Raw genomic sequence first — 114,542 nt, 5'->3', positions numbered from 1 at the left:
GCGCTGCCGGGTCCGGCGCGGCGAACAGCAGTTGCGCACTGTCATCAAGCGCGACAAAGCGGCTGCGCAAGGTTTCGTGGCGCTCGATGATGCACAGCAGAGCCCGGCGCAGGGCGTCCACGTCAAGCCGTCCACGCAAGCGCAGGGCCAGGGGAATGTTGTAGGCCTGGTTGCCGCCGTCCATCTGCGCCAGGAACCACAGGCGCTGCTGGCCGAACGACATTGGCGTGCCGTCGCCGCGGGGCACCGGCACGATCGCCGGCATGCCAGTGCCTCTTGCCTCGCCCAGGTGCTGGGCCACTGCAGCGAGTTCAGCGTGGGCGAACAGCTCGCTCAAGGGCAGCTCGAGGCCCAGCAGCAGGCGCACTTGCGCGACCATGCGCATGGCCAGCAGGGAATGCCCGCCCAGTTCGAAGAAGTTGTCATGCCGCCCTACCCGTTCGACCTGCAGTACATCGGCCCACAGCTGGGCCAGTGCGGTTTCCAGCGCGCCTTGGGGGGCGGCGTATTCCCGGCTGAACAGTGCCGCGCCTTCTGGCCGTGGCAGTGCCTTGCGGTCGAGCTTGCCGTTGGCAGTCAGCGGCAGGGATGGCAGCTGTACGAAGGCCATCGGGATCATGTATTCAGGCAACCGCGTCTGCAGTTGGCTGCGCAGGTCGGCCACGGTGAGGATCGCGTCCCCGGGCTTGGGCGTGAAATAGGCGACCAGGCGTGCCTGGCCTGGCTCGTCTTCCCGGGCCACGACCACGGCGTCGTTGATGCCCGGCAACTGGCCGAGCTGGCTTTCGATCTCGCCCAGTTCGATACGCATGCCACGGATTTTCACCTGGTCGTCATTGCGGCCCAGGTACTCCAGGGTGCCGTCGGCATTCCAGCGCGCCAGGTCGCCGGTGCGGTACATGCGCTCGCCCGGGGTGAACGGATCGTCGAGGAAGCGCTCGGCGGTGAGCTCGGGCCGGTTGAGGTAGCCCCGGGCGACGCCGGCACCGGCGACGTACAGCTCGCCGGTGACGCCCAGGGGCACCAGTTGCCGTTGCTCATCGAGCAGGTAGACGCGGGTGTTGGCGACCGGCTTGCCGATGTCCAGGGCGCCGCCCGGCCGCAGCTGGCCCGAGGTCGCCACGACGGTAGCTTCGGTCGGGCCGTAGTTGTTGACCACGGCAAAGCCCGGATCCCGATGGAACTGGCGCAGGCGGTCACCGCCGATCAGCAGGGTGCGCAAGGTCGGGTGGCGCAGGTCGCGGCTGAAGGCATATTCGGCCACGGGGGTGGGCAAGAAGGCGACCTGCAGCGGCTGGGCCAGCCACCAGTCGAGCAACGCATCGAGCTGCTCGTTGCCGATGTGCTCGGGCGGCAGGTGCAAGACCGCCCCCGCGCACAGCGCGGGCCAGACTTCCCAGGCCATGGCATCGAAGCCAAAGCCCGCGACGCTTGCGGTGTGGCTGCCGGCGTGCAGGTCGAAGGCCTGGCAATGCCAGTCCACCAGATTGTTGAGGGTACGGTGTTCGACCATCACGCCCTTCGGCAGGCCGGTGGAGCCCGAGGTGTAGATCACGTACGCCAGCTGGTCCGGACTGTAGACCGCCGGGTTGTGCGGATTGTCAGGCCAGTCCTGACGGTCCAGTTCGACCACCGGCACTTTCAACGATGGCAGGCGCTCGCGCAGCGCCTCCAGGGTCAATACCGCGACCGGAGCGCTGTCTTCCAGCAGGTAGCGCAGACGCTCGTCCGGGTGCGCGGGGTCGATCGGGACGTAGCCGGCGCCAGCCTTGAGCACGGCGAGCAGGCCGACCAGGGTATCGAGCCCGCGGCGTGCCAGCACCGCCACGCGGTCATCCGGGCGCACGCCCAGGCTGAGCAGGTGGTGCGCCAGGGCATTGGCCCGCTGGTTGAGTTCGCCATAGCTCAAGGACGCATCCCCGGCCTGGACCGCCATAGCCTCGGAACGCTCCGCGGCCTGCTGCTCGATGCGCTGGTGGAGAGTCAGTTCGGTCTTGTACGCGGTGGGCTGCGGGTTGAAGGCTTGAAGCAGTTCGCGCTGCTCTGCCGACGGCAGGACGCCGACCTGGGCGACGAGACGCTGGGGCGCCTGCTCCAGCGACTCCACCAGCTGTTCCACGGCGCGCTGCAGATAGCCGCATACGCGCGCTGCGTCGATGCCCACCGCCTGCGCGGTCAGGCTGAAGCCCTGGCCGAGGTCGTCGACGCTGAGCACCAGCGGATAGTTGCTGCGTTCTTCGGCGTGCAGTATCTCGATGCCTTGCCAGGTTTCACCGCCGGTGGGCGCCGAAGCGCTGTGGCGATAATTGAGCAGGCTGTTGAACAGCGGTGTCGGTGCCGTCACGCCGCTGCAACGCTGGGCCAGGGCCAGTGGCGCATGTTCGTGGCGCATCAGCGCAGTCAGGCGCTGGTGGGTCAGCTGCACGGCGGCCAGCACCGTCTGGCCGGCCAGGTCCAGGCGCAGGGGCAAGGTGTTGATGAAGATGCCCAGCGCCCGCTCGGTGGCTTCTGCGCCCATCAGGCGCCCCATCAGCACGGTGCCGAACACCACGCGATCGCCGCCGGCCAGGCTAGCCAGCACCTGCGCCCAACCCACGTGGAACAGGCTGGCGACGCTCACCCCCAGCACCCTCGCTTGAGCACGCAGGCGCAGGCTCAGTGCCGGGTCCAGCGCTGCGGTGTGCTCCGCGATCTCGGAGCCGTCACCGTCCAGGTCTTGCAGCCCGTAGGCCAGCGACGGGGTATCCAGGTCGCCAAGCATGTCGCTGAAAAACGCCTCGTGCTCTTGCTCGCTGACACCCAGGCATGCCTGCCCCACATAGTTGCGAAACGGCACCGCGGCGCCCAGTTGTCCACCCTCGCCGGCCAGACAGGCCTGGATCTCGTGGCGCACCACTTCCAGAGCGCTGTGATCCATGGCGATGTGGTGGAACAGTAACGTGGCTATCACGCGTCCAGCCTCTGTCGAGGCGTGACAGGCCAGGCGAATCAGCGGTGCCTGGCCAAGGTCCATGCGCGTATCGGGCTCGCCGGTGCACATGTCGACACGCAGCTCGGCCTGGCGCCACACGACCTGCACTGGCGTCTGCAGCCCCTGCCAGTGCACCGAGGTGCGCAGGATGTCATGCCGCGCGATGACCTTGCGCAGGGCGTTGGCGAAGGCGTCCAGCCGGGCCCGGTCGGCGAAGGCGAACTCCACGCGCATCACGTAGGGGTCATCGCCGGTGGCGCTGGCATGGTGGAACAGAATGCCCTGCTGCAAGGGCGCCAACGGGTAGATGTCCTGAACATTGGACGCGCCCCCAGGCACCTGCTCCACCAGCGCGTCGATAGCCGCGTGGTCCAGCTCTGCCAGGGTGATCATCCCGGGAGTGATGCGCGTGCAGTCCTGCGCGATGCCATTGGCGGGCACTTCGAAGGCGGGGCGTTTGCCGCTGCTGTACTGGCCTTGCTCGATCAGCTCGATCAGCGCCGGCTTGTGTTCGCGCAGGCGCGCCACCAGGGACTTGTCGCTCAGGGCCTGGCGATTGCCCTGCACCACCAGCTGCCCGTCCTTGAGTACCAGCTCGATGTCGTGGTGCTTGAGTGTGGCCAGAAGTTCATGAATGCTCACAGGACGATCTCCATTCTGTCTGTGATGGCGGCGTAGCCAGCCAAAGTCGGTTGTTCGAACAGCGCCCGCACATCGGCCTCCAGGCCTTCCTGGCGCAGGCGTGCGGTGAGGCTTACGGCCAGCAGCGAGTGGCCGCCCAGTTCGAAGAAATTGTCATGCCGCCCTACCCGCTCGACCCCGAGCAGATCGGCCCAGAGACGGGCCAGCAGGATCTCGGTGTGACCCTCGGGCGCCTCGTAGGCACGCTCCAGCAGCGCCTCGGCGCCGGGCAGCGGCAGGGCCTGGCGATCCAGCTTGCCGTTGGGGCTCAGGGGCAATGCGTCAAGGTGCGCATACAGCGCCGGCACCATGTAGTCCGGCAGCCTGGCCAGCAGCGCCTCGCGCAGAACCTCCACGGCCAGGGCCGTCCCGGTGTAGTAGGCCACCAAGCGCTTGCCGCCCGGTGGCACATCGCGCACCAGCACCAGCGCCTGGTCGATGCCCGGGAGCGTGCGCAGGCAGGCCTCGACTTCCCCCGGCTCGATGCGCAGCCCGTTGAGCTTGACCTGATCGTCGGTGCGGCCGAGGAAGTGCAGCTGGCCGTCCGTGCCCATCCGCACCAGGTCGCCGCTGCGGTACAGGCGGTCTTGCGCGGCAAAGGGACTGTCGATGAAGCGCTCGGCCTGCAACTCCGGCAGGCCCAGGTACCCGCGGGTCACCCCGGCGCCGCCAATGTGCAGTTGCCCGGCGACACCCTGGGGCACCGGCTGGTCATGGGCGTCGAGTACATACAGGCGGGTATTGTCGATCGGGCGGCCGATCGGCAGCGTCGTGGCAGGTACCGGAGCGCCGGGCTCCAGGGTCCAGACACTGCAATCGACGGTCGTTTCGGTCGGGCCGTAGACGTTGTGCAGGCGCACCTGCGGGAGGCATTCGCGTACCTTGGCAGCCAGCTCGGTGGTGAGTTCACCGCCGCCACAGAGGATATCGCTCAAACTGTGGCATAGACGGCTGTGCGGATGCTCAAGGAACTGCTCGAGCAAGGCTGGCACGAACTGCACCACGCTGACCTGCTGTACACGAATCACCTCGGCCACGTAGCCAGGGTCGCGCTGACCCTCGACGCGGGCCAGTACCAGTGGCACGCCGGTGCACAAAGGCCAGAACAGTTCCCAGACCGAGGCATCGAAGCTGATCGGCGTCTTGTGCAGGAGCGCGCCGTCGGCGGCGTTCGGGCATAGCCGCGCGGACCAGTGCACGAGGTTGGCCACATTGCGGTGCTCGACCATCACACCCTTTGGCTTGCCGGTGGAGCCGGAGGTGTAGATCACGTAGGCCAGGCGCCCCGCTGTCAGCCCGGCCACCCGCGGGTTGCCACCCGCTTTCGCCGACAGACTGGCGTCATCGGGATCGACCACAGGCATCGCCACCTCGCCCAGCAGGTCGCGGCCGACCTGTTGCGCCAGCACCACGGCCGGCGCGCTGTCTTCGAGCATGTAGTGCAGGCGCTCGCGCGGGTAGCCGGGATCGAGCGGCACGTAGGCCGCGCCCGCCTTGAGAATGGCCAGCAGGCCGACCACCATCGGCAGCCCGCGCTCGATGCAGATCGCCACCCGGTCAGCGGGCCGCACCCCCAGCGCGATCAGTCGATGGGCCAGGCGGTTGGCCTTGGCGTTGAGCTGGCGATAGCTCAAGTGACCGGCATCGCTGCGCAACGCCACGGCATCGGGCCGACGCTCGGCCTGGGCCTCGAACAGGCCGTGCAATGTCTGTCCAGCGTCGTGCGGCATGGCCGTGGCGTTGAAGTCCACCAGCAGGTGCTGGCGCTCTGCATCAGTCAGGACAGGCAAATGGCGCAGCGGCAGGCCGGGCTGGGTTTCCAACGCCTCGACCAGCCCGGCCAGGGCTTGCCGCACATACCCACAGACGCGCCGGGCGCCCGCCTGGGGCAAGGTCATGACCGTCAGGCGCAAGCCCTCGCCGAAGTCATCGACGTTCAGGCTCAGAGGGTAGTTGGTGTGTTTCTCGCTGGCATGCACCTGCAGGCCCTGCCAGGCTTCGCGCCGGGCATCCTGCCGGGCCTGGCCGGCGCTGTGCCTGAAGTTGAGTACCGCGCTGAACAGCGGCAAAGGCGCAGGGACGGCGCTGCAGCGCTGGGCCAGCGCCAGGGAAGCATGCTCGTGGCCAAGCAAGTCGGTAAGGCCTTGGTGGGTTTCACGCACCGCCGCGCCCAGCGTGGCAGTGCCCAGGTCGACCCGCAGTGGCAGGGTATTGATGAACATGCCAAGGCCCCGGTCGGCGCCCTCGCCGCCCTGCAGGCGCCCCATCAGCACGGTGCCGAATACCACCTGGTCCTGGCCCGTCGCGGCGCCCAGGACCCGGCCCCAGGCCAGGTGCAACAGGCTGGCCAGCGTCACGCCCTGGAGCCTGGCCTGGGTGCGCAGGCGCTGCAGCAGCGTGTCGGGCAGCGTCTCCTGCGCTTCTTCGAGATCGCGGCCGTCGCCTTGCACGTCACGCAGGCCGAATGGCAGGGTCGGCGCGTCGATATCGCCCAGCTGCCCGCGGAAGAATGCCTCGTGCTCGGCTTCGCTGATGCCCAGGCGTGCCTGGGCGACGAAGTTGCGGTAAGGCACGGCTGGGCGCGGGTCCTCGGGCAGGCCTTGCAGGTGGCCGAGTATCTCCTCGCGGAGCACCTCGAGGGCAGTGTTGTCGAGCGCGATGTGATGGAACAGTAGCGTTGCATCCAGCCCCGGCGTAGCCGCGTGCGGCTGGTAGTCCAGGCGGATCAGCGGGGCCTGGCTGAGGTCCATGCGCAGCGGGCGGGTGTCGCCCGTGGTATCTCGCACGTCGAGCTCTGCATGGCGCCAGACCACCTGGTGAGGGGTGTCGAGCCCGTCCCAGACCACGGCGGTGCGCAGGATATCGTGACGGGCAATACTTTTGCGCAGGGCATCGGCAAAGGTGTGCATGCGCTGCGGACTGTCGAAGGACATGCGCAGTTGCAGCAGATACGGGTCGTCCCCCTCTCCGGAGGTCAGGTGGTGATAGAAGATGCCCTCCTGAAGCGGCGCCAGGGGATAGATTTCCTGCACGTTGCCCGCACCACCCGGCACCGTGCCGACAATGCGGTCGATGCCGGCCTGGTCGAGGCTGGCCAGGCTCAGGAGCGCCGGGGTGATGCGCGTGCAGCCGTCGGGCACACGGTTGGCTGGGACTTCGACCTCGCGTCCGGAACCGACCGAGGCCGCCAGCGCCGCCACGCTCGGCTGGCCGAGCAGCACCCGTACATCGGCGTGCAGCCCGGTTTGGCGCAGACGCTCGACCAGCTTTACCGCCAGCAGCGAGTGTCCGCCCAGTTCGAAGAAATTGTCGTGCCGCCCCACCCGTTCAAGGCCCAGCACGTCGGCCCAGAGCGCGGCCATCTTGCACTCGGTCTCGCCCTGTGGCGGCGCGTAGGCCTGTCGGCTGAGCGCCGCAGTATCAGGATCGGGCAGCGCGCGGCGGTCCAATTTGCCATGGCTGGTCAGCGGCATGGCGTCCACGCGCACGAAGGCCAGCGGCACCATGTAGCCGGGAAGGCACGCGCCGAGGGCCAGGCGCAAGGCGTCCGGTTCAACCGGCGTGGTCTCCGTGAACCAGGCCAGCAAGCGTTCGCCGCGCACCAGCACCACGGCATGGCGCACGCCCGGCTGACGGGCCAGGGCCGCTTCGATCTCGCCAAGCTCGATGCGCATGCCCCGGACTTTTACCTGGTCGTCGTTGCGGCCTAGGTAGTCGAGCGTGCCGTCCGGGTTCCAGCGCACCAGGTCGCCGCTGCGGTACATCCGGGCCTGGGAGTCGGTAGCGAAGGGATCCTGGAGAAAGCGTTCGGCGGTGAGTTGCGGACGGTTCAGGTAGCCACGGGTAACGCCGGCGCCGCCGATGTACAGCTCGCCGATCACGCCTTCCGGCACCGGCTGCAGCTGCGGGTCCAATACATAGACGCGGGTGTTGGCGATGGGCCTGCCGATGTGCAGTCTCCCCTCTGCCTGCATCGAGCCAGAGGTGGCCACGACCGTGGTTTCGGTCGGGCCGTAGTTGTTGACCACGGTAAAGCCTGGGTCGCGGTCGAACTGGCGCAGGCGGTCGCCGCCGACCAGCAGCGTGCGGAGGGTCGGGTGCTGCTGCGCCCGGTTGAGGGCCTGCTCGGCCACGGGAGTCGGCAGGAAACCGACCTCGAGCGGCTGCGCCTGCCACCAGTCGAGCAACTCGTCGACGTGCTCGCCGCCCACGCTGGCGGGCGGCAGGTGCAGCACGGCGCCGGCACACAGTGCGGGCCACACCTCCCAGGCCATGGCATCGAAACCGAAGCCGGCGACGCTGGCGGTGTGGCTGCCGGCCGTCAGCTCGAACGCCTGGCAATGCCAATGCACGAGATTGGCCAGGGTGCGGTGCTCGACCATCACGCCCTTGGGCTGCCCGGTGGAGCCGGAGGTGTAGACGACATAGGCCAGGTTGGCCTCGGAAACACCCGGCACCTGCGGTTGGCTGTCGGGCTGGGCATGGCAGGCAGTCTGGTCAAGGTCCAGACAGGGCATGGCGCCGACGCGCTCGCGGGTAACGGATTCGACCAGCACCACACGTGGCGCGCTGTCGTCCAGCAGATAGGCAATGCGGTCGGCCGGATAGGCCGGGTCCACTGGCACATAGGCGGCGCCGGCCTTGAGCACCGCCAGCAGGCCGACCAGGCGCCGTGGCCCGCGGTCGAGACACAGAGCGACGCGGTCTTCCGGTCTCACGCCCAGGCTGATCAGGTGATGGGCAAGGCGGTTGGCGCGCTGGTCCAGCTGGCCATAGGTCAGCACCTGCGCGCCTTGCACCACCGCCGGTGCCTGGGGATGGCGAGCGGCCTGGGCCTCGACCAGGGCATGGATGGTGTTGCCTTGCGCGTAGACCTGTGTGCTGGCATTGAAATCGACCAGCACGCGCTGGCGCTCTGCCGGAGCCAGCAACGGCAGGGCCAGGAGTGTCTGGCGAGGCGCATGCTCCAAGGCCAGTACAAGCTGGGCCACGCTGTTGTGCACCCAGTCGATCACTCGCTGCGCGCCGATTTCCGGCACGGCCAGGACCTGCAGCGTGAAGTGGTCACCCAGGTCATCGATGCTCAGGGTCAACGGGTAATTGCTGCGCACATCGCCGCCCAGCAGGCGCACGCCCTGCCAGATGCCTTCACCGTCACGCAGCGGCACTTCAGCGCTATGCCGGTAGTTGAGCAAGGCGCTGAACAAGGGAGAGGCGGCCGGCACCGCGCTGCAGCGCTGGGCCAGGGCCAGTGAGGCCTGCTCATGGCCAAGCAGGGCCGCGAGCTGCGAATGCACCGTTTTCAGCGCCTCGCGCACGCCGCAGGCGGTGTCGACACGCAGCGGCAAGGTATTGATGAACACGCCCAGCGCCCGGTCGGACCCGGCGCCGCCCTGCATCCGCCCCAGCAATACGGTGCCGAACACCACGTCACTGCGGTTGGCCAGCACCCCCAGCACCCGCGCCCAGGCCAGGTGCATCAGGCTAGCCGCGCTGACCCCAAGCTGGCGCGCCTGGTCGCGCAGGCGCAGGCCAAGTTCGAGGTCCAGCGGGCGGCGTACTTCCTGTATATCGCGGCCCTCGCCGTGCACATCGTGCAGGCCGCAAGGCAAGGTCGGTTCGTCGACATCGCTGAGCATATCGGTGAAAAAGGCTTCGTGACGGGGCTGGTCGTTGCCCAGCGTCACCTGGGCCACGTAATTGCGGTACGGCACGGGTGGCGCCAGGTCGGCAGGGGCGTCGAACAGCACGGCCTGCATCTCGCGGCAGACCACCTCCATGGCGGTATTGTCCAGCACCAGGTGGTGGAACAGCAGCAAGGCGGCGACCTCCCCGTTGGCCGGGTCTTCGGCATGCACCATTCTCAGCAACGGCGCGCGCGACAGATCGAGCCGGTGATGACGCGCATCGAATCTGCGCTGAAGCTCCTCGACCACACTACCCTCGCCACCGTCGAGCCTTACTGCCTCGACGGCCAGGTCAGCCTTGCGCCAGACCACCTGCTGAGGGCTGTCGAGCCCTTGCCAGACCACCGCGGTGCGCAGGATGTCGTGGCGGTCGATCACTTGCTGCAGCGCTGCGGTCCAGGCTTGCAGACGGTCCAGGCTGTCGAAGGAAAGCCGCCATTGCAGAAGATACGGATCGCCCTGCACCGCGCTCAGGTGGTGATAGAGGATGCCTTCCTGCAGGGGCGCGAGCGGGTAGATCTCCTGCACGTTGGCAGCCCCGCCCGCCACTGTGGCGACGATCTGGTCGATGGCAGGCTGGTCAAGTCGGGTGAGGCTCAGCAGGTCCGGGGTGATGCGCATGCAGCCGGCCGGTACACGGCTGGCAGGCACCGCAATCTCGCGGCCTTGGTCGACGCAGCCGGCGAGCGCAGCAAGGGTGGGCTGGCGCAACAGCACGTGAACATCGGCCGGCAGGCCGGCCTGACGCAAGCGCTCGACCAGCTTGACCGCCAGCAGCGAGTGGCCGCCCAGCTCGAAGAAGTTGTCATGCCGCCCTACCCGTGCAACGCCCAGCACTTCGGCCCAGTGAGGGGCCATCGCGATTTCGACCTCACCCTGCGGAGCCACGAAGCCATGTGCCTGCAGCGCGGCAGGGTCGGGATCAGGCAGCGCACGGCGGTCAAGCTTGCCGTGGCGGGTCAGCGGCAGCTCGCTCACGCGGGTGAAGGCCAGCGGCACCATGTACGCGGGCAAGCGCTCGCGCAGGGCCAGGCGGACCTCATCGAGGTCTACTGGGGCACTTTCGGTGAACCAGGCCAGCAGGCGTTCCTCACGCACCAGCACCACCGCATCCTGCACCCCTGGCTGGCTGGCCACGGCCGCCTCGATTTCGCCCAGTTCAATGCGCACGCCGCGGATCTTCACCTGGTCATCGTTGCGGCCCAGGTACTCGAGCGTGCCGTCGGGGCTCCAGCGCACCAGGTCGCCGCTGCGGTACATTCGCGCCTGGGATTCGGTGCTGAATGGGTCTTGCAGGAAGCGTTCGGCAGTGAGCTCGGGACGATTTAGATAACCACGGGCGACGCCGGCCCCGCCGATATACAGTTCGCCCGTCACGCCGACCGGCAGTGGTTGCAGATTCGGGTCGAGCACGTAGGTGCGTGTATTGGCGATGGGTGCGCCGATGTGCAGCGCCCCGCCCGGCTGTACCTGCCCTGAGGTGGCTACCACCGTGGTCTCGGTTGGGCCATAGTTGTTGATCACGGCAAAGCCTGGGTCACGCTGCAACTGGCGCAGGCGGTCTCCGCCGATGAGCAGGGTGCGCAGTGTCGGGTGCGGCTGCGCCTGGGCGAACGCATATTCGGCGATCGGCGTGGGGAGGAAACTGACCTGCAATGGCTGGTCGCGCCACCAGCGCAGCAGGGCTACGATGTCCTCGTTGCCGTCCTGGGTGGGTGCCAGGTGAAGGGTCGCGCCGGCACACAGCGCCGGCCAGACCTCCCACGCCATGGCGTCGAAGCCAAAGCCTGCCAGGCTCGAGGTATGGCTGCCCTGCCCCAGCTCGAACGTTGCGCAATGCCAGTCCACAAGGTTGGCCAATGTTCGGTGCTCGACCATGACCCCTTTGGGCAGGCCGGTGGAGCCGGAGGTGTAGATCACGTAGGCGAGGTCGTGCGGAGCCGATGCCGCGACGTGTGGATTGCCGCGTGACGCGTTTTCGACCTGCCGGTCGATCTCCAGTACCGGGACAGCGAGTGGCGGCAGGCGGCCGGCCAGGTCTGCCTGGGTCAGCACAGCCACCGGTGCACTATCGCCCAGCAGGTACTCGAGCCGCTCGCGAGGATGCGCGGGATCGATCGGAACATACGCAGCGCCAGCCTTCAGCACGGCCAGGAGCGCCGCGAGGGTGTCGAGTCCGCGGCGGGCAACGACCGCCACACGGCTACCGGGGCGCACGCCGTGGGCGATCAGGCGATGGGCCAGCGTATTGGCCCTGGTGTTCAGCGCTTGATAACTCAGCGATCGGCCTTCGTGCACCGCTGCCACGCTGCCAGGCTGGGTGAGTACCTGGCGCTCGATGCGCTGGTGAATCAGCTGCGGTTCGGTGGCGGTGACCTGGGTGGCGTTCCAGTGCTGGAGCAGACGAGCTTCGCCAGGCGTCAGCAGGTCGAAGTCAGCAACGGCGAGACCAGGACTTTCCAGGCCTTGTTCAAGCAAGTGCAGGACATGCTCACCCAGTGCCTGGATCTCGCGCTCATCAAACCAGGCGCGGTGACAGACCAGGTGCAGCCACGCCTTGTCATCGAATCGGTTGCTGCGCAGGTGAATGGCCAACGGCGTGTGCTCGTGCCCGTTCGATACCTTGACCGTGTGCGCCAGTGCCTCGCCGTAGCGGTAGTCGTGGTCATCCTGCTCGTAGGACACCGACACCTCGAAAAGCTGCGCACGCTCCTCGCGCAGGCGGCCGAGGGCACGGTTGAGCTCGCTCAATGCATAGCGCTGGTGCCGGAAGTCGCGCTTGAGCTGATCACGTATCCCGCGCACGAGGTCGGCAAAGCCCAAGACAGGAGCGAAATCCATACGCACGGCGCTGACCTGCGTGAACAAGCCCACCGTGGACTTGAAGCGCGCTCCGCCCCGGTTGAGCAGCGGCAGGCCCACCACCCAGTCGTCGCGCTGGGCGGTACGGCTGAAATACACGTGCAATGCCGCCAGCAACACATGGAATGCCGAAGCCTGGTGCTGGGCGGCGAGTTGTTTCATGCGCTCATGCAACGAGGGGGGAAACGCCAGCACCGCGTTGCACGCCGGGACTTGGTCGGTGGTGCGGCGGTAGTGGTAACGGGACGCCAGCAGTGGCTCGGGCAAGGCCTGGTACTTGTCCAGCCAATACGCCTGGTCCCGCCCATGCCGGGCTGAAGCCTGATAGCGGCCATCGTCCTCCACAAAGTCGATGTAAGACGACGCGACGGCTTGCGGCGACTGGCCTGCCACCAGGGCGCTATAGATTTCACCCAAGGCCTTGAGCATCTGGCCAAAGCCCCAGCCATCGAGAATCAGGTGATGGGCCTGGGTGCCGAGCCAGTGACGGTCGTTCGCCAGGCGTACCAGGCAAAAGCGGAACAATGGGCTGCCGTCAAAGGTATGGAGCTGCTGCATCTGCGCCTCCATCAGGGAGCGCGCCGCTTCCAGCGGATCTTTCTGCAGGCTGGCGTCATGCAGCGGCATGGCCACGTCCATCGTTGCGGCGAAGCGCTGGAGCGGCAGGCCATCAGGGCCAACGCCTGGCAGCAAGACGGTGCGCAGGGCGTCATGGTCCGCCACCAGCTGTTGCAGCGCTTGCTGCAGCAAGGCCGGGTCAACACGTCCGTGGAGCTCGACGTAACCTCCGATATTGTAGAGCGGCGACTCGCCCCGGCTCATCTGATCGAGCCAGATATCACGTTGGGCAGCGGTCAGCGGGTAGGTGTCGGCGGCGGACATCGGCTTCATAAGATCCTTCTCATGTGATTATCCGCCAATTCAATCAGTTACCCCCCTGAGTTGTATGGCCCCTGAAACCCGGACAACCCAGAAGGCAGGATCTGCGCTGAAAATCGTGTAGGACAATTGCCATGCCTAATGCCCGCCGATCGCCCCCTGCCACCTGGGCAATCCGGCGAAAGAGACGGTTTATCTTGGTATTCCAGGATATGAAGGTAGAAGTCGTCAGGTCCGTCACCTCGGAAGTGTCCTACACCCCGATACGCAATCGGTGGCATCTTCTGTCCCCTATTTCACCTACAGATCCAAGGAGCCAGCTCAGGCTTAAATACTCGCAAACGTTTGCACAAAGGACTCGACGACGAGACCAGCCACCGCTCGCCCCGAATCAAGGATGACCAGGCCATGAAGCGAACAGACTGTATCGAGCACCTGCATGGACCGCACTTCTACGCGCAACTGGGGCAATTGGTCGCCAGTACCGGCGATCACGATTTTGCCAGACACATGCTGGATGTGATGGCGGCGCTGGTGCCGATCGACCGGCTCGACCTCAGCGAATGGACCCTAGATCCACGCCACGCCAGCATCACCCGCATCAAGCAGCTCGGCAGCGCGGGCCCGAGCGAACCCTTCCCCTCCCCCGACAACCTGCGTCATCCGCTGTTGGAAAACATCATGCAGATGCGCGATCCCTTGCTGATCCAGCTCAAGGTTCCGCCCGGCAACTGCCTTGCAGGACAAGGCGCCAGCCAATGCAATCTGGTCTCTTGCAGCGGCAACCGGCGCTGGGTGATCACGTGTCACCGCAGGCCCGGCGAGCGCGCGTTCTCACTGTCGGAGCTGGCGTTTCTGAAGCGCCTGTCCGACACCTTGCTGCCCCTGGTCGAGCAGCACGCGCTGCTGGACGCTGGCAGTGACAGCGGGGCCGCGCCCATGCTTGACGATCTCGCGCCCGGATCAACCCGGCAGGCGTTCCTGAGTCGGCTGGCCCGTGAGGATGTGCGTCTGTCGCTGCGCGAGCAGGAAGTCTGCGTGGGCCTGCTCACTGGAGGTACCGTGCCAGAGATGGCGCAGCGGCTCAACGTCAAGGTGAGCTCGGTGGAAACCTATCTCAAGCGCGCCACGGCGAAGCTGGGGGTCAGCGGCCGGCATGGACTGGCCAAATGGATGGCGATGATGGACTGCACGCCATGCCTCATGAGGTAACCTTGCCGCACATCCACAGTGGCAAGGAGTCCGTCCATGGCCCCGAAAGTGGCGGCTTTGATGCTGGCCGCAGGTTACAGCCGCCGTTTCGGCAGCGATAAACGCCAGCAGTGCCTGGACAGCGGGCAGACGCTGCTCGAGGCCAGCCTGATGCTGCCCTGCGCCAGACTGGATGAGGTCTGGTTGGTACTGCGTCCTGACGACACACGGCTGCTGTCTCTGCCGGCTGCCGTGCAGGTCGTGCAATCGGCCAGCACTCGCCTGGGCCTGGCCCACAGCATCGCCGCCGGGGTCAGCGAGGTGGCACAGGCATCCCAGGCCGATGCCCTGGCGATCTTTCTCGCCGACATGCCGTTCATAACGACCGCTACGCTGGACGCCCTGCTGACCTCCAGCGACCCAGAGCACATCTGCGTACCCGTGCATCACGGCCGCCCTGGGCATCCGGTAATCTTCGGCCGCAGTTTCTGGCCAGAGCTGCGCCAACTGGCCGGTGACAGCGGCGCTCGAGAGGTGCTGCAACGTCACGCCCATGCCGTGCGCAGGGTTGCGGTCGACGATCCGGGCATCCTGCTTGACATCGATCGGCCAGCAGACCTGCCTTGCGGCCAACAAGGACTAGACTGAGACATGACTTGGCACACTGTGCCGCCAGTGACCACTGAAAGGCATGCAGGGGGCTGCCGCACCTGGAGGTGTGAGATGAGCCAGTTCAAGCGATTGTTCGTCATGCTCGGCCCGCAGATGCGCCATACACCCGCCCTGCAACGGGCGGCGGCGTTGGCCGACTCCAGCGGCGCCCTGCTGGATATCAATGTGTGCGTCGACGATGTCGATACTTTTGGCCTGATGAGCGAGCCGCGCGAGCGCGAACGGTTGCTGGCCGACATCCGCCTGTGGCTGGCCGATGAGGCCGAATACCTGAGCAACGCCGGCCTGGATGTGTCCACCGAATTGCTGCTGACCCGCGACCCGCTGGCTGCGGTGCTGCAGCAGGTCGAGCGCCTGGGCTGCGACCTGCTGATCAAGGACGTGCAACATGAGCCGATACTCAAGCGCCTGCTGGTCACTCCGCTGGACTGGCAGTTGCTCAAGGAGAGTCCGGTGGCCGTCCACCTGGTCAGCGAGATCCGCTGTCCGATGCCCCGCCAGGTGGCGGCTGCGGTCGACCTGGTGGCCCATGGTACCGGTGAAAGCCTGGACGAGCACGTGATCGCCACCGCCCATGCCCTGGCCCTGCAATGCAACGCGGAGTTTCACCTGGTGCACGTCTGCGACGCGGCCCGCACGCATATCGCCGACTTCGGCGCCGGCACCGTGACCATGCCGGGATTCAACACCAGCGTGCGCGATGCCCAGCACAAGGCATTCAACCGCCTGGGCGATCATCATCAGATCCCGCTGGAGCGCCGCCACTTTCTCGAAGGCGCGGCAACACGGGCCATCGCCCGATTCGTCAGTCATGGGCGCACCGATGTGATCGTCATGGGCAACCACCGCCACGATGCGCTGCAAGCGTTTCTGGGTGGCACCACCGCACACGTGCTCGAGCATCCGCTATGCAACGTGCTGGCCATCAAAGGGAGTCGCTGAGGCGCAGGGAGCGGCCTCCCCGCGCAGGTGCCGGGCGGTCAGAACGCCTTGCTGTAGAACAGCGAGTACGACTCGATCCCGTCGTTGGGCTGCTTGATGCCAGCGTTCGAATAATGCATCGCCCGAAGGCCGACCTTCTGCTCGCCTGGCAGCTTCAAGCCCACTCCGATACGGTCTTCGAAGTTGAAGGACGAGCCCAGGCGCTGATCCCCCACCTCGGTCTTGGAGAATGCCGCCAGACCAATGCCCGCCTCGATGTAGGGGGTGTAGGTGAAGCCACTGAACTCGTAGACGAACACCGGGCTGAACGACAGCGAGTGGGCGCCGCTGGCGTCACCGCCTTCCCAGTAGGTGTAGGCCGCGTCCCAATAGCCGCCGAGGTGCCCGGTGCTGCTTTCGAACCATTTGTTGCTCCAGTTGGACGACAGACCAATACGGTAGGTCAGGTCGCCCTGGCTCGTGGCGCCCAAGGCGGCGGAAACTTCCGCAGCCTGGGCGAAGTTGGCCCCGGCAAGGGCTAGCAAGGCGGCCAGCGAAGCGGCGAGAGGGGTTTTCATCAGTGACAATCTCCTAATGTCTGGTGCGGTGGAGGCTTGAGCCTCTCGTTTTCATCTTGTCCACACAGGCATCCAGCCAGGTAACAAGTGGTAATACCCACGTAAGTATCTTTCAGTGGATCAGGAAATTGAAAGTACTTTGCCACCATTGTCGAGGATCAGTCGTACTCGGCTTCGGCATGTCCGCCCAGCAGCCGCCGCTGCCGTCCACTCGCCGCCGCGAGCACCTGCGGATTGAATCGCCAGTCCAGGTAGGGCGAGAATTTTTGCGCGACCATGCGCCGGGCATAGTGCACCTGCAACATGTCGCGCACATGACCAGGGCGGGTGTTGGCACCGCCGGCATGCCAGAGTTCGCTGCGAAATACCAGCACGTCCCCAGCCTTGCACAATACGGGCATCGCGCCCTGTCCTTGCCAGGTGAGTTCACCTTGCAATGGCGCGCGTCCGGCACGGTGGCTGCCCGGAATGACAGAGGTTGGCCCGGTGAATTCATCGACGTCGGTAAGGTACATCTGCACGGTGAGTATCTGCACAGGCAGGTGAAAATCCGTCCTCGCCCAGACCCATTCCGGCAGCTCCAAAGGCAGATGATCCAGGTGCAAGACCATGCCCGGGTAGCCAGGATGGCTGCGCCAGGCAGTCTGGCCGATGATGTGGCAGTCATCACCCAGGACGGCTTCGGCCAGTTCGATCAGCCCAGGCAGGTCCAGAAAAGGCAGCCACAGCGGGTCGCGGTTGAAAACGCACTTGTAGTGTTCGAGCAGGCCTTGGTAGTCCCAGTGAATAGGCTGCAACTGATCGATGGCGCCGCGCAACAGTGCAACCTGCGCGGCATCGAGCACTGCGCGAACATGCACGAAGCCATCGTCGCGCAGGGCACGGAGCTGCTCTTCAAGGTCCATGGAGTCACCTCTATCGATCGACGAGCACTCGTTCTTCCAGCAGCTTGATGAATACGCTCAGGCTGCGCGAAACGGTGCCCCGCCGCCAGACGAGCCAGGTCTTGAGATAGCGCGAGTCTTCGGCCAGAGGCCAAACGCTCACGGTGGAGCAGCCGGGCATGCTGTCGAGCATGCTGCGGGGCATCAGCGCAAGGCCCGCGCCCGCGCTGACGCAGGCCAGCATGCCATGGTACGACTCCATCTCGAAGATCTTGCCAGGCACTGCCTTGTCCTGGACGAACCAGCTCTCGAAGTGATGCCGGTACGAGCAGTTGGCGCGAAACGCATAGATGCTCTCGCCGTTGACATCCTTGGCACGGGCGACCGGAGCATGGTTGAGCGGCGCGATGATGACCATTTCTTCCTCGAACACCGGCATGCCCTCGAGCGTGGGGTGCAGTACCGGACCATCGACGAACGCCGCGACAAGCCTACCGGCCAGCACGCCTTCGAGCATGGTGCCCGAGGGGCCGGTCGACAGGTCGAGATCGACCTTGGGATAACGCTGGTTATACGCGGCCAGCAATGCCGGGATGCGCACCGCTGCCGTGCTTTCAAGCGAACCGAGGGCGAAAGTGCCCTGCGGGTCTTCGCCAGCCACGGTGAGCCGGGCCTCGTGCACAAGGTCGAGGATGCGCCGGGTGTACTCGAGAAAATTCCAGCCGGCGGGAGACAGTCGCAGGCGATGCTTCTCCCGGATGAACAATTCCACTCCCAGGTCCTGCTCCAGCTGCTTGATGCGCGTGGTGAGGTTCGAGGGAACGCGGTGGATATGCTGAGCGGCGGCACTGATGCTGCCTTGCTCCGCCACGGCCTTGAAGATCTCGAGTTGAACCAGGTCCACAGTCATTCTCCAATCGTGAACGTTTCGCTCATTATTATTCAGTTTTTTATAAAGGCCCAGGCCTCTATGCTGGCTTCACTTCCCGACAACAACAGGAGACTCTCCATGTCCGCGATCAGCAGCCTGACCCATGCCATCTCCGTCGACCCGCACACCGGCGAGCAGATCGGCCACTATGCCTTTGACAACGATGCCGCCCTCGACGCAGCGCTTGCCCGCGCCAAGGCCGGCTTCGCGCAATGGCGCCGTCAGCCGGTGACTCAGCGCAGCGAGTACCTCCTGGCACTGGCCAAGGCCCTGTCCGCCAACGCCGAGGCACTGGCCGAGATGATCACCCGCGAAATGGGCAAGCCGATCGTTCAGGCCCGCGGCGAGATCGCCAAGTGCGTCAACCTGTGCCAATGGTACGCCGAGCACGGCCCCGCCATGCTCGCCGCAGAGCCGACGCTGGTGGAAAACAACAAGGCCCGCATCGAATACCGCCCGATGGGCTCGATCCTGGCCATCATGCCCTGGAACTTCCCCATCTGGCAGGTACTGCGCGGGGCCGTGCCAGCGCTGATCGCAGGCAACACCTACGTACTCAAGCACGCCCCCAATGTCATGGGCAGCGCCTACCTGCTGCTTGAGACTATCCGCCAGGCCGGCCTGCCAGAAGGCGTGTTCGAAGTGATCAACGTGGCGCCCGAGGGCGTGACCCGCGCCATCAATGACCCGCGCATCACTGCCGTGACCCTTACTGGCAGTGTCCGTGCAGGCATGGCCATCGGTGCCCAGGCAGGTGCCGCGCTGAAGAAATGCGTACTGGAGCTGGGGGGATCGGACCCGTTCATCGTGCTCGCCGACGCCGACCTGGATGCTGCGGTCAAGGCTGCCGTCGCCGGCCGCTACGGTAATACCGGTCAGGTCTGCGCCGCCGCGAAGCGTCTGATCGTCGAGCACAGTGTGCTCGACGAGTTCACAAGCAGATTTGTCGAGGCCACGCGCCAGCTCAAGACCGGCAACCCGCTGCATGACGACACCTACATCGGCCCGATGGCCCGCTTCGACCTGCGTGACGAGCTCGACGGGCAGGTCCAGGCGACCCTCGCCGAAGGCGCGACCCTGCTGCTGGGCGGCCACAAGGCAGATGGCGTGGCGAACGTCTTCGAGCCTACCGTGCTGGGCGGTGTGACGTCCGAGATGACCGCGTTCAGGCAAGAGCTGTTCGGCCCGGTTGCGGCGATCATCAGTGCCCGTGATGCCGATCACGCCGTGGAACTGGCCAACGACAGTGATTTCGGCCTGGCTTCGACTATCTACACTGCGGACGCCGCACTGGCCGAGCGCATGACCGATGAGCTGGACACCGGCGCGGTGTTCATCAACGGCTACTGCGCCTCCGATCCTCGCGTGACCTTCGGCGGGGTGAAGAAGAGTGGCTTCGGGCGCGAGCTGTCGCACTTTGGCGTACGCGAGTTCTGTAACGCGCAGACCGTGTGGCTGGACCGCAACTGAGTCCGAAGCGATAGAGGACCTTCGCGGGTTGTGAGATCGATGACGCCAGTGGCATAGTGCCACTGGTCGGCATTCTACAAAACTTGCTACGGTGTACAAGTTTTCTGCCGATATACAGTCATCCCTTCTCTGCCTCCGTCCAGGTGCGCACTATGTTCTTCAATAAACAAGAAAAGACCGAGCTGGCTGCCCTTCGCAATGAGCTCGCCTCGAGAGAGCGCGTTTGCGAAAGTTTGAACGAGCAGATGCTGGTCATGCGCCTCGACGCAGGTGGCCGTATCGAGTACGTCAACGCCAATTTCGAGCGGGAAATGCAGCACCGTGCCAGCGATGTCCGAGGGCGGCTGCTCGCCGACCTGATACCGGACGACGTGCGCCACGACGAGTTTCATCGCCGCGTCTGGACAGCGCTGCAAACGGGGGACAATTTCAGCGGTGCGCTACGCATCCTGCGAAAGGACGGCAAGGAGGCATGGTTACGAGTGCTGCTGCATCCAATCCGCACGGCGGGTGACGCCGCGGCATCATTCGTGATCTACGCGAGCGACCTTACCCGCACCATCGAGGCCTCGCGCGAGCACGAAGCCCTCATCAAGGCCTTGTTGCGCTCCACGGCAGTGATCGAGTTCGATCTCCAAGGGCACGTACTCACCGCCAACGACCGCTTTCTCGAAGCAATGGGCTTTCGCCTCGAACAGATCAAGGGCAAGCACCATCGCCAGTTCTGTACCTCGGAGGAGTCGGCTTCGCAGGAATACCGCGAGTTCTGGGAGCGGTTGCGCCGAGGCGAGTTCATTGCCAGCCGCTTCAAGCGCGTGGATGCCCGGGGTCATACAGTCTGGCTGGAGGCGTCCTATAACCCGGTGTTCGATGCCCGCGACCGGCTGGTAAAGGTCGTCAAGTTCGCCACTGTCATCACCGATCAGGTCAACCAGGAGATCGCCGTCGCCGAAGCCTCGACGATTGCCTACTCGACTTCGATGCAGACTGAAAGCACCGCACGCCAAGGTGCGGAAGTGCTGCAGCAGACTGTTGCGGTGATGCGTGATCTCGCACGCCAGATGCAAGATACCGCCGAGGGTATCGAAGCGCTCGATGAACAGAGCCAGGTCATCGGCACCATCATCAAGACCATCAGCGCAATTGCGGAGCAAACGAACCTGCTGGCCTTGAACGCCGCGATCGAGGCCGCCCGTGCCGGTGATCAAGGCCGTGGTTTCGCCGTCGTGGCCGATGAAGTGCGCCAGCTGGCCTCCCGCACTACCCGCGCGACCACTGAAATCGCCGACGTGGTCCTGCAGAACAAGCGTCTGGCCGCAGATGCGGTGGAAGTGATCGGAACCGGACGCCGCCAGGCCGAAGAAGGGCTTCACCTGACCAACCAGGCAGGCTCGGTGATCATGCAGATCCAGGACAGTGCCCAGAGAGTGGTCAAGGCGGTCGAGCGGTTCGCGACGCTCAATCGATGAGATGAATCAAGGCCGAGTGCTTACGGCCTCGGCTTCGGATTTTACATTCCATCGACAGACCATGAAGCTGCCATGCCCGGAAGGGCAAGCGCGTCTTCAATTCCGAGATTCGCCCATGACGAACATCGACAACCCCGACCTGATGGCCCGCTTGCTCATCCAGAGCGTCATTGACTACGCCATCTACCTTCTCACGCCGCAAGGCATCGTGGCCAACTGGAATCCGGGAGCCGAGCGCGCGAAGGGATACAAGGCGACCGAGATCGTAGGCCAACACTTCGGAGTCTTCTACGGCGACCAGGATCGGGCAGACGGCATACCCATGATCAATCTCGGCGTAGCCGGGAAGACCGGCCGTTTCGAGGATGAAGGATGGCGCATGCGCAAGGACGGCACAGCCTTCTGGGCGCACGTGATCATCGATGCGGTACATGATGAAGCAGGCGCGCTGGTAGGGTTTGCCAAGATCACGCGGGACATCACCGAGCGTCGCCGCCACGAACAGGAGCTGCTCAAGGCCAAGGAGCTGGCCGAAAAACATAGCGAGGAGATGGCGTCCGTTTCTCGTTTTCTGGACTCCGTGGTGTCCAACATGCCTGCCAGCGTCATCGTGCAGGACAGGCATACGCAGAAGATACTCCTGGCCAACCAGCGAGCCCACGACCTTTTCGGCAATGCTGTACAGATGGTGGGCAGCACCGCCAACCAATGCCTGGCCCGAAGTGTCGCGGCCTATGTGGAGCAGGAAGCGGCCAGGGCGATTGGTACTCCCGGGGTACAACTGTCCGAGACAGCGGTGACTACCGCGCATGGCCGGCGGACATTGAGGAGCCGGTCACTGGTCGGCAACAACACCCATGACGCGTCCGACTATGTGCTGCTCATCACTGAAGACGTGACCGAGGAGCTTGAAGCTCATGCCCAGATCCGCCATATGGCCCACCATGACGCATTGACAGGCTTGCCCAACAGAAACCTGTTCCGCAAGCGCCTTGACGAAGCGCTCGCGCGTGACCGGACAACCGGGAGGTTCACTGCAACCCTCTGCCTGGATCTCGATAACTTCAAGAGCATCAACGATGCCCTGGGCCACGCCTTTGGAGACAAGCTGCTCTGCGCCCTCGGCACCCGGCTGCGCGAAGAGCTTCGCGACCGGGACACCCTGGCGCGCCTGGGTGGGGACGAATTCGCCATTGTCATTCCCCAACTGGAGGATGCCAGCGCCGCGCACCGCACCGCGCAGCGGATAATCAATGCGATGGCCCCGCCGTTCCTGGTCGACGGGCATAGCTTCTCGGTCGGTATCAGCGTGGGGATCTCGATGGCGCCCCGGGACCATGTCGCAGCCGAAGAACTGCTGCGTTATGCGGACATGGCGCTTTATGAAGCGAAACGCAATGGCCGCAACCGATATGAATGTTTCAAGCCGCAGCTCGATGAAGCCGCCCGCAAGCGTCGCATGATGGAAGCGGATCTGCGTACGGCCTTGCACCTGGGTCAGCTTGAGCTGCACTACCAGCCCGTACTGGAAAATCATTCCAACGAGATCTCGGGCTATGAGGCCTTGATGCGCTGGCCGCATCCGACCAAGGGCATGATCATGCCCGCGGATTTCATTTCCATCGCCGAGGAAACGGGCTTGATCCACGAGGTCGGCATACGGGCGCTCAACCTCGCCTGCCAAGAGGCAGCAGGCTGGAGTGGGCTTCAATCGGTCGCGGTGAACCTTTCGCCAATCCAGTTCAAAAGCGGCGCCCTGGTGGAGATCGTCTCGCTTGCGCTGGCGGACTCGGGCCTTGCGCCCAGCCGCCTGGAGCTCGAGATCACCGAGTCAGTGCTGCTGGACAATACCGAGGCGAACCTCTGCACCTTGCGAGGCCTCAAGGCGCTTGGCGTCGCGATATCGCTGGACGACTTCGGCACTGGCTACTCCTCGCTGGGTTATCTGCGCTCATTTCCCTTCGACCGCATCAAGATCGACAAGTCATTCGTGGCAGACATGGCCAATAGCCGTGAAGCGCTGTCGATCATCCGCGCGATCACCGAAATGAGCAACAGCCTGTTCATCAAGACCACGGCCGAGGGTGTGGAGACCCGTGAACAATTCGAGCAGCTGAAAGCGGAAGGCTGTACCCACTCTCAGGGCTACCTGTTCGGCCGGCCGGTGGCAGCGAAACATCGTCGGGAAAGCCTCGAGCAAACGCGGGCTAACCGGGACAGCTACTTGACCGGAGGTGTCGAGGCAGTCCTCACGTGATGGCCTGCAGCCCTTTGTCAGCGATAACATTGAGCAACTTCAACGCAGGTCCGGCGGGCTGTGTTTCGCCCTGCTCCCACTTGCGCACGGTGGAAGTGGAAGTGTGCAGGTACAGGGCAAAAACCGGTTGGCTGAAATTCAACAGTTCCCGCAGTCGCTTGATATCCTCGGCACTGAAATCGCGAACCGGTGGCGGGCACACTGACTCAAACTCACGCATGGTGACCTTGCTGATAGACCCAAGCTCGAACAAGGCTTGCATGTCATCTCGCAGAGATTCAATGATTTTGCTGGTCACAGCATACCTCCATAAGTAAACCCGCCCGCAGGGCATCGATCAAACCTGCTTGCATCTCCCCCACCGCCTCGCACAACACAGCGTCTGACAGATTTTCCAACATTTGCCCTTTCGCAAACCTGCGAGTCTTGAATACGATCATGCCGCGTCGCCTATCGAATATACCCGTAACGGGTACATTCTTGCAGACATCTGCCGGTTGCCGTAAGCGGACGGGTCGGCTTTTCCTGTAGTCCAAAGCCGCAAGCACCGTCGGCCCTTCTCATGCCACCTGTTTCATGACCGTCCCGCTGGATCCCTCAGCAACGAATACCCACGCTCCAGCAATGTCTGGCCGATGTACCGTGACCCGACTTCATTGAGATGCGCGTTGTCCAGGTACAACAGCTTGCCGCCAATCAGCGGGCTGCAGCGATGGTCGGGGCAGATGACCTGGTTGGGATCGATGAAATGCACCTGCGGGAACTTGTCCCTGATTTGCGCCCAGTAGCGCGGCCGGCTGCTCTCCGAGGTGTCGCAGGCACGGTCGGGGTCGAACATGACGCGGCGGATCGGGCAGGTGGCAGCTTTGTCGATGGGCTGGTTCTTGAGAATGACGATCACCTGCCCGCTGTGCTCGACCGCCCGGCGGATACTCGCCTCGATCATGCCTTCGGCGGCTTCGTCTCGCGGCCAGCTGCCCGCCAGCACTACATAGCGATAATGGTTGTGCTCGATCAGGTCGTAGACCTTTTCATTGCGGGCCGCACAGTGATCGGCGTACACCGGGGGCATTCCGCCGGTGTAGCCCAGTACGGGCAGGCAATAGTCGATGGTGTAGTCCATCAGGCTGATGTTGTCGGGGCGCGCGAGGATATCGACCATGCCAGTGAAATGGTTGGCGAACGAGTCGCCTACGAGGATGCCATCGAGTACTTGCTTTTCAGCACCTATGCGGCAATCACTGTTCGGCTCGGTGCCGTACAGGGCATTGGCGACATGGCAGCCGTGGCGGATGTCAGCGGGCTTGTCCAGGGTCATGGCTTCGAGGCGCTCGACCTTGGGGCTGAAGCGCTGCGGAAACCCCTCCAACTGCTGGGTCAGCCCCGCCAGCAGCGCCAGGCCTGCCACCGGCACGGCAAAACGCTGGGTCAGCACGCGGGCAAAACTCAACCGCACGCCACTGCGCCTGAACGGCAACTCGACGTAGCGCCAGCAGAGCCAGGCCAGCGCGATCCCTACCGCCACCACAGCGCACGCAACGACGAAGGTGATCGGTATTTCCAGGTAGTTGAGATAGGCAATCAACGGCCAATGCCACAGGTAGAGCGAATAGGAAATCAGCCCGACGAATACCATCGGCCGGCTGCTCAGCAGCGGAGACCGGCAGTCGCCGGCCCCTGCGTAGATCAGCAGAGCCGCGCCCAGGCACGGCCATAGCGCATTGAGGCCTGGGAACGGCTCGTTACCGTCGAGCAGCACTAGCGACTGACCGATCAGCAGATAGCCCAGGGCGGCGCAGCCCAAGGCTTTGACGCGGCCGACGGACCGCGGCTGTTGCAGGTAGATGCCCAGCCACCCTCCCAGCATGAGCTCGAAAAAGCGCGTCGGCAGCAAGTAGTAGGATGCAGTGGCAAAGACACCGGTCGCGTACTGCGAAAGCCCCACGGCGATCAGCACGCCCATGCCCAGGGTGAGCAGAAGATGGCGTGGCGCCATCCGGTACACCAGTAGCACCAGCAGCGGCCAGATCACGTAGAACTGTTCCTCGATCCCCAGTGACCAGGTATGCAGCAGTGGCGCCTCGCTCGCATCAGCAGCAAAGTAGTTGCCGTACTTGAGCCAGATATAGATGTTCGACACCCCGAGCAGTGAATAGAGAGCACTGGCATCGAGGCGCATGAGGTCGACCGGCGACAGCAGCACGGCGCCCACCACCACGCAGGCCAGCAATACCGTGACCAGCGCAGGCGCGATGCGGTTGATGCGCCGTTGGTAGAACTGGCGGAGTGAGAACCGCCCTTCCCGCACTTGCGCGAACACTTGGGAAGTGATCAGGAAACCCGAGATGACAAAGAAGATGTCTACGCCGATAAAACCGCCGGGCAGCAGCGTGGAGCTCAGGTGATGCACGAAGACGGCGATGACCGCCACCGCGCGCAATCCATCGATATCGGAACGGTACGTGTTCATGCGCCTGGCCTTCCCTAAGGTAACGGCAATCGGATCCACTAAGGCAATTTGCCACCCCCTAGTTGTAGGAGGGGATTCGACGCTTCGCTAAGGCGGAAAGTCAAAAAGCCGACGACTGACCGTTTTCTTTACAACATGGCAGAAGGCCTCCTAAAAACGTCATTTTTCTGCCGATCAAATACTGGCATGACCGGTACTGGCCAAGTACCGGGCACCTGCTAGCGTTGACTGAGCCCCTATCTCCGCAGGAACCGATCATGAAACCACTTATGCGCTCCGTTCTGCTGGGTTCCACTCTGCTCGCCCTCGCGGCGTGCTCCAGCAACCGTGTCGATCCGAGTGAGTATTCCGGGTTTCTCAAGGACTACAGCCGCCTGCAACCGGCGCAGAGCATGAGCGGTGTGCCGGTGATGCGCTGGATCGACCCCGACCTCAAGGCTGCGAACTATAGCCAGGTGTTCATCGAGCCCAGCCAGTTCTACCCCCGGCCGCAACCCACTGCGGTGATCTCCGCAGGGACCTTGCAGGCGATCACACGCTACTTCAACGACGCGCTGCGGCGGGAGATGGGCAGCGTGATGACCCTCGCCAAGGGGCCCGGCCCGCAAACCATCGTCGTGCGCCCGGCCATCACTGCCGTGGCGACCCACACCGAGGGGCTCAAGCCCTATGAGGTGATCCCCATCGCGCTGGTCGCGGCGGCGGTCAACACTGCAGCGGGCGGCCGCGACCAGGCCGTGGACATCGCGGTGGAGGCAGCCTTCCTTGATGGTGCTACTCAGAAGGTACTGGCCCAGGTGGTCCGCAAGGGCAGCGGCAAGGAGCTGGAGAATGAGAAGCAGCAGTTGACCCTGGAGGATGTGAAGCCGGTGCTTGATGGCTGGGCCAGCGATATGCGCAAAAGCTTTGTCGCGTTGAAAGCAAAGGCCCGCTGAAGGCGGGCCGTAGCTGTAAGTCAGGCGCTTCTGGAAAAGCGGATCAACATTCTACGAATGCCACCGCAAGACCGCCGCGCGAGGTTTCCTTGTAGTTGGCGTGCATGTCGGCGCCGGTGTCGCGCATGGTGCGGATCACCCGGTCGAGGGAGATGAAGTGCTCACCATCCCCGCGCAGCGCCATCTGCACGGCGTTGATGGCCTTGACCGCTGCGATTGCGTTGCGCTCGATGCACGGTATCTGCACCAGGCCGCCTACTGGATCGCAGGTCAGGCCAAGATTGTGCTCCAAGGCGATTTCGGCGGCGTTTTCGAGCTGCGGCGCCGTAGCGCCCAGCACTTGGGCAAGCCCTGCGGCGGCCATGGCGCAGGCAGAGCCGACTTCGCCCTGGCAGCCGACCTCGGCGCCAGAGATCGACGCGTTTTTCTTGCACAGGATGCCAACCGCGGCTGCGCTGAGCAGGAACATGACCACGTCGTCATCACAGGCCTCGGGACTGAACTTCATGTAGTAGTGCAACACCGCCGGAATGATCCCCGCCGCGCCATTGGTCGGCGCCGTGACCATGCGCCCGCCTGCGGCGTTTTCCTCGTTGACTGCCAGCGCGAACAGGTTGACCCATTCCATGGCGCTCAGGGTCGAGCCAATTACGTTCGGCTTGCCCAGCTCCTGCAGACTTCGGTGCAGCTTGGCCGCACGGCGCTTGACGTGGAGCCCGCCAGGCAGAATCCCCTCGTTGCGCAAACCGTTGTCCACGCACTCGCGCATGGCCGCCCACAGCTTAAGAATACCGCTGCGCACTTCGGCTTCGGGACGCCAGGCGCACTCGTTGGCCATCATCAGCTGGCCCACGCTCAGGCCATGGGCCTTGCACAGGGCAAGCAACTCGGCCCCGCTTGAAAAATCATACGGCAGCGTGACCGCGTCAACCTGATCGCCGGCCTCGCTCAACTGCGCCGCCTCGACGATGAAGCCGCCGCCCACTGAGTAGTAGGTCTGCAGCAACAGGCCCGCGCCCTGCTCGTCCAGGGCCTCGAGGCTCATCGCGTTGGGGTGGTAAGGCAGGCTCTCGTCGAGCAGCAGCATGTCGCGTGGGTAATCGAAATCGATCGGCTGGCTGCCGTCGAGGATCAGGCAGTGTTCGGCCATGACCTGGTCGATGCGCGAGGCAATGGTCTGCGGATCGATGCGGTCAGGCCACTGCCCCATCAGGCCCAGCAGGCAGGCACGGTCGGTGGCATGGCCGACGCCGGTAGCCGACAGCGAGCCATAGAGCCGCACTTCTACGCGCTGTACCCGTGCCAGCAGTCCTTGTTCGCGCAGCACCTGCGCGAATGTCGCGGCGGCGCGCATGGGGCCCACCGTGTGGGAACTGGAAGGGCCGATGCCGATCTTGAAAAGATCAAATACGCTGATAGCCATGCTAATACCTCGCTGGCGGTGTGATCGTTACGGCACGTTCCTTCAGTTGAAGGAGTCCATCTTTATGGAAGATACTGACGCCAGACGGTCACATTGACCAACGAAACTTTCTAAGCAAGCCTTTAGCAGGACTAAACGATGCGACGGCAAATAAATGGGCAGATGTATGTGTGGCTGCACGTGTTCTCCTGTGCGGCGCGGCACCTGTCGTTTACCCGCAGCGCAGAGGAACTGCACATCACTCCTGGAGCGGTAAGCCAGCAGATTCGCCAGCTGGAGGAGCGCCTGGGTTTCCGGCTGTTCCTGCGCCGCGCCCGCGGCGTGGAACTGAGCGCCGAAGGCCAGCGCCTGGCGCAGACCGTCAGTGAGGCCTACGGCAGTATCGATGCCGAACTGCGCCGGCTGGACGCAGGTGAAATCCGTGGCACCGTACGGCTGCGCTCGATTCCTTCCTTCTTGGCGAAGTGGCTGACACCACGCCTGCCGCGCCTGCAGCAGCGCTATCCGGATATCCAGCTGAGCCTGGTTGCCGAAGACAGCAACCAGGCCCTCGATCCTGGTGATTTCGACCTGGCGGTCGACCTCAACGACGGCAGCTATCCGGGCATGCTTTCGACACCCTTGCTGGACGAACAGATCTTCCCGGTGTGCTCACCGGCCCTGCTGCGGGGCCGCCCGCCCCTGCACGGGCCGGCGGACCTTGTGCACTATCCGTTGCTCCACGACGTCACCGCCTGGCGCGGCAGTTCGGAATACGCCGAATGGGAGTTCTACCTGGATGGAATAGGCGCCGGAGGTCAGGACGTGCGCCGGGGCCATACGTTCAACCGCAACCACCTGACCATCGAGGCGGCGATTGCCGGCATCGGGGTGGCCATTGCCCGGCGCACGCTGCTCAATGACGAGCTGGAGCGCGGCGCGCTGATCATTCCTTTCGGCGTGCCTATCCCGAATCACAAGCGGTATGTGTTGCTGTATCTGCCGGGCGGCCTGAATCAGCCAGGCGCGCGGGCGGTACATGACTGGTTGGTGGAAGAAGCACAGGGGTTCCGGGCACTGCATCCATTGGGAATGGCAGAGGAAATGTAGCACCGGATCAGTGTTCAGCCCCGCCGCTTGAGGGTTTCGGACGGCAACTCGCCGAACTGCTGCCGGTAGCTGTCGGAGAACCTTCCCAAGTGCAGGAAGCCATGGTCCAGCGCCAGTTCGGTGAGGCTTCGCACCGGACAGCTCGCATCGCTGAGACAGGCGTGGACACGCTCCAGCCGAAGCTGGCGGATGTACTGCCGGGGCGTCGTTCCCAGATGCCGGTCGAACAGGCCGTACAGTGAACGCAGGCTCATGCAGGCCTGCTCGGCCAGGGACTCGCTGGACAGTTCCAGCTTGAGATTGCGCTCGATGTAGTCGAGGATCCGCTCCAGGCCGACCGAAGGGGCATCAAGGCATTCGCGGCGCACGTTGCAGCTCATCAGCGTCAGCAGCTTGCTGCCGACGATCTGGCTGTAGTGACCCTGCACCCGCGGCAATGAATCGCCGAACTCTGCCTCGTGACAGACCATCGCCAGCAGGTTGACGAAGCCCTCCAGCTCCTCCAGGCGGTAGTGGTTGCGCAAGAAGCGCACGCCGTCGGCCGGCCGTTGCCAGCGCTGCTCGTCGCAGATCGATTCGATCAGGCGGGCCGGCACCTTGAGGATGAATTTCTCGCAATCCTGGGAATAGGTCAGGTCGACCGGATCGTCCGGATTGATCAGCAGCAGCTCGCCAGGCACCAGGTGGTGCTCGCGCTGGTGACCACGCCACAGGCAATTGCCGTTGAGCAGTATCTGCAGGTGATAGTTGGTTTCCAGCGCGGGAGACGTCACCCGCACGCTGCCGCCATAGCTGATACGGCACAGGTCGAGCTCAGCGAACTTGCGGTGATTGAGACTGGCCAGGGGGTGAGTGGTCGGCGCCAGGCCAATGCAGTGCTGGCCGACATGCTGGTTCACGTAATCGGACACCGCATACGGGTCGGCGTGATGAAACACGCTACTGCGCTCGCTCAGCAGGTAGCTTTGCATGGGCATGGCACTCGATGTCGTTATTGTTCTCGTCGCCGCTGGCTACCCGCAAGGCGGGTGCGGGCGGTCGTTCACGGTCGTCAAGCAAGTGCGCCATCGGGATACAGGGGCAGTCGATGGCGGGCACCTTGCTGCCACATTACGCAAGAACGACACATGGCAGCAATGACTTCCGACAAAGAGCGGGCGAATATCGGACGACCGCACGCTTAGACACAGCTTGCAAACCTCTGGCAGGACCACTGAGAGGATTTTCCTACAGCTGCATGGACTCATCTGTTACAACCCGCCGATATCTTCGAGGTCACTGCGTCCATGTCTGCATCGCTTTTCGGCCGCCTCCAGCGGCGCTGGTTTTCCATCCTGTGCATGGCGGCACTGATCGTCGGCCTGCCCGCCGGTTGCGGGGTGCTGCAGCACAAGGAGCGCGAACTGGTGTTCCGTATAGAGCCTGGCGACGCCAGCTGGTATCGCGGCTTGCCCAGTACTGTCCAGGAGCTCGACCTGCGTGCGCGGAGCTTCAAGGACGACCAGAGCCTGCACGCGTGGTGGTGGCCCGCCCAGCGCGCCAATGCACCGGCCGTGCTCTACTTGCACGGCGTACGCTGGAACCTCACCGGTCAGCTGTTCCGCATCGAGCAGCTGCACGCAATGGGCTTCTCGGTACTGGCGGTCGACTACCGCGGCTTTGGCCAGAGCCGCGGCGACCTGCCGTCCGAGACCACCGTCTATGAAGATGCGCAGATCGCCTGGGAGCGTTTCAGCCAGCTCCAGCCCGACCCCAGCAAGCGCCTGATCTATGGGCATTCGCTGGGCGGCGCCGTGGCAGTGGAGCTGGCCGCCGAGCTGGCGCGCCAGGCCGGGAAAGACGGCCAGGCGATTCCCGCGCGAGGGCTGATTCTCGAGTCGACCTTCACGTCATTGGGAGATGTGGCGGCAGCGGTGGCCGACACCAGCCTGCCGATCCGCTGGCTGCTGTCTCAGAAGTTCGACTCCATCGACAAGATCGGCGCCATCGACATGCCGTTGCTGGTAGTCCATGGCCTGGATGACCGCTACGTCCCGTCTCGCTTCAGCGAGCAGTTGTTCGAGGCCGCACATCAACCCAAGGCGCTGCTGCTGGTGCCCGGGGCCAGTCACAACAACAGCATGAGCCTGGGCGGCCAACGTTACCGACAGGCGATCGACGCATTGTTGCAGGGCAAGCTGTCGGCGCTGCCTCCAGGGATTGCATCCCCCGCCAGCTGAAGCAGAGGCTATTGCCACACAGGCTTCACTGCACAGGAAGGAAGTTCATCAACAACAGGCTCTGCGCATAGTTGAGGCCGATACGCCGGTAGCGTTCATCGAGCATCTGCGCGAGCAAGTCCAGCCGCGCAACGATCTTGCCGAACTCCACCGCGAAGCTCAGGTTGCTGCCCTCTTCCGAGATCTCGTTGGAAAACAGCAGCAGTACGCCATTGGCGTCCTGCCGCTGGCTGAGCATCCACGTCGCCTTTTCGATGTTGCGCGCGGCGTTGTTGACGAACAGCGGGTCGATGGCATCGGTCATGAAGAATTCGGTGCGGCCACCGTGGGCCGTCACCAGCATGCTGCCGATGGCGTAGATGAATGCGCCCACGCGGTCACCGCGGAATTCCGGGCTCAAGGCATGGCTCAGTGCCGCCAGGTCACGTCGATCGCCCAACTGCGCCAAGGGCTGGCGCTGCTCGATGGCCTGGCGGATCTGCCGTTCCGCGGCGGCGGCATCGACAAAGCCCGACTGCTTCCACTGGGTGGGATTGCGCAGGTACAGCTTGTTCATCAGCAGGTAGAGGCTTTGCAGGTTGTCGCGCATCTCCAGGGTCGCCATGCGGTCGACGCTGGTCTGGAACAGCTCGCGGGGGTTGCCCTCGCCGAACTGGTTGACGATGTCGCGGCCCTGCTCCTGGGTGCAGGCGCTCAGGCACAGGACAAGGGCCACGCACAACGGCCCGCGGCAAGCTCGAGAGAACATTCTTGAAGACGAAACAACCATCGGCACCGGTTCTGGGTTCAACGACCGTGACGGGGGTCGGCACGGCGCAGCAGTGCATAGAGCTGCAAAGTCCGAAAAAGTGCGATGCGCGGCGACCAAGGGTCGCTGCGCTCAAAGGGCTGGCGCCGTCAGGCCTATCCAAGAAACAACCGGTAAGCCGGGTTATCCGTCTCGTCCCAGTACCGATAGCCCATTTCATCCAGCGCCTGGGGCAGGTTCGCCAGCTCATCGTGCGGCACTTCCAGTGCAGCGAACACCCGCGCCTCGGCAGCACCATGGTTGCGGTAGTGGAACAGGCTGATATTCCAGCGCTTGCCCAGGCGTTCCAGAAAACCCATCAGGGCCCCAGGCCGCTCGGGAAACTCGAAGCGCAGCACGCGCTCCTGGGCGCCCGGCGCGGCATGCCCGCCCACGGTATGACGCACATGCAGCTTGGCCAATTCGTTGTCGGTCAGGTCGAGAACCTGGTAGCCCTGCTCCGCCAGGCCGGCCAGCAGCTGTTCGCGGGGATCGTTCAACGGATGGGTCTGCACGCCGACGAAAAGCCGCGCTTCCTTGCCCGCATGGTAGCGGTAGTTGAACTCGGTGATCTGGCGCTTGCCCAGCGCATGGCAGAACGCCAGAAAACTCCCCGGTTGTTCAGGGATGGTGACGGCGATGATCGCTTCGCGCTGCTCGCCCACTTCGGCCCGCTCGGCCACATGACGCAGGCGGTCGAAGTTGACGTTGGCACCTGAGTCGATGGCGACCAGTGTCTGGCCCGAGATACCCTCGCGGGCCACGTATTTCTTGATCCCGGCCACCGCCAGGGCCCCAGAGGGCTCGGTGATCGAGCGCGTGTCGTCGTAGATGTCCTTGATCGCGGCGCACAGCTCATCGTTGCCGACGGTGATCACTTCATCCACGAAGTGCCGGCACAGCTCGAAGCAGTGGGCGCCGACCTGGGCAACTGCCACGCCGTCGGCAAAGGTGCCGACCTGCGGCAGGATCACCCGCTCGCCAGCGGCCATGGCCGCTTGCAGGCAGTTGGCATCGTGCGGCTCGACGCCGATGACCTTGACCTCGGGGCGCAGGTACTTGACGTAGGCAGCGATGCCGGCGATCAGCCCGCCGCCGCCCACCGGCACGAAGATGGCGTCCAGCGGCCCCGGGTGTTGGCGCAGGATCTCCATGGCCACCGTGCCCTGTCCTGCGATCACATCCGGGTCATCGAAGGGCGGCACGAAGGTCGCACCGTGGCTGTCGGCCAGTTTCAGCGCGTGGGCCAGGGCGTGGGGAAAGCTGTCGCCGTGCAGCACCACCTGGCCACCCCGCGAACGCACGCCCTCGACCTTGAGCCCGGGCGTGGTGGTCGGCATGACGATGGTTGCCCGCATTCCCAGCTTGGCCGCTGCCATGGCCACGCCCTGGGCGTGGTTGCCCGCCGAGGCGGTGATCACCCCGCGCTCACGCTGCTCGCGGCTGAGCCTCGCCAGGCGGGTATAGGCACCGCGGATCTTGAAGGAAAAGGTCGGCTGCAGGTCTTCGCGCTTGAGCAGCACCTGGTTGCCCAACGACACCGACAACGCTGGCGCCGCTTGCAGCGGGGTCTCGATGGCGAGGTCATAGACCGGCGCTGCAAGGATGCGCCGCACCTGCTCGGTGAGCAATTGCTGGGGGCTGGTGGCGCGAGGGCTGACGGCGAGGCTGGTCATCGATGACTCCTGGTTGTTTTCAGCTTGCCCAGGAGTCGGAAAGAAAAAACCCGCCTCCAGGGCGGGTTCGGTGCAGCTACGCGCTAACCCGCCAATCCGATAATGGCGGTAATAATAATGCTGGCGGCGTAAGGCTGCGGGAATGCGTTCATGGCGAGGAACTTAGCCCAGCCGCTTGTGGCAAGTCAAGCACACCCGGAGCGTAGGCTCTGTGCCTGACGAGATGGGAAGTTCAGGCATGGTAACAATCCCTACAGATAATCAGGGTTTTCCCTCACATATTTTCATACATTACCTACAGGCATTAACAACTCTTTCGGCATCCGGTGACTTAGCATACGGCCGGTCATTTCCGGAAGATCCGCATGTCACTCATCATTCCATTTCGTCTGCGCCCTGTGGCGCTACTCCTGCTCCTCAGCCTGGGCCTGGCCGGCTGCGATAACACTGCGGTCCCCGACGACAACACGCCGCCTCCTCGGGTCAGCGTCGAGACGGTGCGCGAGCAGGCTCTGGCGATCAGCACCGAGCTCAGCGGGCGCATCCTGGCGCCGCGTACGGCGCAGGTCCGTGCCCGGGTGGCCGGGGTGGTGCTAAAGCGGGTGTACCGCGAGGGCAGTGACGTCAAGCAGGGCGATGTGCTGTTTCTGATCGATCCCGCACCCTTCCAGGCCGACCACGACAGTGCCCGCGCGGCACTGGCCAAGGCCGACGCCATGCGCTTCCAGGCGCGCCTGCAGGATCAGCGCTATCGGGAGTTGATCGCGATCAACGCCGTCAGCCGCCAGGAGCACGACAACGCCCGCGCCGCGTTTCTCCAGGCAGACGCCGAGGTCGCTTCGGCCAGGGCCGCCCTGGACCGCGCCCGGCTGAACCTGGGCTACGCGACGGTCACGGCGCCGATTTCAGGGCGCATCGGCCGCGCGCAGGTGACCGAAGGCGCGCTGGTCGGACAGAACGAAAGCACCGAGCTGGCGACCATCCAGCAGCTCGATCCGATCCACGCCGACGTGACCCAGTCTACGCGCGAGCTCAATGCCCTGCGCCGCGCCCTGCGTGCTGGCGAGCTGCAGCAGGTGGGCCAGGACCAGGCCCAGGCAACGCTGATCCAGGACGATGGCACGCCCTATCCATTGCCGGGCAAGCTGCTGTTCTCCGACATCAGCGTCGACCCGGGCACCGGCCAGATCACCCTGCGCAGCGAATTCCCGAACCCGGACCTCGATCTGTTGCCGGGCAGCTTTGTGCGTGTCCGGCTGGAGCAGGCGGTACAGCCACAAGGGATCAGCGTGCCGCAGCGGGCCATCCTGCGTGACAGCGCCGGCATGCCCAAGGTGCTGCTGGTCGACGAGCAGCAAAAGGTCACCGAGCGCCAGGTGCGGCTGGGCAGCGTTCAGGGCGACCGCTGGATCGTCAGCGAGGGCCTGGCCCCGGGCGAGCGGGTGGTGATCGAAGGCCTGCAGCACGTCAAGGCCGGGGACCAGGTGTGGGTAGACGCCGTCCAGGACAATCCGATCGTCAAGCACACCGGCCAGTGAGGGCCTGAGTCATGCCGCATTTCTTCATTGACCGTCCGGTTTTTGCCTGGGTGGTGGCGCTGTTCATCCTGCTGGCCGGCGCCCTGGCGATCCCGCAGTTGCCGGTCGCCCAATACCCCAATGTCGCTCCGCCGCAGGTCGAGATCTACGCGGTCTACCCGGGCGCCTCGGCGGCGACCATGGACGAAAGCGTAGTCAGCCTGGTCGAGCAGGAGCTCAACGGCGCGGACAACCTGCTGTACTTCGAATCCCAGAGCAGCCTGGGCAGCGCCACCATCACCGCCACCTTCGAGCCAGGCACCCACCCCGACCTTGCCCAGGTCGACGTGCAGAACCGCCTCAAGGTGGTCGAGTCGCGCCTTCCTCGGCCGGTGACCCAGCAGGGCCTGCAGGTCGAGAAAGTCTCCACTGGTTTCCTGATGCTGGTGACCCTTACCGCCGAGGACGACAGCCTCGATGAAACCGCCCTGAGCGATTTTCTCGCGCGCAACGTCATGAACGAGATCCGCCGCCTCAAGGGCGTGGGAAAGGCGCAGCTGTATGGCTCGGAGCGGGCCATGCGCATCTGGATCGACCCACAGAAGCTGATCGGCTTCAACCTGACGCCCAACGATGTGTCCGAGGCCATCGCCGCGCAGAACGCCCAGGTCGCGCCGGGGAGCATTGGTGACCTGCCGGGCAGGCCTACCCAGGAGATCACGGCCAATGTGGTGGTCAGGGGGCAACTGAGCACGCCGCAGGAATTCTCCGACATCGTCCTGCGCGCCAACCCCGATGGTTCCACCGTGACCGTTGGGGATGTCGCCCGCGTCGAGATCGGCAGCCAGGAATACCAGTTCGGCACGCGCCTGAACGGCAAGGCCTCCAGTGCCTTCAGCGTTCAGCTATCGCCCGGTGCCAACGCCATGGAGACCGCCACATTGGTCAAGGGCAAGCTCGATGAGCTGTCGGCCTATTTCCCGGCGGGCGCGCGCCATGACATTCCCTACGACACCTCACCCTTCGTCAAGGTCTCGATCCAGCAGGTGATCAGTACGCTGCTGGAGGCCATGCTGCTGGTCTTCGCCGTGATGTACCTGTTCCTGCAGAACGTACGCTACACGCTGATTCCCACCTTGGTAGTGCCAGTGGCGTTGATGGGTACCTTCGCCGTCATGCTGGCACTGGGTTTCTCGGTCAACGTGCTGACGCTGTTCGGCATGGTGCTGGCCATCGGCATCCTGGTCGACGACGCCATCGTGGTGGTCGAGAACGTCGAGCGCATCATGGCCGAGGAAGGATTGCCGCCCAGGGAAGCCACGCGCAAGGCCATGGGGCAGATCAGCGGCGCGATCATCGGCATCACCGTGGTGCTGGTGGCGGTATTCTTGCCGATGGCCTTCATGAAAGGGTCGGTGGGTGTCATCTACCAGCAGTTCTCGCTGTCGATGGCGGTGTCGATCCTGTTCTCGGCGTTCCTGGCCCTGAGCCTGACGCCGGCCCTTTGCGCGACCTTGCTCAAGCCGATGGTCAAGGGTGAACACGCTGAGCGCGGCGGCTTTTTCGGCTGGTTCAATCGGCGCTTCGAGCGGATGAGCCATGGCTACGAGCGCTGGGTGGTCCATGCACTCAAGCGCAGCGGCCGTTACCTGCTGGTCTACGCGGTGCTGGTGGCGGCGCTGGGCTATGGCTTCAGCCAACTGCCCTCCTCTTTCCTGCCCACCGAAGACCAGGGCTACACCATCACCGACATCCAGCTGCCGCCAGGCGCAAGCCGCGCGCGGACTGAACAGGTGGCAGCGCAGATCGAAGCCCATAACGCCGACGAGCCCGGGGTGGGCAACACTACAATGATCCTGGGCTTCAGTTTCTCGGGTAGCGGGCAGAACGCGGCACTGGCCTTCACCACGCTCAAGGACTGGTCCGAGCGTGGCGGCGATGACAGTGCCCAGTCGATCGCCGACCGTGCCAACGGTGCGTTTTCGCAGCTCAAGGACGCGGTCGCCTTCTCGGTATTGCCGCCCCCGATCGACGGGCTGGGTACCTCGACCGGGTTCGAGTTTCGCCTCCAGGACCGGGCCGGTATGGGCCACGCGGCGTTGATGGCGGCCCGTGACACACTGCTGGCCAACGCCGCCAAGAGCCCGCTGCTGGTCAATATGCGGGAATCCGCCCTCGCTGAAAGCCCGCAGGTGGAGCTGGAGATCGACCGGCGCCAGGCCAATGCCCTGGGGGTGTCGTTCGCCGACATCGGCGCTGTGTTGGACACGGCCGTGGGCTCCAGCTATGTGAACGACTTTCCCAACCAGGGACGCATGCAGCGTGTGGTGGTCCAGGCCGAAGGCGACCAGCGGAGCCAGGTCGAAGACCTGTTGAAGATCCACGTGCGCAACAGCGCCGGCAAGATGGTGCCCCTGGGCGCCTTCGTGCAGGCCCGCTGGGTCAGCGGCCCGGTGCAACTGACCCGCTACAACGGCTACCCGGCGGTGTCGATCTCCGGCGAGCCGGCACCGGGCCACAGTTCCGGCCAGGCCATGGCGGAAGTCCAGCGGCTGGTGGACCAGTTGCCGGCAGGTGCAGGCCTTGAATGGACCGGGCTGTCGCTGCAGGAACGCTTGTCTGGCAGCCAGGCCCCGATGCTCATGGTGCTGTCGTTGCTGGTGGTGTTCCTGTGTCTCGCGGCGCTTTACGAGAGCTGGTCGATCCCCACGGCGGTGCTGCTGGTGGTGCCACTGGGTGTGCTTGGCGCGGTGCTGGCGGTGACCCTGCGAGATATGCCCAATGACGTGTTCTTCAAGGTCGGCCTGATCACCCTGATCGGCTTGTCCGCGAAAAACGCCATTCTGATCATCGAGTTCGCAAAAGACCTGGTCGATCAGGGCCACGATCCTTTCGACGCCGCGGTCCAGGCTGCGCGCCTGCGACTGCGCCCGATCGTCATGACTTCCCTGGCGTTCATCCTCGGCGTGGTGCCGCTGGCCATCGCCAGCGGTGCCAGCTCGGCCAGCCAGCAGGCGATCGGCACTGGCGTGATCGGCGGGATGCTCAGCGCAACCCTGGCAGTGGTGTTCGTGCCGGTGTTCTTCGTGGCAGTCATGGGTTTGTCACGTCGAGGCAAGACGTCAGCATCGGTGCCCGAGGTGTCCTGATCTGGACAAGGCCCGGGACGCGTGGGAGGGTGTACGGCTCAGCCGCACGGAGCCCTTCAACATGTCCCAGTCACTGCCGCCCTGTTCCATCCTTCTGCTGGCCGGCGGCCGGGGGCAGCGCATGGGTGGGCGAGACAAGGGGCTGGTGGAGTGGCAGGGCCGGCCGCTGATCGAGCATGTGCATGAGAAAGTGCGGCCATTGACCGACGACCTGATCATTTCCTGCAACCGCAACCTGGATCGTTACCGGCTATACGCCGACCAGATAGTGAGCGACCGCGAGGGCGACTACCCGGGACCGCTGGCCGGTGTGCTGACGGGACTGGCGGCAGCGCGCCATGGCTGGTTGGTGGTACTGGCTTGCGATGCGCCGCGCGTCGACCGGGTACTGGTCGACGATTTGCGCCGTGCAGCCCTTGGCTCCGGCGCAGCGGCAATGGTCCGTCAGGGTGGATTCTGGCAGCCAATGTTCAGTGTTCTGCCGCTTGCGGCGCTGCCAGTACTCGAATCGGCCTGGAATGAGGGTGAGCGCAGTCTGCAGCGGGCGTTGACAGCTATCGGCGTGCAGGCGGTGGAGTGTGCGGAGAACGATATGCGCCTGGCGAACTTCAATACTCCGCAATGGTTGCAGCCTTGAATGCTGGACCTCAAGGCGCGTCCATCCCGCCGCCCTGCAGCCGCCGGTACTCCCTCATCACATTGGGCACATACCGCCGCGTCTCGGCAAACGGCGGTACTACCCTGCCCCGGCTTATCACCGCATCGGGCCCGGCGTTGTACGCAGCCACTGCCAGGGTAATGTCATTGTCAAAGAGCTTCAGCATGCGCTTGAGATAGCGTGCCCCACCCAGCAGGTTGGAAGCAGGATCGAGCACGTCCTTGACCCCCATCTCCTTCGCGGTCTCTGGCATCAACTGCATCAGCCCCGCCGCCCCCTTGGGCGAGCGCGCCTTCGCGTTGTAGCCCGATTCCGCCTTCACCAGCGCATGCAGCAACGCCTGCGGCACACCATGGGCCTTGGCGGCGGCGGCTACCAGGTCGGCGTACGGCCGACCGGTGATCAGTTGGGCATCCACCGGTCCTGCCTGGGTCGAGGCCTCGCTGATGACCTTGTCGTAGTGCCGCCCAGGCCTGTGGACGTTGGACAGTACATAACCGCCCGTTGCATCCCTGGAGATGTAGACCTCGGCCTGCACGGCGCCTGCCGCCAGGCAGCCCAGTAACCCAAGTGTGATCAAGCGCATGACGTTCGCCTCCCCGGCGTTGCCCCCGATATGGGGGAAATGCCCCGGAAAAACCGGGCCTGAGAGCTGGAACGCAAGCACTGTGCCGCCGCGCATGCCGCATGGCGCCTGGCCCTGCGCAGACGCCCGGGGGTATTGCGCATGGCTCTTGCATGGCCCCTGGAAAGACGTAGCCTGGAGCAAGTCATCATGCAGCGCTTATCCCTCCGCACATCCACTCGCACATCCACCACCCAGCGCGGTTTCACCCTGCTCGAGCTGCTGGTAGTCCTGGTGGTGCTGGGCCTGTTGGCCGGCATCGTCGCGCCCAAGTACTTCAGCCAGCTCGGCCGCTCCGAGGCCAAGGTGGCCCGGGCTCAGATAGAGGGCCTGGGCAAGGCACTCGACCTGTATCGCCTGGAAGTCGGCCACTACCCAAACAGCGAGCAGGGCCTGCAGGCGCTGGTCAACCCTCCCAGTGGCGAGCCACGCTGGTCAGGCCCCTACCTGCAGAAAAACATCCCTCAGGATCCCTGGGGCCGTGCCTACATCTATCGCCAGCCTGGCGAAAACGGCGGCGAGTACGACCTGCTGTCGATGGGCAAGGACGGCCAGCCCGGCGGCGATGGCGAAAACGCCGAAATCACCAGCTGGCAATGAGGGCTCGCGACCATGCGCTATAGCCTGAAGGCCCTCGGCAAGAACGGTGTGGTAATGCTGAACGTGGAGGCGCAGGACAGCGAGCAGGCTCGTCGCCAGGCCGAAGACCAGGGCCTGCGCGTAGTCAGCCTGCGCAGCGCCGGACTGGACTGGACGGGCCTGCGGTGGCGCCGGGCGCAGGATTTCGACCTGGTGCTGTTCAGTCAGGAGCTGTCGACCTTGCTCAATGCCGGCCTGCCGCTGATCGACGCACTTGAGAGCCTGGCCGAAAAATCCTCCGGGACGCATGCCCGCAAGGTCCTCGAAAACCTGGTGCGCCTGCTGTACGAAGGTAAATCGCTGTCCCAGGCATTGGGGCAACAGCCCCAGGTCTTCCCCACGTTGTATGTCGCCCTGGTGCAGTCCAGCGAACGTACCGGCGCACTGGGCGATGCCTTGGGCCGGTACATCACCTACCGGCAGCGCCTGGACCTGGTCCGGCAAAAGCTGGTCAGCGCCTCGATCTACCCGCTGCTGCTGTTGCTGGTTGGCGGGGGCGTGGTGCTGTTTCTGCTGGGCTATGTAGTGCCGCGTTTCAGCCTGGTATTCGAAGGCATGGGGACCGAACTGCCCTGGCTGTCGCGCGTACTGATGCAGGCGGGGCTGTTTCTGCGTGCGCAGCAGCTGCCGATCGGCCTCGGCGTTGCCGGGGGGGGGGCGGCCCTGGCGCTGTTGCGGCGTAATCCTGCGCTGCGGCGCTGGGCGACCCGCCAGCTCGAGCGCGTGCCGGCCCTGCACCAGCGGCTGGTGATGTACGAACTGGCGCGGTTCTACCGGTCGCTGGGGATTCTGCTGCAAGGCGGCATCCCGATCATTACCGCGATGGGGATGGCCCGAGGACTTCTGGGGAGCTCAGCGGCGCTGCGGCTGGAGCAGGCCTGCGTCAGGGTAGGCGAAGGGTTGCCCCTGTCAGAGGCGCTGGAGGCTGGCAAGCTGGTAACGCCAGTCTCCCTGCGCCTGCTGCGGGCCGGGGAGCAGTCGGGCAACCTGGGGCAAATGCTCGAACGCAGCGCCGACTTCTACGACGAGGAAATCGGCCGCTGGGTCGAATGGTTCGTCAAACTGTTCGAGCCATTGCTGATGACGTTCATCGGGCTACTGATCGGGCTGATCGTGATCTTGATGTACATGCCGATCTTCGAGCTGGCTTCGAGTATTCACTGACAGGCACTGGAGCGATCCCGGCCTCTCAATAATCGAACCGCTCCACTGCGCGTCGCCGCTCGTTGTCATCGCGGCGGTCGTACGAAGCGGTGGTCTGGATATTGGCGTGGTGAGCAAGCTTCTGCGCAATCGACAGGTCATGCTCCTCGATCACCCGGGTGATGAATGCCCGGCGAAAATCATGAGGCATGATCCGCGCACCTACCTGCGCACCCCGCTGGCGGGCAATGTAGTAGATCGCATGCTTGGTGATGCGCGCGCGGGTGATGTGATTGCCGCGCCGGATCCTGTTGAACAGGAACTCGTCGTCCGCCTCCCCGGCCGGCAGTTGCTCTCGGCGAAAGTCCAGCCAGGCCTGCAGCTTCTCGAATGCCCAGGGCGGTGCATACTTGATCAACTGGCGATTGCCCTTTCCCAGTACCTGCAGGCTGCGCTCATCGAAGTCCACCTGCTGCAGGACCAGGTTGACCGACTCGGACTTGCGCATGCCGGTGCCGTAAAGCAGCGCGATGATCGCCGCGTCGCGCAGGCCCTGGGGTCGTGGGTCGGCGGCGCAGACGTCCATCAGTTCGCGGATCAGGCTGCGCCGCAGATTGCGCCCGGGCGGCAGGCGCGTGCCGGAAGCAGGCTTGACCGTGCGGATCTTCAGCAGATGCTCGTGGCTGATCAGACTGAGGCGCCAGGCCTCGTTCATCACCCCGCGGATAGCGTTCACGTAGAGCGATGAAGTGTTGGGCGCGAAGCCGTCGGTGCGCAGGGCTGCGACCAGGGATGTCACATGCCCAGGCTCGAGCAGGTGCCAGGGCACTTCAGCGATATCACAGTCATCGAAGCCAAGGCGATCGGCGGCGTCCTGGAGGATATAGCGCATGGTCAGCTGGCTGGACGGTGCCAGCCGCGCCATGTACTGCAGCAACGGGTTATGCAGTGAATCGGGCACGAGGGTGAATCCTGTAACGCAAAAACGGAGGCCGGGCACCTTGTTGGAAAAGGCTCGGTCTATGGCATGGGTGAGATGTTACCTCATCCAAAGCGCCAGCATCGATTCCGGTGCAGATGCGTAGGCTACAGTTGTGCGCATCCACCCCCTGCAAAGAGGCAGCATGGCACTCCGCCGCCTGACCCACTCCCACCCACGCCTCTCCATTGCAACGGTTGCAGGCCTGCTGGGCGGTATCCTGGTACCCGCCGATGACCTCACCCAACGGTTTCTGCTGGGCTGGAACATCGGCATCTGGTTGTACCTCCTGCTGATACTGTGGCTGACCTGCCGTTCCTCACCCCAGGACGTACGTCGTATCGCTGGCGTCGAGGATGAGAATGCCGGACTGGTGCTGTTCACAGTCTGCATCGCCGCGATTGCCAGCCTTGCCGCCGTGACCCTGCAACTGGCCGCCAGCAGCGGCCTGACCGGTGTTGCCCAGGCGCTGCACTACGCCTTCACCGGGCTTACGGTGATCGGCTCGTGGTTGCTGATCGGCTGCATCTTCAGCCTCCACTATGCGAGGCTGTTCTACATGAATGACTGCCACGAGCCACCGCTACGCTTCGCCGACGGCGAACGCAACCCCGATTATTGGGACTTTCACTACTTCGCCTTCACCCTCAACGTGGCCGTGCAGACCTCAGATGTCGGCGTGGGTGGGCGAGCACTGCGCCGCGTGGTGCTGGGGCACTCGCTGGTGGGATTCGTGTTCAACACGGCGATCTTGGGCTTCACCATCAATATTGCTGCGGGCCTGCTTGGATAGGTCGTCACTGCCGTCCGTCCGATGCTCTGTCAACTGGGACATGCAAACGCGTATCTGTCATGTTTCATCGGTGAAACTATTGCGACAGGTGCTATCGTTACAGCTCCCCAGGCCAGAGACCGGTCTATTGGCAGCTGGCGAGGCCATCGGATCAAGGAGGCAGGCATGAACAAGCTGACGTTTCCCAACGCCTGCCAGGTGATGCGCTGGCATTTTCATCCGCTGGGCTTCGAAGCCAGCATGGATGCACCGCGCAGCATGGTCGCCAGGCTGTTCGACCGCGGCACGGGCGAGACCTTGCTTGCCATTGCCGGCATTCCTTGCGCCACCATCATGGCGGCCGCAGATGTCGAGCGCATCATTGAAGCGGTCGAGGATGAGCTCGAGGCCTTCGTGCCTTTCTGCACGCTGAGGGCGGCTGTCTAGGCCGAACCTCGCACCGTTTGCCGCGCACCCAGACCCGCGATGAAGCATTCGGCAGCAACCGGCTTGCCAAGCAGATACCCCTGCAGGGAATCACACCCCAGTCGGGTCAGGAAGTCCTGTTGCCCGTCGGTTTCCACTCCTTCGGCGACAATCCGCAGGCCCAATGCCCGGCCCAGGGCGACAATGGCCGATACGATGGCGGCGTCGTCGCTGTCCTGCTCCAGGTCGCGGACGAAGCCGCGGTCGATCTTCAGCTCATTGGCCGGCAGCCGCTTGAGGTACATCAGGCTTGAATAGCCGGTGCCAAAATCATCGATGGACAAGTCCACGCCCATGTCGGACAGCTTCTGCAGCACTGCCAGACTGGCGTCGGCATCGCGCATGGCCGTGGTTTCGGTAATTTCCAGGGTGAGATTGTTGGCGGGAAGGCGATGTCGTGCCAGAGCCCGCGCAACGCTGTCGACCAAGCCGAGATGGCTGAACTGTATTGCCGACAGATTCACCGCCATGCGCCAGTGGTCATGCCCCAGGTCGAGCCATTCGCGCATCTGCCGGCAGGCTTCGTCCAACACCCACTCGCCTATCGCGATGATCAGCCCAGTCTTCTCGGCCTGGGCGATGAAACGATCGGGCATCAGCAGCCCGTGCTGCGGATGCTCCCAGCGCAGCAAGGCCTCCGCCCCAACCGGCTGGCGATCCAGGGCACCGAACTTGGGCTGGTAATGGAGTCGAAACTGCCGCTGTTCCAGGGCAACGCGCAGGTCTTGCAGCAATTGCAGCTGCAAGCGTGCGTTGCTGTTCATCGACACATCGAAAAAGCTGTAACCGTTTTTACCAGCGCTCTTCGCGTGGTACATGGCAGCGTCGGCGTTACGCAGCAGCTCGAGCTGGTCCAGGCCATTACCCGGGTAAAGGACGATGCCCAGGCTGGCCGAGACCTGCAGGTCCTGGTCGACAACGCGAAACGCCTTGGACACCAGACTGACCTGCTTGGCCGCCACCTCCACGGCATCCACGGCAGCCTGCAACTCGACCAGCAGCACGAACTCGTCACCCCCGATGCGCGCCAGGGTGTCCTGGCTGTGCAGGTGACCACGCAGGCGAGCCGCGACGGCCTTGAGCAACTGGTCGCCAACATGGTGCCCGAAGGCGTCGTTGACCGGCTTGAACCCGTCAAGGTCGATAAACATCAGGGCGAAGCAACCGCCTTCCTTTGTCGCCTTGCGGATCGCCTGCTCGATGCGGTCCGAAAGCAAGGTGCGGTTCGGCAGCCCGGTGAGCGTGTCGTGGAGGGCAAGCTGGGTGAGCTCCTGGTTGGCCAACGTCAGCGAGCGGGCCAGCTCCGCCGTGCGGGCCTCCAGGCGGGCGTCGAGCACCGAGATGAGCAACGCCACGGCCAACACCGCCAGCGTGGTGATCAGCACCAGGTAGTCCAGGTGATCTCCGCTCAGGCCAGTGGCCAGGGCGCCGCAGAAGCTGCCCTCGGGAAAGTTCGCAGCCGCCATGCCGGTGTAGTGCATGCCGACGATCGCAATGCCCATCACTACCGCCGCCGCGCCGCGGATGTGCCGGACATAGGGCGTTTGCCGACGCAGGCGGAAGGCGATCCAGAGGGCAGTCGCCGAGGCCGCGACGGCAATCAGCAGGGAGGCGCCAAACAGCGTCGGGTCGTAATCGATGCCTGGGGTCATCTGCAGCGCGGCCATGCCCATGTAATGCATGCTGCTGATGCCGCTGCCCATGATCAGCGCGCCCATGCCCACCTGCAGCCAGGGCAGGCTCGGCTGGCTCACCAGCCACAAGGCGAAGCCCGAGGACAGAACCGCGATCAGCAGCGAGAACAAGGTCAGCGGCAGGTCGTAACCCAAGGCGATCGGCAGGCGGAAGGCAAGCATCCCGATGAAGTGCATCGACCATACACCGATGCCCATGGCGAGCGCGCCGCCACCGATCCACAGGAATACGGCCCGCCCTCTTGCCGTGGCGATACGCCCGGCCAGGTCCAGCGCGGTGTAGGACGCGAGGATCGCCACGCAGAGCGAGATCAGCACCAATGAGGACGAGTAGCTACCGATAAGCATTTGGCCTTGTACAACCCTGGGAGAGGAAAAGCAGGCCATTGGCCAGCCATCAATAACCGATGAGTGTACTCAAGCTTTTGCAAAACGCACGGGATATTTTTTAGCAGTGAGTGGATCCAATCGATGACGTTGGCGGCACGTTAGCGACCGGATCCCTTCCCGATAACGCTACCGATGTTCCGCCGTTTGAGACTCTGCAAACGCCGTTTGCTCGTCCCATCCGCCCCCAAGCGCGGCGATCAGTTGGACACTGGCCACCAACCGGCCTTCCAGCAAGCTTAGCGCACTGCGTTCGTTGCTCAGGGCAGTGGTCTGCACATTGACCACATCAAGATAGCCGATAACCCCGGCCTTGTACTGATTCTCGGTCAGACGCAGGGAGTCTCGAGCGGCCTGCAGCGCTTCGTCGCGGACCACGGCCTCGTCGGAATAGACCTTGAGCTGGACCATATAGTTTTCCACTTCACGGAACCCGTCGAGCACGATCTGCCGGTACTGGGCGACGGTCTGATCATAGACGGCGACCGTGCGGTCGACCTCCGCAGAGCGCCTGCCGCCGTCGAACAGGGTCATCGCCAGCTGCGGGCCGACCGACCAGAAGCGGTTGGGCAGGCTGATCCAGTTGCTGACGCTGCTGCTGCTGTAGCCGCCGCTCATGCTCAGGGTGAGATCAGGGAAGTAGGCAGCGCGAGCGACGCCGATACTGGAGTTGGCCGACATCACCTGACGTTCGGCGGCGGCGATGTCCGGGCGGCGCTCAAGCAGCTGCGAGGGTACGGCCACGGGGATCTGTGGCAAGGCCGGAATGTGTTCACTGGTGGCCACGGCAAAGTCGGCCGGAGCCCTGCCCAGCAGGACCGCCATGGCGTTTTCGAACTGGGCACGCTGCCACGCCAGGTCGATGAGGTCGGCCTGGGTGCTCTTGAGCTGGGTCAGTGCCTGGGCGACCGCGTCGCGGCCGGAGACGCCTGCGCGATACTGGTTCTGGGTCATCTTCAGCGAGCGTTCATAGGTCGCTACCGTGGCTTCGAGCAGGCGCTTCTGCTCGTCGATCACTCGCAGCTGCAGGTAGTTCTGCACGAGCTCGGACTGCAGGCTGAGGCGAATCGCGGCCAGGTCAGCAAAGCTTGCCTCGGCGCCGGCCCGGTCGCTTGCCAGCGTGTCACGCAGCTTGCCCCACAGGTCGAGTTCCCAGCTCACCCCGAGCTGGGTCGTGTAGGTGTCGCGAATGCCGCTGCTGTTGTTGCTCAGGCTCGAGCTGCTGCTGCCGGTCCCCTGTGCCGAACGGGTCTTGCCCGCCGACAGGTCAAGCGTCGGAAACAGCGCGCCGCGACTGCTGCGTACCAGGGCCTGGGCCTGGCGGTACTGGGCTTCGTACTGGGCAACCGTCTGGTTGTTGCTGTTGAGTTCCTGGACCAGCGCGTTGAGCCCAGCGTCGCCATACAGTTCCCACCAGGCACCACGGGCCAGGGCATCGGACGGATTCGCCTGAGTCCAGCCTTCGGCCTGCTTGAACTGCGCCGGGCTGTCGAGCTCGGGGCGGTGATAGTCCGGACTGAGGGTACAGGCGCTGAGCATCACCAGACACAGGCCGGCGCCCGCCAGACGCGCGCCGCGTCCACGGGCCAGGCGCTGCAAGGCGCGGTGAAGAGGATTGCAGGCAAAGGTCATAGCGGAGTTTCCAGGGCAGCGTCGGTGCGCACACCGCGCCAACGGTTGAAACGATGGCGCAGGCGGTCGAGGTACAGATAGACCACCGGGGTGGTGTAGAGGGTCAGGACCTGGCTGAACACCAGGCCGCCGATAATGGTCAGGCCCAGCGGCTTGCGCATCTCGGCGCCTTCGGCACTGCTCAGGAGCAGTGGCAGCGCGCCGAGGATGGCGGCCAGGGTAGTCATCAGGATCGGCCGAAGCCGCAGCAAGCAGGCGCGGCGGATCGATTCCTCAGGATCCAGCCCCTGGTGACGCTCGAGCTGCAGGGCCAGGTCGATCATCAGGATGGCGTTTTTCTTTACCACGCCAATGAGCAGGAACAAGCCCAGCAGCGAGATGAGGCTGAACTCCCCGCCCGTGACGTACAGCGCCAGCAGCGCGCCGACGCCCGCCGAGGGCAGCGTCGAAAGAATCGTCAGCGGGTGGATGTAGCTTTCGTAGAGGATGCCCAGCACCAGATACACCAGCAGCAGCGCGCCCAGGATCATCAGCGGTTGGCCCTGCTGGGTCTTGGCGAACGCATCGGCGGTACCGCCAAGCTTGGCGATCACCGACTCGGGCAGGCCGACCAGTGCCACTGCCCTTTCCACGGCCGCCATCGCCTGGTCAGTGCTGTAGCCCTCGGCCACATCGAAGGCAATGTCTTCAGACGCAAATTGGCCTTCATGGCTGACACGGTCGTTGGCCAGGCTGTTCACGTAATGAGCAAAGGTCGACAGAGGTACCCGCGCGCCATCGGCGGTAATCACCTTCACCTGCTCCAGGGTGCTCGGATCCCAGGCATACTTGGGATTGATCTCCATCACCACCTGGTATTGGTTCAGGCTGTCGTAGATGGTCGAGATCTGCCGCTGGCTGTAGGCGTTGTTGAGCACCGAGGTGACCATGTCCATGTCGATGCCCAGGCGCTTGGCCTGATCGCGGTCGACCACCAGGGTCACCTGCTGCGTACCACTGCCGTCGCGCGCGTCGATCGCGGTGAGCTCGGGCAGTGCGCGAAGGGCTGCGACCACTTTGGGGAACCAGGTGCGCAGTGCCGACAGGTCTCCGCTTTGTAGGGTATAGAGGTACTGCGAGCTGCTCTGGTCGCGCCCGCCGCCGCCGAGTTGCAGGTCCTGGTCGGCCATCAGGAACAGGCGTCCACCCGGTATCTTGGGCAGCTCCTTGCGCAGGCGCTCGATGACCTGCTGCGCCGAGTCCTTGCGTTCACTGATAGGCTTGAGGCGCACCAGCACCATGGCGTTGTTGGTTCCGCTGTTGCCGCCAATGAACCCGGCGACGCTCTGCACCGCGGGATCGGCCAGCAAGGCGCGCCGGTAGGTTTCCATTTTCGGCTGCATGACGCTGAACGACAGCCCGTCATCGCCACGGACAAAGCCCATCAGCTGGCCGCTGTCCTGTTGCGGCATAAGGGTCTTGGGCACCGCTACGTACAGGGCGACGTTGAGCCCGATGGTCAGCAGCAGGCTCAGCAGCGTAAGTCGCCGGTGGCGCATCACCCAACCGAGGCTGCGGTCGTAACCGGCCACCATGCGATCGTTGACCCTGTCGCTCCAGCGCTGCAGGCGCGTCTGCTTGGCATGGTCATGTGGCTTGAGCCAACGCGCGCAGAGCATGGGCGTCAGGGTCAGCGAGACCACCAGCGAGACGATGATCGCCGCCGCCAGGGTGATAGAGAACTCCTGGAACAGCGCCTTGACGATACCCCCCATGAACAGGATCGACACGAAAACCGCTACCAGGGAGACGTTCATCGACAGCAGCGTGAAGCCGACTTCGCGAGCGCCGAGATAGGCGGCGCTCAGCGGTGGCTCGCCGTTCTCGATATGCCGGGAGATGTTCTCCAGCACCACGATGGCATCGTCCACCACAAGCCCGGTGGCGAGGATCAACGCCATCAGCGAAAGATTGTTCAGTGAAAAACCGCACAGGTACATCACCGCAAAAGTGCCCACCAGGGACACCGGCACCGCCAGGCTGGGGATCAGCGAGGCGCGGAAGTTGCCGAGAAACAGGTAGACCACCAGGATCACCAGTACCACGGCGATCAGCAATGTGTGCTCGGCCTCGGCCAGGGTCGCCTTGATCACCGGCGAGCGGTCCATGGCGACGTCGAGCTTGACGCTGGCCGGCAACAGCGACTGCAAGGCCGGCAACTGCGCTTTGATCTGTGCGACCGTTTCGATGATGTTGGCCCCGGTCTGGCGGTTGATTACCAGCAGCACGGCGCTCTTCTCGTTGAAAAAGCCACTGTTGTAGCGGTCCTCGACGCCGTCGCTGACCTTGGCCACATGGCTCAGGCGCAGTATCGATCCGTCCTGATGACGGATCACCAGCGGCTCGTAGTCCTTGGCTGTCTCGAGCTGGTCGTTGGCGCGCACCTGCCAGTTGCGCTCGGGGTCTTCGACAAAGCCCATAGGCCGTCGCTGGTTGGCGTCGGCCACTGCCTGGCGCACGTCGTCGAGCGCCACGCCATACTGGTTGAGCAGCTGCGGCTCGAGCTCGATGCGCACCGCCGGCAGCGAGCTGCCGCCGATCTGCACCTCCCCTACCCCCGACACCTGGGCCAGGCTCTGGGACAGGATGGTCGAGGCCAGGTCGTACAGCTGGCCTTTCTGCAGCACGTCGGAGGTCAGCGACAGGACCATCACCGGTGCCTGCGACGGGTTGATCTTCTTGTAGGTGGGCATGCTCTTCATGCCGCTGGGCAGCAGGTTGCGCGTGGCGTTGATCGCCGCCTGCACCTCGCGCGCCGCGCCATCGATGTCGCGGCCCAGGTCGAACCCGAGAATCACCCGGGTCGAGCCCTGGTTCGAGCTGCTGGTCAGGGTCGTGATGCCGGCAATGCTGCCCAGTTTGCGCTCCAGCGGCGTCGCCACGGTTGCGGCCATCACCTCGGGGCTCGCCCCGGGGAGACTGGCCTGGACCACGATCACCGGGAAATCCATCTGTGGCAGCGGGGACACCGGCAGCAGGCCGAAGCTGACACCGCCCAGCAGCATGATCGCCAGGCTCAGCAGCATCGTCGCCACGGGCCTGCGAATGAAGGGTGCGGAGAGGTTCATGCGTCTGCCTGCTGAACATCGGCAGCCGGGCGGCGCCAGCGGCGGGCAAGCCGGTCGAAGTACAGGTAGATCACCGGCGTGGTGAACAGCGTCAGGACCTGGCTGACCAGCAATCCGCCGACCATCACCAGCCCCAGGGGCTGACGCAGCTCGGCGCCGGAACCGGTGGCGAGCATCAGTGGCACGGCGCCGAACAGCGCAGCCAGGGTAGTCATGAGGATCGGCCGGAAGCGCAACAGCGCCGCCTGGTAGATCGCCGCCTGCGGCTCCATGCCCTGGTTGCGCTCCGCCTCGAGGGCGAAGTCGATCATCATGATGGCGTTCTTCTTCACGATACCGATCAACAGGATGATCCCGATGATTGCGATCATGCCGAGGTCATTGCCGCTCAGGATCAACGCCAGCAGGGCGCCGACCGCTGCCGAAGGCAAGGTCGAGAGGATGGTCACCGGGTGGATGTAGCTCTCGTAGAGCACGCCCAGCACGATATACATGGTCACTATCGCCGCCAGGATCAACAGCAAGGTGCTCGACAGCGAGGCCTGGAACGCTTCGGCGGCGCCCTGGAAGCGGGTCTGCACGCCCAGCGGCATGCCGATCTCCTGCTGGACCTGCTCGATGGCCTTGACAGCCTCGCCCAGCGCCACGCCAGGCGCGAGGTTGAACGACATCATTACCGCCGGGAACTGGCCGATATGGGTGATCGCCAGCTGGGCCTGGCGCTGCTCGATGCGTGCCAGACTGGACAGGCGCACCTGCCCACCGTCGGTGGTCTTGACGTGGATCTGCTCCAGCGCCTGCGGGCCGAGCGTGGCCGCGACCGAGGCTTGAAGTACCACGCGGTACTGGCTGGCCTGGGTATAGATGGTCGAGATCTGCCGCTGCCCGAAGGCGTCATACAGTGCATTGGTGATCTGCGAGACGCTGACACCCAGCCGGCTGGCGGCGTCGCGGTCGATCACCATGTACACCTGCAGGCCTTTGTCCTGCAGGTCGCTGGCGACATCGGTGAGTTCGGGCCGCTGCTGCAGGGCATCGACCAGCTTGCCGCTCCACAGCGCCAGCATCTCGGCGTCGGGCGAGGACAGGCTGAACTGGTACTGGGTGCGGCTGACCCGGTCCTCGATGCTCAGGTCTTGCACCGGCTGCATGAACAGGCGGATACCGAGCAGCTTGTCGACCTCCGGCTGCAGGCGGGCGATCACCTGGGTCGCCGTCTCGTCACGCTCGCCGTGTGTCTTGAGGTTGATCAGCAGGCGCCCGCTGTTGAGCGTGGCGTTGTCACCGTCGACGCCGATATACGACGACAGGCTCTGCACCGCCGGGTCTGCCAGTATCACCTTGCTCAAGGCCTGCTGGCGCTCGCTCATGGCGGTGAAGGAAATGGACTGCGGGGCTTCGGAAATACCCTGGATCACCCCGGTGTCCTGCACCGGGAAGAAGCCCTTGGGCACCGCCATGTACAGCACTACCGTGAGCACCAGGCTGCCCACCGCGACGAGCAGCGTCAGTGGCTGGTGGCGCAACACCCACTGCAGGCCGTTGCCGTAGTGCTTGATCAGCCAGTCGATCCAGGCCCCGCTGGCGCGGTAGAAACGCCCTTGTTCTTCTTCCTTGGGTTCACGCTTGAGCAGCCGGGCGCACATCATCGGCGTCAGGGTCAGCGATACCACGAGAGAAATCAGGATGGCCACCGCCAGGGTGATGGCGAATTCACGGAACAGCCGCCCCACCACATCAGCCATGAACAACAGCGGGATCAGTACGGCAATCAGCGAGAAGGTCAGCGAGATCAGGGTGAACCCGATTTGCCGGGCGCCCTTCAGCGCTGCCTGCATAGGCGTCTCGCCTTCCTCGATATGCCGGGAGATGTTCTCGAGCATGACGATGGCATCGTCGACCACGAAGCCCGTCGCGATGGTCAGGGCCATAAGCGTCAGGTTGTTGATCGAGAAGCCCGCCAGGTACATGACGCCGAAGGTACCGACCAGCGACAGCGGCACGGCGATCGACGGGATGATGGTGGCGCTGACACGGCGCAGGAACAGGAAGGTCACCAGCACCACCAGCACGATCGCGATCAGCAATTCGTGCTGCACGTCCTTGACCGCCGCGCGGATGGTCTGGGTACGGTCGGTCAGTACCGTGACGTCGAGGCCCGCTGGCAGGTTGTCGGTGACCGACGGCAGCATCTGCTTGATGCGGTCGACCACCTCGATGACGTTGGCGCCAGGCTGGCGCTGGATGTTGAGCAGCACGGCCTGGTTCTGGTTGGCCCAGGCGGCCAGGCGTTCGTTCTCGGCGCCGTCGACGATCTCGGCGACATCCCTGAGGCGCAACGGCGCGCCGTTGTTGTAGGTGAGAATGAGGTTGGCGTATTCCTCGGGAGAGCGCAGCTGGTCGTTGGCATCGAGCATCGACACACGCGTCGGGCCATCGAAGCTGCCTTTGGGCTGGTTCACGTTCGAGGCGCCGACCAGGGTGCGCACGTCTTCCAGGCTGAGCCCCGCCGCAGCCAGGGCATCGGCATTGACCTTGATACGCACCGCCTGGCGCTGGCCGCCGGCGATGCTGACCATGCCGACACCACTGATCTGGGCGATCTTCTGCGCGACACGGGTGTCGACCAGGTCGTTGAGCTTGGGCAGCGGCATGGTGCTGGAGGAAATCGCCAGGGTCAGCACCGGGGTGTCAGCCGGGTTGACCTTGTTGTACACCGGCGGGGCCGGCAGGTCGCTGGGCAGCAGGTTGCTGGCGGCGTTGATCGCGGCCTGCACCTGCTGCTCGGCGACGTCCATGTTGATGTCGAGGCTGAAACGCAGGGTCAGCACCGAGGCACCGCCCGAGCTGGTCGAAGCCATCTGGGTCAGGCCCGGCATCTGCCCGAACTGACGCTCCAGTGGAGCGGTGACCGCACTGGTCATGACCTCGGGGCTGGCACCTGGGTACAGGGTCATGACCCGGATGGTCGGATAGTCGACCTGGGGCAAGGCCGAAACCGGCAGCAGCTTGTAGCCGATCAGGCCCGCGAGGACCAGGGCCAGCATGGTGAGCGTGGTCGCCACCGGGCGCAGGATGAACAGCCGCGAGAGATTCATGCGCCGGCCTTGCCCTGTTCGGCGGCGCCAGCCGATGCGTCCTTGTCTTGCCCTTGCAGGTGCTGGCCAGGCGTGGACGGGACCTGAGAGCTGTCCTCCACGACTTCTACTAAGCTACCCTCGCGCAGGCGGTCAGTGCCCTCGAGCACGATGCGGTCGCCCGCGGCCAGGCCATCGAGAATCACGCTCTGCTCGCCATCGCTGGCGCCCACCTTGAGCTTGCGTACGTTGACCTTGTTCTCTGCGTTGACCACATAGGCAAACGAGCCATCGGTGCCGAACTGGATCGCCGCAGCGGGAGCGAGGACCACGTGCTTGAGGGTGTCAGCCAGCAATCGCACATTGACGAACTGGTTGGGGAACAGCGCCTGGTCCTTGTTCTCGAAGCGGGCCTTGAATTTCAGAGTCCCGGTGGTGGTGTCAATCTGGTTGTCCAGGCTGCCCAGCACGCCACTGGCCTGCAAGCGGATGTCGCCACGGTCCCAGGCCTCGACCGGCAGACTGGCCCCAGTGCGGTAGCGTTCGAGCACCGACGGCAGCTCGGTCTCTGGCAGGGTGAAGGCCACGCTGATGGGCTGGGTCTGGGTGATCACCACCAGGGCTGTGGTGTCGTTGGCGGCGACGAGGTTGCCCAGGTCAAGCTGGCGCAGGCCCAGGCGGCCGCTGATAGGCGCGCGGATCTGGGTAAACTCGAGGTTGAGGCGGGCATCGTTGACGGCCGCCTGGTTGGTCTTGACCGTGCCGAGGTACTGCCCGACCAGGGCCTCGGCGGTGTCCAGGGTCTGCTTGGCGATGCTGTCCTCGGCGTACAGGCCCTTGTAGCGGGCGACGTCGACCTGGGCATTCTTCAACTGGGCCTGATTCTGCGCCAACGTGCCTTCGGCTTGCTGGAGTGCGATGCGATAGGCGCGCGGGTCGATTTCGGCGAGCAGGTCGCCGGCCTTGACCTGCTGCCCTTCCTCGAAGTGCACCTTGACCAGTTCCCCGGCTACACGGCTGCGGACGTTGACGGTGTTGGTCGCCGTCACCGTGCCCAGTGCCTTGAAGTAGAGGGGGAAGTCACCAACCTTGGCCGGTTCCACGCGCACCGGCACTGGGTCGACGGAGGCACCAAAACCAGGACGCCCGCCCTTGCCTGCCCTGCCTGCCGGGTCCTTGACCGCGGTCGTGGCGGGCCACAACCACCAGGCCACGGCGACGACCAGCAGCAGGATCAGCAGGCCGACGAGCCAGCGACGAGAGGAACGGGAGACAGAAGCTTGCATGGGTTGAACAGACCTTGTTCGAGAAAGATGTCTTCGGGAGGATGAACGATAAGCACTCGTGGTGATTTAGCAAAGCGCCTTTACGGGGACTTTACCTTTGACAGACGAAGCTAAGGCGATGAAGTCTAAATAAAAACGGCCTGGGGGTTGGCCAGGCCGTTGCGTTTTTTCCATGGGTGAGTCCGGTTTGTCCTCACTCATGGGGTCAGGCGGCTGCGGGAGCCGCCTGGTGCCGTTACTTCAAGACCGCCAGCACGGCCTCATAGTTCGGCTCTTCGGCGATTTCCTTGACCAGCTCGCTGTGCAGGACCTTGTCGTTTTCATCCAGTACCACGACCGCGCGGGCGGCCAGGCCGGCCAGCGGGCCGTCGGCGATGGCGACGCCGTAGTTCTCGAGGAACTCGCGACCGCGCAGTGTCGACAGGTTCTGCACGTTTTCCAGACCTTCGGCGCCGCAGAAGCGCGACTGGGCAAACGGCAGGTCGGCCGAGATGCACAGCACGACCGTATTGCTCAGATCGTTCGCCTGGGTATTGAACTTGCGCACGGAAGTAGCGCAGGTAGGGGTGTCGACGCTTGGGAAGATGTTCAGCACTTTGCGCTTGCCAGCAAAGTCGTTGAGCGACTTGTCGGCCAGGCCGTCGCCTACCAGGGAAAACGCCGGGGCCTGGGCACCTGCCTGAGGCAGCTGACCGTTGACCTGGACCGGGTTGCCTTTAAGTGTGACTTGAGCCATGAACGGGATCCTTGTACAGGTTTGAAAGGACCTTGAGTTAAGCATGAAAGCACCAGACCACAAAATGCCCACCGCACAAAATGTTTTAGCGGCGGGCAGTTTTGTGTGTACAAAAATGCCCGGGTGCTTTCGCCGACCCGGGCACTGTCACACGCCGGTCAGCTCAGCAATGCGTCAACCACCGAGTAGACCACCGAGGTCACTGCCGCAAGACCGATGACCGCAACGAACACGTTCGACATCGCACCGCTGTATTTGCGCATGGCCGGCACGCGACGGATGGCGTACATCGGCATGAGGAACAGAATGGCCGCGATAACCGGGCCGCCCAGGGATTCGATCATGCCCAGGATGCTCGGGTTGAGGGTCGCGACGATCCAGCACACCACCAGCATCAGCGCCGCCACGATACGGTCAAGGGACTTGGCGCCGGGGCGTCGGCCAGTCTTCGCGATGATACCCTTCAGGCCTTCGCTGGCGCCGATGTAGTGGCCCAGGAAAGACTTGGCAATGGCGACGAACGCAATCAGCGGCGCTGCGAACGCGATGGTCGGGTTGCTGAAGTGGTTGGCCAGGTACGACAGGATCGACAGGTTCTGCGCCTTGGCTTCGGCAAGCTGCGCGCTGCTCAGGGTGAGCACGCAGCTGAACACGAAGAACAGCACCATCGCCACCATTAGCAGGTGCGCACGCGACAGGATCTGCCCGCTGCGCTCGTCGGCGTGGTCGCCATAGCGGCGTTTCTGGTCAACGGCGAAGGCTGAAATGATTGGAGAATGGTTGAAGGAAAACACCATCACCGGGATCGCCAGCCACAGGGTGTGCAGGAAAGCAGAGCCGCTTGGCACCTGCGTGACGGTATCGAGGATGCCGCCGTTCCAGTGCGGGATCAGATACAGCGCCAACAGCGCCAGGGCCACGATGAATGGGTACACCAGCAGGCTCATTACCTTGACCGTTGCCTGCTCGCCACAGCGAACGATCGCCAGCAGGCCGAGGATCAGCACGAACGACAGCAGCGCCCGCGGCGGCGGCGCGATGTGCAGCTGGTGCTCCATGAAGCTGCCGACGGTGTTGGTCAGGGCCACGCTGTAGATCAGCAGGATGGGGAAGATAGCCAGGAAGTAGAGCACGGTGATCATTGCACCGGCGCTGACGCCAAAGTGCTCTTCGACCACGTCGGTGATGTCGCCGCCTTCACGCCCGGACAGCACGAAGCGGGTCAGGCCGCGGTGGGCGTAGTACGTCATCGGGAAGGCCAGCAGGGCCAGGATCAGCAAGGGCCAGAAACCGCCGAGGCCGGCGTTGATAGGAAGGAACAATGTACCGGCGCCGATGGCGGTGCCGAACAGGCCCAGCATCCAGGTGGTGTCGTGACGGGACCAGCTGCCAAGCGCAGCTGGTGTCGATTCGAAGCGTTGTTCAACGCTTGGGGCCTGCTCATTCATCCGGGTGCAACTCCACTCGCAAGACTGCAACAGGCTGGGAGTAGCGTATCAGACGCCTTGCCACCCCCAACCGAAAAAGAGGGCCGCGATTGTGCGCTGATTGGTTGCACTTGCAAAGCCCCATCCGAGGGATGGTTGCACCTGGATGTTGCAACCCGAGCGGGGTATCAGCGCGCCTGTACCGCCGCGAACGCCTCGGCTACCTGCTGCAGGTTGTCCGGACGCAGCCCGGCCATGCATACCCGGCCGCTGTCGATCAGGTACACGCCGAACTCGTCACGCAGGCGACGCACCTGCTCGACGCTGAAGCCGGTGTAGCTGAACATGCCGCGCTGACGCAGCAGGTAATGGAAGTCCTGGCCTGGCAACAGGACAGCCAGGGCGTCGACCAGCCCCTGGCGCATATCAAGGATGCGCCGGCGCATCTGCTCGACTTCCGATACCCACTGGGCGTTCAGGCCCGTATCACCCAGCACGCCCGACACCAGCTGGGCACCGAAATTGGGTGGGCTGGAGTAGTTGCGGCGTACGGTAGCCTTGAGCTGGCCAAGCACGCTCAGCGCGGTGTCGGCATCGTCGCAGACCACCGACAGCCCCCCTACCCGCTCGCCGTACAGCGAGAAGATCTTCGAGAACGAGTTGCTGACCAGGCAGGGCACGCCGGCACGGGCCATTTCGCGGATGGCATAGGCATCCTCGGCCAGGCCTTCGCCAAAGCCCTGGTAGGCGATGTCGAGGAACGGGATCAGGTTGCGCGCCTTGACCACTTCGACCACTTGCTGCCACTGGCTCTGGTCCAGGTCGACACCGGTCGGGTTGTGGCAGCACGGGTGCAGCAGCACGATGCTGTTTGCCGCAAGGGTGTGCAGTGTGGCGAGCATGCCCTCGAAGTCCAGGCCACGGCTGGCCGGGTCGAAGTATGGGTAGGTATGGACCTTGAACCCGGCGCCTTCGAAGATCGCACGGTGGTTGTCCCAGGTCGGATTGCTGACCCAGACTTCAGCCTCGGGGAAGTAGCGCTTGAGGAAGTCGGCGCCAACCTTCAGCGCACCAGAGCCGCCCACCGTCTGCACGGTAGCGACGCGATCACCCGACACTGCCGGATGATCGGTACCGAACAGCAGTGCCTGGATCGCCCGGCGGTAACTTGCCAGGCCTTCCATCGGCAGGTACAGCGAGGCTTCATGGGGCTGGCCGGCCAGGCGCTGCTCGGCTTCGGCTACCGCGGCAAGCTGCGGCACTACGCCTGCGGCATCGTAATACAGACCGATACTCAGGTTGACCTTGTCGGCACGGGGATCGGCCTTGAAAGTCTCCATCAGCGAGAGGATGGGATCGCCGGCATAGGCATCGACATGTTTGAACACAGCGCACAGCTCCTTGGGTCAGGACAGTTCGGAAAATGCTGCCCTGAGGATACCTGTAGCGGCGGCCAACGAACATCACCTGGGCGCAAGGATATGAGTGCATCGGCGCATAGTGTGGCACCGTCTCTACATTTCCCGCAGCGCCTCGAGGTCATCCACCGACAGTGCCACGCCCTCCTGGTCCGCGATCTTGCGCTCGCGATAGCGCCGCTCGCCCGGCAGACGTTCGAGCCCGGCAGCCTGCATCTGCTCGACGAGAACATGACTGCGCTGCGCAAAGCGGTCGCCTTCAGCCTTGCTCGGGTCGATGACAATGATCAGCTGGCCCGTCCAGGGGGTCTTGGCGCCGGGGTGCCGCGACCAGTCGAATTCCCATGAGAAATGCCCGCCTGTCAGCGCTGCGGCCAGAAGCTCGACCATCATCGACAGGGCCGAGCCCTTGTGACCGCCGAACGGCAGCAGTGCCCCGCCGTCGAGGATACCCTGGGGATCGCAGGTCGGCTGGCCGTGGGCATCCACGCCCACGCCTGGCGGCAGCTGCTCGCCCTGGCGGGCGGCGATCTGGACATCGCCGTGGGCCATGGCACTGGTTGCCATGTCGAAGACGATAGGGTCGGACCCGGCACACGGCGCGGCGAAGGCAATCGGGTTGGTGCCGAACAACGGCTTGCGCGCGCCGTGGGGCACTACGCAGGTCATGCTGTTGACCACGCTCAACGCCACGAGCCCTTCGTCGGCAAACGGCTCGACATCAGGCCACAGCGCGCCGAAATGATGAGAATCGTGGATCGCCAGCACTGCAATACCGGCGTTACGTGCCTTTTCCACCAGCAACGACCGCGCCGCGGCCAACGCCGGTTGGGCGAAACCGCCGCACGCATCGACCCTGACAAACGCAGGCGCCACATCCACCACGTGCGGCTCTGCCTGCCCATCGACCCAGCCGCTGGCCAATGTCGACACATAGCCGGGCATACGGAACACCCCGTGGCTATGGGCCCCATCGCGCTGGGCGCTGGCACAGTTGTGCGCGAGTACCGCAGCCACGCTGTCGGCGCAGCCATGTCGCTGGAAGATGCCCTGCAGCAACGCCTGCAATTGGTCGAACGGCATGCGTACGAGGGCGCCCTTGGTGGATCCGGACATCTGTAGCTCCTTTTTTGCGATGGATGCAGGCGATAGGCTGGGACGTTCGAGATTTCACGATGGCGCCCCGATCTGTCAAATACCTCAGCGCATCCCGTGCTTCATTGCATGGCTGCAAAGAGCGAATGCATCGTCAAATATAATTGACCGAAAGCCTGCAATACCCTTGCTCCATCAGGGTCTTACCCGCCTAACCTCCCGTGAAACCGCCATTCCAGCGCTTCTCTTCCCTGCAAGTCGTTTGACATATTAAACGGCTCTGGCAAGCTATCTGACAGGTTTCGACCGGAAACGGCCACCCGCATGGCCGTCCGGCAGTGCTCGAGACCTCAGGCAGTGCCCAGGCTCCACGTGCACGCCTGCAAAACAATGACAGGCCGAGCCTGTCCCAAGGTGACATATGTCCAACAGCAACATTGGCAACAAGCCTCAGACTCTGCGCAAGCCCGTCGTACTCATGACCATGGGCACCCAGGAGCGCAAGGGCCACGACTATCAGGTCATGACCCATAAATACATTACCCCGTTGGTCGACTTCGCCGCCTGCGTGCCTGTACTGGTTCCCACCTGCTGCGGCATCGATGCGCTGGAAACCTACCTGGACATGGCCGACGGCGTTTACCTGACTGGCGCAGGCAGCAACATCGATCCGGCGCTTTATGGCCAGGAAAACGAAACCCCGGGCAAGGGCCAGGACAAGAACCGCGACCTGTTCGACATTCCGCTGGTGCAACTTGCCATTGCCCGTGGCCTGCCGATCTTCGGCATCTGCCGGGGCATGCAGGAAATCAACGTGGCCTTGGGCGGAGATATCTACCAGAAGGTCTACGACGAGCCTGGCTTCAACGATCACCGGGAGAATCCGGAAGATCCGGTCGAGGTGCAGTATCAGGCGGTGCATGGCGTGAAGATAAAGCCTGGCAGCTGGCTGGAAGAGACACTCGGCACGGACGAGATCCGCGTGAACTCCCTGCATGGCCAAGGGCTGAAGACCCTCGGCGAAGGTCTTGAACCGATCGCTGTCGCCGAAGACGGCCTGGTCGAGGCGATTCACGCGCCGAGCCTCTCGCCATTCCTTTTCGCCGTGCAATGGCACCCGGAGTGGCAAGCGGCAAGGAACCCCGATTCGATCCGCATCTTCCAGGCGTTCGGTGATGCCTGCCGGCAGCAGGTGCGCAAGACCCAATCGAGCAAGCAGCGTCACTCTGCCTGATCTCTTGGCCCCCTTCCCGCTCTGCATGTGTATGTGCATGTAAGAGCGGGCGATATCTCGCAAAGAGATACGACGACTTGCCGAAAACGCTGAAATCCCCGTAATAGAGCCTTTGACTTCGCCTCAGCCCTCTTTCACCCCGCGCCAGCCGCCCCTCAATCCAAAAAAATCTGCCTCAAGGGACTATTCATTGCCAAGGTTGTACGATAACTTACCTCCACCTTGGTTCAACCCACTATCTCCAAGCGCCACAGGATGCTAACAACAATGAATCCACAAGAACTGCAATCCATCCTTTCCCACGGCCTGCTGTCGTTCCCGGTGACCGATTTCAATGCCCAGGGCGACTTCAACCCGGCCGGTTACGCCAAGCGCCTGGAGTGGCTTGCTCCGTACGGCGCCAGCGCACTCTTCGCAGCCGGTGGCACCGGTGAGTTCTTCTCTCTGGCGGCCAGTGAATACAGCCAGGTCATCAAGACTGCCGTGGACACCTGCGCAGGTTCGGTGCCGATTCTCGCAGGTGTGGGTGGATCTACCCGCCAGGCTATCGAATACGCCCAGGAAGCCGAGCGTCTTGGGGCCAAGGGCCTGCTGCTGCTGCCGCACTACCTCACCGAAGCCAGCCAGGACGGCGTTGCCGCCCACGTCGAAGCCGTGTGCAAGTCGGTGAAGATTGGCGTGGTGGTGTACAACCGCAACGTCTGCCGTCTGAACGCCGACCAGCTCGAAAAACTCGCCGAACGCTGCCCGAACCTGATCGGCTACAAGGACGGCTTGGGTGACATCGAGCTGATGGTGTCGATCCGCCGCCGCCTGGGCGATCGCTTCAGCTACCTGGGTGGCCTGCCGACCGCCGAAGTGTATGCTGCCGCCTACAAGGCCCTGGGCGTGCCGGTCTACTCGTCCGCAGTGTTCAACTTCGTGCCAAAGACCGCGATGGACTTCTACAACGCCGTTGCCCGGGACGATCATGCCGCCGTCGCCAAGCTGATCGACGATTTCTTCCTGCCTTATCTGGACATCCGCAACCGCAAGGCCGGTTATGCCGTCAGCATCGTCAAGGCCGGCGCCAAGCTTGCCGGCTATGACGCAGGCCCAGTGCGCACGCCATTGACCGAACTGACCGGCGAAGAGTACGAGATGCTCGCGGCCCTGATGGACAAGCAAGGCGCTCAGTAAGCCTGATCTGCGCGGCCTGCCCTGTCGCGAGCCGAAGCGGGAAGTCCCCGCTTCGGCATACACCTATCGCCCGCACAAAAATAACTAGTGGGAGTACGCCAGCATGCAAGCGACGAAAAAGACGCATGTGCGCTACCTGATCCTGTTGATGCTGTTCATCGTCACCACGATCAACTACGCCGACCGCGCCACCATCTCGATCGCCGGCTCCAGCCTGCAGAAAGACCTGGGAATCGATGCGGTCACTCTCGGCTTCATCTTCTCCGCCTTCGGCTGGGCCTATGTGCTTGGCCAGATTCCCGGTGGCTGGCTGCTCGACCGCTTCGGCTCGAAGAAGGTCTACGCATTCAGTATCTTCACCTGGTCGCTGTTCACCGTGTTGCAAGGCTTCGTCGGCTACCTGCCGATGGCCAACGCCATCATTGCCCTGTTCATGCTGCGCTTTCTGGTCGGTTTCGCCGAAGCGCCGTCGTTTCCGGGCAACGCGCGCATCGTCGCGGCCTGGTTTCCCACCGCTGAACGCGGCACGGCCTCGGCCATTTTCAACTCCGCGCAATACTTCGCCACGGTGCTCTTCGCACCGCTGATGGGCTGGATCGTCCACTCCTGGGGCTGGGAACACGTGTTCGTGGTCATGGGCGCGATGGGCATCGCCTTCTCCGTCGTCTGGCTCAAGGTGATCTACAACCCCAAGGAGCACCCACTGATCAGTGCCGAGGAGCTCGATCACATCGAGAAGAACGGCGGCCTGGTCGACATGGACAAGCCGCGCGAAGCCGGCAACAGCGGGCCGAAATGGGGCTACATCAAACAGTTGCTGACCAGCCGCATGATGGTCGGCATCTATCTGGGCCAGTACTGCATCAACGCGATCACCTATTTCTTCCTGACATGGTTCCCGGTGTATCTGGTGCAGGAGCGCGGCATGTCGATCCTCAAGGCAGGTTTCATCGCCTCGTTGCCGGCAATCTGTGGCTTTATCGGCGGTGTGCTCGGCGGTGTGCTGTCGGACCACCTGCTGCGCCGTGGCCACTCGCTCACCTTCGCCCGCAAGGCGCCGATCGTGGTCGGGCTGCTGCTGTCCACCACCATGGTGATCTGCAACTACGTCGACGCCGAATGGATGGTGGTCGGCATCATGGCCCTGGCGTTCTTCGGCAAAGGTCTCGGCGCGCTGGGCTGGGCGGTGGTCTCGGATACTTCACCAAAGCAGATCGCCGGACTGTCCGGTGGCATGTTCAATACCTTCGGCAACATTGCCTCGATCACCACGCCAATCATCATCGGCTACATCATCAGCGCAACCGGCTCATTCAAATGGGCACTGGTGTACGTGGGCGCCAATGCCCTGGTGGCGGTGTTCAGCTACCTGGTGATCGTCGGCCCGATCAAGCGCATCGAGTTGCGCGAGGGTCGCAAGGACGGCTCTGAACCTTCTGCCTCCAGCAGCGAACTGGCGGGCTCGCGTCATTGAATGAACACTCCGGCGCCCTGCAGGGCGCCGGCTGCAGAATAAAAGCCTGAGAGACTTCCAGGAAGGGCCCGACCATGCAACTGATCGAAACCACCGATTCGCCCCGCTACGTGCGCCTGCACGAGCAAGACAACGTTGTGGTCGTGGTCAATGACCACGGCCTTGGCGAAGGCAGCCGCTTCGCCGACGGGCTGACCCTGGTCGAAAGCGTGCCCCAGAGCCACAAGGTCGCGCTGGTCGACATTGCCAAGGACGAGCCGGTCCGCCGCTATGGCCAGATCATCGGCTATGCGCTTGAAGATTTGCCGCAGGGCAGCTGGGTCAAGGAAGTCCAACTGGGCATGCCGGCCGCTCCAGAGCTGGACAGCCTGCCCCGCTGCGATGCCATTCCCGCGCCACTGCCACCGCTCGAGGGCTATACCTTCGAGGGTTACCGCAACGTCGACGGCACCGTGGGCACGCGCAATATCCTTGGCATCACCACTACGGTGCAATGCGTTACCGGCGTGCTCGACCATGCGGTCAAGCGAATCCGTGACGAGTTGCTGCCCAGGTACCCCAACGTCGACGACGTGGTCGCGCTGACCCACAGCTATGGCTGTGGCGTGGCGATCAACGCGCGCGACGCCTACATCCCGATCCGCACCGTGCGCAATCTCGCGCGCAACCCCAACCTGGGTGGCGAAGCGCTGGTGATCAGCCTGGGCTGTGAAAAACTCCAGGCCGGCCAGGTGATGCACGAAAACGACCCGTCCGTGGATCTCAGCGAGCCCTGGCTTTACCGCCTGCAGGATGCCAGCCTGGGATTCGTCGAGATGATCGAGCAGATCATGTCGCTGGCCGACGCGCGCCTGCGCAAGCTCGACCAGCGCCGCCGCGAAACCGTGCCTGCCAGCGAGCTGATCCTGGGCATGCAATGTGGCGGCAGCGATGCCTTTTCCGGCATCACCGCCAACCCGGCGCTGGGCTTTGCCGCCGATCTGCTGGTGCGTACAGGTGCCACGGTGATGTTCTCCGAAGTCACCGAAGTGCGCGATGCAATCTACATGCTCACCTCGCGCGCCGAGACGCCGGAAGTGGCCGATGCGCTGGTACGCGAGATGGATTGGTACGACCAGTACCTTGAACGCGGCGCCGCCGACCGCAGCGCCAACACCACGCCTGGCAACAAGAAAGGGGGCCTGTCGAACATCGTCGAAAAATCCCTCGGCTCGATCGTCAAGTCCGGCAGCGGCGCTATCCAGGGTGTACTTGGCCCGGGCGAGCGGGTTAACCGCAAGGGCCTGATCTTCTGCGCCACGCCCGCCAGTGACTTCGTCTGCGGCACCTTGCAGCTGGCTGCGGGGATGAACCTGCACGTATTCACCACTGGCCGCGGTACCCCGTATGGCCTGGCCATGGCGCCAGTGGTCAAGGTGTGTACCCGCACCGAGCTGGCCCAGCGCTGGCCGGACCTTATCGACATCGACGCCGGCCGCATCGCCACGGGCCGCGCCAGTATCGAGGAACTCGGCTGGGAGCTGTTCCACTACTACCTCGACGTTGCCAGCGGCCGTCAGCAGACCTGGGCCGAGAAGCACAAACTGCACAACGACATCACCTTGTTCAACCCCGCACCGGTGACGTGACCATAGGCACAACGGACCGGTGCGGGAGCGGCCTTATGGCCCTATGCCCATATATCTAACCAAGGAGCACACCATGCCTGAGATCCTCGGCCACAACTTCATCGCAGGCCAGCGCAGCGCTGCCGGCCAGCAACGCCTGCAAAGCCTGGACGCCACGACAGGCGAGGCTCTGCCTTACAGCTTTGTCCAGGCCACCGAGATTGAAGTCGACCAGGCGGCGCAAGCAGCTGCCGCGGCCTTCGTGGAATTCCGCCAGCTGAGTCCCGCTCGCCGCGCCGACTTCCTCGACGCCATCGCCGCCGAACTGGACGAGCTGGACGATGCCTTCGTAGCCATCGTCTGCCGTGAAACCGCCCTGCCCCCTGGCCGTATCCAGGGCGAGCGCGGCCGCACCAGCGGCCAGATGCGCCTGTTCGCCCAAGTGCTGCGCCGCGGAGACTTCCTTGGCGCGCGTATCGACCTGGCAATGCCCGACCGCCAGCCGCTACCACGCGTCGACCTGCGCCAGATGCGCATCGGTGTAGGCCCGGTGGCGGTCTTCGGTGCCAGCAATTTCCCACTCGCCTTCTCCACTGCCGGGGGCGACACCGCCGCAGCGCTGGCCGCTGGCTGCCCTGTGGTATTCAAGGCACACAGTGGCCACATGGCCACCGCCGACCTGGTCGGCTGTGCGATCCAGCGGGCCGCTGAGCGTACCGGCATGCCCAAGGGCGTGTTCAACATGGTGTTTGGCAGCGGCGTCGGGGAGTGGCTGGTCAAGCACCCTGCCATCCAGGCAGTGGGCTTCACCGGCTCGCTCAACGGTGGCAATGCGCTGTGCAAGATGGCCGCCGAGCGTCCGCAGCCAATTCCGGTGTTCGCCGAAATGTCGAGCATCAACCCGGTGATCATCCTGCCGGGCGCCCTGGCCAAGCGCGGCGAGGCCATCGCCCGTGATCTCGCAGGCTCTGTCACCCTTGGCGGCGGTCAATTCTGCACCAACCCAGGCCTGGTCATCAGCCTGGAGTCGCCTCGCTACACCCAACTGCTCAGCGAGCTTGGCCAGCACCTGGACCAGCAGGCCGGGCAGACCTTGCTCAACGCCGGGGGCTTGCGCAGCTACAGCAAAGGCCTCGAACACCTGCAATCACATACCGGCATCGAGCATCTGGCCGGCCAACCGCAGCAAGGCAACCAGGCCCGGGCGCAGCTGTTCAGGGCTGATGCCAGCTTGCTGATCAACGCAGATCCGTTGCTGCAGGAAGAAGTGTTCGGGCCCACTACCGTGGCTGTCGAAGTCAGCGACAACGCGCAATTGCGCGCTGCGCTGCTGGGCCTGCGCGGCCAGCTGACCGCCACCCTGATCGGCGAGCCCGAGGACCTGGAGGCCTATGCATGGCTGGTGCCGTTGCTCGAAGAAAAGGTCGGCCGCATTCTCATCAACGGCTATCCCACCGGGGTCGAGGTGTGCGATGCCATGGTCCATGGCGGCCCGTATCCAGCCACTTCAGATGCTCGCGGCACCTCTGTGGGCAGCCTGGCGATCGACCGCTTCCTGCGCCCGGTCTGCTACCAGAACTACCCGCAGGCGCTGCTGCCTGCCGCGTTGCAGGACAGCAATCCACTGGGCTTGAAGCGTCTGGTTAATGGGCAGTGGAGTGAGGCTGCGATCGGCTAAACCAAAGCCGTAAAAAAAGCCCCGCGATTGCGGGGCTTTTTTTACCTGCGATACCGGCGCTGATGCATTCAGACGCCCTGCGCCTCTGCCCTTTCATGCGCCTGGCGTAGCCGCTCACGGCTATTGCTCAGGTGCAAGCGCATGGCCATCTTGGCCCCTTCGCTGTCACGCCGGGCGATGGCCTCGTAGATGGCTTCGTGCTCGTGGCTGAGCCGGCTGAGATAATGCGCCTGGTCGTCATGAACCAGATGCGCGGAGTTGACGCGCGTCCGCGGGATGATACTGGTGCCCAGGTGGTTGATGATGTCGGCAAAATAGTGATTGCCGCTGGCAAGCGCGATCTGCAGGTGAAACTGGAAATCCGCCGAGACGGCGTCGGAGGCGTGGGCAGCCCCTTCGTTCAGTTCATCCAGCGCCTTGCGCATTATCAGCAGTTGCTCGCCGGAGTGCCGCTCGGCAGCAAGGCCTGCCGACTCGATCTCGAGCGCGATGCGCAACTCCAGCACCGCCAATACTTCGCGCAGGGTGACGATGGTGGCCGGATCAATACGGAAACCGCCCGTCGATGGCGTGTCGAGCACGAACGTGCCGATGCCATGGCGAGTTTCGACCTGGCCCGCCGCCTGTAGCCGGGAGATCGCCTCGCGCACTACCGTGCGGCTTACGCCTTCCTCGACCATGATCTGAGATTCGGTCGGTAGCTTGTCGCCGCGCTTGAGGGCGCCGCTGCGAATCCGCTCGGTCAGCACCGCGACCAGTTCCTGGGCCAGGCTGCGCGGCTTGCGGCGGGCCCGTGGTTGTACCTGCTGCTCTGTCATGCCCTGCACATTCATGGTTGAAAGCCAGCGGCTATCATAGCCTAAAACAGTTGTACGATCACCTACATCGGTGACGGCAATTTGCTGGCCCCTGACGTTCGTCAAAAACTGCAAACTTCCTTTACCTTCAGCAGCTTAGGACAGCAACATGCGGGTAATTCTAGTAACGGCGGCATGCGTACTCTCCTCGCTCGCCATCGGCGACCAGGCCAAGGCGTCGAGCAAGAGCGATCGCTATGCGTGCACATGGGGCTCGGAGATTGCCGCCGATGCACAGCAGGCAAAATTGTCGGGCGTCACCCTGTACGCCGCGCGTAAAAGACTTCAGGTGCGCAGGTTTCCCAAGCCCTGGATGCGCATGACCGCGCTTGGGATTACCGAACAGACCTACAACAGCCGCTCGCACCTGAAGCCTGCAGCCATTCGGCAAACCTACCAGGAACAGTGCGCACAACACGCCGCTTCCAGAAACAGAAACTGATATATTTCAATCAGTTAATGAATATAACTGATGTTTTTTCTACCTCAGTAGCCGGCTGTCCCTCCACAGTGGCTCGGCCAGGGCCTTGGCGTTGGGTCTCGCCAAGGTCACCGTCATCCACGCGATCAGGCCAAATACCGCCAGGCCAGTTGTATGCCTGCTCCTGGCCCCAGGGGGGTGCGCATTCAGAGTCATTCACAAAACAAATACCGGGTATTTCAACATTTAATTTGTAGATGATATCGCCTGTTGGATATCGTGCTCCCATCCCCCCCGCCACACCAACCGGTGCGGCCAAGGCACGGGGAATAACAACAAGTCGAGACTGTCCATGTCGAATGCTTCCTACTTCGCCCCTCACGGTGGGCACCCGGCTCAGACCGAGCTGCTGACAGACCGTGCCATGTTCACCGAAGCCTACGCCATCATCCCCAAGGGCGTGATGCGTGACATCGTCACCAGCCACCTGCCGTTCTGGGACAAGATGCGCATGTGGGTCATCGCCCGTCCGTTGACCGGCTTTGCCGAAACCTTCTCGCAGTACATTGTCGAGCTCGCCCCCGAAGGCGGCAGCGAGCGTCCTGAGCTAGACCCTAATGCCGAAGCGGTGCTGTTCGTGGTCGAAGGTGAAGTCGACATCACCCTGCAGGGCAAGCACCACACGCTGACACCTGGCGGCTATGCCTTCATTCCACCCGGGGCCGACTGGAGCCTGCGCAACAACAGCAAGGCCAATGTCACTTTCCACTGGCTGCGCAAGCATTATCAGAAAGTCGAGGGCCTGGACCTGCCGGAAGCCTTCGTCACCAACGAAAAAGACGTCGAGCCGCTGGCGATGCCTGGCACCGAAGGCCGCTGGGTAACGACCCGTTTCGTCGACATGGCTGACATGCGCCATGATATGCACGTCAACATCGTCACGTTCCAGCCGGGCGGCGTGATCCCGTTCGCTGAAACCCACGTGATGGAACACGGCCTGTACGTGCTCGAAGGCAAGGCGGTGTACCGCCTGAACCAGGACTGGGTCGAAGTCGAGGCCGGTGACTTCATGTGGCTGCGGGCCTTCTGCCCACAAGCCTGCTATGCCGGCGGTCCAGGCCCGTTCCGCTACTTGCTGTACAAGGACGTCAACCGCCATGTGCACCTGACCCTCAACCCTAATCGGTGAGCCAGGTCCGGCACTGAAAAGCCCGCCTTCAAGGCGGGCTTTTTCATGGCCGTCCGGGGGAAAATCAGCTACCCCTGGAAATAACTTGAACATCCGCCGCAGAGCGCTTTCGAATCTGGATATAACATTCGAACTAGAGGAGCCTGCGTCATGAACCTGTCCCCGCACCGTCCCGCTGCGATCCTGATTGACTCAGGGACCCTGTCATGAAGATGCCTTGCCGAGCCCCTAGTGCCTGCCTGCATCTGGATTTCTTGCGCGACACCCTGTTCGGCCCGGTTGCCCAGAGCGTGGAGTGCCATGTGCAACTCGCCGCTCTCAACCTCCAAGGGCGCCCTGCCCTGCAATTGCTGATCGATCCGCCCCTGCCCGCAAAGGTCGAGCGCTCCCATAGCCTTGCATTCGACTGGGAGGGTCGGCATTACCATGGGATCGTGCGCCATCACTATCGATACGGTGACGGTGGGCTGAAGTTGCTGGTGGAGCTTCAATAGGCGGTATGCACCCGGCCAGCAGAGGTTGACCGGGTGGCGGTCGATTCAGGCAATAGCTCTGACCACGCTGCGGTGGCTGCGACGCTGCTCGGTGCGCAAATGCGCCACCAGGTCAGCGAGATCGCGACAGCTCTTGAGGCTGTCCAACGGAATTCCGGTTACGGTCAGGCAATCATTAAGCGTCTGACCCTGCCCGAGGCGAATGGTCAGGCATACGCCATCCGGGCAAGACACTTCACAGCGATCGGGCAGGCAGGCCTGCTCGATGATCTGACGCATTTCGAGCATTGAAACACCAATCAACGACATGGTACGGCCCTCTTACAAGAATGATCTCATGTAGTCAGTACGCCCTATGGCGGCCAGGTGCCAATTGAAAATGGGCATGTTCGGCCGGAGTTCGATTCGCCGTGGCAATCGTCCGGGCACTCGGCCCACTGCACCTTAGCGGAAGATCAACAGGTGCCTTGAAGAGTTCGTCCGGTTGTTTCATTCATGCGACAGGCGGTCCCAGGCTCGACTAGGAAAACGATGACTCCGCAAACAGCAGCGGGTACAGCGATACCACCAGCAGCGTTGCCATCAGCAGATTGAACAGCATCAACCAGCGCGGATTCTGCAGGACGTTGCGCAGGGCACTGCCGAACATCACCCAGATCCCGACGCTGGGCAGGTTGACGAGCGCGAAGACTGCTGCGATGACGATCACATTGACCACGTAGCCCTGGGCAGGGGTATACGTGGTGATGGCGCCTACCGCCATGACCCAGGCCTTGGGATTTACCCATTGGAACGCCGCTGCTCCCCAGAATCCCAGAGGTTTTCGCGCGCCCGGACCCGCGGCACCGAGTGGCCCGGACGTGGCGATCTTCCACGCCAGGTACAACAGGTACGCAGCGCCCGTGTAGCGCAGGATGCTGTAGAGCGCCGGCCAGGCCTTGAACACCTCGCCCAGGCCCAGGCCGACTGCCATCACCATGACCATGAAGCCGATACTGATGCCCAGTGCATGGGGTATGGAGCGACGCACTCCGAAATTGACCCCGGATGCCAGCAGCATCGTGTTGTTGGGACCCGGCGTGATCGAGGACACGAAGGCGAAAAGCACGAAGGCGGTGAACAGGTCGAGTGAGCTGAGCATGGCAGGCATCTGATGTCGTTGGGAGTGCGTTCACACTAGCTGAGACATTACTGTCCGCACCCGTACAGTAGTCCTCAATTATCGCAATACACTTTACTGTACCTTTCAACGCCATTCTTGAAATATGCCGCTTGGCGAAGAGCAAATTTCCCACAGCGACTGCGGAAACGTCCTATATAAATTCAAAGGCTGCGAAAACCATCATCCGCCCGTCTGCAACCGGACCATCCACGAGAGGCCTCGCTCATGCATTCGGTAAATTGCCCGACCACGCAGCTCAAGTACAACCTCTTCCAGCTCCTCAAGCATGAAGTGAGCAACCCCGACGACGATCCCCACTGGAGCGGCGTGATGTTTTTCTGCGCCACCGACGAGCATACGCGCACGTTGATCGAGCAGATCGAGATTCTGGCCAGCGAGGCGTTCTTCGATCCCCGCGGGCGCGCTATCCACCACCGCCTGCGGGCGGCGGCTGTTGACGGCATCCGGGTGCGGCAGGTCAAGAATACATCGACGGAAGAAACGGTGATCCGCATCACCCTGCCCGAACGGGGCTACATCACGGTGAGCGCGGTACGGCTTTAGCGGGCACGGCTGGACAAGAAGCCTGAACCGCAACCCGCCCTCCCGGAACGCCCGCAGCCAGGCGGGCCCGGAAGCCGCCGGGGCTTTGCCCCGTCCATTTCCTGAAGGCCCGGTGAAAGGCGCTGGATTCCTGGAAACCCGTCAGCTCCGCGATTTCGGCGATGCTCAGCGTGTCGTCGCGCAGACAATCGAAGGCCATGGCGCGGCGCACCTCGTCCTTGATCTGTCGGAACGAGCGGCCTTCACGCACCAGTTGGCGGCGGAAGGTACTGGCGCTGATCCTTTCTTGCGCAGCCATCTCAGTCAAGGTCGGCCACTCCCCGAAACACCGTGTACGCAGATGCCGGTATACCTTGGCGGCCAGACCATGCTGGTGGCGGAAGCGGATCACCAGCCACTGCGGCGCGCTACGCAGGAAGGTCTTGAGCGCTGCCAGGTCCTGTACTACGGGAAGACGCAGGTAATGCGCATCGAACTCGACTTCGCTGCGACCCGTGCCCATCTGCAGATCAGCCCCCCACATCAGCGGGTCATCCTCCTGCGGAGGCCGGGCGATGGCCAGCTCGGTCCGGACGATGACAATGCGCTGACCGGCCAGCCAGCACAGCAGGCTGATCACCAGGACCAGGAAGGTTTCTTCGGCGTAGACACGGGTCAGCGGATCCTCGATGTCTGATTGCAGGCTGATCACGGCGCGTCCCCCGCGCACAGTCAGGGTGCCGCGTACATCACGCAGAAACAGCGCGAAATTGTTCAGGCACTGGCGCAGTGCTTTCTCCAGGTTTGGCTCCTGGATCAGGCTGCGGCAGATAAGTGCGAAGCTACCCTGGGGCATGCCGTGGCGATCGAGCCCAAAGAACTCGTCACCCAGGGCCTGGATCACTTCCAGCCAGATTCGGGCAAACGCCGCAGCAGGGACCCGAGCCTGGGGCTGTTCGAGCACCTGTGGATCGATGCCTGCTGCACGCACCAGCGCGTCGCGCCGTTGCGGCTGGCCACGCAAGCCGTGGAGCATGGCATGGAGGAAGTACACGGCGACCGAGTCGCTATCGCGCATGGCGGTTTCGCTGCCTGTGTCGAGTGGCAAAAAATGCCAGGGTGGCTGAACAGTTACGGCATAGGCCGGGCCTTGCTGATTGCCTAGACTCGGTCTACCCCGCGGGTGCTGGCATTGTCGCAGAGCCTGGCCCGGGCCCGCCACGTTTTCACTCATCGGAGCGTTCAAACGCACCTGGAAGGAGCCCTGACAGATGAACATCGAACAGATCGCGGTGATCGGCGCCGGCACCATGGGCAACGGCATTGCCCAGGTATGCGCGGTAGCGGGATACCAGGTGACCCTGATAGACGTCACCGACACCGCTCTGCAGCGGGGCCTTGCCACCTTGGGCAACAACCTCGAGCGCCAGGTCAACAAACAGACCCTGTCCCGCGAACAGGCCGATGCCGCGCTGACGCGGATCCGCACCAGTACCGATTACGCAGACCTGAGCTCAGTGCAGCTGGTAATCGAAGCCGCCACCGAAAACCTGGCGCTCAAGCAGCGCATCCTGCAGCAGGTCGCGGTCAACGTCGCCGGTGAGTGCCTGATTGCCACCAATACCTCGTCGCTGTCGGTCACTGAACTGGCGGCGGCCATCGAGCGCCCGGAGCGCTTTATCGGCGTGCACTTCTTCAACCCCGTGCCCATGATGGCCCTGGTCGAAGTCATCCGGGGCCTGCAGACCAGCGACACCACCTACGCGCAGGCCCTGCTGGTGACCGAAAAAGTCGGCAAGACGCCGATCAGTGCGGGCAACCGCCCGGGGTTCGTGGTCAATCGCATTCTCGTCCCGATGATCAACGAAGCGATTTTCGTACGCCAGGAAGGCCTGGCCAGCGCGCAGGACATCGACACCGGCATGCGTTTGGGCTGCAACCAGCCGATCGGCCCGCTGGCCTTGGCTGACCTGATCGGACTGGACACGCTGCTGGCGATCATGGAAGCCTTCCATGAGGGCTTCAACGACAGCAAATACCGGCCTGCCCCGCTGCTGAAGGAAATGGTCGCCGCAGGCTATCTGGGCCGCAAGAGTGGCCGTGGATTCTTCACCTACTGAGGAGTATCGCCATGCCGGTAAACGCCGCCTTGCGCTGTGCGAGCTTCGACGAGCGGCGTGACATCGCCATGGCGCTGTTCGCCGAGAAGGGCTTCGGCCAGGTCAGCATGCGTGAGCTGGCCAGCCATCTCGGGCTGGCCGCAGGCTCGCTGTACCATCATTTCCCCAGCAAGCAGGACCTGCTCTATGACCTGATCGAAGAGCTGTTCGAGGAACTTGAAGCCACGCTTGATCAGGGACGGCGTGCAGTGGCCAAGGGTGAGCCTGCCCTGCCCTCTCTGATTGCCGCGCACTGGGCGCTGCATGCCGAACGCCCCTTGCAGTTTCGCCTGGCCGACCGCGACCTGTGCTGCCTGGGCGAGCACCAGCAGCAACGCCTCGCAGGCCTGCGCAAGGTTTACGAGACCGGGTTGTTGAAACTGATTGCGCCCGGAGCCCGGGTGTCAGGAGAAACGCTGGCCGCCACCGCACATGTCGCCGCGACTTTGCTCAACGGGCTGCCGGGCTGGCTGCAGGCGCGCGATCTGCCCGAGGATCATAGCCTGGCGCTGATGGAAAGCTTGCTGCTAGGTGGCCTGGAGCGCACTTTGCGCGCCGGCGGCCTGACGCCGCACGCCTGAGCATTCAGCGCAGCAGTTCCTGAATCTTGTCATGCAGGGTCTCGAGGTCGAACGGCTTGGCCAGGATCGGCGCCTTGCGCGCGATCGGGCTTCCAGACTCGAGAATCTCCGCCGGATAACCGCTGATGAAGATTACTTTCAGGTCTGGACGCAGCTTGACCGCTGGCTCGGCGATCTCCACGCCGGAGATGCCGCCCGGGAGCCGAAAGTCGGTCACCATCAGGTCCAGGTGAGGCTTGCGCGCCAGTATGTCGAACGCCTGTTCGCCGTCTTCGGCCACCAGCACGTGGTAGCCCTCGCCTGAGAGATAATCCTTGAGGATCATCCGGATGGCTGGCTCGTCTTCGACGACCAGTACTACATCTTGCGCATCTTCACTCATGCCAACGCCTTGAATATCAATAGGATGGCCATACGACCCCGGGCTCACGCAGAGGTTGCCTGCTCCCGACCACTTTCTTGCAGCACCTCGGCCATGGGCAAGTGGACACTGAAGGTCGAACCCTTGCCCTCTTCACTTTCGACGCGGATTTCGCCGTCGTGCGCCAATACGATCTGCTCCGATATATAAAGCCCAAGACCAAGCCCTGCGCTCACCTGATGCGCCGCCACGCGCTCGAACTGCTGGAAGATTCGCTGCTGGTTGTGCGAGCTGATGCCGATGCCCTGGTCCTGCACCTGTATACAGGCCATGTTGGCCTGCGCGAACACCCGCACCTTGACCGGCTGCTTCTCGCCATAGCGCAGGGCGTTGCTGAGCAAGTTGGCAATGACCTGCTCGATACGGAACTCGTCCCACTCTCCGTGGAGCGTTTCACAACGTTCGAGCTCGATCACCGAGGCCGAAGCGGCTGCCTGATTCGCGAAGTTCTCCACCAGCCCTTTTACCAGCGGGCCCAGGTCGAATCGCTTGGGCCGGATCGACAGCTTGCCGGTACGAATACGCGACACATCGAGCATGTCTTCGATAAGGCGGATGAGACTGTTGATCTGGCGCTCGTCACGCTCGACCATCGCGCGCATCTTGTCGAGGGTAAAGGCTTCGGCGTTGTCACGCGCCAGGTGCATCTTGCGCAACTGGGTTTCAAGGATCAGGCCATTGAGCGGTGTGCGCACTTCATGCGAGACAATCGACATGAAGTCATCGCGCATGCGCACGGCATGCTCAAGCTCGCTGCGTGCCACCTGCAACTGCCCCAGCAGCTGTTCCTGTTCCTGGCGGCTGCGCTCCAGGGCCTCAAGCTGCTGAGCAAGCGTCTTGCGTTGGCGATACAGGTCGACAAATACCGACACCTTGCTCTTGACCGCATGGTTATCCAGCGGCTTGTGCAGAAAGTCCACCGCGCCGCTCTCGTAGCCTTTGAAGGCGTAGTTCAGTTCGCGGCCCGCGGCACTGACAAACACGATCGGAATGTTCTTGGTCTTCTCGGTACCGCGCATCAGTTCGGCAAGCTCGAAGCCGTTCATGCCAGGCATCTGCACGTCGAGAATGGCCAGCGCGAACTCGTGCTCGAGCAGCAGGGACAACGCCGCCTCGGCGCAATTGGCCTTGTGCACCTCGCGGTCGGCTCCCTGGATCAGCGCATCAAGCGCCAGCAGGTTTTCCGGCAGGTCATCGACGATCAGCAGTTTGGCTGGGATAGGGCTTAGCATTCACTGGGTTCCAAAGTGGCGAGCAATTGCCCGATACCGCTCAGAGAAAGTATATGGTCTGGCTGGTGCAAGGCCAGTGCGGCCTCCGGCATCAGCGCAACCTGTGCTTCGCGGGGGTCCTGGACCACGGTCCGGCCTCCGCTTTGTTTGATATAGGCAAGGCCGCGGGCGCCATCTTCGTTGGCACCGGTCAGAAGCACACCTAACAGTTCGCGCCCAAAGGCGTCAGCCGCCGACTCGAACAGGAAATCGATCGACGGGCGGGAAAAATGCACCGGATCTTCCTGGCTCAGGGACAGCCGGCCATCGAGTTCCACCGACAGATGGTAGCCCGGGCCTGCCACATAGATCGTGCCAGGGGCAATCCGTTCCTTGTCCCTGCCCTGCACGACCGGGCGCAGCAGCTTTCGCTCCATTACCTCGGCCAGTTGACTGTCACGGCCTTCAGGCAGGTGCAGCACGCACACTACGGGAATCGCAAAGCCTGGCGGCAACGCGCCCAGCACGGTAAAAAGCGCCGCGACGCCGCCAGCGGACGCGCCGATCACCACCGCCCTGGTCCTGTTCATGACTTGCGGTAGATCCGTTCAGGTTTGACCAGGGCTTCGAACCGCTCGGCGTAGTTCGAGAAATCCAGCGTTTCCTTGCTGCCCAGGACCAGAAAACCGCGATGGCACAGGGATTCGTGGAACAGGCCGAATGCTCGGTCCTGCAGGTCCTTGTTGAAATAGATCAGCACATTGCGGCAGGAGATCAACTGGGTTTCGGAGAACACGCTGTCGGTCGCCAGGCTATGGTCGGCGAACGTCACGTTTTCGCGCAGGCTGCTGTCCATGATCGCGTTGCCGTAGGCTGCCGTGTAGTACTCGGCGAAGTCCCGGCGCCCTCCCGCCATCCGGTAGTTTTCGGCGTAGGCCTGCATGTCCTGCATCGAGTAGATACCCTGCTTGGCTTTTTCCAGCGAGCGCGGATTGATGTCGGTGGCATAGATGATCGTGCGGTCGAGCAGGCCTTCTTCACGCAGGAGGATAGCCATCGAGTACACCTCTTCCCCCGTGCTGCAGCCTGCGATCCACACCTTGACCGAGGGCCAGGTGCGCAGCAGTGGCACCACTTCCTGGCGCACGGCCAGGAAGTGGCCGGGGTCGCGGAACATCTCGCTGACCGGGATCGTCAGGTACTGCAGCAGCTGCATGAACATGCCCGGATCGTGCAGCACCCGCTCCTGCAGGGCCGACACCGTCCGGCATTCGAGCTGGCGCAGTGCATGGTGAACCCGGCGCTTTATCGAAGCACCGGAATAATCACGGAAATCGTAGCTGTACTTGAGATAGATCGCCTCGATCAACAGCCGGATCTCGATATCGATATTGGGTTGGCTAGTCAAATTCGCTCCAGTTGCGGCAGCCATACACGGATCAGCGAGAACAGGCGGTCCAGGTCGATCGGCTTGGCGAGGTAGTCATTGGCGCCGGCTTGCAGGCAGCGCTGCTGGTCATCCTTCATGGCCTTGGCGGTCACGGCGATGATCGGCAGCTTGCGCCAGCGCGGCTGCTCGCGGATCAGGCGCGTGGCCTCGTAGCCGTCCATTTCCGGCATCATCACGTCCATCAGCACCAGGTCGATGTCCTCGTGCTGCTCCAGCCGCTCGATGGCCTCGCGCCCATTGCGGCCGATCTCCACCAGTGCGCCCTTGTGCTCCAGGGCGCTGGTCAGGGCGAAGATGTTGCGCACATCGTCGTCGACCAGCAGGATCTTGCGACCCTCGAAGACCTTGTCGCGGCTGCGTGCGGTCTTGAGCATGCGCTGGCGTTCATGCGACAGCTGCGACTCGACCTTGTGCAGGAACAGCGTGACCTCGTCGAGCAGGCGCTCCGGCGAGCGGGCGCCCTTGATAATGATCGAACGCGAGTACTTGAGCAGGTCGGCCTCTTCATCACGGGTCAGGTTGCGCCCGGTGTAGACGATGACCGGCGGGAACGCCCGAATGTCCTCGGCGGTCATGCGCTTGAGCAACTCGTTGCCGAGCATGTCAGGCAGCTTGAGGTCGATGATCATGCAGTCGTAGATATTCTCGCGCAGCAGGTCCAAGGCCTCCTGGGCCATCGCCACGGCAGTGATCTCGATGTCTTCGTCACCGATCAGCAGCGCGATGCTCTCACGCTGCAGATCGTCGTCCTCCACCAGCAGGATGTGCTTGAGCTTCTGGGTCAGCTTGGCTTCCAGGCGTGCGAACACCTGCTTGAGCTCGTCGCGGCTGGTCGGCTTCACCGCGTAGCCCACGGCGCCCATGTGCATGGCCGCCTCGACCCGGTCCTCGACCGAGATGATGTGTACCGGGATATGACGGGTGGTGGCCTGCTCCTTGACGCGCTGCAGCACGGTCAACCCTGAATGGTCGGGCAGGCGCATGTCCAGCAGGATGGCGTCGGGAACATGGCTGACTGCGAGCTGGAAACCCTCGTCGGCGGCCTGGGCCACGAGGCAGCTGTAGCCCAGCTCGTGGGCCAGGTCGTACAAAATGCGAGCGAAGTTGGGTTCGTCCTCGATCACCAGAATGCAGCGGTTGCCGAATGGCGCCTTGTCGCGGTCATCCTGGAAGGTCGGCACCGCGCGAGGCAGCGGTGCCGGCGCAACGGGCAGCAGCGGCGCCGGCAACTGGAGAGCCGGGCGCTTGGGCGCCACGGGCTCCAGCTGCTCGGCAGGCGCCTCATAGCGCTCGGGCAATACCAGGCTGAACACGCTGCCTTGCCCCGGAGTGCTCTGGACGCTGATATGGCCGCCAAGCAGACGTGCCAGGTCACGGGAGATCGACAGGCCCAGCCCGGTACCGCCAAAACGGCGGTTGCTGGTGCCATCGGCCTGGTGGAACGCCTCGAAAATCACCTGCTGCTGGTCGGCGGCAATGCCGATCCCACTGTCACGCACGGTGAAGACGATGCCAGCGTCCGCCTGGTGGCTGATCTGCAGGCTGACCTGGCCACGGTCGGTGAATTTGACGGCATTGGACAGCAGATTCTTGAGGATCTGCTCCAGACGCTGGCGGTCGGTGAACAGCGAGGCCGGCATGGGTTGGTGCAGCTCCACCCTGAATTCCAGGCCCTTGTGGTTTGCCAAAGGCTCGAACATGCCCTTCAGGCCCTCGACGAGGCGCGCCAATGGCGTGTTCTCGGGGCGCATTTCGAGCTTGCCAGCCTCGACCTTGGCGATATCGAGGATATCGTTGATCAGGTTGAGCAGGTCGTTGCCGGCCGAGTAGATCGATTCGGCGAACTTTACCTGGTCGTCACTGAGGTTGCCCTGGCCATTCTCGGACAGCAGCTTGGCGAGGATCAGCGAGCTGTTGAGCGGCGTGCGCAGCTCGTGGGACATGTTGGCGAGGAATTCGGACTTGTACTTGCTCGAGCGCTCGAGATCTTCGGAGCGGGCCTGCAACTCGAGTTGGGCCTTGTTGAGTTCGCTGTTCTTGCGGTCAAGGGCGTCCGTGCGGTCGCTCAACTGCTCATTGGTCTGCTCAAGCTCTGCCTGCTGGGTCTCGAGATGCGCCTGGGATTCCTTGAGCACCCGCGACTGCTCTTCGAGCTCTTCGTTGGCGGTCTTGAGCTCTTCCTGTTGCACTTGCAGCTCTTCGTTGAGCTGCTGGGTTTCGGCGAGCACTTCCTGAAGGCGCTGACGATAGCGCGCACTCTCGATGGACATGCCAAGGTTCTCGGTGACGCGCTCCAACAGTTCGCCATCGCGGTCGTCGAGTGGACGCAGGAAACCCAGTTCCAGCACACCGTTGACCTGCCCGTCGTCGCGCGACGGCATCAGCAGTGCTCCTCGCGGCAGCCCGGAACCCAGACCGGTGCTGAAGGCAAAGTAATCTTCGGGCAAGTGCTCCAGGCGCAGCAGACGGTTCTGCTTCATGGCTTCGGCCAGCAGCCCTTCCTGGCTGCCCACCTGGACACGGGCCTGGGCGTCGGAATCAAGGCCATAAGTGGCGACCCGCTGCAGGTGACCATGTGCGTCACGCACATACAACGCCCCCACCACGCTGCCCAGATACCCCGCGAAAAAGCGCAGGATGTTTTGCCCGAGCATCGGCAGACTCAACTGCCCCAGTACCTGCTCGGCCAGCTGGGTCTGGCCGTTACGCAGCCAGGCCTGGTATTCCAGCCGCTCGGCCGCGCGTTGCTGGGCTTCCAGATTTTCCATGTAGCTGGCAGACAGCAGCATCAGGTCGCGTCGGCCGCGATAGGCGAGCAAGGCGCTCAGCGCGATGACCAGCAGCACGAATGACGTGATGAGGAGGATGGTGTTGCTGCGCACTTTTTCGTTGCGCGCCATGCGCAGTTGCTGCTCGGTGGCAACGAAACCATCGAACTCCTGGCGGATTTCATCGGTGAGCCGCTTGCCCCGGCCATTGCGGATCGGCGCCTCGGCGTCGCCCCCGCTGCGCCGCAGCGCGATCATGTCGCCGCCAAAGTTGTTCCACTCGCGCTGCAGGGCGGTCAGCCGGTCGATCCGGTCGACCTGCTGAGGGTTGTCCTCGACCAGCTCGCGAAGCCCCTGCAGCCCACTGAATACACGCGGCTTTGCAATTTCATAAGGATCGAGAAACCGCTCGTCGCCGGTCAACAGGAACCCGCGCATGCCGGTTTCCATGTCGATGGTCAGCTTGACCGCCTCATTGGCGTTGCCGATCACCCGGTCGGTATGTTCGACCCACTGCATGGCGGAGAGCAGATAGTTGATCACCGCGATGAAAGCGACGGCACTGAGCAGGCCCACTCCCAACGGGAGGCCAATGTTGCGGCTCAGCAGCCGACGAAAGCTTTGCTGATCCAGGGAAGCTGCTTGAATCATCTGAAGACGCCCGAACAAAATGGTCCATCGAAGCAATGTGGTGGATTCTTCGCAGGCTCGCGATCGATTCTGCTGCACCACTTTGAGGTTTTACGTGAGTTTACCTGCCTTTATCCCCGAGGCAGAGCGCTTAGCCAGTATTTGAATATGCTGTGGCGCAATCGTTCCATCGAGATTCACAGATCGTTATCCTGTAGGTGGGCGGCAGGGAACTTTCATCCGGCCTTTGCCCACAGAGTAGAAATCAATCCCTGAACAGGACCCGAAACATGCACCTTCTGGTAGTCGAAGACGACGACATCGTCCGTATGCTGATGGTCGAAGTGCTCGACGAATTGGGCCATACGGCCAGCGAAGCGGCGGATGCTGGCGCCGCACTGGAGATCCTCAAGGACCCGTCCATCGCACTGGACCTGATGATGACCGACGTAGGGCTTCCCGATATGCCCGGCGACCAGCTCGCGGCTGAAGCCCGCAAGTTGCGCCCGCGCTTGCCTATCCTGTTTGCCAGTGGCTATGCCGAGAACGTCAATGTGTCCGAGGGGATGTACTCGATCGGCAAGCCGTTCAGCATCGACCAGCTGCGGGAGAAGGTCGAAAGCATTCTCGACAAGCATCGGGCATGACTACACCGGGCGTCGCAGCAGATAGGTATCCATGATCCAGCCCTTGCGCTCGCGGGCCGTCCTGCGCAGTTCGAGGATCTGATTCCTGACAGCGTGAAGAGGCCCGGCGACCAGGATCTCGTCCTGCGTGCCGAGGTAGGCGCCCCAGTAGATCAGCAGATCGGGATCCTCTAGACGGGCAAAGGCGCATTGCCCGTCGAGCATCACCACCACATTGTCGATCCGTGACTGCTCGGACAGCTGACGGCCGGGAAGCACGGTCAGCGGCTCGCCAATACGGTTGAGCGCGATCTGATGCCGTGCCGCAAGGGCCTGCACGCTGCTGATGCCGGGAATCACTTCAAGACTCAAGTCCATGCCGCTCTCCCGGACCAGATCAAGAATGCGCAAGGTGCTGTCGTAAAGCCCAGGCTCACCCCATATCAGAAAGGCGCCTATGTCCTGAGGCTGCAGTTCGTCTTGCAGCAGACGGGCATACAGGGCGGCGCGCCGACGGTGCCAATCCTGCACCGAGCCGACATAATCACCGCCGACAGCTTCACGCTGGGGATCCTCTACCTGTACCAGACGGTACCTGTCCGACACGACATAGCGCTCGAGAATAGACTTGCGCAGGCCAATCAGCTCGTCTTTGTCCACGCCTTTGTCGAGTAGAAAGAATACCGTCGCACGCTGGAGTGCATCCACCGCCTGATAGGTGATCTGGCGAGGGTCGCCCGGTCCTATGCCAATAAGCAGCAGCTGTCTCACGCTTGCCTCCGTAGGGATCCGCCTGGCCAGCAATAATGGTGTTGAGGATAGCGCGGCAGGGCCGTCTACGGCTTACAACACCGAGAAGTTGTAGCTGACAATCACACGCGTCTCGTCCATGTCACGCGCCCATTTTTCATAGTTGCTGCGATAGGTCGAGTTGCGAAGCCGTACACTCACGTCCTTGAAGCTGCCGCCCTGCACTTGATAACGCAGTTCGGAATCTCGCTCCCATTCCTTGCCTTCGGCATCGCTGCCCGGAACCTTGATGTGATCACCGTTGATGTAGCGGGTGAAGAATGTCAATCCCGGGACACCGAGCCCTTTGAAGTCGTAATCGTACCTCACCTGCCAGGAACGCTCCTGGGCGGCGGCGAAGTCGTTGACCTGGGCATAGTTGACCAGATACGGGTTGGTGCCATCCAGGTATGGCATGGCGCTTTCGCCGTACATGCGCTGCCAGCCGGCGCTGAGCTTGTGGCCCCCGAGGCTGTAGCCGAACATGCCGCTGAAGGCGCGATGGTCGATTTCGCCCGCGCGGGCATTGCCGATGTCGTCACTCTTGATGAGGCGCAAGTCGGCCGAGAGACTGCCGACAGGCAGAGGCTGGCTGGCCACCAGGCCCAGGAAGTGCTGGCGATAGATGTTTTCCAGCTTGGATACCTGATACTGGGCGCTCAGGCGCTCGTTGAAGCGGTAGTCGAATCCGCCCAGGTCAAAGTGATCGGCAGTGGTGTCACATGCGTAGCGCTTGTTCTTGCAATGAACACGAATGTCCTGGCTGTCAGTCGAGTCCCGGGCGGTGTATTTATCCAGGCGCGCCAGGCTGAACTTCCAATCCTTGATTTCCTCGGACGTCAGCATCGCCCCATGGAACATGGTGGGAAGCAAGCGCCCGTCGTTGTATTTGAGCAACGGTACATCCGGCATCATGGCGCCGTATTTTATAACTGTTCGCGATATACGCATCTTGGCAGCCACGCCTAGCTTTGCGTATTGGTCGACTGATCGACGGGGGTCATGGCCGGAAGATGGCAGCAACCCGCTATTGCTGTCCGCAGGACTGGAGTCCAGTTTAAGTCCGAGCATACCCAGTGCGTCGATACCAAAACCTACCGGGCCTTGGGTGTAGCCAGATTGAACATTCAGTATGAAACCCTGCGCCCACTCTTCTCGCTTGGAAGCGCCTTGGCTTGAACTGCTATTACCGTCTCGGAAGTCTCGGTTGAAATAGACATTTCGTGTTTCGAGCTTGGCACTGCTGTCTTCAACGAAACCAGCGGCGTGAACGGAGAAGGCGCTACTCATCGCAAGCAGACCGGCAAGACTGCGGCCGGTTGCCAGGGGGAAAGGGGAAAACATGAATACATCCGAAAAAGAAGGGGCACTAAACAAATCGGTACCGTGGCACCGTGACTGCGCAGGCACCAGGCAAACGCCTGGCGAGGCCGTGCGATTATCGCGCAGCGCCTCTGCGGCGGGCCATTGGACCATGGTCTAAAGGTCCCTGAGGGTGTCTGCGACCTGCTTCCAAAGTAATTGCCCAGACGGCCATAAGTTCCGCCAGGAGGGCGTTGAGTTTATTGTTTACCGGCACTGTAACGGCAACTACACTTACTTTCAGCAATCCGCCGTATCCACCCTGTGGCCGCAGTAATTCCGTCCACCGTGTTCCCAGCCGCGCGCCACTTAGCACTTACAGGAGTGATGAAAGTGTCCAGACTTGCAGAGTTTCGTGCTGCCGAAAAAGCCCTTCAAGAGCAGATGGCGCAACTGGAGGTGTTGAAAAAGGATACCGGCCTCAAGCGCGAAATCGAATTTGAGCAGAAACTGCTTGGACTGATGAAAACCTACGACAAGGGTTTGCGCGAGATTATTGCCATCCTTGATCCCAAGGCCGTGTCGCGCAAGCCGGCCAGCGCGCCGAAACAGCGTCGGGCGCGCGTCGTCAAAGTCTACGAGAACCCGCACACCGGTGAACGGATCGAAACCAAGGGCGGTAATCACAGGGGACTCAAAGCATGGAAACAGGAATATGGAGCTGGCACCGTCGACAGTTGGTTACGCCAATGAATAATGAACATGAACTTCACGCTTTTTTCACATCGACTGGTAGAAGATCAAACCAGCTAAAGGATTAGCGCCCCATCTGGCCCGCTTCGGCGGGCTTCTAATTCAAACGCCCTGCTCCTGCAGGGCGTTTTTATTTGCGCAATCGGTTCAGTTCCGTATCATGGTCCGCCTGTCACCCCGCTGGCGCCGTGGGCGCCGGCCCCTGTTTCTGGAGTGCCCATGAGCCTGCAAAATCTTCAAGCCCTGCCTGGCGTCACCGCGCAGCCGGATGCCGCAACCGCCAACTTCGTTTTCAACCACACCATGTTGCGGGTCAAGGACATCACCACGTCGCTCGACTTCTACACGCGCGTCCTGGGCTTCAGCCTGGTCGAAAAGCGCGACTTCCCGGAAGCGGAGTTCAGCCTGTATTTCCTCGCCCTGGTCGACCAGGCACAGATCCCTGCCGACGACGCAGCGCGCACCCAGTGGATGAAGTCGATCCCGGGCATTCTCGAGCTGACGCACAACCACGGCACAGAGAACGACGCTGAGTTTGCCTACCACAACGGCAATACTGATCCACGCGGGTTCGGCCATATCTGTATTTCGGTGCCGGACATCCGTGCGGCGTGCGAGCGTTTCGAGGCACTGGGGGTAAACTTCCAGAAACGCCTGACGGACGGTCGCATGAAGCACATCGCCTTCGTCAAGGATCCCGACGACTACTGGGTCGAGATCATCCAGCCGACCGAATTCTGACGTACCGCCCGGCCCGGCGCGCTCGTCGGGCCGGGAACTTGCTGTCGCTCGCTGTGGTATATGGAAGTAACAGCTTTCATGCCACAGCGAGGTACGGACGATGCAAACCCTTCACTGTGAATACCGCAAGCACACCATCACAGCCAATATCGTGACCCATCCTGGGTCGCCGATGCCCTTCTCGGGCGGCTGCCTGATCACCGACCCTGAAGGCCAGGTCAGCAAGCGACAGCCCTTGCCCCTCGACAGATCCCATTTTACCGACCTGGAAAATGCCCAGCATGCGTCCCTCGCCCATGGACGCTGGCTCATCGACCAGCAACTGGGCAAATAGCCGCTGCACGGTGCTCGCAGTGTGCGCGCATGCTGCGAGCCTTACCCCCGTGCGTAAGCGACCGCCGCCGCTATCTGCTCGGTAGAGGGCCGAATGCCGGTATAAAGCACGAACTGCTCGAGAGCCTGCACGGCAATCACTTCCAGCCCGGTAATCACCGGTTTGCCCAAGGACTGCGCGCACCGGATCAGCGGTGTCTGCACCGGCATCGCCACCACATCCATCACCCGCTCAGCGACGGTGATCGCCGTTTCTGAAAACGCCAGGTGCTCAGCCTCTGCTCCCCCCGCCATGCCGATCGGCGTCACGTTGATCAGCATTGGCGGACACAAGTCGCCCAGATCAGCCTGCCAGCGGTAGCCGCACAGGTCCGCCAGCTGCCGGCCGGCTTGTTCGTTGCGGGCAATGATCAGCCCCTGGCCAAATCCTGAATCACGCAAGGCGCTGGCGACCGCCTTGGCCATTCCGCCACTGCCGCGCAAGGCGAAGGCGGTTCCGGGATCCACTTGATGCTGGGCGATCAGCTGGCGCACGGCGAGATAATCGGTGTTGTATGCCTTGAGATGGCCGCCGGTATTGACCAGGGTATTGACCGATTCGATGGCGGCGGCCGACGGGTCGATCTCGTCGACCAAGGCCATGCAGGCCTCCTTGAACGGCATCGAGACCCCGCACCCGCGAATACCCAGCGCACGGATCCCGCCCACTGCGGCGGGCAGGTCCCGAGTGGTCATAGCCTTGTAGTAGTAGTCCAGGCCCAGCTGTTCATAAAGATGGTTATGGAAGCGCACCCCGAATGTACCGGGACGCCCAGCCAGGGAAATACACAGGACGGTGTCTCTACTCGGTGCCACTGACATGCTCGACTCCTTCGCAAGATTCAGGGGCAAGTATGCCTGAGTTGCCGGGATAGCCGCTTATTACCCCTTACATAACCTTTACCCAGCCTATCCACTCACTTGACGCTTTTTACGGTCAAATCCACATGTCCGAACGAGGGTCCACTGTATGGCGGCCCACACCCGGGACGCCACGGTGCATCACGCTGGCCAGCCTTACAGTTGATTAAACCGATGAACACTATTGAAGCTGTCGATTTCACACCACATCGGCTGCTGCGTAAGGTGGGTCCATGTTTCAGAGGAGAATCACTCATGGCCGCTATCAACATCATGTCCGTTATCGGCAGTGCCGTACCTGCGCAACTGCGAGAGCAGGGACTGCTGGCCTGCTGGTACTTGGTTCGCAATGGCGAACCCGTCAGCGGCCCGCTGCCTTCACTCTCCGCCGCAGAGGCCCTGGCCGCCACCTTGCTTGCCTGACCTCGCTGCTTTGCATTGCTCCCTTGCCCGCCAATTGGCGGGCTTTTTCATGGCGTCGATAACAGAGAGGAATCAGGGATGAGGATGTTCGCCTGATACAGAGTTGTTGGCGTCCACATCCGCCATCTCTTCATCGACAGGTGCATCATCGTCCTTGGCTAAAGGCTGTTCTACACCCTCATGCTTGGGATCATGGCCTGATTCGTTATCGGTGGTGCCGCCTTCCCCTTTCTGGGATATGTTGCCCGGGGCATTTTCATCAATTTCCATGCTGAGTGACCTCCGTTCGGGAGCGCGGGATATCCGTGCCTGAACATATGAGGAGAATGCGGCGCAGGGAGTGCGGCACAAGAGACGAACGGGGATTCCAATGGAGTGCTCGCAGTGGCCGATGTGATCCGACCCTGCAGCGATTGGTCCGAACTCGGCAAGCTCCAGGCACGTCCAATAGGTACTGATTGGGTACAGGATTAAATTTAATTCACACGGTGCCCTTTGTTCACAGGGCAATCGACAGGGCTTGAGCCATACTCCATCATGCAGCGGTTTTTTGGGGGAAACCCTTGCACAGCCAACGACATACCAACATTTAGTGAGCCTCAACGTGAAAACTTCCCTGTCCATACTCAGCCTGCTGCTGTTGCTCACAGGAACCGCTGCCCTACCGTCGACCGCTGCTGCAGAACCCCAGGCAAAGGTTCAACGCGATCCATCCAAGTTGCACCTTGCCTCCGGTAGCGCCTTGCTCATCGACCTGGCTACCAATAAAGAGCTCTACGCCAGCCACGCCGACCGAGTGGTGCCTATCGCGTCGGTGACCAAGCTGATGACCGCGATGGTCGTGCTGGACGCCAGACAACCGATGGACGAGATGCTCACCATGACCATCGCGGGCAATCCGGAGATGAAAGGCGTGTATTCACGGGTTCGCCTGGGCAGCCAGCTAGACCGCCGCGAGACCTTGCTGATCACCCTGATGTCCTCGGAAAACCGCGCAGCCAACAGCCTTGCCAATCACTATCCGGGCGGCTACGGCGCCTTCATCAAGGCAATGAACGCCAAGGCGCGCAGCCTGGGAATGAAGCATACCCGGTATGTCGAGCCGACCGGCCTGTCGACGCTGAACGTTTCGACCGCCCGCGATCTGGCCAAGCTGCTGCTGGCTGCGCGCAACTATCCCATGCTGAGCCAGTTGAGCACCACGCGCGAAAAGACCGTGGCCTTCCGCAAGCCCAACTACACCCTGGGCTTCCGCAATACCGACCATCTGGTCAACAAGAGCAACTGGGATATCAAGCTGACCAAGACCGGCTTCACCAATGAAGCCGGCCATTGCCTGGTATTGCTGACCCGCATGGACAACCGCCCGGTTGCCATGGTGATCCTCGATGCCTTTGGCAAGTACACCCACTTCGCCGACGCCAGCCGCATGCGCCAATGGCTGGAAACCGGCAGCGCCAAGCCGGCGCCTGGGGTGGCCATGCAATACAAGGCCGAGCGGCGTACCCGCAGCCTGGCTGCCGACTGACACCCTGGCCGCTCGCTTGCGCGGACGGCCAACCTGCTCCATCAGGCCTGGGTGTTGACGAGACCGCCTGCACTGCTGCCGCCGGTCTCGGTCAGGGCTTCGAGCAACTGGGCAGTCGCCGACTGAATCTCTCCATTGAGCGTGGCAATGCTGGCCTGCCTGGCGGCAGCTGCGGACTGCCTGGCCGTTTCGTCCAGGTTGCTGGCCGCCAGCTGCGCCAGTTGCTTCTGCTCTTCGGCCAGTTGCTTCTGGAGCTGCTTGATCGTCTCGCGCAGCTGGGTGATCTGGTCCGATTCGCTGCTCTCTTCGGTACTACCTGCCGCACTGCCTGCCGCGCCTCCTGCGCGTATGCCCGCGACATCGGCGGTGACAGCGCCCGGCTTGGTTTCTTCACTCACTGTGGCAGTCTCAGCAGGCTTGGCGGTAATGCCAGGTGGGCTGCTGATGGTCACGCTGTTGATGCCTACCATGGGTTTTTCCTTCCTCAACCGGTCCTTTAGACCGCTGTATCGGCCGTCAGCGGCGATTCTTTAGCGATATGGCACTCCTTGCCAGCCCAGGACCGGCGCAGCCGGTAGCCGGTAAATTCAGCCAGTGCCGTCTCGTTCTATGGATGTACTTGCACAGGAGCCCGCAGCCGCTGCGGCCCAGCCTTGATTACCCACGGAACCGCATCCATGAGCCAGACGCACAACCCGGAAACTATCAATGACCTGATCGGCGTGGGTTTCGGCCCGTCCAACCTGGCCTTGGCCATCGCCCTGGAGGAGCTGGCCGAAACCCATGGCCGCGCGCTTGAGGCCCTGTTCATCGACAAGCAGAGCGACTACCGCTGGCACGGCAATACGCTGGCCACCCAGAGCGAACTGCAGATCTCGTTTCTCAAGGACCTGGTGTCGTTGCGCAACCCCACCAGCCCCTACAGCTTCGTCAATTACCTGCACCAGAAACAGCGTCTGGCCGACTTCATCAACCTGGGCACTTTCTATCCCTGCCGCCTGGAGTACAACGACTACTTGCGCTGGGCTGCCGAGCATTTCGCAACCCAGGCCGTGTACGGCGAGGAAGTGGTGCGCATAGAGCCTGAAGTGCGCAACGGCAAGGTCGAGCACCTGCGCCTGGTGTCGCGCGATAGCCAAGGCCGCGAACTCAGCCGGCGCACCCGTTCGGTGGTCGTGGGCAGCGGCGGGACGCCGAAGATCCCCGAAGTATTCAGCACGCTCCGAGACGACCCGCGGGTATTCCATCACTCCCAATACCTGTGCAGCCTGGCGAAACTGCCCTGCGCCCAGGGCAAGCCGATGCGTATTGCCGTGATCGGCTCAGGGCAAAGCGCCGCCGAGGCGTTCATCGACCTCAACGACAGCTACCCATCGGTCAAGGTCGACATGGTCCTGCGCGCATCAGCCTTGAAGCCTGCCGATGACAGCCCGTTCGTCAACGAGATCTTCACGCCCGAGTACACCGACCTGGTCTTCAACCAGCCAGTGGGCGAGCGCAGCAAGCTGGTCCAGGAGTATCACAACACCAACTATTCGGTGGTCGATGTCGACCTGATCGAGCGCATCTACGGGATCCTCTATCGCCAGAAGGTCGCTCACCAGTATCGACACAATGTGCTGTGCCGACGCCAGGTCGAGACAGTCGTGTCGACCGCGCAAGGCATCGAGATGACCCTGCGCGACCTGGCCACCGGGCAGCACCAGACCCATCGCTACGATGCCGTGATCCTGGCCACCGGCTACGAGCGGCGCTCGCACCGTGACCTGCTCGCGCCCTTGCAGGGATATCTGGACGACTTCAGCGTGGACCGGAACTACCGGGTGCTCGCAAGCCCCGAGCTGCAGGCCTCGGTCTACCTGCAAGGATTCTGCGAGGCCTCCCACGGGCTGAGCGATACGCTACTCTCGGTCCTTCCCGTACGTGCGGCGGAGATCGGCCAAGCGCTCTATCACGACCTGGCCCAGCACCAGAGCCCGGCGCCAGTGAAGGCTGCGTTCGCCCGCGCCTGACAGCAAGCCAGGGGCTTCCCGCCACCCGAACCCGACCTGCATCCACCCGGTGCTGGCCGGGTTTTGGCGCTTATGAAACATTTGCTTTCATTTAAATTGGCAGGATTTGGATTCTCATTCGTCTTTACTAGTGCAGCCTCCAGGTTGAGCTTGTCCTTGACCTCAATTCTTCCAACCAAGACAGTCCCATGGCCCAACAAACGAAAAAGTCCAAATCCAGGCTATGGTTCCTGGTGCACAGCTGGCTCGCCCTGCCGATCTGGTTCTTTGTCCTCATCGTGTGCTTTACCGGCATGCTGGCGGTCGTCAGCCAGGAAATCGTCTGGCTGGCCAACCCTGACGTGCGCGCGACCAAGCCCAGTGGCGACGCCGAGCGGCTGAGTTTCCAGCAGGTGCTCGACGCGGTGCACACGGCCCAGCCCGACGTGGCGGTGCGGTCCCTCAGCCAGCCGGACGGTTCGCACTTTGCCCTGAACGTCGCCGTGACGCTGCCCGACGGTACGTCCCCGACCTTGTACGTAAACCCTTACACGGGTGTGATCCAGGGCAAGAGTCCGGACTTCAACTTCGAGGCGTTTACCCGCGCCCTCCATGGCTGGTGGCTGGTGCCGTTCACCAGCGGCTACAGCTGGGGCTGGTACCTGGTGTCGCTGCTCGGCCTGCCGATGCTGGCCTCATTGGTCACGGGGCTGGTGGTCTACAAGAAATTCTGGAAAGGCTTTTTCAAACCGGTGCGCATGGGCCATGGTTCGCGGATTTTCTGGGGGGACGTCCACCGGCTGGCGGGGGTGTGGTCGATCTGGTTCATCGCGGTGATCTCGATCACCGGCCTGTGGTTCCTGATCCAGGCCATTCTGGCTGACAACCACATCACGATCTCCACTGAACCGGTGGTACCCGTGATCGCCCGCGAGCAAGTGCCGCAGAGTGCCGACGGCTCGCCGGCGCCGCGCATCGGTCTTGATAAGGCCGTGAGCCTCGCCCAGGCGCAAATCCCCGGCCTGGACGTGAGCTTCATCTTCATGCCCTCCACTGCCTACAGCCATGTGAGCCTGAGCGGACGGGGCTGGTACCCGCTGATGTTCCAGAGCGCCAGCGTCAATCCCTACACCAGCAAGGTCGACAGCCAGTTCCTGCTGGGCGACCGCTCGGCCCTGGAGTTCGTCACCGAATCGATGCGCCCGCTGCATACCGGTGACTTCGGCGGCCTCGCGATCAAGCTGATCTGGGCCTTCTTCGGCCTGATCCTGACACTGATGGTGCTCAGCGGCCTGCTCATCTGGACCAGACGCACCGCCCAGGCCACCGCCGCTGCGCTCAAGCGCAGTGAACGCCAGCCGCGTCAGCGCCAGCCCCAGCCCCAGCCCGTCACGGAGGTCCAGCCATGAGCCAGGCCCAAGCCCTGTCCGCCAGCCCGCTCAAGCAGTTCTGGCTCAAATGGCGCTTCCACATCAACATCCTGCTGCTGCTCGTCCCGCTGGGGTTCATGCCCAAGTATTTTGCCGATGCGCGGATGTTCCGCGGCGAAGCGGGCCTTGGGGCCACGGTGGTTCACGACATCCAGGTCGGACCCTGGAGCCTTGACCTCGCCGAACTGCGCGACCAGGCCCCTCGCGCCGATGGTCCGGCGGGCTATTTCAAGACCTTCAACGCGGCCCTTTGCAAGACCTGTGACACGGGAGTCAAGGCCATCTACCTGCGTATTGGCAAGCCCCGCAGCCTGCGCGCCGCGGGCACCATCTTCTTCGGCACGCCCTATCGCATGGTCACCTCGCTTCCCGTACCGCCGCGCACCCGGCCAGATGCCGACATCTGGATCACCATCGAAGGCTGGGACGGCAGCATGCACCAGGCTTCGGTACCACTGGCCAAGGCTTCGCCGGCAACCATCGCCTGGCTCGAGACCCAAGGAGGCAAGAAATGAAATACATCCTGCGCAAGTTGACCATGCCGCTGCTGTTGCTGGCCGCAGGCCCCGCATTTGCCCATAACCCGATGTGCGAATGCGAGGCGATCGGTACCGACCAGGTCAAGTGCACCGGCGGTTTCTCCGACGGCAGCGGCGCCGCGGGCGTGACCCTCGACGTGATCGGCTACGACGAGCAGGTCCTGGTGCCGGGCAAGCTTGGGACTGACTCGAGCATGACGTTCAAGCGCCCGGACGGCGAGTTCTACGTGCTGTTCGACGCGGGCCCTGGCCATGTGGTCGAAGTCGACCACGCCGACATTGGTGAGCCATGAGCCGCGCTCAGGTGGTACGCCCGGCCGGTGCCGGGCATGAAACGTTCTACGTGCTGCTGACGAGCCTGGTGATCGTGTTGCTGGCCGCGACCGTAGTGTCGCTGCGCGGCGAGCGCGTGGACGAGGTGGCGATCGCCTCCCATCAGCTCGATGCCCGCCGTGATCTCAATGCCGCCGAACAGGGCATCTACACCGATCTGCGCGTGGCCTTCGACGAGATCCAGATGCAGCGCGAGGAAAGCGCCCTGACGCCAAGCGTCCAAGCCCTGGCCGACGAAGGCTTTCCACCCTTCGTCGTGGACGCCAGCAGCGCCAGCCGCGGAAGCCATCAATGGCAGTGGCTCGACGTGGGAGCCTACCTGGGCCAGAGCGCCGACAGCCAGGTTGCCGGCAGTTTCCTGCTGATCGTGCCGCAGGCGAGCGATGGGCAGGCCGATGTCTGGCTGCGCCGCAAAAGCGTCAGCGCACTGCCCACGGCCCTGGACGCCGACTCACTGATCACCGCCGGCTGGCAGCAGATCGCTACTCACTATGACGCCGGGGTCACCCGCCAACACCGTCACTGATACAAGGACGCCCCATGTTTCGCTCCACCCTCGCCCGCCGTGTTCTCTGCCTGCTGGTTGCTGGCGCCCTGCCCGTCCTGGCCCTGGCCGATGGCGGCAAGCCACTGCGCATTGGCATCACCCTGCATCCTTACTACAGCTATGTGAGCAATATTGTCGGCGACAAGGCCGAAGTGGTGCCGCTGATTCCCGCAGGCTTCAATCCCCATGCCTACGAACCCCGCGCCGAGGACATCAAGCGCATCGGCACGCTGGATGTCATCGTGCTCAACGGCGTCGGCCATGACGACTTTGCCGACCGCATGATCGCTGCCAGCGAAAAACCCGGCATCAAGACCATCGAGTCAAACGCCAATGTGCCGTTGCTGGCGGCCACCGGCATCGCCGCACGGGGCGCCGGCAAGGTGGTCAACCCGCATACCTTCCTGTCCATCAGCGCCAGCATCGCGCAGATCAACAACATTGCCCGTGAACTGGGCAAGATCGACCCGGAAAACGCCCGCTACTACACCCAGAACGCCCGCGCCTATGCCAAGCGCCTGCGTGCGCTGCGCGCCGAAGCGCTGGCCAAGGTCACCGAAGCACCGGGCGCGGAGTTTCGCGTGGCAACCATCCATGCAGCCTATGACTACCTGGTGCGTGAGTTCGGCCTCGAAGTCACCGCGGTAGTGGAACCTGCCCACGGCATCGAGCCCAGTCCTGCTCAACTGAAGAAAACCATCGACCAGCTCAAGTCGCTGGATGTGAAAGTGATCTTCTCGGAAATGGACTTCCCGTCTGCCTATGTCGACACCATCCAGCGCGAGTCGGGCGTGAAGATCTATCCCCTGACCCACATTTCCTACGGCGAATACACCAGGGAAAAGTACGAAGTGGAAATGAAGCGTAACCTCGACACCGTGGTCAAGGCCATCCAGGAGTCGCGCGCATGACCGCAGCAGCCAATCTTGCCGTAGCGTGCGGGCCGCGCATCGAGTTCGCGGGGATCGACCTGACACTGGGGCGCACGCGCATCCTCGAACAGGTCACCTTCGGTGTCGCCTCAGGTAGTGTGCATGCCATCGTCGGGCCCAACGGCGGCGGCAAGAGTTCGTTGATCAAGACCTTGCTTGGGCAGATGCCGCATCAGGGCCAGTTGACCTTGCATTGGCCGGGTGACGGCCAGGTAATCGGCTATGTGCCCCAGGCGCTGGAATTCGACCGTGGCCTGCCGATGACCGTGGATGATTTCATGGCCGCAATGTGCCAGAAGCGCCCAGCGTTTCTCGGCCTGTCCCGGCGTGTGACCCCAGCCATCGACGCAGCGCTGGCACGGGTAGGCATGCTCGACAAGCGCAAGCGCCGCATGGGTGCGCTGTCGGGCGGCGAGCGCCAGCGCGTGCTGCTGGCCCAGGGCCTGATTCCAGCGCCGCAGTTGCTGGTGCTGGATGAGCCGATGTCGGCGCTGGACGAAGCCGGTGCCCAGGTGTTCGAACAGTTGCTGCTTGCCTGGCGTCAAGCCGGGACCACGGTATTGTGGATCGAACACGACCTCGAAGCGGTCCTGCGCCTGGCCGACCGGGTCACCGGCCTGAGCCGCAGAGTGCTCTTCGATGCCCCGCCTGCCCAGGCACTGACTCCGGAACGCCTGCTAGGGCTGTTCTCCATCCATCCCCGCAGCGAGAGCCTGGCCTGATGACTTACGAAGCATTCCGCCTGTTGATCCAGGAATGGGCCAGCGCCGGCTACCTGCCCGAGGCCCTGGCCTACGGGTTCGTGGTCAATGCCCTGCTCGCGGGCCTGATGATCGGCCCGGTGCTCGGCGGCCTTGGTACCCTGGTGGTGGTCAAGCGATTCGCCTTCTTCTCCGAGGCCGTGGGTCATGCCGCACTGACCGGCGTGGCCATTGGTATCCTGCTGGGCGAGCCCTACACAGGCCCCTACGGCAGCCTGTTCGGCTACTGCCTGCTGTTCGGCATTCTGCTCAACTTCCTGCGCAACCGTACCGGGTTGTCGCCCGACACACTGATCGGCGTGTTTCTCTCCGTGTCGCTGGCGCTCGGTGCAAGCCTGCTGCTGATGCTGGCGGGCAAGATCAACGTGCACATCCTCGAGAACGTGCTGTTCGGCTCGGTATTGACCGTCAGCGCCCAGGACCTGCTGGTGCTGGGCATCGTCGCGCTGATGGTCCTCGGCCTGGCGCTGCCGCTGTACAACCGCATCATACTGGCCAGCTTCAACCCGCAGCTGGCGGCGGTGCGCGGCGTCGCCGTGAAGACCCTGGACTACCTGTTCGTCGTGCTGGTGACTCTGGTGACCGTGGCAGCGGTCAAGGTCATCGGCGCGATCCTGGTGGGCGCGCTGCTCGTCATCCCGGCGGCGGCCGCGCGCCTGGTCAGCCAGTCGCTCAAGGGGTTTTTCTGGGTATCCGTACTGATCGCGACACTCAGCACCCTGCTTGGCATCCTCATGCCCATCGTCTTCGACCTGCCGGTGCCGTCCGGCGCCGCGATCATCCTGGTATCGGGCTGCTGCTTCGCGCTCGCGGCGCTGGCCCGCGCCCTCGTTCCACGCCTGCAAGGAAACCCGGCATGACCCTGCGCCTGAAACACCTGACCCTTGCCTTGGCCCTTTGCGGGCTGCCGGCGGTGACTGTCGCGGCGTCGCCAGCCACCGCCATTGCGCGGGCCGATGCACCGCTGGTCCTGACCACGCTGCCGGTAACCCACAGCCTGGCCACCGCCCTGCTTGACGGTACGTCGGTGCAGCTCAAGCGCGCCGCACCCGCAAACCTGCCAGCCACGCGCCAGCCCTCGTATTTCAGCGGACGCGGTGGCGCCAGCCTGCAAAAGGCCGCAGTGCAGGCAGATGCCGTGATCGGCCTGCGTTCCATCTGGCAGGACGACCCGCTGTACCCCATGGCCCGTCGCAGCAATATCCGCATTGTCGAAATCGACGCCGCGCGCCCGGTGGATGGTGCGCTGCCGGGCATCGCGGTGCAGGGCGAAAACGCCATCGCCGCCTATCCATGGATGAATCCAACCAACCTCGGGCGCATGGCCGACGTGCTGGCCAACGACCTGGAGCGTCTGGCCCCGGCCGACAAGGCCCGGATCCAGGCCAACCTCTCAGGCATCAAGCGCCAGTTGCTGGAGCTGGCTTCCAGCAGCGAAACGCGCCTTGCCGAGGCTGACAACCTGAGCGTGGTGAATCTCTCCGACCGCCTGGGTTACCTGGCAAGCGGACTAAACCTGGACGTGGTCGACTCACCGCTGCCGCCCGAGGATAAATGGGACGATGCAGCCCTGAAGACCCTGAGCGAGACCCTCAAGCAGCAGGATGTGGCATTGGTGCTGCACCACCGCCAGCCGGATGCTGCCGTGGCCGAGGTGATCGCAGCCTCCGGCGCCAGATTGGTGGTAGTCGACAGCGAAGCGCAAGACTCCCTGGCCGGCCTCAAGGCCGGTGTCGAGCAGGTGGTGGAGGCGTTGAGCCAAGGTTGAGATCCCTGGCTGTCACCCCTGGATTTCATGTGCCTTCTGCAGGCCCGTCAGCACGTCGGCCAGCGCCTTGACCATGAGGTCGGCCGTTGGCCGGTGCACGATCACGATCTCGTAGCTGTCTACCACCGGCAGGCCCTGCTCGCTTGACAATACCCGATGCTCGCGGGTAGCCGCCCGCGGTGGCAGCAGGCTGATGCCCATGCCGTCCGCCACGGCGGCCTGGATACCGCTCAGGCTCGAGCTGGTGAAGCTGATCCGCCAGCGCCGGCCCATGCCTTCGATGGCTGTGATCATGTCTTCGCGATACAGGCCGCGCGGTGGGAACGTGACCAGGGGGATAGGGTCGAGCTCGAAGGCCGGGATCCTGGCGCTGTCGATCCACTGCAATTGTTCAGGCCAGCAAGCCACGCCTTCGCGGGTGTTGCGCCGCTGCTTCAGCAGCACCAGGTCCAGCTCGCCATTGTCGTAGCTCTGGCTCAGGTCGCGGCACAGGCCGCTGGTGACCTCGAGCTTGACCTGCGGGTGCTGACGGCTGAAGGCCGACAAGGCATTGGTCGTCCGTCCACCGACAAAGTCCTCCGGGACGCCGAGACGCACCGTGACTCCCACCATGGCGCCTGCCAGGGCCTCGAGCATCTGGTCGTTGAGCGCGAGCATGTGGCGGGCGTAGCCGAGCAGCGTCTGGCCTGCGTCGGTCGGCAAGACGTCACGGTTGCCACGCAGCAGCAGGCGATGGCCGACCATGTCCTCAAGGCGCCGGACTTTCTGGCTGACGGTGGACTGAGTGGAGTGCAGGCGGGTCGCGGCAGTGGTGAAACTGCCGCAATCGGCCACGACGACGATCGCTCGGAGGAGATCAAGGTCGAACAACGATCTATTTGGTTTTGCGATAGTGGCCATGTCGGTATTCAGGGGTGGAATGGGTGCGCCGGTTCTAGCATAAGCGTCCCCTGTTACTCAACCACCTCGAAGGGCAACCCGACATAGTTCTCGGCGATGCTGACCCACCCGGCCCGCGACTCAAGGTAGTACTTGCGGTCAGCCTCCTGCATCTTTTGATCCCAGCCATCCATATGCTCACCAAAATCATGCAGCAAGTTCGTCATGAACCAACTGAACCGCTCTCCTTTCCAGACCCTGCGCAACGCCAGTTCCGAGTACCTGGCCAACAGGTCCACCCGCCCCTCGCGGTAGACCTTGAGCAGGATCCGATAGAGGTAGTTGACGTCCGAAGCCGCAAGGTTCAAGCCCTTGGCGCCCGTCGGCGGCACGATATGCGCAGCGTCGCCGAGCAGGAACAGGCGGCCATGCTGCATCGGCTCGATCACCAGACTGCGCAACGGCGCAATGCTCTTTTCGAGCGAAGGCCCGGTCACCAGCCCTTGGGCAATATCCTGTGGCAATCGCGCCCTGAGCTCGGTCCAGAAACGCTCGTCAGACCAGTCCTGCACCTGCTCGCCCGTCGGTACCTGCACGTAATAGCGGCTACGCGTGGCCGAGCGCTGGCTGCACAGCGCGAAGCCTCGGTCGTGATGCGCGTAGATCAGTTCATGGCTGACGGGCGGCGTATCGGCCAGCACGCCGAGCCAGCCGAAGGGGTAGACGCGCTCGTATTGCTTGAGCAGCTCGGCCGGGATGCTCTGGCGCGAGACGCCATGAAAACCATCGCAACCGGCGATGTAGTCGCAATCGATGCGCTGGGAGTGACCATCCTTTTCGAATGTGACGTATGGGTGCTGGGTGTCCATGTCGTGCGGGCGCACGTCAGTTGCGCCATACAGCGTCACGGCGCCGCTGGCCTGGCGTGCCTGCATGAGGTCGCGAGTGACCTCGGTCTGGCCGTAGACCATGACCGTCTTGCCGCCGGTCAACGCCTTGAGGTCGAGCCGCAGGCGCTGGCCGGCGACCAGCAATTCGACACCCTCATGGACCAGCCCCTCCGCGTCCATGCGCTCGCTCACCCCGGCCTCGCGGAGAAGCTCGACGGTGCCCTGTTCAAGCACACCGGCGCGTATGCGGCCCAGTACGTACTCGGGGGTCTGACGTTCGACAATCACCGTGTCGATACCAGCATTTTGCAACAGCTGGCCGAGGAGCAGCCCGGAAGGACCGGCGCCGATGATAGCAACCTGAGTTTTCATTGTTGTTGTCTCGCATGGGGATGCCGACACGTAATGGCAATGCGCGGCACCTGCTGATAGGGTTTGCACCTGCATTTTTACTGGCTGCAAAGCCTGAAAAAGTGTGTTTTCCCACTCAAGATTTGCACTTTTCCAAAAAGTGTTCGATTAACGAACCGGCCTACCTCCCATGCACCCGAGCCTCCCGGGCATTCCTCTCTTCCAGCTCTATGGTGAAAACCAGGCCTGGCCCGACACTGATCTGCTGCATTGCGAGTCAATCCCTGCGCGCAGCCGGCTGCATCAGTGGACGATCAAGCCGCACCGCCATGCTGAGCTGTTCCAGCTGCTGTATGTGCAGCGTGGACACGCACAGGTCGAAATCGAGGGATTGCGCAACGAGATCACCGAGGCCGCCATCCAGGTGGTGCCTCCGTTGGCCGTGCATGGTTTTCATTTCAGCGACGACATTCAGGGCTACGTGCTGACGTTCGGCGCCGCCCTGGTGGCCGAGCTCGAAGCCCGTCTCGCCGCGCCGCTACAGGTTCTGGCTTCGGCCGCCTGTTATCGGCTTGGCCCTGAACGGCGTGCACTGGACGTGTTGATCGATACCCTCCACAGCGAATATCAGGGCAGCGCGCCTGGGCGGGGCGTGATGCTGCAATCGCTGGTGACCGCATTGATGGTCTGGATCAGTCGCCGGCAACAGTCGAGCAGCCTCGCGCGCACACGCGACGAACGCGACCGGCAGCTGTTCGGGCACTTCCTGCGCCTGGTCGAAACGCATTTTCGGCAGCACCTGTCGGTGGAAGACTTTGCCGTGCGCCTGGCGGTCACCAGCCTGCAGCTCAACAGCCTGTGCCGCCAGCTCAGCGGGCAAACCGCACTGCAAGTGATGCACCAGCGCCTGATGCTCGAAGCCCGGCGCAACCTGGTGTATACGAGCATGAGCATCAGCCACTTGTCCGACAGCCTGGGGTTTAGCGATCCTACGTACTTCTCTCGTTTTTTCCGCCGCCTTGCCGGGACGACGCCCAATGCCTACCGGCGGATGGCGCAACTGCAATGATCCACCGTGCAGACCGCTGCTTGACGTATACGTCAAGCAGCCAGTAGCTTAGCCTCATCACTTCTTCGAGCCTGAGCATGAGCAGCCAGACCTACAGCATCTCCGACCTTTCACGCGAACTCGACATCACCACCCGCGCCATTCGGTTCTACGAAGAACAGGGCCTGGTGACCCCGGAGCGCCGGGGACTGGAGAGAATCTACTCGGCACGCGACAAGGTCAGCCTCAAGCTGATCCTGCGCGGCAAGCGCATCGGCTTTTCACTGGCCGAGTGCCGCGAGCTGATCGAGCTGTACGATCCCAGCAGCGGCAATCTCAAGCAACTGCACAGCATGCTCGCCAAGATCGTCGAGCGCCGCGTCCAGCTCGAGCAGCAACTGCTCGACATCCAGCAGATGCAGCTGGAACTGGACACCGCCCAGGAGCGCTGCGAACAGGCACTGGCCGCCACGCTGGACAACCAGAACAACAACCGTTGAACCGCCACAGGAAGCCCTGCCATGTCACTGCCTGAAACAGTCCGTCTGGTCGAAGTAGGTCCACGCGACGGCTTGCAGAACGAAGCCCAGCCCATCAGCGTCGCAGACAAGGTCCGGCTGGTGGATGACCTCAGCGAGGCAGGCCTGTCCTATATCGAAGTCGGCAGTTTCGTGTCGCCCAGATGGGTGCCGCAGATGGCCGGATCCGCAGAGGTGTTCGCTGGCATTGCGCAGCGCCCGGGCGTGACGTACGCAGCCCTGGCCCCCAACCTGCGCGGTTTCGAGGATGCACTGGCCGCCGGAGTCAAGGAGGTGGCGGTGTTCGCCGCTGCCTCAGAGGCCTTCTCCCAGCGCAACATCAATTGCTCGATCAGCGAGAGCCTCAAGCGTTTCGAGCCGATCATGCATGAGGCCCGTGCACAGGGCGTGCGAGTACGCGGTTACGTGTCCTGCGTGCTGGGTTGCCCCTATGAAGGCCAGGTGCGCGCGGAGCAGGTGACCCCGGTGGCGCGCGCCTTGTTCGACATGGGCTGTTATGAAGTGTCGCTGGGCGACACTATTGGCGCAGGCACGGCGGGTGACACGCGCCGACTGTTCGAGGTGGTGTCCAGAGACGTTCCGCGCGAAGTGCTCGCCGGGCATTTCCATGATACCTACGGGCAGGCCCTGGCCAACGTCTATGCCAGTTTGCTGGAGGGCATCCAGGTGTTCGACAGTTCGGTGGCAGGCCTTGGCGGCTGCCCGTATGCAAAGGGTGCCACCGGCAATGTCGCTACCGAGGACGTGCTTTACCTGCTGCAGGGCCTGGGCATCGAGACCGGTATCGACCTGGACCGGCTGATTGCCGCCGGCCAACGCATCAGCGCAGTGCTGGGCCGCGCCAACGGCTCGCGGGTTGCACGCGCCCGCACGGTGCAGTGACTACACATCTGTCACAAGGGTGTGGGCGCGGGTGTTACCGCGTTCACACCCTGATTCAAAAAAACGGGTAACACGGAAACGATTCCTCGGAAAATCGGTCACCCTGATCATGCCAAAAAACGTAACCCGTTGATTTAAAACGATTTTAAAAAACTGGCACGGCACCTGCTATATCTTTGGTACAACAACAACAAAAATGCGATAACCAATAAAAACAACATGTACCGGCTCTGACATAACAAGAACAAAACGGCAGAGACGCAGCTAACAGATTTTTTTGAAGTGGATGTGCTTTTCCGGGGTCCGCCCCGCAACCTGACAAAGAACGATAAAACTACCTCAAGGTAGCGGCGGTCACGGTTGGATCAGCAATGATGAAGGCAGATCAGCGCGCAAAAAAATACGTTTGCTCTTGGCCCCGAATGGGGGCCGTTCGCAGCACCGAGGCAAAGGTCGCCAACAACAACAAAAGGCCCGTCTCCAATAATAAAAAAAGAGCAAGCATCAATACTTTGAGGGGAGCCCAGGCTCCCCTCAGTGCTTCCCGCCCTCGTCGCTTCTCGTCCCGCTGTCCTCTGTGTCCTCGCTTTCCACCTTGTCCACCTTTTCCACCACCCACGGCATGGTGTTGAGCACCAGCAGCGCCAGTATCGTGCTGATCAGTGCCGTGGCCTCACGGCCCATACCGGCGGCAACGCCAATCGCGGCCGTCATCCACAGGCCCGCAGCGGTGGTCAGCCCCTTGACGTGACCGACCTCGATCCCGTTGCCCTTGAGAATGGTCCCAGCCCCCAGAAACCCGATCCCCGCAACAATGCCCTGGATCACCCGGCTCAACGCGTCCTCTTCGGCGCCGGCCATGCCGGGTGCCAGGACGAACAGAGCAGCCCCCATCGCCACGAGCATGTGCGTGCGCACGCCAGCCGCCTTGCCCTTGCGTTCGCGCTCGAAACCCAGGACCGCCCCCAGCAATGCCGCCATCAGCAAACGCACGGTGATCTGCGTCAACTGACGTTCATCGGTGATATCGGCGAACTCGGCCTGCATTGTCAGCAAGACCGTTTCCCACCAAGGCTCCATGGCCACCTCCTGGAAAGTTAGGGATAAGCGGTGGACCCTGGCGCAGGCCACGAGTGCGATCGGCTCCACCGAGCGGGCCAATGGAGCTACCGGGGCATGGGCGCGGTCACAACTGCACAGCCATCAAGAGGATGCCCTCATGCCCGTGGAAGTCGATGAAACCCGCCAACGCTGCACCCTGATCGGTGACAAGATCCGCATCGAGGGCACCGGCCCCGAAGTCGAGATCTTCACCGATGACCAATTGCGCATGTCGGTCGCGGTGCTGGCCGGCGAGCGCTTCCCCATCACAGAAGCCGAAGCCGATGCCCTGACCGTTGCAGGCGCCGTGGACAGCCGCAAGCACCTCAAGGCCAGTGAGCCCGGCTCGGTGATCTGAGGCCATTCAAACGCTTATTACTCATCTGGTATGGCGTTTGCCGTGCAATCTGAGTCTGTGCTGCAAACAGGCTGGAGCCTAGAGTGGGCAGGCCCGAGTGATCGTTCAAAGCCGATCCCTTACACTGCCTGTCCACTCTGCCTGCCTGAGCCGTGATGAAACGCTACGAACAATTTGCCGATGACATCGCCGAACTGATCCGCTCCGGCGTGCTGGGTCCAGGCCAGCGCGTGCCGTCGGTGCGCTATGCCAGCCAGACGCACGGGGTCAGCCCGTCCACCGTGTTCCAGGCGTACTACCTGCTTGAGCGCCGGGGACTGATCCGGGCGCGACCTCGCTCCGGATATTTCGTCAACGCCCACGCGCCTCGCCAGTTCAACGAGCCGCAACAGCTCGAGCCGGCGAGCGAATCCACCGATGTCGATGTCAGCGACCTGGTGTTCTCGATACTCGACTCGATCAAGGATCCGCACACCGTGCCCTTCGGCTCGGCTTTTCCCAGCCCTGGGCTGTTTCCACTACAACGCCTGGCCCGCTCCCTGTCCAGTGCCAGCCGCGCGATGGACCCCCGCATGGTGGTCACCGACCTGTCACCCGGCAATCCGCAGCTGCGCCGGCAGATTGCCCTGCGCTACATGGTCGGCGGGCTGATGCTGCCCATGGAAGAACTGCTGATCACCAACGGTGCCCTGGAAGCCTTGAACCTGTGCCTGCAGGCCGTGACCGAACCCGGCGACCTCGTGGCCATCGAGGCCCCGGCGTTCTACGCCTGCCTGCAAGTCCTCGAACGGCTCAAGCTCAAGGCAGTGGAAATCCCCGTGCACCCCCGCGAAGGCATGGACCTCGGCGTGCTGGCCCAGACACTGGACAAGCACCCGGTCAAGGCCGTGTGGTGCATGACCAACTTTCAGAACCCGGTAGGCGCGAGTATGCCGGAGGACAACAAGCGGCAACTGGTGGAACTGTTGCGCCATCACCAGGTGCCGCTGATCGAAGACGATGTCTACGCAGAGCTGTACTACGCCCAGCAGGCGCCCAAGCCTGCCAAGGCATTCGATACAGAAGGCCTGGTGATGCACTGCGGATCGTTTTCCAAGAGCCTTGCGCCAGGCTACCGCGTAGGCTGGGTCGCCGCTGGGCGTTTCGCGCAGAAAGTCGAACGTCTCAAGCTGATGACCTCGTTATGCGCCTCGATGCCCGCCCAGGCCGCGATCGCCGACTACCTCCAGCACGGCGGTTACGACCGGCACCTGCGCAAGCTGCGCTATGCCCTTGAAGGACAACAGGCAGCGATGCTCGCCGCCATAGACCGCCATTTCCCGGCGCAGACCCGCGTCAGCCAGCCCTCGGGTGGCTACTTCCTGTGGCTGGAGCTGCCCGAGCACATCGATTCGCTCAAGCTGTTCCAGATGGCATTGGCCCAAGGCATCAGCATCGCCCCCGGCCCCATCTTTTCGCCTACCCGGCGCTTTGGCAACTGCATCCGCCTCAACTACGGCACCCCCTGGAGCGACGGCTTCGAGAACGCCATGCGCACCCTGGGGCAGATAGTGCATTCATCCTGAGCCGCTAGTGTCCCGCCGAAGCCGGCCCCGCCTTGGCCGTAAACGGCGGCTTCGCAAACCACACCAGTACGATCAACCCCGCGAACACCCAGGTCATCAGCGTAAAGTAATCCACTGTCGACATCATGTAAGCCTGCCCGTTGACGATCTGCTCAAGCTGCGCATAGCTCTGCGGATTAGCCCCGCCGAGCTGCTCCAGCGTGTGCCGCGTAGCCGGGTCGAACTCACTGATGTGCTCGCTGAGATAAGCGTGGTGCTGGTCCGCGCGGCGGATCCAGATCCAGGTCGTCAGCGATGCCGCGAAACTGCCGCCCAGCGTACGCAGGAACGTGGCCAGGCCCGAGCCATCGGCGATTTGCTGGGGCGGCAGGTCCGACAACAGGATGCTCAGCGTCGGCATGAAGAACAGCGCCACCCCGATCCCCATGAACAGCTGCACCAGAGCAATATGCTGGAAGTCCACCTCGCTGGTGAAGCCCGCACGCATGTAGCAACTGGTACCGATGGCCAGAAACGCCAGGCCCGCCAGCAATCGCAGGTCGACGCGATGGGCGTACTTGCCGACAAAGGGAGACATCAGTACCGGCAGCAGCCCGATCGGCGCCACCGCCAGGCCGGCCCAGGTCGCGGTGTAGCCCATCTGCGTCTGCAGCCACTGTGGCAGGATCAGGTTGATCCCGAAAAAGCCCGCATACCCACCGACCAACACCAGCGTGCCGATACGGAAGTTGCGGTATGCGAACAGCCGCAGGTTCACCACCGGATGCTTGTCGGTCAATTCCCAGATCACGAAGATGGCCAGGAACACTACCGATATCAGGCTGCCGCCAATGATGAACGACGACTCGAACCAATCCAGGTCATTACCCTTGTCGAGCACCACCTGGAGCGCACCGACGCCAACGATCAGGCTCACCAGGCCAACATAGTCCATTGGTTGGCGGCTGGTGGTGACTGGCCGCTCGCGCATCTGCTGGCGCACCACGGCGGCGGCGAAGAGGCCAATCGGCACATTGATGAAGAAAATCCAAGGCCAGCTGTAGCTGTCGGTGATCCAGCCGCCGAGTATCGGCCCGGCAATCGGCGCCACCACCGTGACCATGGCCAGCAACGCCAGGGCCATGCCCCGCTTGGCAGGGGGATAGACCGCAATCAGCAGCGTCTGCGTCATCGGGTACAGCGGCCCGGCGACCACGCCCTGCAGGATTCGAAAGCCCACCAGTTCCGGCATCGACTGGGCGATGCCGCACAGGAACGAGGCCATCACGAACAGCAGCGTGGCCCAGATGAACAGTTTCACCTCACCGAAACGCCGGCTCAACCAGCCGGTCAGCGGCAAGGCGATGGCGTTGCTCACGGCAAACGAGGTAATGACCCAGGTGCCCTGCTCGTAGCTGACCCCCAGGTTGCCGGAAATGGTCGGCAAGGCAACGTTGGCGATGGTGGTGTCAAGCACCTGCATGAACGTCGCCAGTGACAGGCCGATGGTCGTCAGCAGCAGGCTCGGCGGGGTGAACTGGGCTTTGTCGGTCATCGCTGCGCCGTCTTGCCGGAGCCCGCGCTGTTGTCGTGGATCAGCCGGGTGATCATGGCATCTGCTTCGACCAGCTGGGCATCGAATACTGGCGTGGAGAACGACGGTTGATTGCGCGGCTGCTGGGCCAGGGCCGGGCCGCTCTGGTCATGCAGGTCTACCTCGACCACGGTCGACAGGCCGATCCGCAGCGGGTGCTCGGCCAGCTGGCGCGGGTCGAGATGAATACGTACAGGCACACGCTGGACGATCTTGATCCAGTTGCCGGTGGCGTTCTGCGCAGGCAACAGGGCAAAGGCGCTGCCGGTACCGGCGCCAAGGCTATCGACGGTGCCGCTGTATTCCACGTCACTGCCGTAGAGGTCGGCGACCACGTGCACGGGCTGGCCGATGCGCATGTCGCGCAGCTGGGTTTCCTTGAAGTTGGCGTCGATCCACACCTGTTCCAGCGGGATCACCGCCATGGTCGCGGTGCCCGGTTGCAGCCGCTGGCCCAGTTGCACGGTACGCTTGGCCACATAGCCGGTGACGGGTGCCACCAAGGTAGTGCGCGCATGGTCGAGGTAGGCCTGGCGCAGGTCGGCAGCGGCGGCCATGACCTCGGGATGGGATGACACCACCGTGTCATCGACCAGCGCGGTGCTGGTGTTGAGCTGCTGGCGCGCGTTGTCCAGGCCGCTCTGCGCCGAGGTCAGGTCGTCGCGTGAGTGGGACAGCTCTTCGGCGGCGATCGCCCCGCTGTCGGCCAGCACCTTGCGCCGGTTGTAGTTCTCTCGAGCTTTCTTCAGTTCGGCCTGCCGCGCCTGCATCTGCGCCTTCAAAGCGTCGACATTGCTGTACAGGCCGCGGACTTCGCGCACGGTGCGGGCCAATTTGGCCTGGGCCGATTGCAGCGCGACTTCGCTGTCGCTGGGATCGAACTGCAGCAGCACCTGGCCTGCGTGCACCAGGTCACCGTCGTCGGCGCCGATGCTGACAACCGTACCGGTCACCAGCGGCGTGATCTCGACGACGTTGCCGCTGACGTAGGCATCATCGGTGCTCTGGTGCCAGCGCCCCACCAGGCTGTACCACGCCCAGGTGGCGGCGCCCGCCACGAGCAGCAACAACAGCAGGCCGAACAGCCAGGCCTTGCGCTTGCGAGAACCAGCGGGCGCCGGGGCGGTGGATGAAGGGTCCGGGGAAGTGGCCATGAGAGTACCTTGGGATAACGGAATAGGAAATCAACGATCGCCGAAACGGCGGATCGTCAGGGGGTCGCCCGCATCCAGCAGGACCTTGGCAAGCAGTGACTCGAGCGTGCGCAGCTCTTCAGGCTCGAGCACGCCCACCAGCTCGTTCATGGCCGAGGCGCCGATTTCAGGAAGCCGGTCGGCCAGGCGCTGGCCCTCGTCACTGAGGACAAGGCGCACCAGGCGGCGATCGTCCGGGCAGCGGCTGCGCTGGATCAGCCCCTTCTGCTCCAGGCGGTCGAGCATGCGGGTCATCGAACCGCTGTCCAGGCCCAGGTACCGGCACAGCTCCGCCGGGGTATCGACCTGGTACTGGGTAACGATGATCAGCACCTTGAACTGAGCCGCAGTGACTCCGTAGGGTTCAAGGTGCCAGTCGAGGATACGGTCCTTGAGCACCGCCGCGCGCCCGAGGAGCAAGCCGATCGCGCAGGTCTGAAAGTTTTGCGGCGTGAAGTGCGACATCGGATGCTGGAAAACCGTGGGCTAATTGTATGGAAATATTACTGCCTAGGCAGTGAATGTCAAATCCTTGATTAGTCAGCTAACGATCAAAGCGATAACCGAGGGATCCAATCCATTCAATTGCCTGGCTCCCCAGTAAACAATCTGTTTCCAGCTGATCAGATTCCGATGAAAAACTTACAACTGATAGTCATTCGCCATTACCCGGTTCTCCCGGCGGCCCTGCGGGAGGTAGAATGGGTGCAACCAGGAGATTCAATGAACCAAGACCGCCTCCCCGAAAGCGAAGACGATGCCATCACCGACGCCGCCGCGCATTGGTGCATGCGCTTGCATGCCGAAGACTGCTCCCCGGCTGATCGGCGTGCCTTTTCGCGATGGCTGGAGGCAGACCCCCGACACGCAGAGGAGCACGTGGCAATGCAGGAGATCTGGCAGACTGCCGATCTGCTGCCGCGGCCCGAAGCCTCGGCCCGGGAACCTTGCACTGCACAACGGTCATCGCGCACCCAGCGCTGGCGCCCCCTCGCCTCAGCAGCGGCGATCACCCTCCTCGCCCTTCCCGGGGTCGCGTGGGTAGGCTGGGAGCAAGGCTGGCTGCCCAACGGCTACGAGCATTTCGAGAGCCACGAGAACCGCCTGCAGGTGCAACTGGGCGACGGCAGCCAAGTCGAGCTGAACCTGGACAGCGAGCTGCGGTTCACCAACTACAAGGACACCCGCCGCGTGACGCTGGTCAAGGGAGAGGCCTTCTTCAAGGTTGTCCACGACAGCAGTCATCCCTTCATCGTGCACGCAGGCCACGGCGAGACCCGGGTAACGGGGACTCAGTTCAACGTCTGGAAGTATGAGGATCAGGTCAAGGTGACCCTGGTGGAAGGCTCGGTGCTGGTAAGCGTCGATGCCAGCGAAGGCGGTTATCGTCTTGGGCCCGGCATGCAGGCCAGCTACAGGGTCGGTGACTTCGAGCCGCAGATGGCCCAGAGCAACGACTACGCCAACAGCCTGGCATGGCGCACCGGCAAGCTCATTCTCGACAACCTGAGCCTTGACCAGGCGCTGCCCCTGATCAACCGCTACCTGGACAAGCCGCTGATGCTGGCCGATGCCAGCACGGGCAGCATCCGCATCAGCGGCATCTACAACACAGGCGAAGTGCATCATCTGGTCAGCACCCTGCCCAAGGTGCTTCCGGTCTACCTCACCCGCAACAAGGACGGCAGCACCGTCCTCAACCGCATTTCACCGCCGCCGGCCCGGGGCTGATCCCGCTGCGCTAGAGCATCATGGCGGCGAGCCAACCGAAGGCCAGCAGCGGCAAGTTGTAGTGGATGAAGGTCGGCACCACGGTGTCCCAGATGTGGTGGTGCTGGCCGTCGACGTTCAGGCCCGATGTCGGACCCAGCGTCGAGTCAGAGGCCGGCGAGCCTGCGTCGCCCAGTGCGCCCGCGGTCCCGACGATGCACACCGTGGCCAGCGGGTCGAAACCCAACTGCACGCACAGCGGCACAAATATCGCCGCCAGGATCGGCACCGTGGAAAAGGACGAGCCGATACCCATGGTCACCAGCAAGCCTACCAGCAGCATGAGCAAGGCGCCGATGCCCTTGCTGTGATCGATCCACTGCGCCGACGTCTCGACCAGGCTTTTTACCTCACCGGTTGCCTTCATCACATCAGCGAAACCCGAGGCCGCGATCATGATGAAACCGATCATGGCCATCATCTTCATCCCCTCGGTGAACAGGTCGTCGGTGTCCTTCCAGCGCACGATGCCTGACAGCGAGAAGATCAGGAAACCGGCCATGGCGCCGATGATCATCGAATCCAGCAGCAGCTGGATGATGAAGGCCGCGGCAACTGCCAGACCCGCTACCATCAGGGTGAGCGGGTTGTACTGGATGGCCACTTGCTCGACCTGTTCAATGCGTTCAAGGTCGTAGACGCGCTTCTTGCGGTAGCTCACGAACACTGCGATGAGCAATCCCAGCAGCATGCCGGCCGCTGGAAGCGCCATGGCGTGGGTGACGTTGACACCGCTGATATCGACCCCGGCGCGGGCAACGTTGGCCAACAGGATCTGGTTGAGGAAGATGTTGCCAAAGCCCACCGGCAGGAAGATATACGGCGTGATCAGACCGAACGTGATCACGCAGGCCACCAGGCGCCGGTCGATCTGCAGGCGAGTCAGCACGTACAGCAACGGCGGCACCAGCAGCGGAATGAAAGCGATATGGATCGGCAGGACATTCTGCGAACACACCGCCACCACCAGCATCAGGCCGATCAGCAGCCACTTGAGCTTGCCGCCGTTGGCATGGTCCCGGCGATCGACCATGCTCAGCGCGCGGTCGGCCAAGGCGTGCGCCATGCCCGACTTGGCGATGGCCACAGCGAAAGCGCCGAGCAAGGCATACGACAGCGCCACAGTGGCGCCGCCGCCCAGGCCGCCATTGAACGCCTTGAGCGTACCTTCGATTCCCAGGCCACCGACCAGTCCGCCCACCAGGGCGCCGATGATCAAGGCGATGACCACATGCACGCGGGACAGACTCAATATCAGCATGATGCCGACCGCGGCAATGACTGCGTTCATGGTGTGCGTTACCTCTAGAAACCAGACAAAAAGCGAGCGTTCCGGCGACTGGTTGCCCATGGGCAGAGGCCGGACGAAAGGAATGTTTTTATGAAGGGCGCACACTTTGAAGCAGACCCGCCAGCTTGTCAAAGCCCCGGACTCTGCCAACAGACATTGATAGGTAACGTTTTTTTTGCATTTCAATCGATCGTTTGAATAAAGAAAACCGTGCTCGTGCCGATACAGCGGTTACCCACAGACTCACCGCCTCAAGGGAATCGCTCATGTCGCCGAGACAACTTTCCATCCAATGGAAGATCACCCTGCTTGCAGGCCTGTGCCTGGCCAGCATCGTCACCCTGCTCGTGGGGTTGTCGTTGTACCGCATGGACCACAGTTCCGACCTGGTCAAGGCCAGCAGCATGCAGATGCTGACCGAGGCGGCCCAGGGGCGCATCGAGTCACAAGGCGAGGTTCAGGTACTGAACATCCGCCGCCAGTTCATGGACGCCTACCAGTACGGCGCCGGCTTCTCCCGCCAGGTGCTGTTCTTGCGCGAGCAGGCTGAAAAGCGTTTTCTCGATGCTTTCGACCTGCGCGAGGACATGACCCGCCAGGTGCGCGCGGCGCTGCAGGCCAACCCCGACCTGCTGGGATTGTCACTGGTCTTCGAGCCCAATGCGCTGGACAACAAGGACAGTCTGTTCGCCGATCAGGCCGAGCTTGGCAGCAACGAAAAAGGCCGCTTCGCCCTGTACTGGTCACAGCCAACCCCTGGTCAGCTCAAATCGATGGCCCTACCCGAACGCGACATCCTCGACACCACGGCAGGTCCCAGTGGCGAGCCGGCCAATACCTGGTCGGTGTGCCCGCGTACTACGCGCAAGGTCTGCGTGATCGAGCCCTACTTCTACAAGATCGACGGCCAGCAGGTGCTGATGACCAGCGTGGCCTTCCCGCTGATGGTCGATGGCAACGTCATCGCCACCCTGTCGATCGACATCAATCTCAACAGCCTGCAGACCCTGAGCGAGGATGCCAGCCGCGATCTGTATGGCGGCCAGACGCGCGTCGGCATTCTGAGCCCCGTAGGGCTGCTGGCCGGTTACAGCGCCGATGCCAGCAAGCTGGCCCAGCGCTACGATCAGGTCGACCCGGCCAAGGGTGCCGAACTGATGGGCCTGCTCGCTGACAGCACGTCGATGCATGTGCTGCACCACGAGCAGCGCCTCAAGGTGCTCGCCTCCTTCGCTCCGGTCCCCGGTTCCAAGCCATGGGGCGTGTTGCTGGACGTGCCCGAAAGCGCCCTGACCGGCCCTGCCGAAACACTCAAGCAGGAGCTCGATCAGCTCAATTCCAGCGGCACCCTGATGCAGCTCGGCCTTGGCCTGCTGACTGCAGTGATCGGCTTGCTGCTGGTGTGGCTGATGGCCCGCGGCGTCACCCGGCCGATCCTGGGCGTGGCGGCCATGCTCAAGGATATCGCCAGTGGCGAGGGTGACCTTACCCGTCGCCTGAACTACGACAAGCGTGATGAACTGGGAGAGCTGGCGGGCTGGTTCAACCGCTTCCTCGACAAGCTGCAGCCGACCATCGCCGAGGTCAAGCGCTCGGTCCAGGCCGCGCGCGATACGGCCGATCAGTCCTCGGCCATTGCCGCACAGACCAGCGCCGGGATGGAGCAGCAGTATCGCCAGGTCGACCAGGTGGCCACCGCCTCCCACGAAATGAGCGCCACTGCCCAGGACGTCGCCCGCAGCGCCGCACAAGCGGCCCAGGCCGCGCGGGAGGCCGACCAGGCCACCCGTGAAGGCCTGTCGGTCATCGACCATACCACCAGCAGCATCGACACCCTGGCCGCCGACATGAGCAGCGCCATGGCCCAGGTAGAAGGCCTTGCGCAGAATAGCGAGAAGATCGGCTCGGTGCTTGAAGTGATCCGCTCGATCGCCGAGCAGACCAACCTGCTGGCCCTCAATGCCGCCATCGAAGCCGCGCGTGCCGGTGAGGCTGGACGTGGCTTTGCCGTGGTCGCTGACGAGGTACGCAACCTCGCCCGGCGTACCCAGGAATCGGTCGAGGAGACCCGCCAGGTCATCGAACAGCTGCAGGCTGGCACCCGCGAGGTGGTGGGCGCGATGGACAGCAGCCATCGACAGGCACAAGGCAGCGTCGGCCAGGTCGGCCAGGCGGTTACCGCCTTGCAGAAGATCGGTCAGGCGGTGACGGTCATCAACGACATGAACCTGCAGATCGCCAGTGCCGCCGAAGAGCAGAGCGCGGTGGCCGAAGAGATCAACAGCAACGTCGCCACCATCCGCGACGTCACCGAGTCGCTGTCCGGCCAGGCCAACGAATCGGCGCGGGTCAGCCAGTCGCTCAACAGCCTTGCGAACCAGCAGCAGGGCTTGATGGACCAGTTCAGGGTCTGACCCTGCTGGCATCGGCGGCCCTCGTCTACACTTGCCGGACTTGTGCACCGGCAATCTAGACGAGGCCTCCGATGAAGCGACTTACAGCTCTTCTGGCTGCACTGATCCTCAGCTTCGCCGGCGGCGCCACGGCCGCAGACGCACGCGCACCGATCCACTTCGGTGCGATCGCCTGGGAAAGCGGTGCGCTGACCACCGAAATCCTGCGGCTGATCGTCGAAAAGGGCTACGGCTATCCTACCGACACGCTTCCCGGCAGTACGGTCAGCATGGAGGTCGCCCTCGCGCGCAACGACCTGCAGGTGATCGCCGAAGAATGGGCAGGCCGTAGCCCGGCCTGGGTCAAGGCTGAGCAGGCGGGCCAGGTCTTCAGTCTTGGCGACACGGTGAAAAACGCCGAGGAAGGCTGGTGGGTGCCCGCCTACGTGATCAAGGGCGACCCCAAGCGCAACCTCAAGGCACTCGCTCCAGACCTGCGCACTGTCGACGACCTCAAGCGCTATCCCAAGGTGTTCAGCGACCCCGAGTCGCCTGACAAGGGCCGCTTTCTGAACAGCCCCAGCGGCTGGACCTCCGAGACGGTCAACAGCCAGAAGCTCAAGGCCTATGGCCTTGACCAGCAATACGTGAACTTTCGCAGCGGCTCGGGCGCGGCCCTGGATGCCGAGATCAATTCGGCGATCCGCCGTGGCCAGCCTGTGCTCTTCTATTACTGGAGCCCGACCCCTTTGATGGGCCGCTTCGAGCTGGTGCGCCTGGAGGAACCGCCCTTCGACCCAGGCGCATGGGCCACCCTGACAGACGCAAAGAACCCCACGCCCCGCGGCAGCAGTTCCCTGCCGGCCAAACTCTCGATCGGTGTGTCGGCTGCGTTCCGTGAACAGTACCCCGAGCTGGTGGACACCTTCAGCAAGGTCGACCTGCCCATCGATACGCTCAACAAGGCGCTGGCACGCATGAGCGAAACCCGCCAGCCACCCCATGAGGCGGCGCTGGCCTTCCTGCGCGACAACCCGGCAATCTGGAAAGCCTGGATGCCTGGCGAGGTTGCCAGCAAGATCGAGGCCGGCCTGTGAGCGGCGGTTTTCCTGAAGCGCTGCAGTTCTCGTTCGCCGAACGCGTCAATCGCCTGGTCGACTGGCTGGTGCTCAATTACGGCGATCACCTGCGCAGTGTCTCGGACAGCCTCCTGCAATTGCTGGTAGGCCTGGAAAACCTGCTGCGCATGATGCCCTGGTGGCTGCTCCTGGCACTGGTCGGATTGCTCGCCTGGCACGCGTGCCGGAGCCTGCCCCGCGCATTGACGCTGACCGGCCTGCTGCTGCTGATCGGCATGCTGGGACTCTGGGACAAACTGCTGCAGACTCTCGCACTGGTCATGGTCAGCACCGGCTTGTGCGTGCTGGTCGGAGTGCCGCTGGGGGTGCTGCTCGCCAGCAGGCCGCTGGCCCGGCGCCTGATCATGCCAGTGCTCGACGTGATGCAGACGCTGCCCGCCTTCGTCTACCTCATCCCCGTACTGATGCTGTTCGGCCTGGGCAAGGTCCCGGCGGTATTCGCCACGCTGATCTACGCCCTCCCCCCGCTGGTGCGCCTGACCGAACTGGGCATGCGCCAGATCGATGCTTCCCTTCTGCGCGCCGCCGGCAGCCTGGGCGCCAACCGCTGGCAACGCCTGCGCAGCATCGCCCTGCCCTTGGCACTGCCAAGCATCATGGCGGGCCTGAACCAGTCAGTGATGATGGCCTTGTCGATGGTCGTCGTAGCGTCGATGATCGGTGCCCGGGGGCTGGGCGAAGACGTCTTGGCCGGCATCCAGACCCTCAACGTTGGCCAGGGGGTGGAAGCGGGCCTGGCCATCGTCGCCCTGGCCATGGTCATCGACCGCATCAGCCAGGCCTATGGCCAGCGCGAACGACCTTGAACCCGCCGCGCCGACGGCCGCACCCTGCTAGAAATCAAGGGTCCCCGAGAACTTGACCAGCCGTGGATCACCCTGGGTAAGGTAGCCGCCATTGGCTGACGCCCAATAGTTCTTGTCGCTGACGTTCTCCA

96 protein-coding genes and 2 pseudogenes (2 of these 98 cut by a window edge) are annotated in these 114,542 nt (G+C 63.3%); 53 read left to right on the top strand and 45 right to left on the bottom strand.

Annotated elements, in window-relative coordinates:
* Both AC0ZZU_RS18395 and AC0ZZU_RS18390 read right to left on the bottom strand, forming a co-directional pair.
* The coding region annotated (locus AC0ZZU_RS18395) for an amino acid adenylation domain-containing protein (RefSeq protein WP_476342584.1) crosses the window boundary (this coding region is incomplete at its 3' end): on the bottom strand, positions 1-3,613 show 3,613 of its 11,539 nt. Its footprint begins 7,926 nt before the window's first position.
* Positions 3,610-13,092, bottom strand: a complete 9,483-nt coding sequence (locus tag AC0ZZU_RS18390) for a non-ribosomal peptide synthetase (protein ID WP_476342583.1) — start codon at positions 13,090-13,092, stop codon at positions 3,610-3,612. The genes AC0ZZU_RS18390 and AC0ZZU_RS18395, both read right to left, overlap by 4 nt.
* A gap of 396 nt (positions 13,093-13,488) precedes the next feature.
* On the opposite strand from AC0ZZU_RS18390, the gene AC0ZZU_RS18385 reads away from it, so the two are divergent.
* The 3 genes from AC0ZZU_RS18385 to AC0ZZU_RS18375 all read left to right on the top strand — a co-directional run bounded on the left by AC0ZZU_RS18385 (position 13,489) and on the right by AC0ZZU_RS18375 (position 15,885).
* Complete coding sequence (locus tag AC0ZZU_RS18385; RefSeq protein ID WP_476342582.1) at positions 13,489-14,292, top strand: helix-turn-helix transcriptional regulator; 804 nt, start codon at positions 13,489-13,491, stop codon at positions 14,290-14,292.
* Between the two features lie 36 nt (positions 14,293-14,328).
* Entirely contained in the window at positions 14,329-14,919 is a 591-nt protein-coding gene (locus AC0ZZU_RS18380) for a nucleotidyltransferase family protein (protein WP_476342580.1), read from the top strand.
* Positions 14,920-14,994: 75 nt separating this feature from the next.
* Positions 14,995-15,885 carry a universal stress protein gene (locus AC0ZZU_RS18375; RefSeq protein WP_476342579.1) on the top strand — a complete coding sequence of 297 codons (891 nt, stop codon included), beginning with the start codon at positions 14,995-14,997 and terminating at the stop codon, positions 15,883-15,885.
* 38 nt (positions 15,886-15,923) lie between these two features.
* Here AC0ZZU_RS18375 and AC0ZZU_RS18370 read toward each other — a convergent pair whose 3' ends face one another.
* The 3 genes from AC0ZZU_RS18370 to ptrR form a co-directional block, all read right to left on the bottom strand.
* Positions 15,924-16,442 carry an acyloxyacyl hydrolase gene (locus tag AC0ZZU_RS18370; protein ID WP_476342577.1) on the bottom strand — a complete coding sequence of 173 codons (519 nt, stop codon included), beginning with the start codon at positions 16,440-16,442 and terminating at the stop codon, positions 15,924-15,926.
* Between the two features lie 158 nt (positions 16,443-16,600).
* The gene (locus AC0ZZU_RS18365; protein WP_476342575.1) at positions 16,601-17,347 is read right to left on the bottom strand and encodes a phytanoyl-CoA dioxygenase family protein; all 747 of its coding nucleotides are present in this window, start codon (positions 17,345-17,347) and stop codon (positions 16,601-16,603) included.
* Positions 17,348-17,357: 10 nt separating this feature from the next.
* A complete protein-coding gene (gene ptrR / locus AC0ZZU_RS18360; protein WP_476342573.1) occupies positions 17,358-18,230 on the bottom strand; it encodes a putrescine utilization regulator PtrR in 873 nt (290 codons plus the stop codon).
* A gap of 105 nt (positions 18,231-18,335) precedes the next feature.
* Here ptrR and AC0ZZU_RS18355 point away from each other — a divergent pair, with 105 nt between their 5' ends.
* The 4 genes and pseudogenes from AC0ZZU_RS18355 (at position 18,336) to AC0ZZU_RS18340 (ending at position 23,453) form a co-directional block, all read left to right on the top strand.
* Complete coding sequence (locus tag AC0ZZU_RS18355; protein ID WP_476342571.1) at positions 18,336-19,727, top strand: aldehyde dehydrogenase family protein; 1,392 nt, start codon at positions 18,336-18,338, stop codon at positions 19,725-19,727.
* Between the two features lie 152 nt (positions 19,728-19,879).
* Positions 19,880-20,653, top strand: a pseudogene (locus AC0ZZU_RS18350) (PAS domain-containing protein); the annotation flags it as partial.
* Positions 20,654-20,707: 54 nt separating this feature from the next.
* On the top strand, positions 20,708-21,196 hold the full coding sequence (locus AC0ZZU_RS18345) for a methyl-accepting chemotaxis protein (protein ID WP_476342598.1): 489 nt from the start codon (positions 20,708-20,710) through the stop codon (positions 21,194-21,196).
* Positions 21,197-21,311: 115 nt separating this feature from the next.
* A complete protein-coding gene (locus tag AC0ZZU_RS18340; protein ID WP_476342596.1) occupies positions 21,312-23,453 on the top strand; it encodes a putative bifunctional diguanylate cyclase/phosphodiesterase in 2,142 nt (713 codons plus the stop codon).
* Here AC0ZZU_RS18340 and AC0ZZU_RS18335 read toward each other — a convergent pair.
* From AC0ZZU_RS18335 to AC0ZZU_RS18325, 3 genes are all read right to left on the bottom strand, one after another.
* Positions 23,446-23,715, bottom strand: coding sequence for a helix-turn-helix domain-containing protein (locus tag AC0ZZU_RS18335; RefSeq protein ID WP_476342594.1), 270 nt, complete (start codon positions 23,713-23,715; stop codon positions 23,446-23,448). The two genes, AC0ZZU_RS18340 and AC0ZZU_RS18335, sit on opposite strands and share 8 nt — an antisense overlap.
* Before the next feature lie 16 nt (positions 23,716-23,731).
* Complete coding sequence (locus tag AC0ZZU_RS18330; protein WP_476342570.1) at positions 23,732-23,893, bottom strand: type II toxin-antitoxin system RelE/ParE family toxin; 162 nt, start codon at positions 23,891-23,893, stop codon at positions 23,732-23,734.
* A gap of 134 nt (positions 23,894-24,027) precedes the next feature.
* Positions 24,028-25,923 (bottom strand): acyltransferase family protein, encoded by a 1,896-nt coding sequence (locus AC0ZZU_RS18325; protein WP_476342568.1) that lies wholly within the window; start codon positions 25,921-25,923, stop codon positions 24,028-24,030.
* Positions 25,924-26,180: 257 nt separating this feature from the next.
* On the opposite strand from AC0ZZU_RS18325, the gene AC0ZZU_RS18320 reads away from it, so the two are divergent.
* Entirely contained in the window at positions 26,181-26,858 is a 678-nt protein-coding gene (locus AC0ZZU_RS18320) for a DUF3313 domain-containing protein (protein ID WP_476342567.1), read from the top strand.
* 43 nt (positions 26,859-26,901) lie between these two features.
* Here the strand turns inward: AC0ZZU_RS18320 and AC0ZZU_RS18315 are convergent, their stop codons facing one another.
* Complete coding sequence (locus AC0ZZU_RS18315) at positions 26,902-28,281, bottom strand: L-serine ammonia-lyase (protein WP_476342565.1); 1,380 nt, start codon at positions 28,279-28,281, stop codon at positions 26,902-26,904.
* A gap of 138 nt (positions 28,282-28,419) precedes the next feature.
* On the opposite strand from AC0ZZU_RS18315, the gene AC0ZZU_RS18310 reads away from it, so the two are divergent.
* On the top strand, positions 28,420-29,370 hold the full coding sequence (locus tag AC0ZZU_RS18310) for a LysR substrate-binding domain-containing protein (RefSeq protein WP_476342563.1): 951 nt from the start codon (positions 28,420-28,422) through the stop codon (positions 29,368-29,370).
* Positions 29,371-29,384: 14 nt separating this feature from the next.
* Here the strand turns inward: AC0ZZU_RS18310 and AC0ZZU_RS18305 are convergent, their stop codons facing one another.
* Complete coding sequence (locus AC0ZZU_RS18305; RefSeq protein WP_476342562.1) at positions 29,385-30,341, bottom strand: AraC family transcriptional regulator; 957 nt, start codon at positions 30,339-30,341, stop codon at positions 29,385-29,387.
* A 315-nt stretch (positions 30,342-30,656) separates the two neighbouring features.
* Here AC0ZZU_RS18305 and AC0ZZU_RS18300 point away from each other — a divergent pair, with 315 nt between their 5' ends.
* On the top strand, positions 30,657-31,589 hold the full coding sequence (locus tag AC0ZZU_RS18300) for an alpha/beta hydrolase (protein WP_476342560.1): 933 nt from the start codon (positions 30,657-30,659) through the stop codon (positions 31,587-31,589).
* Between the two features lie 25 nt (positions 31,590-31,614).
* On the opposite strand, the gene AC0ZZU_RS18295 is transcribed toward AC0ZZU_RS18300, so the two are convergent.
* Both AC0ZZU_RS18295 and ilvA read right to left on the bottom strand, forming a co-directional pair.
* On the bottom strand, positions 31,615-32,337 hold the full coding sequence (locus tag AC0ZZU_RS18295) for a hypothetical protein (protein WP_476342559.1): 723 nt from the start codon (positions 32,335-32,337) through the stop codon (positions 31,615-31,617).
* A gap of 155 nt (positions 32,338-32,492) precedes the next feature.
* Positions 32,493-34,052, bottom strand: a complete 1,560-nt coding sequence (gene ilvA / locus AC0ZZU_RS18290) for a threonine ammonia-lyase, biosynthetic (protein ID WP_476342558.1) — start codon at positions 34,050-34,052, stop codon at positions 32,493-32,495.
* A gap of 365 nt (positions 34,053-34,417) precedes the next feature.
* Between ilvA and AC0ZZU_RS18285 the strand changes: the two genes are divergently transcribed.
* The 3 genes from AC0ZZU_RS18285 (at position 34,418) to mobA (ending at position 39,355) form a co-directional block, all read left to right on the top strand.
* Positions 34,418-35,590, top strand: coding sequence for an efflux RND transporter periplasmic adaptor subunit (locus AC0ZZU_RS18285; RefSeq protein ID WP_476342557.1), 1,173 nt, complete (start codon positions 34,418-34,420; stop codon positions 35,588-35,590).
* An 11-nt stretch (positions 35,591-35,601) separates the two neighbouring features.
* On the top strand, positions 35,602-38,718 hold the full coding sequence (locus AC0ZZU_RS18280; RefSeq protein WP_476342555.1) for a multidrug efflux RND transporter permease subunit: 3,117 nt from the start codon (positions 35,602-35,604) through the stop codon (positions 38,716-38,718).
* Positions 38,719-38,779: 61 nt separating this feature from the next.
* Complete coding sequence (gene mobA, locus AC0ZZU_RS18275) at positions 38,780-39,355, top strand: molybdenum cofactor guanylyltransferase MobA (RefSeq protein WP_476342554.1); 576 nt, start codon at positions 38,780-38,782, stop codon at positions 39,353-39,355.
* A 10-nt stretch (positions 39,356-39,365) separates the two neighbouring features.
* Here the strand turns inward: mobA and AC0ZZU_RS18270 are convergent, their stop codons facing one another.
* Positions 39,366-39,962 (bottom strand): lytic transglycosylase domain-containing protein, encoded by a 597-nt coding sequence (locus tag AC0ZZU_RS18270; protein WP_476342552.1) that lies wholly within the window; start codon positions 39,960-39,962, stop codon positions 39,366-39,368.
* A 189-nt stretch (positions 39,963-40,151) separates the two neighbouring features.
* On the opposite strand from AC0ZZU_RS18270, the gene gspG reads away from it, so the two are divergent.
* Complete coding sequence (gspG, locus tag AC0ZZU_RS18265; protein ID WP_476342551.1) at positions 40,152-40,601, top strand: type II secretion system major pseudopilin GspG; 450 nt, start codon at positions 40,152-40,154, stop codon at positions 40,599-40,601.
* A gap of 12 nt (positions 40,602-40,613) precedes the next feature.
* Positions 40,614-41,804, top strand: a complete 1,191-nt coding sequence (locus tag AC0ZZU_RS18260; protein WP_476342550.1) for a type II secretion system F family protein — start codon at positions 40,614-40,616, stop codon at positions 41,802-41,804.
* A gap of 25 nt (positions 41,805-41,829) precedes the next feature.
* On the opposite strand, the gene AC0ZZU_RS18255 is transcribed toward AC0ZZU_RS18260, so the two are convergent.
* A complete protein-coding gene (locus AC0ZZU_RS18255; RefSeq protein ID WP_476342593.1) occupies positions 41,830-42,708 on the bottom strand; it encodes a site-specific integrase in 879 nt (292 codons plus the stop codon).
* Between the two features lie 199 nt (positions 42,709-42,907).
* On the opposite strand from AC0ZZU_RS18255, the gene AC0ZZU_RS18250 reads away from it, so the two are divergent.
* Together AC0ZZU_RS18250 and AC0ZZU_RS18245 are read left to right on the top strand one after the other, a co-directional pair.
* Positions 42,908-43,555, top strand: coding sequence for a DUF1345 domain-containing protein (locus AC0ZZU_RS18250; protein WP_476342549.1), 648 nt, complete (start codon positions 42,908-42,910; stop codon positions 43,553-43,555).
* 165 nt (positions 43,556-43,720) lie between these two features.
* Entirely contained in the window at positions 43,721-43,981 is a 261-nt protein-coding gene (locus AC0ZZU_RS18245) for a DUF1652 domain-containing protein (RefSeq protein ID WP_158458214.1), read from the top strand.
* On the opposite strand, the gene AC0ZZU_RS18240 is transcribed toward AC0ZZU_RS18245, so the two are convergent.
* The 9 genes from AC0ZZU_RS18240 to AC0ZZU_RS18200 form a co-directional block, all read right to left on the bottom strand.
* A complete protein-coding gene (locus AC0ZZU_RS18240) occupies positions 43,978-46,062 on the bottom strand; it encodes a putative bifunctional diguanylate cyclase/phosphodiesterase (RefSeq protein ID WP_476342548.1) in 2,085 nt (694 codons plus the stop codon). The genes AC0ZZU_RS18245 and AC0ZZU_RS18240 overlap by 4 nt on opposite strands.
* Positions 46,063-46,230: 168 nt before the next feature.
* Entirely contained in the window at positions 46,231-47,733 is a 1,503-nt protein-coding gene (locus AC0ZZU_RS18235) for an efflux transporter outer membrane subunit (protein ID WP_476342546.1), read from the bottom strand.
* A complete protein-coding gene (locus AC0ZZU_RS18230) occupies positions 47,730-50,840 on the bottom strand; it encodes an efflux RND transporter permease subunit (protein ID WP_476342544.1) in 3,111 nt (1,036 codons plus the stop codon). Before AC0ZZU_RS18230 ends, AC0ZZU_RS18235 begins: the two co-directional genes overlap by 4 nt.
* On the bottom strand, positions 50,837-53,938 hold the full coding sequence (locus AC0ZZU_RS18225; protein ID WP_476342542.1) for an MdtB/MuxB family multidrug efflux RND transporter permease subunit: 3,102 nt from the start codon (positions 53,936-53,938) through the stop codon (positions 50,837-50,839). Before AC0ZZU_RS18225 ends, AC0ZZU_RS18230 begins: the two co-directional genes overlap by 4 nt.
* Positions 53,935-55,203 carry an MdtA/MuxA family multidrug efflux RND transporter periplasmic adaptor subunit gene (locus AC0ZZU_RS18220; RefSeq protein WP_476342541.1) on the bottom strand — a complete coding sequence of 423 codons (1,269 nt, stop codon included), beginning with the start codon at positions 55,201-55,203 and terminating at the stop codon, positions 53,935-53,937. The genes AC0ZZU_RS18225 and AC0ZZU_RS18220 overlap by 4 nt, the downstream gene beginning before the upstream one ends.
* Positions 55,204-55,438: 235 nt before the next feature.
* On the bottom strand, positions 55,439-55,939 hold the full coding sequence (gene tpx, locus AC0ZZU_RS18215) for a thiol peroxidase (protein ID WP_476342540.1): 501 nt from the start codon (positions 55,937-55,939) through the stop codon (positions 55,439-55,441).
* A 158-nt stretch (positions 55,940-56,097) separates the two neighbouring features.
* On the bottom strand, positions 56,098-57,387 hold the full coding sequence (locus tag AC0ZZU_RS18210; RefSeq protein WP_476342539.1) for a serine/threonine transporter: 1,290 nt from the start codon (positions 57,385-57,387) through the stop codon (positions 56,098-56,100).
* A gap of 167 nt (positions 57,388-57,554) precedes the next feature.
* A complete protein-coding gene (locus AC0ZZU_RS18205) occupies positions 57,555-58,754 on the bottom strand; it encodes an amino acid aminotransferase (protein ID WP_476342538.1) in 1,200 nt (399 codons plus the stop codon).
* A gap of 126 nt (positions 58,755-58,880) precedes the next feature.
* The gene (locus tag AC0ZZU_RS18200; protein ID WP_476342537.1) at positions 58,881-59,900 is read right to left on the bottom strand and encodes an Ldh family oxidoreductase; all 1,020 of its coding nucleotides are present in this window, start codon (positions 59,898-59,900) and stop codon (positions 58,881-58,883) included.
* A 400-nt stretch (positions 59,901-60,300) separates the two neighbouring features.
* Here AC0ZZU_RS18200 and AC0ZZU_RS18195 point away from each other — a divergent pair, with 400 nt between their 5' ends.
* The 5 genes from AC0ZZU_RS18195 (at position 60,301) to AC0ZZU_RS18175 (ending at position 67,051) form a co-directional block, all read left to right on the top strand.
* Positions 60,301-61,113 (top strand): gamma-glutamyl-gamma-aminobutyrate hydrolase family protein, encoded by an 813-nt coding sequence (locus AC0ZZU_RS18195; protein WP_476342536.1) that lies wholly within the window; start codon positions 60,301-60,303, stop codon positions 61,111-61,113.
* A 267-nt stretch (positions 61,114-61,380) separates the two neighbouring features.
* Entirely contained in the window at positions 61,381-62,292 is a 912-nt protein-coding gene (gene kdgD, locus AC0ZZU_RS18190) for a 5-dehydro-4-deoxyglucarate dehydratase (protein WP_476342535.1), read from the top strand.
* Positions 62,293-62,395: 103 nt separating this feature from the next.
* Entirely contained in the window at positions 62,396-63,766 is a 1,371-nt protein-coding gene (locus tag AC0ZZU_RS18185) for an MFS transporter (protein ID WP_476342533.1), read from the top strand.
* A 74-nt stretch (positions 63,767-63,840) separates the two neighbouring features.
* Positions 63,841-65,394: a galactarate dehydratase gene (gene garD, locus AC0ZZU_RS18180; protein WP_476342532.1), complete on the top strand. Its 1,554-nt coding sequence runs from the start codon at positions 63,841-63,843 to the stop codon at positions 65,392-65,394.
* Between the two features lie 73 nt (positions 65,395-65,467).
* Positions 65,468-67,051, top strand: a complete 1,584-nt coding sequence (locus AC0ZZU_RS18175) for an aldehyde dehydrogenase (NADP(+)) (protein ID WP_476342531.1) — start codon at positions 65,468-65,470, stop codon at positions 67,049-67,051.
* Positions 67,052-67,119: 68 nt separating this feature from the next.
* Here the strand turns inward: AC0ZZU_RS18175 and AC0ZZU_RS18170 are convergent, their stop codons facing one another.
* On the bottom strand, positions 67,120-67,869 hold the full coding sequence (locus tag AC0ZZU_RS18170) for a FadR/GntR family transcriptional regulator (RefSeq protein ID WP_476342530.1): 750 nt from the start codon (positions 67,867-67,869) through the stop codon (positions 67,120-67,122).
* Between the two features lie 148 nt (positions 67,870-68,017).
* On the opposite strand from AC0ZZU_RS18170, the gene AC0ZZU_RS18165 reads away from it, so the two are divergent.
* From AC0ZZU_RS18165 to AC0ZZU_RS18155, 3 genes are all read left to right on the top strand, one after another.
* Entirely contained in the window at positions 68,018-68,350 is a 333-nt protein-coding gene (locus AC0ZZU_RS18165; protein ID WP_476342529.1) for a hypothetical protein, read from the top strand.
* Between the two features lie 331 nt (positions 68,351-68,681).
* Positions 68,682-69,518 carry a bifunctional allantoicase/(S)-ureidoglycine aminohydrolase gene (locus AC0ZZU_RS18160; protein ID WP_476342528.1) on the top strand — a complete coding sequence of 279 codons (837 nt, stop codon included), beginning with the start codon at positions 68,682-68,684 and terminating at the stop codon, positions 69,516-69,518.
* A gap of 206 nt (positions 69,519-69,724) precedes the next feature.
* Positions 69,725-70,012: a hypothetical protein gene (locus tag AC0ZZU_RS18155; RefSeq protein WP_476342527.1), complete on the top strand. Its 288-nt coding sequence runs from the start codon at positions 69,725-69,727 to the stop codon at positions 70,010-70,012.
* A gap of 45 nt (positions 70,013-70,057) precedes the next feature.
* Here the strand turns inward: AC0ZZU_RS18155 and AC0ZZU_RS18150 are convergent, their stop codons facing one another.
* Complete coding sequence (locus tag AC0ZZU_RS18150; protein WP_476342526.1) at positions 70,058-70,321, bottom strand: DUF1652 domain-containing protein; 264 nt, start codon at positions 70,319-70,321, stop codon at positions 70,058-70,060.
* Between the two features lie 211 nt (positions 70,322-70,532).
* Positions 70,533-71,162, bottom strand: a complete 630-nt coding sequence (locus AC0ZZU_RS18145; protein ID WP_476342525.1) for a LysE family translocator — start codon at positions 71,160-71,162, stop codon at positions 70,533-70,535.
* 237 nt (positions 71,163-71,399) lie between these two features.
* Between AC0ZZU_RS18145 and AC0ZZU_RS18140 the strand changes: the two genes are divergently transcribed.
* A complete protein-coding gene (locus tag AC0ZZU_RS18140) occupies positions 71,400-71,738 on the top strand; it encodes a hypothetical protein (RefSeq protein ID WP_476342523.1) in 339 nt (112 codons plus the stop codon).
* Here the strand turns inward: AC0ZZU_RS18140 and AC0ZZU_RS18135 are convergent.
* Positions 71,713-72,795 (bottom strand): AraC family transcriptional regulator, encoded by a 1,083-nt coding sequence (locus AC0ZZU_RS18135; protein WP_476342521.1) that lies wholly within the window; start codon positions 72,793-72,795, stop codon positions 71,713-71,715. The genes AC0ZZU_RS18140 and AC0ZZU_RS18135 overlap by 26 nt on opposite strands.
* 193 nt (positions 72,796-72,988) lie before the next feature.
* Between AC0ZZU_RS18135 and AC0ZZU_RS18130 the strand changes: the two genes are divergently transcribed.
* Positions 72,989-73,837 (top strand): 3-hydroxybutyryl-CoA dehydrogenase, encoded by an 849-nt coding sequence (locus AC0ZZU_RS18130; protein ID WP_476342519.1) that lies wholly within the window; start codon positions 72,989-72,991, stop codon positions 73,835-73,837.
* Positions 73,838-73,848: 11 nt separating this feature from the next.
* Positions 73,849-74,457, top strand: a complete 609-nt coding sequence (locus AC0ZZU_RS18125) for a TetR/AcrR family transcriptional regulator (RefSeq protein ID WP_476342518.1) — start codon at positions 73,849-73,851, stop codon at positions 74,455-74,457.
* Between the two features lie 4 nt (positions 74,458-74,461).
* Here AC0ZZU_RS18125 and AC0ZZU_RS18120 read toward each other — a convergent pair whose 3' ends face one another.
* Genes AC0ZZU_RS18120 through AC0ZZU_RS18100 form a run of 5 tightly spaced genes read right to left on the bottom strand, consistent with a single transcriptional unit; the run spans position 74,462 to position 80,958 of the window.
* On the bottom strand, positions 74,462-74,839 hold the full coding sequence (locus AC0ZZU_RS18120; protein ID WP_476342517.1) for a response regulator: 378 nt from the start codon (positions 74,837-74,839) through the stop codon (positions 74,462-74,464).
* Between the two features lie 44 nt (positions 74,840-74,883).
* Positions 74,884-76,110, bottom strand: a complete 1,227-nt coding sequence (locus AC0ZZU_RS18115) for a hybrid sensor histidine kinase/response regulator (RefSeq protein WP_476342515.1) — start codon at positions 76,108-76,110, stop codon at positions 74,884-74,886.
* Entirely contained in the window at positions 76,104-76,679 is a 576-nt protein-coding gene (locus AC0ZZU_RS18110; RefSeq protein ID WP_476342514.1) for a chemotaxis protein CheB, read from the bottom strand. Before AC0ZZU_RS18110 ends, AC0ZZU_RS18115 begins: the two co-directional genes overlap by 7 nt.
* Complete coding sequence (locus AC0ZZU_RS18105) at positions 76,676-77,497, bottom strand: CheR family methyltransferase (protein WP_476342512.1); 822 nt, start codon at positions 77,495-77,497, stop codon at positions 76,676-76,678. Before AC0ZZU_RS18105 ends, AC0ZZU_RS18110 begins: the two co-directional genes overlap by 4 nt.
* Positions 77,494-80,958: a response regulator gene (locus AC0ZZU_RS18100; protein ID WP_476342510.1), complete on the bottom strand. Its 3,465-nt coding sequence runs from the start codon at positions 80,956-80,958 to the stop codon at positions 77,494-77,496. Before AC0ZZU_RS18100 ends, AC0ZZU_RS18105 begins: the two co-directional genes overlap by 4 nt.
* 269 nt (positions 80,959-81,227) lie before the next feature.
* Here AC0ZZU_RS18100 and AC0ZZU_RS18095 point away from each other — a divergent pair, with 269 nt between their 5' ends.
* Positions 81,228-81,584, top strand: a complete 357-nt coding sequence (locus tag AC0ZZU_RS18095) for a response regulator (RefSeq protein ID WP_476342509.1) — start codon at positions 81,228-81,230, stop codon at positions 81,582-81,584.
* Here AC0ZZU_RS18095 and cobF read toward each other — a convergent pair whose 3' ends face one another.
* Positions 81,585-82,334 carry a precorrin-6A synthase (deacetylating) gene (cobF, locus tag AC0ZZU_RS18090; RefSeq protein WP_476342508.1) on the bottom strand — a complete coding sequence of 250 codons (750 nt, stop codon included), beginning with the start codon at positions 82,332-82,334 and terminating at the stop codon, positions 81,585-81,587.
* A gap of 72 nt (positions 82,335-82,406) precedes the next feature.
* Positions 82,407-83,696 (bottom strand): OprD family porin, encoded by a 1,290-nt coding sequence (locus AC0ZZU_RS18085; protein WP_476342592.1) that lies wholly within the window; start codon positions 83,694-83,696, stop codon positions 82,407-82,409.
* 351 nt (positions 83,697-84,047) lie between these two features.
* On the opposite strand from AC0ZZU_RS18085, the gene AC0ZZU_RS18080 reads away from it, so the two are divergent.
* The 3 genes from AC0ZZU_RS18080 to AC0ZZU_RS18070 all read left to right on the top strand — a co-directional run bounded on the left by AC0ZZU_RS18080 (position 84,048) and on the right by AC0ZZU_RS18070 (position 85,482).
* Entirely contained in the window at positions 84,048-84,407 is a 360-nt protein-coding gene (locus AC0ZZU_RS18080) for a histone-like nucleoid-structuring protein, MvaT/MvaU family (RefSeq protein WP_476342507.1), read from the top strand.
* Positions 84,408-84,626: 219 nt separating this feature from the next.
* Positions 84,627-85,148: a lactoylglutathione lyase gene (gene gloA / locus AC0ZZU_RS18075; RefSeq protein ID WP_476342506.1), complete on the top strand. Its 522-nt coding sequence runs from the start codon at positions 84,627-84,629 to the stop codon at positions 85,146-85,148.
* A gap of 100 nt (positions 85,149-85,248) precedes the next feature.
* A complete protein-coding gene (locus AC0ZZU_RS18070) occupies positions 85,249-85,482 on the top strand; it encodes a hypothetical protein (protein ID WP_476342505.1) in 234 nt (77 codons plus the stop codon).
* 41 nt (positions 85,483-85,523) lie between these two features.
* Here AC0ZZU_RS18070 and AC0ZZU_RS18065 read toward each other — a convergent pair whose 3' ends face one another.
* The gene (locus AC0ZZU_RS18065; protein WP_476342503.1) at positions 85,524-86,342 is read right to left on the bottom strand and encodes a shikimate 5-dehydrogenase; all 819 of its coding nucleotides are present in this window, start codon (positions 86,340-86,342) and stop codon (positions 85,524-85,526) included.
* Positions 86,343-86,636: 294 nt separating this feature from the next.
* Between AC0ZZU_RS18065 and AC0ZZU_RS18060 the strand changes: the two genes are divergently transcribed.
* Entirely contained in the window at positions 86,637-86,804 is a 168-nt protein-coding gene (locus AC0ZZU_RS18060; RefSeq protein ID WP_191622512.1) for a hypothetical protein, read from the top strand.
* 72 nt (positions 86,805-86,876) lie between these two features.
* On the opposite strand, the gene AC0ZZU_RS18055 is transcribed toward AC0ZZU_RS18060, so the two are convergent.
* On the bottom strand, positions 86,877-87,074 hold the full coding sequence (locus AC0ZZU_RS18055; protein WP_476342502.1) for a hypothetical protein: 198 nt from the start codon (positions 87,072-87,074) through the stop codon (positions 86,877-86,879).
* 334 nt (positions 87,075-87,408) lie between these two features.
* On the opposite strand from AC0ZZU_RS18055, the gene pbpG reads away from it, so the two are divergent.
* Positions 87,409-88,332, top strand: a complete 924-nt coding sequence (gene pbpG, locus AC0ZZU_RS18050; RefSeq protein ID WP_476342501.1) for a D-alanyl-D-alanine endopeptidase — start codon at positions 87,409-87,411, stop codon at positions 88,330-88,332.
* 41 nt (positions 88,333-88,373) lie between these two features.
* Here the strand turns inward: pbpG and AC0ZZU_RS18045 are convergent, their stop codons facing one another.
* A complete protein-coding gene (locus AC0ZZU_RS18045; protein WP_476342500.1) occupies positions 88,374-88,802 on the bottom strand; it encodes a hypothetical protein in 429 nt (142 codons plus the stop codon).
* Between the two features lie 207 nt (positions 88,803-89,009).
* Here AC0ZZU_RS18045 and AC0ZZU_RS18040 point away from each other — a divergent pair, with 207 nt between their 5' ends.
* The 9 genes from AC0ZZU_RS18040 (at position 89,010) to AC0ZZU_RS18000 (ending at position 96,633) form a co-directional block, all read left to right on the top strand.
* A complete protein-coding gene (locus AC0ZZU_RS18040; RefSeq protein WP_476342499.1) occupies positions 89,010-90,344 on the top strand; it encodes a lysine N(6)-hydroxylase/L-ornithine N(5)-oxygenase family protein in 1,335 nt (444 codons plus the stop codon).
* Positions 90,345-90,532: 188 nt separating this feature from the next.
* Positions 90,533-91,732 carry a PepSY-associated TM helix domain-containing protein gene (locus AC0ZZU_RS18035; protein WP_476342498.1) on the top strand — a complete coding sequence of 400 codons (1,200 nt, stop codon included), beginning with the start codon at positions 90,533-90,535 and terminating at the stop codon, positions 91,730-91,732.
* Positions 91,729-92,268, top strand: coding sequence for a thiamine pyrophosphate-binding protein (locus AC0ZZU_RS18030; protein ID WP_476342497.1), 540 nt, complete (start codon positions 91,729-91,731; stop codon positions 92,266-92,268). Before AC0ZZU_RS18035 ends, AC0ZZU_RS18030 begins: the two co-directional genes overlap by 4 nt.
* Positions 92,265-92,585, top strand: a complete 321-nt coding sequence (locus AC0ZZU_RS18025) for a hypothetical protein (protein WP_476342496.1) — start codon at positions 92,265-92,267, stop codon at positions 92,583-92,585. Before AC0ZZU_RS18030 ends, AC0ZZU_RS18025 begins: the two co-directional genes overlap by 4 nt.
* Entirely contained in the window at positions 92,582-93,151 is a 570-nt protein-coding gene (locus tag AC0ZZU_RS18020) for a DUF6162 family protein (RefSeq protein WP_476342495.1), read from the top strand. Before AC0ZZU_RS18025 ends, AC0ZZU_RS18020 begins: the two co-directional genes overlap by 4 nt.
* A gap of 14 nt (positions 93,152-93,165) precedes the next feature.
* Positions 93,166-94,083, top strand: coding sequence for a metal ABC transporter substrate-binding protein (locus AC0ZZU_RS18015; protein ID WP_476342494.1), 918 nt, complete (start codon positions 93,166-93,168; stop codon positions 94,081-94,083).
* Complete coding sequence (locus AC0ZZU_RS18010; RefSeq protein WP_476342493.1) at positions 94,080-94,826, top strand: metal ABC transporter ATP-binding protein; 747 nt, start codon at positions 94,080-94,082, stop codon at positions 94,824-94,826. Before AC0ZZU_RS18015 ends, AC0ZZU_RS18010 begins: the two co-directional genes overlap by 4 nt.
* Positions 94,826-95,725, top strand: coding sequence for a metal ABC transporter permease (locus tag AC0ZZU_RS18005; protein ID WP_158458263.1), 900 nt, complete (start codon positions 94,826-94,828; stop codon positions 95,723-95,725). Before AC0ZZU_RS18010 ends, AC0ZZU_RS18005 begins: the two co-directional genes overlap by 1 nt.
* A 2-nt stretch (positions 95,726-95,727) precedes the next feature.
* A complete protein-coding gene (locus AC0ZZU_RS18000; protein WP_476342590.1) occupies positions 95,728-96,633 on the top strand; it encodes a metal ABC transporter substrate-binding protein in 906 nt (301 codons plus the stop codon).
* 12 nt (positions 96,634-96,645) lie between these two features.
* Here AC0ZZU_RS18000 and AC0ZZU_RS17995 read toward each other — a convergent pair whose 3' ends face one another.
* Positions 96,646-97,533, bottom strand: coding sequence for a LysR family transcriptional regulator (locus AC0ZZU_RS17995; RefSeq protein ID WP_476342492.1), 888 nt, complete (start codon positions 97,531-97,533; stop codon positions 96,646-96,648).
* 53 nt (positions 97,534-97,586) lie between these two features.
* On the bottom strand, positions 97,587-98,774 hold the full coding sequence (gene pobA / locus AC0ZZU_RS17990) for a 4-hydroxybenzoate 3-monooxygenase (RefSeq protein WP_476342491.1): 1,188 nt from the start codon (positions 98,772-98,774) through the stop codon (positions 97,587-97,589).
* 169 nt (positions 98,775-98,943) lie between these two features.
* Here pobA and AC0ZZU_RS17985 point away from each other — a divergent pair, with 169 nt between their 5' ends.
* The 3 genes from AC0ZZU_RS17985 to AC0ZZU_RS17975 all read left to right on the top strand — a co-directional run bounded on the left by AC0ZZU_RS17985 (position 98,944) and on the right by AC0ZZU_RS17975 (position 101,222).
* A complete protein-coding gene (locus AC0ZZU_RS17985) occupies positions 98,944-99,822 on the top strand; it encodes a helix-turn-helix domain-containing protein (RefSeq protein ID WP_476342490.1) in 879 nt (292 codons plus the stop codon).
* Between the two features lie 77 nt (positions 99,823-99,899).
* On the top strand, positions 99,900-100,301 hold the full coding sequence (locus AC0ZZU_RS17980) for a MerR family transcriptional regulator (RefSeq protein ID WP_476342489.1): 402 nt from the start codon (positions 99,900-99,902) through the stop codon (positions 100,299-100,301).
* Between the two features lie 21 nt (positions 100,302-100,322).
* Positions 100,323-101,222, top strand: coding sequence for a hydroxymethylglutaryl-CoA lyase (locus AC0ZZU_RS17975; RefSeq protein ID WP_476342488.1), 900 nt, complete (start codon positions 100,323-100,325; stop codon positions 101,220-101,222).
* A 534-nt stretch (positions 101,223-101,756) separates the two neighbouring features.
* Here the strand turns inward: AC0ZZU_RS17975 and AC0ZZU_RS17970 are convergent.
* Entirely contained in the window at positions 101,757-102,302 is a 546-nt protein-coding gene (locus AC0ZZU_RS17970; RefSeq protein ID WP_476342487.1) for an MgtC/SapB family protein, read from the bottom strand.
* Positions 102,303-102,441: 139 nt separating this feature from the next.
* Between AC0ZZU_RS17970 and AC0ZZU_RS17965 the strand changes: the two genes are divergently transcribed.
* Entirely contained in the window at positions 102,442-102,681 is a 240-nt protein-coding gene (locus AC0ZZU_RS17965; protein ID WP_476342486.1) for a DUF3203 family protein, read from the top strand.
* Positions 102,682-102,836: 155 nt separating this feature from the next.
* Positions 102,837-104,246, top strand: coding sequence for a GntR family transcriptional regulator MpaR (gene mapR / locus AC0ZZU_RS17960; protein WP_476342485.1), 1,410 nt, complete (start codon positions 102,837-102,839; stop codon positions 104,244-104,246).
* Between the two features lie 4 nt (positions 104,247-104,250).
* Here mapR and AC0ZZU_RS17955 read toward each other — a convergent pair whose 3' ends face one another.
* The 3 genes from AC0ZZU_RS17955 to AC0ZZU_RS17945 are packed head-to-tail and all read right to left on the bottom strand — an operon-like array spanning position 104,251 to position 107,477.
* On the bottom strand, positions 104,251-105,780 hold the full coding sequence (locus AC0ZZU_RS17955) for a DHA2 family efflux MFS transporter permease subunit (RefSeq protein WP_476342484.1): 1,530 nt from the start codon (positions 105,778-105,780) through the stop codon (positions 104,251-104,253).
* Positions 105,777-106,973, bottom strand: a complete 1,197-nt coding sequence (locus AC0ZZU_RS17950; protein WP_476342483.1) for an EmrA/EmrK family multidrug efflux transporter periplasmic adaptor subunit — start codon at positions 106,971-106,973, stop codon at positions 105,777-105,779. Before AC0ZZU_RS17950 ends, AC0ZZU_RS17955 begins: the two co-directional genes overlap by 4 nt.
* Before the next feature lie 30 nt (positions 106,974-107,003).
* Positions 107,004-107,477 (bottom strand): MarR family winged helix-turn-helix transcriptional regulator, encoded by a 474-nt coding sequence (locus tag AC0ZZU_RS17945; RefSeq protein ID WP_476342482.1) that lies wholly within the window; start codon positions 107,475-107,477, stop codon positions 107,004-107,006.
* Between the two features lie 258 nt (positions 107,478-107,735).
* Between AC0ZZU_RS17945 and AC0ZZU_RS17940 the strand changes: the two genes are divergently transcribed.
* Entirely contained in the window at positions 107,736-108,743 is a 1,008-nt protein-coding gene (locus tag AC0ZZU_RS17940) for a FecR family protein (protein ID WP_476342481.1), read from the top strand.
* Between the two features lie 10 nt (positions 108,744-108,753).
* Here AC0ZZU_RS17940 and AC0ZZU_RS17935 read toward each other — a convergent pair whose 3' ends face one another.
* Complete coding sequence (locus AC0ZZU_RS17935; RefSeq protein WP_476342480.1) at positions 108,754-110,073, bottom strand: Na+/H+ antiporter family protein; 1,320 nt, start codon at positions 110,071-110,073, stop codon at positions 108,754-108,756.
* 266 nt (positions 110,074-110,339) lie between these two features.
* Here AC0ZZU_RS17935 and AC0ZZU_RS17930 point away from each other — a divergent pair.
* The 4 genes and pseudogenes from AC0ZZU_RS17930 to AC0ZZU_RS17915 form a co-directional block, all read left to right on the top strand.
* Positions 110,340-111,629: pseudogene (locus AC0ZZU_RS17930) on the top strand (methyl-accepting chemotaxis protein); the annotation flags it as partial.
* Between the two features lie 102 nt (positions 111,630-111,731).
* Positions 111,732-112,487, top strand: a complete 756-nt coding sequence (locus AC0ZZU_RS17925) for a methyl-accepting chemotaxis protein (protein WP_476342589.1) — start codon at positions 111,732-111,734, stop codon at positions 112,485-112,487.
* A 71-nt stretch (positions 112,488-112,558) separates the two neighbouring features.
* A complete protein-coding gene (locus tag AC0ZZU_RS17920; RefSeq protein WP_476342479.1) occupies positions 112,559-113,563 on the top strand; it encodes an ABC transporter substrate-binding protein in 1,005 nt (334 codons plus the stop codon).
* Positions 113,560-114,411: an ABC transporter permease gene (locus AC0ZZU_RS17915; protein ID WP_476342478.1), complete on the top strand. Its 852-nt coding sequence runs from the start codon at positions 113,560-113,562 to the stop codon at positions 114,409-114,411. The genes AC0ZZU_RS17920 and AC0ZZU_RS17915 overlap by 4 nt, the downstream gene beginning before the upstream one ends.
* Before the next feature lie 27 nt (positions 114,412-114,438).
* Here AC0ZZU_RS17915 and AC0ZZU_RS17910 read toward each other — a convergent pair whose 3' ends face one another.
* A protein-coding gene (locus AC0ZZU_RS17910) for a TonB-dependent receptor (protein ID WP_476342477.1) crosses the window boundary here: on the bottom strand, positions 114,439-114,542 show its 3' end. It continues 2,065 nt past the right edge of the window; 104 of the gene's 2,169 nt are visible here — the last part of the coding sequence; its start codon lies off the right edge, out of view — the gene reads right to left on this strand; the stop codon is at positions 114,439-114,441.

The organism is Pseudomonas sp. JE3303 (assembly GCF_056312565.1).
Note: the sequence above shows the minus strand (reverse complement) of the source record. Positions and strands in the feature narration are given on the sequence as shown.

Excerpts from the sequence above, each read along its gene's own strand:
- AC0ZZU_RS18390 (WP_476342583.1), bottom strand. The coding sequence starts at position 13,092 with ATGAAGCCGATGTCCGCCGCCGACACCTACCCGCTGACCGCTGCCCAA.
- AC0ZZU_RS18385 (WP_476342582.1), top strand. The coding sequence starts at position 13,489 with ATGAAGCGAACAGACTGTATCGAGCACCTGCATGGACCGCACTTCTAC.
- AC0ZZU_RS18380 (WP_476342580.1), top strand. The coding sequence starts at position 14,329 with ATGGCCCCGAAAGTGGCGGCTTTGATGCTGGCCGCAGGTTACAGCCGC.
- AC0ZZU_RS18375 (WP_476342579.1), top strand. The coding sequence starts at position 14,995 with ATGAGCCAGTTCAAGCGATTGTTCGTCATGCTCGGCCCGCAGATGCGC.
- AC0ZZU_RS18370 (WP_476342577.1), bottom strand. The coding sequence starts at position 16,442 with ATGAAAACCCCTCTCGCCGCTTCGCTGGCCGCCTTGCTAGCCCTTGCC.
- AC0ZZU_RS18365 (WP_476342575.1), bottom strand. The coding sequence starts at position 17,347 with ATGGACCTTGAAGAGCAGCTCCGTGCCCTGCGCGACGATGGCTTCGTG.
- AC0ZZU_RS18355 (WP_476342571.1), top strand. The coding sequence starts at position 18,336 with ATGTCCGCGATCAGCAGCCTGACCCATGCCATCTCCGTCGACCCGCAC.
- AC0ZZU_RS18345 (WP_476342598.1), top strand. The coding sequence starts at position 20,708 with ATGCAGACTGAAAGCACCGCACGCCAAGGTGCGGAAGTGCTGCAGCAG.
- AC0ZZU_RS18340 (WP_476342596.1), top strand. The coding sequence starts at position 21,312 with ATGACGAACATCGACAACCCCGACCTGATGGCCCGCTTGCTCATCCAG.
- AC0ZZU_RS18335 (WP_476342594.1), bottom strand. The coding sequence starts at position 23,715 with ATGCAAGCCTTGTTCGAGCTTGGGTCTATCAGCAAGGTCACCATGCGT.
- AC0ZZU_RS18330 (WP_476342570.1), bottom strand. The coding sequence starts at position 23,893 with ATGATCGTATTCAAGACTCGCAGGTTTGCGAAAGGGCAAATGTTGGAA.
- AC0ZZU_RS18325 (WP_476342568.1), bottom strand. The coding sequence starts at position 25,923 with ATGAACACGTACCGTTCCGATATCGATGGATTGCGCGCGGTGGCGGTC.
- AC0ZZU_RS18320 (WP_476342567.1), top strand. The coding sequence starts at position 26,181 with ATGAAACCACTTATGCGCTCCGTTCTGCTGGGTTCCACTCTGCTCGCC.
- AC0ZZU_RS18315 (WP_476342565.1), bottom strand. The coding sequence starts at position 28,281 with ATGGCTATCAGCGTATTTGATCTTTTCAAGATCGGCATCGGCCCTTCC.
- AC0ZZU_RS18310 (WP_476342563.1), top strand. The coding sequence starts at position 28,420 with ATGCGACGGCAAATAAATGGGCAGATGTATGTGTGGCTGCACGTGTTC.
- AC0ZZU_RS18305 (WP_476342562.1), bottom strand. The coding sequence starts at position 30,341 with ATGCAAAGCTACCTGCTGAGCGAGCGCAGTAGCGTGTTTCATCACGCC.
- AC0ZZU_RS18300 (WP_476342560.1), top strand. The coding sequence starts at position 30,657 with ATGTCTGCATCGCTTTTCGGCCGCCTCCAGCGGCGCTGGTTTTCCATC.
- AC0ZZU_RS18295 (WP_476342559.1), bottom strand. The coding sequence starts at position 32,337 with ATGTTCTCTCGAGCTTGCCGCGGGCCGTTGTGCGTGGCCCTTGTCCTG.
- ilvA (WP_476342558.1), bottom strand. The coding sequence starts at position 34,052 with ATGACCAGCCTCGCCGTCAGCCCTCGCGCCACCAGCCCCCAGCAATTG.
- AC0ZZU_RS18285 (WP_476342557.1), top strand. The coding sequence starts at position 34,418 with ATGTCACTCATCATTCCATTTCGTCTGCGCCCTGTGGCGCTACTCCTG.
- AC0ZZU_RS18280 (WP_476342555.1), top strand. The coding sequence starts at position 35,602 with ATGCCGCATTTCTTCATTGACCGTCCGGTTTTTGCCTGGGTGGTGGCG.
- mobA (WP_476342554.1), top strand. The coding sequence starts at position 38,780 with ATGTCCCAGTCACTGCCGCCCTGTTCCATCCTTCTGCTGGCCGGCGGC.
- AC0ZZU_RS18270 (WP_476342552.1), bottom strand. The coding sequence starts at position 39,962 with ATGCGCTTGATCACACTTGGGTTACTGGGCTGCCTGGCGGCAGGCGCC.
- gspG (WP_476342551.1), top strand. The coding sequence starts at position 40,152 with ATGCAGCGCTTATCCCTCCGCACATCCACTCGCACATCCACCACCCAG.
- AC0ZZU_RS18260 (WP_476342550.1), top strand. The coding sequence starts at position 40,614 with ATGCGCTATAGCCTGAAGGCCCTCGGCAAGAACGGTGTGGTAATGCTG.
- AC0ZZU_RS18255 (WP_476342593.1), bottom strand. The coding sequence starts at position 42,708 with ATGGCGCGGCTGGCACCGTCCAGCCAGCTGACCATGCGCTATATCCTC.
- AC0ZZU_RS18250 (WP_476342549.1), top strand. The coding sequence starts at position 42,908 with ATGGCACTCCGCCGCCTGACCCACTCCCACCCACGCCTCTCCATTGCA.
- AC0ZZU_RS18245 (WP_158458214.1), top strand. The coding sequence starts at position 43,721 with ATGAACAAGCTGACGTTTCCCAACGCCTGCCAGGTGATGCGCTGGCAT.
- AC0ZZU_RS18240 (WP_476342548.1), bottom strand. The coding sequence starts at position 46,062 with ATGCTTATCGGTAGCTACTCGTCCTCATTGGTGCTGATCTCGCTCTGC.
- AC0ZZU_RS18235 (WP_476342546.1), bottom strand. The coding sequence starts at position 47,733 with ATGACCTTTGCCTGCAATCCTCTTCACCGCGCCTTGCAGCGCCTGGCC.
- AC0ZZU_RS18230 (WP_476342544.1), bottom strand. The coding sequence starts at position 50,840 with ATGAACCTCTCCGCACCCTTCATTCGCAGGCCCGTGGCGACGATGCTG.
- AC0ZZU_RS18225 (WP_476342542.1), bottom strand. The coding sequence starts at position 53,938 with ATGAATCTCTCGCGGCTGTTCATCCTGCGCCCGGTGGCGACCACGCTC.
- AC0ZZU_RS18220 (WP_476342541.1), bottom strand. The coding sequence starts at position 55,203 with ATGCAAGCTTCTGTCTCCCGTTCCTCTCGTCGCTGGCTCGTCGGCCTG.
- tpx (WP_476342540.1), bottom strand. The coding sequence starts at position 55,939 with ATGGCTCAAGTCACACTTAAAGGCAACCCGGTCCAGGTCAACGGTCAG.
- AC0ZZU_RS18210 (WP_476342539.1), bottom strand. The coding sequence starts at position 57,387 with ATGAATGAGCAGGCCCCAAGCGTTGAACAACGCTTCGAATCGACACCA.
- AC0ZZU_RS18200 (WP_476342537.1), bottom strand. The coding sequence starts at position 59,900 with ATGTCCGGATCCACCAAGGGCGCCCTCGTACGCATGCCGTTCGACCAA.
- AC0ZZU_RS18195 (WP_476342536.1), top strand. The coding sequence starts at position 60,301 with ATGTCCAACAGCAACATTGGCAACAAGCCTCAGACTCTGCGCAAGCCC.
- kdgD (WP_476342535.1), top strand. The coding sequence starts at position 61,381 with ATGAATCCACAAGAACTGCAATCCATCCTTTCCCACGGCCTGCTGTCG.
- AC0ZZU_RS18185 (WP_476342533.1), top strand. The coding sequence starts at position 62,396 with ATGCAAGCGACGAAAAAGACGCATGTGCGCTACCTGATCCTGTTGATG.
- garD (WP_476342532.1), top strand. The coding sequence starts at position 63,841 with ATGCAACTGATCGAAACCACCGATTCGCCCCGCTACGTGCGCCTGCAC.
- AC0ZZU_RS18175 (WP_476342531.1), top strand. The coding sequence starts at position 65,468 with ATGCCTGAGATCCTCGGCCACAACTTCATCGCAGGCCAGCGCAGCGCT.
- AC0ZZU_RS18170 (WP_476342530.1), bottom strand. The coding sequence starts at position 67,869 with ATGACAGAGCAGCAGGTACAACCACGGGCCCGCCGCAAGCCGCGCAGC.
- AC0ZZU_RS18165 (WP_476342529.1), top strand. The coding sequence starts at position 68,018 with ATGCGGGTAATTCTAGTAACGGCGGCATGCGTACTCTCCTCGCTCGCC.
- AC0ZZU_RS18160 (WP_476342528.1), top strand. The coding sequence starts at position 68,682 with ATGTCGAATGCTTCCTACTTCGCCCCTCACGGTGGGCACCCGGCTCAG.
- AC0ZZU_RS18155 (WP_476342527.1), top strand. The coding sequence starts at position 69,725 with ATGAAGATGCCTTGCCGAGCCCCTAGTGCCTGCCTGCATCTGGATTTC.
- AC0ZZU_RS18150 (WP_476342526.1), bottom strand. The coding sequence starts at position 70,321 with ATGTCGTTGATTGGTGTTTCAATGCTCGAAATGCGTCAGATCATCGAG.
- AC0ZZU_RS18145 (WP_476342525.1), bottom strand. The coding sequence starts at position 71,162 with ATGCCTGCCATGCTCAGCTCACTCGACCTGTTCACCGCCTTCGTGCTT.
- AC0ZZU_RS18140 (WP_476342523.1), top strand. The coding sequence starts at position 71,400 with ATGCATTCGGTAAATTGCCCGACCACGCAGCTCAAGTACAACCTCTTC.
- AC0ZZU_RS18135 (WP_476342521.1), bottom strand. The coding sequence starts at position 72,795 with ATGCGCGATAGCGACTCGGTCGCCGTGTACTTCCTCCATGCCATGCTC.
- AC0ZZU_RS18130 (WP_476342519.1), top strand. The coding sequence starts at position 72,989 with ATGAACATCGAACAGATCGCGGTGATCGGCGCCGGCACCATGGGCAAC.
- AC0ZZU_RS18125 (WP_476342518.1), top strand. The coding sequence starts at position 73,849 with ATGCCGGTAAACGCCGCCTTGCGCTGTGCGAGCTTCGACGAGCGGCGT.
- AC0ZZU_RS18120 (WP_476342517.1), bottom strand. The coding sequence starts at position 74,839 with ATGAGTGAAGATGCGCAAGATGTAGTACTGGTCGTCGAAGACGAGCCA.
- AC0ZZU_RS18115 (WP_476342515.1), bottom strand. The coding sequence starts at position 76,110 with ATGCTAAGCCCTATCCCAGCCAAACTGCTGATCGTCGATGACCTGCCG.
- AC0ZZU_RS18110 (WP_476342514.1), bottom strand. The coding sequence starts at position 76,679 with ATGAACAGGACCAGGGCGGTGGTGATCGGCGCGTCCGCTGGCGGCGTC.
- AC0ZZU_RS18100 (WP_476342510.1), bottom strand. The coding sequence starts at position 80,958 with ATGATTCAAGCAGCTTCCCTGGATCAGCAAAGCTTTCGTCGGCTGCTG.
- AC0ZZU_RS18095 (WP_476342509.1), top strand. The coding sequence starts at position 81,228 with ATGCACCTTCTGGTAGTCGAAGACGACGACATCGTCCGTATGCTGATG.
- AC0ZZU_RS18085 (WP_476342592.1), bottom strand. The coding sequence starts at position 83,696 with ATGTTTTCCCCTTTCCCCCTGGCAACCGGCCGCAGTCTTGCCGGTCTG.
- gloA (WP_476342506.1), top strand. The coding sequence starts at position 84,627 with ATGAGCCTGCAAAATCTTCAAGCCCTGCCTGGCGTCACCGCGCAGCCG.
- AC0ZZU_RS18070 (WP_476342505.1), top strand. The coding sequence starts at position 85,249 with ATGCAAACCCTTCACTGTGAATACCGCAAGCACACCATCACAGCCAAT.
- AC0ZZU_RS18065 (WP_476342503.1), bottom strand. The coding sequence starts at position 86,342 with ATGTCAGTGGCACCGAGTAGAGACACCGTCCTGTGTATTTCCCTGGCT.
- AC0ZZU_RS18060 (WP_191622512.1), top strand. The coding sequence starts at position 86,637 with ATGGCCGCTATCAACATCATGTCCGTTATCGGCAGTGCCGTACCTGCG.
- AC0ZZU_RS18055 (WP_476342502.1), bottom strand. The coding sequence starts at position 87,074 with ATGGAAATTGATGAAAATGCCCCGGGCAACATATCCCAGAAAGGGGAA.
- AC0ZZU_RS18045 (WP_476342500.1), bottom strand. The coding sequence starts at position 88,802 with ATGGTAGGCATCAACAGCGTGACCATCAGCAGCCCACCTGGCATTACC.
- AC0ZZU_RS18040 (WP_476342499.1), top strand. The coding sequence starts at position 89,010 with ATGAGCCAGACGCACAACCCGGAAACTATCAATGACCTGATCGGCGTG.
- AC0ZZU_RS18035 (WP_476342498.1), top strand. The coding sequence starts at position 90,533 with ATGGCCCAACAAACGAAAAAGTCCAAATCCAGGCTATGGTTCCTGGTG.
- AC0ZZU_RS18030 (WP_476342497.1), top strand. The coding sequence starts at position 91,729 with ATGAGCCAGGCCCAAGCCCTGTCCGCCAGCCCGCTCAAGCAGTTCTGG.
- AC0ZZU_RS18025 (WP_476342496.1), top strand. The coding sequence starts at position 92,265 with ATGAAATACATCCTGCGCAAGTTGACCATGCCGCTGCTGTTGCTGGCC.
- AC0ZZU_RS18020 (WP_476342495.1), top strand. The coding sequence starts at position 92,582 with ATGAGCCGCGCTCAGGTGGTACGCCCGGCCGGTGCCGGGCATGAAACG.
- AC0ZZU_RS18015 (WP_476342494.1), top strand. The coding sequence starts at position 93,166 with ATGTTTCGCTCCACCCTCGCCCGCCGTGTTCTCTGCCTGCTGGTTGCT.
- AC0ZZU_RS18010 (WP_476342493.1), top strand. The coding sequence starts at position 94,080 with ATGACCGCAGCAGCCAATCTTGCCGTAGCGTGCGGGCCGCGCATCGAG.
- AC0ZZU_RS18005 (WP_158458263.1), top strand. The coding sequence starts at position 94,826 with ATGACTTACGAAGCATTCCGCCTGTTGATCCAGGAATGGGCCAGCGCC.
- AC0ZZU_RS17995 (WP_476342492.1), bottom strand. The coding sequence starts at position 97,533 with ATGGCCACTATCGCAAAACCAAATAGATCGTTGTTCGACCTTGATCTC.
- pobA (WP_476342491.1), bottom strand. The coding sequence starts at position 98,774 with ATGAAAACTCAGGTTGCTATCATCGGCGCCGGTCCTTCCGGGCTGCTC.
- AC0ZZU_RS17985 (WP_476342490.1), top strand. The coding sequence starts at position 98,944 with ATGCACCCGAGCCTCCCGGGCATTCCTCTCTTCCAGCTCTATGGTGAA.
- AC0ZZU_RS17980 (WP_476342489.1), top strand. The coding sequence starts at position 99,900 with ATGAGCAGCCAGACCTACAGCATCTCCGACCTTTCACGCGAACTCGAC.
- AC0ZZU_RS17975 (WP_476342488.1), top strand. The coding sequence starts at position 100,323 with ATGTCACTGCCTGAAACAGTCCGTCTGGTCGAAGTAGGTCCACGCGAC.
- AC0ZZU_RS17970 (WP_476342487.1), bottom strand. The coding sequence starts at position 102,302 with ATGGAGCCTTGGTGGGAAACGGTCTTGCTGACAATGCAGGCCGAGTTC.
- AC0ZZU_RS17965 (WP_476342486.1), top strand. The coding sequence starts at position 102,442 with ATGCCCGTGGAAGTCGATGAAACCCGCCAACGCTGCACCCTGATCGGT.
- mapR (WP_476342485.1), top strand. The coding sequence starts at position 102,837 with ATGAAACGCTACGAACAATTTGCCGATGACATCGCCGAACTGATCCGC.
- AC0ZZU_RS17955 (WP_476342484.1), bottom strand. The coding sequence starts at position 105,780 with ATGACCGACAAAGCCCAGTTCACCCCGCCGAGCCTGCTGCTGACGACC.
- AC0ZZU_RS17950 (WP_476342483.1), bottom strand. The coding sequence starts at position 106,973 with ATGGCCACTTCCCCGGACCCTTCATCCACCGCCCCGGCGCCCGCTGGT.
- AC0ZZU_RS17945 (WP_476342482.1), bottom strand. The coding sequence starts at position 107,477 with ATGTCGCACTTCACGCCGCAAAACTTTCAGACCTGCGCGATCGGCTTG.
- AC0ZZU_RS17940 (WP_476342481.1), top strand. The coding sequence starts at position 107,736 with ATGAACCAAGACCGCCTCCCCGAAAGCGAAGACGATGCCATCACCGAC.
- AC0ZZU_RS17935 (WP_476342480.1), bottom strand. The coding sequence starts at position 110,073 with ATGAACGCAGTCATTGCCGCGGTCGGCATCATGCTGATATTGAGTCTG.
- AC0ZZU_RS17925 (WP_476342589.1), top strand. The coding sequence starts at position 111,732 with ATGGAGCAGCAGTATCGCCAGGTCGACCAGGTGGCCACCGCCTCCCAC.
- AC0ZZU_RS17920 (WP_476342479.1), top strand. The coding sequence starts at position 112,559 with ATGAAGCGACTTACAGCTCTTCTGGCTGCACTGATCCTCAGCTTCGCC.